General features: G+C 66.9%; 108 protein-coding genes and 2 tRNA genes (1 of these 110 only partly in view). 55 read left to right on the plus strand and 55 right to left on the minus strand.

Going from position 1 to position 111,774, the window contains the following annotated elements; genetic code table 11:
• Window positions 1-506: 506 nt before the first annotated feature.
• Window positions 507-1,319 (minus strand): AraC family transcriptional regulator, encoded by an 813-nt coding sequence (locus CXY91_RS17385; protein ID WP_100962516.1) that lies wholly within the window; start codon window positions 1,317-1,319, stop codon window positions 507-509.
• 95 nt (window positions 1,320-1,414) lie between these two features.
• On the opposite strand from CXY91_RS17385, the gene CXY91_RS17390 reads away from it, so the two are divergent.
• The 4 genes from CXY91_RS17390 (at window position 1,415) to istB (ending at window position 4,529) form a co-directional block, all read left to right on the plus strand.
• Window positions 1,415-1,960: a carboxymuconolactone decarboxylase family protein gene (locus CXY91_RS17390; protein WP_058456592.1), complete on the plus strand. Its 546-nt coding sequence runs from the start codon at window positions 1,415-1,417 to the stop codon at window positions 1,958-1,960.
• 69 nt (window positions 1,961-2,029) lie between these two features.
• Entirely contained in the window at window positions 2,030-2,224 is a 195-nt protein-coding gene (locus tag CXY91_RS17395) for a hypothetical protein (RefSeq protein WP_100962517.1), read from the plus strand.
• Between the two features lie 75 nt (window positions 2,225-2,299).
• Window positions 2,300-3,814, plus strand: a complete 1,515-nt coding sequence (gene istA / locus CXY91_RS17400) for an IS21 family transposase (protein ID WP_100962518.1) — start codon at window positions 2,300-2,302, stop codon at window positions 3,812-3,814.
• Window positions 3,801-4,529, plus strand: a complete 729-nt coding sequence (gene istB / locus CXY91_RS17405; protein ID WP_100962519.1) for an IS21-like element helper ATPase IstB — start codon at window positions 3,801-3,803, stop codon at window positions 4,527-4,529. The genes istA and istB overlap by 14 nt, the downstream gene beginning before the upstream one ends.
• Before the next feature lie 234 nt (window positions 4,530-4,763).
• Here istB and CXY91_RS31320 read toward each other — a convergent pair whose 3' ends face one another.
• From CXY91_RS31320 to proB, 12 genes are all read right to left on the minus strand, one after another.
• On the minus strand, window positions 4,764-5,012 hold the full coding sequence (locus CXY91_RS31320; protein ID WP_465246871.1) for a DUF6538 domain-containing protein: 249 nt from the start codon (window positions 5,010-5,012) through the stop codon (window positions 4,764-4,766).
• Window positions 5,013-5,066: 54 nt separating this feature from the next.
• Window positions 5,067-5,143 (minus strand) — tRNA-Arg (locus CXY91_RS17410).
• Window positions 5,144-5,284: 141 nt separating this feature from the next.
• A complete protein-coding gene (hisE, locus tag CXY91_RS17415) occupies window positions 5,285-5,701 on the minus strand; it encodes a phosphoribosyl-ATP diphosphatase (RefSeq protein ID WP_100962520.1) in 417 nt (138 codons plus the stop codon).
• Window positions 5,702-5,763: 62 nt separating this feature from the next.
• Window positions 5,764-6,267, minus strand: coding sequence for an RNA pyrophosphohydrolase (locus tag CXY91_RS17420; RefSeq protein WP_100962521.1), 504 nt, complete (start codon window positions 6,265-6,267; stop codon window positions 5,764-5,766).
• Window positions 6,264-7,472 (minus strand): divergent polysaccharide deacetylase family protein, encoded by a 1,209-nt coding sequence (locus tag CXY91_RS17425; RefSeq protein WP_100962522.1) that lies wholly within the window; start codon window positions 7,470-7,472, stop codon window positions 6,264-6,266. Before CXY91_RS17425 ends, CXY91_RS17420 begins: the two co-directional genes overlap by 4 nt.
• Window positions 7,473-7,634: 162 nt before the next feature.
• On the minus strand, window positions 7,635-9,005 hold the full coding sequence (locus CXY91_RS17430; RefSeq protein ID WP_091838379.1) for a S41 family peptidase: 1,371 nt from the start codon (window positions 9,003-9,005) through the stop codon (window positions 7,635-7,637).
• The gene (locus CXY91_RS17435; RefSeq protein ID WP_100962742.1) at window positions 9,005-10,336 is read right to left on the minus strand and encodes a murein hydrolase activator EnvC family protein; all 1,332 of its coding nucleotides are present in this window, start codon (window positions 10,334-10,336) and stop codon (window positions 9,005-9,007) included. Before CXY91_RS17435 ends, CXY91_RS17430 begins: the two co-directional genes overlap by 1 nt.
• Before the next feature lie 32 nt (window positions 10,337-10,368).
• Entirely contained in the window at window positions 10,369-10,851 is a 483-nt protein-coding gene (rlmH, locus tag CXY91_RS17440) for a 23S rRNA (pseudouridine(1915)-N(3))-methyltransferase RlmH (RefSeq protein WP_100962523.1), read from the minus strand.
• A gap of 12 nt (window positions 10,852-10,863) precedes the next feature.
• A complete protein-coding gene (gene rsfS / locus CXY91_RS17445; protein WP_091838248.1) occupies window positions 10,864-11,220 on the minus strand; it encodes a ribosome silencing factor in 357 nt (118 codons plus the stop codon).
• Window positions 11,221-11,343: 123 nt separating this feature from the next.
• Entirely contained in the window at window positions 11,344-11,955 is a 612-nt protein-coding gene (locus CXY91_RS17450; protein WP_091838246.1) for a nicotinate-nucleotide adenylyltransferase, read from the minus strand.
• A complete protein-coding gene (locus CXY91_RS17455) occupies window positions 11,952-13,193 on the minus strand; it encodes a glutamate-5-semialdehyde dehydrogenase (RefSeq protein WP_100962743.1) in 1,242 nt (413 codons plus the stop codon). The genes CXY91_RS17450 and CXY91_RS17455 overlap by 4 nt, the downstream gene beginning before the upstream one ends.
• Before the next feature lie 96 nt (window positions 13,194-13,289).
• A complete protein-coding gene (gene proB / locus CXY91_RS17460) occupies window positions 13,290-14,429 on the minus strand; it encodes a glutamate 5-kinase (RefSeq protein ID WP_199777485.1) in 1,140 nt (379 codons plus the stop codon).
• A gap of 602 nt (window positions 14,430-15,031) precedes the next feature.
• Here proB and rpsU point away from each other — a divergent pair.
• The 5 genes from rpsU (at window position 15,032) to CXY91_RS17485 (ending at window position 19,149) form a co-directional block, all read left to right on the plus strand.
• The gene (gene rpsU, locus CXY91_RS17465) at window positions 15,032-15,295 is read left to right on the plus strand and encodes a 30S ribosomal protein S21 (protein WP_091838241.1); all 264 of its coding nucleotides are present in this window, start codon (window positions 15,032-15,034) and stop codon (window positions 15,293-15,295) included.
• An 82-nt stretch (window positions 15,296-15,377) separates the two neighbouring features.
• Window positions 15,378-15,752, plus strand: a complete 375-nt coding sequence (locus CXY91_RS17470) for a DUF6481 family protein (RefSeq protein ID WP_244543923.1) — start codon at window positions 15,378-15,380, stop codon at window positions 15,750-15,752.
• A 279-nt stretch (window positions 15,753-16,031) separates the two neighbouring features.
• Entirely contained in the window at window positions 16,032-17,147 is a 1,116-nt protein-coding gene (locus tag CXY91_RS17475) for a TRAP transporter substrate-binding protein (RefSeq protein WP_100962525.1), read from the plus strand.
• Window positions 17,148-17,230: 83 nt separating this feature from the next.
• Window positions 17,231-17,821, plus strand: a complete 591-nt coding sequence (locus CXY91_RS17480) for a TRAP transporter small permease subunit (protein WP_100962526.1) — start codon at window positions 17,231-17,233, stop codon at window positions 17,819-17,821.
• Between the two features lie 8 nt (window positions 17,822-17,829).
• Complete coding sequence (locus tag CXY91_RS17485) at window positions 17,830-19,149, plus strand: TRAP transporter large permease (RefSeq protein ID WP_199777495.1); 1,320 nt, start codon at window positions 17,830-17,832, stop codon at window positions 19,147-19,149.
• A gap of 10 nt (window positions 19,150-19,159) precedes the next feature.
• Here CXY91_RS17485 and CXY91_RS17490 read toward each other — a convergent pair whose 3' ends face one another.
• Entirely contained in the window at window positions 19,160-19,687 is a 528-nt protein-coding gene (locus CXY91_RS17490; protein ID WP_100962527.1) for a hypothetical protein, read from the minus strand.
• A gap of 199 nt (window positions 19,688-19,886) precedes the next feature.
• Between CXY91_RS17490 and CXY91_RS17495 the strand changes: the two genes are divergently transcribed.
• A complete protein-coding gene (locus CXY91_RS17495; RefSeq protein WP_091838229.1) occupies window positions 19,887-20,198 on the plus strand; it encodes a hypothetical protein in 312 nt (103 codons plus the stop codon).
• Between the two features lie 90 nt (window positions 20,199-20,288).
• Here CXY91_RS17495 and CXY91_RS17500 read toward each other — a convergent pair whose 3' ends face one another.
• Window positions 20,289-21,713, minus strand: coding sequence for a M20 family metallopeptidase (locus CXY91_RS17500; protein ID WP_100962528.1), 1,425 nt, complete (start codon window positions 21,711-21,713; stop codon window positions 20,289-20,291).
• A gap of 143 nt (window positions 21,714-21,856) precedes the next feature.
• On the opposite strand from CXY91_RS17500, the gene CXY91_RS17505 reads away from it, so the two are divergent.
• Both CXY91_RS17505 and CXY91_RS17510 read left to right on the plus strand, forming a co-directional pair.
• The gene (locus tag CXY91_RS17505) at window positions 21,857-23,011 is read left to right on the plus strand and encodes a glycosyltransferase family 4 protein (protein ID WP_248307532.1); all 1,155 of its coding nucleotides are present in this window, start codon (window positions 21,857-21,859) and stop codon (window positions 23,009-23,011) included.
• Window positions 23,008-23,679, plus strand: coding sequence for a class I SAM-dependent methyltransferase (locus tag CXY91_RS17510; protein ID WP_100962530.1), 672 nt, complete (start codon window positions 23,008-23,010; stop codon window positions 23,677-23,679). Before CXY91_RS17505 ends, CXY91_RS17510 begins: the two co-directional genes overlap by 4 nt.
• Window positions 23,680-23,696: 17 nt before the next feature.
• Here CXY91_RS17510 and CXY91_RS17515 read toward each other — a convergent pair whose 3' ends face one another.
• The 4 genes from CXY91_RS17515 to CXY91_RS17530 form a co-directional block, all read right to left on the minus strand.
• Window positions 23,697-24,017, minus strand: coding sequence for a DUF1059 domain-containing protein (locus CXY91_RS17515; protein WP_465246872.1), 321 nt, complete (start codon window positions 24,015-24,017; stop codon window positions 23,697-23,699).
• 113 nt (window positions 24,018-24,130) lie between these two features.
• Window positions 24,131-24,838: a L,D-transpeptidase gene (locus CXY91_RS17520; protein ID WP_091838217.1), complete on the minus strand. Its 708-nt coding sequence runs from the start codon at window positions 24,836-24,838 to the stop codon at window positions 24,131-24,133.
• Between the two features lie 140 nt (window positions 24,839-24,978).
• Window positions 24,979-26,046 (minus strand): patatin-like phospholipase family protein, encoded by a 1,068-nt coding sequence (locus CXY91_RS17525; RefSeq protein ID WP_199777486.1) that lies wholly within the window; start codon window positions 26,044-26,046, stop codon window positions 24,979-24,981.
• Window positions 26,043-26,828 (minus strand): 3-hydroxybutyrate dehydrogenase, encoded by a 786-nt coding sequence (locus CXY91_RS17530; RefSeq protein WP_100962531.1) that lies wholly within the window; start codon window positions 26,826-26,828, stop codon window positions 26,043-26,045. Before CXY91_RS17530 ends, CXY91_RS17525 begins: the two co-directional genes overlap by 4 nt.
• A gap of 117 nt (window positions 26,829-26,945) precedes the next feature.
• Between CXY91_RS17530 and CXY91_RS17535 the strand changes: the two genes are divergently transcribed.
• The 3 genes from CXY91_RS17535 to CXY91_RS17545 all read left to right on the plus strand — a co-directional run bounded on the left by CXY91_RS17535 (window position 26,946) and on the right by CXY91_RS17545 (window position 30,970).
• A complete protein-coding gene (locus CXY91_RS17535) occupies window positions 26,946-27,479 on the plus strand; it encodes a transcriptional repressor (protein WP_100962532.1) in 534 nt (177 codons plus the stop codon).
• 67 nt (window positions 27,480-27,546) lie between these two features.
• Window positions 27,547-28,824 carry a flavodoxin-dependent (E)-4-hydroxy-3-methylbut-2-enyl-diphosphate synthase gene (gene ispG / locus CXY91_RS17540; RefSeq protein ID WP_100962533.1) on the plus strand — a complete coding sequence of 426 codons (1,278 nt, stop codon included), beginning with the start codon at window positions 27,547-27,549 and terminating at the stop codon, window positions 28,822-28,824.
• 160 nt (window positions 28,825-28,984) lie between these two features.
• Entirely contained in the window at window positions 28,985-30,970 is a 1,986-nt protein-coding gene (locus CXY91_RS17545; RefSeq protein ID WP_100962534.1) for a potassium transporter Kup, read from the plus strand.
• Between the two features lie 4 nt (window positions 30,971-30,974).
• On the opposite strand, the gene CXY91_RS17550 is transcribed toward CXY91_RS17545, so the two are convergent.
• On the minus strand, window positions 30,975-31,928 hold the full coding sequence (locus tag CXY91_RS17550; RefSeq protein ID WP_248307533.1) for a polyprenyl synthetase family protein: 954 nt from the start codon (window positions 31,926-31,928) through the stop codon (window positions 30,975-30,977).
• A gap of 134 nt (window positions 31,929-32,062) precedes the next feature.
• On the opposite strand from CXY91_RS17550, the gene mtgA reads away from it, so the two are divergent.
• Together mtgA and rpmF are read left to right on the plus strand one after the other, a co-directional pair.
• A complete protein-coding gene (gene mtgA, locus CXY91_RS17555) occupies window positions 32,063-32,791 on the plus strand; it encodes a monofunctional biosynthetic peptidoglycan transglycosylase (RefSeq protein WP_465246873.1) in 729 nt (242 codons plus the stop codon).
• A gap of 90 nt (window positions 32,792-32,881) precedes the next feature.
• Window positions 32,882-33,067, plus strand: coding sequence for a 50S ribosomal protein L32 (gene rpmF, locus CXY91_RS17560; protein WP_057189713.1), 186 nt, complete (start codon window positions 32,882-32,884; stop codon window positions 33,065-33,067).
• Between the two features lie 77 nt (window positions 33,068-33,144).
• Here rpmF and CXY91_RS17565 read toward each other — a convergent pair whose 3' ends face one another.
• Entirely contained in the window at window positions 33,145-33,363 is a 219-nt protein-coding gene (locus CXY91_RS17565; RefSeq protein WP_143079743.1) for a hypothetical protein, read from the minus strand.
• Between the two features lie 167 nt (window positions 33,364-33,530).
• On the opposite strand from CXY91_RS17565, the gene CXY91_RS17570 reads away from it, so the two are divergent.
• Window positions 33,531-35,225 (plus strand): EAL domain-containing protein, encoded by a 1,695-nt coding sequence (locus tag CXY91_RS17570; RefSeq protein WP_100962537.1) that lies wholly within the window; start codon window positions 33,531-33,533, stop codon window positions 35,223-35,225.
• Window positions 35,226-35,260: 35 nt separating this feature from the next.
• On the opposite strand, the gene phaR is transcribed toward CXY91_RS17570, so the two are convergent.
• Window positions 35,261-35,836 carry a polyhydroxyalkanoate synthesis repressor PhaR gene (phaR, locus tag CXY91_RS17575; protein ID WP_091838193.1) on the minus strand — a complete coding sequence of 192 codons (576 nt, stop codon included), beginning with the start codon at window positions 35,834-35,836 and terminating at the stop codon, window positions 35,261-35,263.
• Between the two features lie 249 nt (window positions 35,837-36,085).
• On the opposite strand from phaR, the gene CXY91_RS17580 reads away from it, so the two are divergent.
• Genes CXY91_RS17580 through phbB form a run of 3 tightly spaced genes read left to right on the plus strand, consistent with a single transcriptional unit; the run spans window position 36,086 to window position 38,259 of the window.
• Complete coding sequence (locus CXY91_RS17580; protein ID WP_100962538.1) at window positions 36,086-37,264, plus strand: acetyl-CoA C-acetyltransferase; 1,179 nt, start codon at window positions 36,086-36,088, stop codon at window positions 37,262-37,264.
• A 13-nt stretch (window positions 37,265-37,277) separates the two neighbouring features.
• Complete coding sequence (locus tag CXY91_RS17585) at window positions 37,278-37,493, plus strand: DUF1737 domain-containing protein (RefSeq protein ID WP_100962539.1); 216 nt, start codon at window positions 37,278-37,280, stop codon at window positions 37,491-37,493.
• A 40-nt stretch (window positions 37,494-37,533) separates the two neighbouring features.
• Window positions 37,534-38,259 carry an acetoacetyl-CoA reductase gene (gene phbB, locus CXY91_RS17590; RefSeq protein ID WP_091838185.1) on the plus strand — a complete coding sequence of 242 codons (726 nt, stop codon included), beginning with the start codon at window positions 37,534-37,536 and terminating at the stop codon, window positions 38,257-38,259.
• Window positions 38,260-38,334: 75 nt separating this feature from the next.
• Here the strand turns inward: phbB and CXY91_RS17595 are convergent, their stop codons facing one another.
• Together CXY91_RS17595 and CXY91_RS17600 are read right to left on the minus strand one after the other, a co-directional pair.
• Window positions 38,335-39,531, minus strand: coding sequence for an MFS transporter (locus CXY91_RS17595; protein ID WP_100962540.1), 1,197 nt, complete (start codon window positions 39,529-39,531; stop codon window positions 38,335-38,337).
• Between the two features lie 94 nt (window positions 39,532-39,625).
• Complete coding sequence (locus tag CXY91_RS17600) at window positions 39,626-40,285, minus strand: GntR family transcriptional regulator (protein WP_100962541.1); 660 nt, start codon at window positions 40,283-40,285, stop codon at window positions 39,626-39,628.
• Window positions 40,286-40,326: 41 nt separating this feature from the next.
• On the opposite strand from CXY91_RS17600, the gene CXY91_RS17605 reads away from it, so the two are divergent.
• Window positions 40,327-41,496, plus strand: coding sequence for a pyridoxal phosphate-dependent aminotransferase (locus CXY91_RS17605; RefSeq protein ID WP_248307534.1), 1,170 nt, complete (start codon window positions 40,327-40,329; stop codon window positions 41,494-41,496).
• Entirely contained in the window at window positions 41,497-42,507 is a 1,011-nt protein-coding gene (locus CXY91_RS17610; protein ID WP_100962542.1) for a dipeptidase, read from the plus strand.
• A 234-nt stretch (window positions 42,508-42,741) separates the two neighbouring features.
• Here the strand turns inward: CXY91_RS17610 and CXY91_RS17615 are convergent, their stop codons facing one another.
• Window positions 42,742-43,728, minus strand: coding sequence for a GlxA family transcriptional regulator (locus CXY91_RS17615; protein ID WP_100962543.1), 987 nt, complete (start codon window positions 43,726-43,728; stop codon window positions 42,742-42,744).
• A gap of 122 nt (window positions 43,729-43,850) precedes the next feature.
• Here CXY91_RS17615 and CXY91_RS17620 point away from each other — a divergent pair, with 122 nt between their 5' ends.
• Together CXY91_RS17620 and yddG are read left to right on the plus strand one after the other, a co-directional pair.
• A complete protein-coding gene (locus CXY91_RS17620; protein WP_091838171.1) occupies window positions 43,851-44,681 on the plus strand; it encodes an alpha/beta fold hydrolase in 831 nt (276 codons plus the stop codon).
• A gap of 191 nt (window positions 44,682-44,872) precedes the next feature.
• Entirely contained in the window at window positions 44,873-45,760 is an 888-nt protein-coding gene (gene yddG, locus CXY91_RS17625) for an aromatic amino acid exporter YddG (RefSeq protein ID WP_100962544.1), read from the plus strand.
• Window position 45,761: 1 nt separating this feature from the next.
• Here the strand turns inward: yddG and CXY91_RS17630 are convergent, their stop codons facing one another.
• The 3 genes from CXY91_RS17630 to gloB are packed head-to-tail and all read right to left on the minus strand — an operon-like array spanning window position 45,762 to window position 47,765.
• Window positions 45,762-46,523: a GNAT family N-acetyltransferase gene (locus CXY91_RS17630; RefSeq protein ID WP_100962545.1), complete on the minus strand. Its 762-nt coding sequence runs from the start codon at window positions 46,521-46,523 to the stop codon at window positions 45,762-45,764.
• A gap of 2 nt (window positions 46,524-46,525) precedes the next feature.
• Entirely contained in the window at window positions 46,526-46,981 is a 456-nt protein-coding gene (locus tag CXY91_RS17635) for a cupin domain-containing protein (RefSeq protein WP_100962546.1), read from the minus strand.
• 19 nt (window positions 46,982-47,000) lie between these two features.
• On the minus strand, window positions 47,001-47,765 hold the full coding sequence (gene gloB / locus CXY91_RS17640) for a hydroxyacylglutathione hydrolase (protein ID WP_100962547.1): 765 nt from the start codon (window positions 47,763-47,765) through the stop codon (window positions 47,001-47,003).
• A gap of 163 nt (window positions 47,766-47,928) precedes the next feature.
• On the opposite strand from gloB, the gene CXY91_RS17645 reads away from it, so the two are divergent.
• The 4 genes from CXY91_RS17645 to CXY91_RS17660 all read left to right on the plus strand — a co-directional run bounded on the left by CXY91_RS17645 (window position 47,929) and on the right by CXY91_RS17660 (window position 52,523).
• The gene (locus CXY91_RS17645) at window positions 47,929-48,699 is read left to right on the plus strand and encodes a class I SAM-dependent methyltransferase (RefSeq protein WP_091838158.1); all 771 of its coding nucleotides are present in this window, start codon (window positions 47,929-47,931) and stop codon (window positions 48,697-48,699) included.
• 118 nt (window positions 48,700-48,817) lie between these two features.
• On the plus strand, window positions 48,818-49,771 hold the full coding sequence (locus CXY91_RS17650) for an acetyl-CoA carboxylase carboxyltransferase subunit alpha (protein ID WP_199777497.1): 954 nt from the start codon (window positions 48,818-48,820) through the stop codon (window positions 49,769-49,771).
• 198 nt (window positions 49,772-49,969) lie between these two features.
• The gene (locus CXY91_RS17655; protein ID WP_158673459.1) at window positions 49,970-51,391 is read left to right on the plus strand and encodes a L,D-transpeptidase family protein; all 1,422 of its coding nucleotides are present in this window, start codon (window positions 49,970-49,972) and stop codon (window positions 51,389-51,391) included.
• Between the two features lie 214 nt (window positions 51,392-51,605).
• Window positions 51,606-52,523 carry a TorF family putative porin gene (locus tag CXY91_RS17660; RefSeq protein WP_158673460.1) on the plus strand — a complete coding sequence of 306 codons (918 nt, stop codon included), beginning with the start codon at window positions 51,606-51,608 and terminating at the stop codon, window positions 52,521-52,523.
• 119 nt (window positions 52,524-52,642) lie between these two features.
• Here the strand turns inward: CXY91_RS17660 and CXY91_RS17665 are convergent, their stop codons facing one another.
• Window positions 52,643-53,464 carry an AraC family transcriptional regulator gene (locus CXY91_RS17665; RefSeq protein ID WP_100962550.1) on the minus strand — a complete coding sequence of 274 codons (822 nt, stop codon included), beginning with the start codon at window positions 53,462-53,464 and terminating at the stop codon, window positions 52,643-52,645.
• A 105-nt stretch (window positions 53,465-53,569) separates the two neighbouring features.
• Between CXY91_RS17665 and CXY91_RS17670 the strand changes: the two genes are divergently transcribed.
• Together CXY91_RS17670 and CXY91_RS17675 are read left to right on the plus strand one after the other, a co-directional pair.
• A complete protein-coding gene (locus CXY91_RS17670) occupies window positions 53,570-54,775 on the plus strand; it encodes an MFS transporter (RefSeq protein ID WP_100962551.1) in 1,206 nt (401 codons plus the stop codon).
• A 50-nt stretch (window positions 54,776-54,825) separates the two neighbouring features.
• A complete protein-coding gene (locus tag CXY91_RS17675; RefSeq protein ID WP_100962552.1) occupies window positions 54,826-55,614 on the plus strand; it encodes a 2-keto-4-pentenoate hydratase in 789 nt (262 codons plus the stop codon).
• A 33-nt stretch (window positions 55,615-55,647) separates the two neighbouring features.
• Here CXY91_RS17675 and secA read toward each other — a convergent pair whose 3' ends face one another.
• Window positions 55,648-58,494, minus strand: coding sequence for a preprotein translocase subunit SecA (gene secA, locus CXY91_RS17680; protein ID WP_100962553.1), 2,847 nt, complete (start codon window positions 58,492-58,494; stop codon window positions 55,648-55,650).
• Window positions 58,495-58,801: 307 nt separating this feature from the next.
• Here secA and CXY91_RS17685 point away from each other — a divergent pair, with 307 nt between their 5' ends.
• From CXY91_RS17685 to mutT, 5 genes are all read left to right on the plus strand, one after another.
• On the plus strand, window positions 58,802-59,656 hold the full coding sequence (locus tag CXY91_RS17685; RefSeq protein ID WP_100962554.1) for a peptidylprolyl isomerase: 855 nt from the start codon (window positions 58,802-58,804) through the stop codon (window positions 59,654-59,656).
• A gap of 130 nt (window positions 59,657-59,786) precedes the next feature.
• The gene (gene argJ / locus CXY91_RS17690) at window positions 59,787-61,040 is read left to right on the plus strand and encodes a bifunctional glutamate N-acetyltransferase/amino-acid acetyltransferase ArgJ (protein WP_100962555.1); all 1,254 of its coding nucleotides are present in this window, start codon (window positions 59,787-59,789) and stop codon (window positions 61,038-61,040) included.
• Window positions 61,009-61,950, plus strand: coding sequence for a DMT family transporter (locus CXY91_RS17695; protein ID WP_100962556.1), 942 nt, complete (start codon window positions 61,009-61,011; stop codon window positions 61,948-61,950). The genes argJ and CXY91_RS17695 overlap by 32 nt, the downstream gene beginning before the upstream one ends.
• Before the next feature lie 14 nt (window positions 61,951-61,964).
• Window positions 61,965-62,456 (plus strand): carboxypeptidase regulatory-like domain-containing protein, encoded by a 492-nt coding sequence (locus tag CXY91_RS17700; RefSeq protein ID WP_248307536.1) that lies wholly within the window; start codon window positions 61,965-61,967, stop codon window positions 62,454-62,456.
• 8 nt (window positions 62,457-62,464) lie between these two features.
• Window positions 62,465-62,869: an 8-oxo-dGTP diphosphatase MutT gene (mutT, locus tag CXY91_RS17705; protein WP_100962558.1), complete on the plus strand. Its 405-nt coding sequence runs from the start codon at window positions 62,465-62,467 to the stop codon at window positions 62,867-62,869.
• Between the two features lie 217 nt (window positions 62,870-63,086).
• Here mutT and CXY91_RS17710 read toward each other — a convergent pair whose 3' ends face one another.
• Together CXY91_RS17710 and gltB are read right to left on the minus strand one after the other, a co-directional pair.
• Entirely contained in the window at window positions 63,087-64,511 is a 1,425-nt protein-coding gene (locus tag CXY91_RS17710; RefSeq protein WP_091838122.1) for a glutamate synthase subunit beta, read from the minus strand.
• 4 nt (window positions 64,512-64,515) lie between these two features.
• Window positions 64,516-69,252, minus strand: a complete 4,737-nt coding sequence (gltB, locus tag CXY91_RS17715; RefSeq protein WP_100962559.1) for a glutamate synthase large subunit — start codon at window positions 69,250-69,252, stop codon at window positions 64,516-64,518.
• Between the two features lie 663 nt (window positions 69,253-69,915).
• Between gltB and CXY91_RS17720 the strand changes: the two genes are divergently transcribed.
• Together CXY91_RS17720 and CXY91_RS17725 are read left to right on the plus strand one after the other, a co-directional pair.
• On the plus strand, window positions 69,916-70,974 hold the full coding sequence (locus CXY91_RS17720; protein ID WP_100962560.1) for a threonine aldolase family protein: 1,059 nt from the start codon (window positions 69,916-69,918) through the stop codon (window positions 70,972-70,974).
• A gap of 102 nt (window positions 70,975-71,076) precedes the next feature.
• Window positions 71,077-71,874 (plus strand): hypothetical protein, encoded by a 798-nt coding sequence (locus CXY91_RS17725; protein ID WP_158673461.1) that lies wholly within the window; start codon window positions 71,077-71,079, stop codon window positions 71,872-71,874.
• A 98-nt stretch (window positions 71,875-71,972) separates the two neighbouring features.
• Here CXY91_RS17725 and CXY91_RS17730 read toward each other — a convergent pair whose 3' ends face one another.
• Window positions 71,973-72,434, minus strand: a complete 462-nt coding sequence (locus CXY91_RS17730; RefSeq protein ID WP_091838111.1) for an Hsp20 family protein — start codon at window positions 72,432-72,434, stop codon at window positions 71,973-71,975.
• Window positions 72,435-72,728: 294 nt separating this feature from the next.
• On the opposite strand from CXY91_RS17730, the gene CXY91_RS17735 reads away from it, so the two are divergent.
• Window positions 72,729-73,796, plus strand: a complete 1,068-nt coding sequence (locus tag CXY91_RS17735) for an alpha/beta fold hydrolase (RefSeq protein WP_100962562.1) — start codon at window positions 72,729-72,731, stop codon at window positions 73,794-73,796.
• Here CXY91_RS17735 and hisN read toward each other — a convergent pair.
• Together hisN and CXY91_RS17745 are read right to left on the minus strand one after the other, a co-directional pair.
• Window positions 73,701-74,483 (minus strand): histidinol-phosphatase, encoded by a 783-nt coding sequence (hisN, locus tag CXY91_RS17740; protein ID WP_100962563.1) that lies wholly within the window; start codon window positions 74,481-74,483, stop codon window positions 73,701-73,703. The two genes, CXY91_RS17735 and hisN, sit on opposite strands and share 96 nt — an antisense overlap.
• A 349-nt stretch (window positions 74,484-74,832) precedes the next feature.
• Complete coding sequence (locus CXY91_RS17745) at window positions 74,833-75,753, minus strand: N-formylglutamate amidohydrolase (protein WP_100962747.1); 921 nt, start codon at window positions 75,751-75,753, stop codon at window positions 74,833-74,835.
• A gap of 289 nt (window positions 75,754-76,042) precedes the next feature.
• Here CXY91_RS17745 and cpdR point away from each other — a divergent pair, with 289 nt between their 5' ends.
• Window positions 76,043-76,402, plus strand: a complete 360-nt coding sequence (gene cpdR, locus CXY91_RS17750) for a cell cycle two-component system response regulator CpdR (protein ID WP_038363805.1) — start codon at window positions 76,043-76,045, stop codon at window positions 76,400-76,402.
• 145 nt (window positions 76,403-76,547) lie between these two features.
• A tRNA-Val gene (locus CXY91_RS17755) sits at window positions 76,548-76,622 on the plus strand.
• 62 nt (window positions 76,623-76,684) lie between these two features.
• Here CXY91_RS17755 and CXY91_RS17760 read toward each other — a convergent pair.
• Window positions 76,685-77,575 carry a LysR family transcriptional regulator gene (locus tag CXY91_RS17760; protein WP_100962564.1) on the minus strand — a complete coding sequence of 297 codons (891 nt, stop codon included), beginning with the start codon at window positions 77,573-77,575 and terminating at the stop codon, window positions 76,685-76,687.
• 186 nt (window positions 77,576-77,761) lie between these two features.
• Between CXY91_RS17760 and bla the strand changes: the two genes are divergently transcribed.
• Window positions 77,762-78,631: a class A beta-lactamase gene (bla, locus tag CXY91_RS17765; RefSeq protein ID WP_100962565.1), complete on the plus strand. Its 870-nt coding sequence runs from the start codon at window positions 77,762-77,764 to the stop codon at window positions 78,629-78,631.
• A gap of 114 nt (window positions 78,632-78,745) precedes the next feature.
• A complete protein-coding gene (locus CXY91_RS17770; RefSeq protein ID WP_465246877.1) occupies window positions 78,746-78,997 on the plus strand; it encodes a hypothetical protein in 252 nt (83 codons plus the stop codon).
• Between the two features lie 4 nt (window positions 78,998-79,001).
• On the opposite strand, the gene maiA is transcribed toward CXY91_RS17770, so the two are convergent.
• The 15 genes from maiA to CXY91_RS17845 all read right to left on the minus strand — a co-directional run bounded on the left by maiA (window position 79,002) and on the right by CXY91_RS17845 (window position 95,156).
• The gene (gene maiA, locus CXY91_RS17775; protein ID WP_100962567.1) at window positions 79,002-79,634 is read right to left on the minus strand and encodes a maleylacetoacetate isomerase; all 633 of its coding nucleotides are present in this window, start codon (window positions 79,632-79,634) and stop codon (window positions 79,002-79,004) included.
• 37 nt (window positions 79,635-79,671) lie between these two features.
• Window positions 79,672-80,277, minus strand: coding sequence for an acyloxyacyl hydrolase (locus CXY91_RS17780; RefSeq protein WP_100962568.1), 606 nt, complete (start codon window positions 80,275-80,277; stop codon window positions 79,672-79,674).
• Window positions 80,278-80,376: 99 nt separating this feature from the next.
• Window positions 80,377-80,565: a twin transmembrane helix small protein gene (locus CXY91_RS17785; RefSeq protein WP_100962569.1), complete on the minus strand. Its 189-nt coding sequence runs from the start codon at window positions 80,563-80,565 to the stop codon at window positions 80,377-80,379.
• An 80-nt stretch (window positions 80,566-80,645) separates the two neighbouring features.
• Window positions 80,646-81,515 (minus strand): ABC transporter permease, encoded by an 870-nt coding sequence (locus tag CXY91_RS17790; protein ID WP_248307537.1) that lies wholly within the window; start codon window positions 81,513-81,515, stop codon window positions 80,646-80,648.
• Window positions 81,512-82,570 carry an ABC transporter substrate-binding protein gene (locus tag CXY91_RS17795; RefSeq protein ID WP_100962571.1) on the minus strand — a complete coding sequence of 353 codons (1,059 nt, stop codon included), beginning with the start codon at window positions 82,568-82,570 and terminating at the stop codon, window positions 81,512-81,514. The genes CXY91_RS17790 and CXY91_RS17795 overlap by 4 nt, the downstream gene beginning before the upstream one ends.
• Window positions 82,571-82,604: 34 nt before the next feature.
• Entirely contained in the window at window positions 82,605-83,657 is a 1,053-nt protein-coding gene (locus CXY91_RS17800; protein ID WP_091838081.1) for an ABC transporter ATP-binding protein, read from the minus strand.
• Window positions 83,657-84,457: an ABC transporter permease gene (locus CXY91_RS17805; RefSeq protein ID WP_199777487.1), complete on the minus strand. Its 801-nt coding sequence runs from the start codon at window positions 84,455-84,457 to the stop codon at window positions 83,657-83,659. The genes CXY91_RS17800 and CXY91_RS17805 overlap by 1 nt, the downstream gene beginning before the upstream one ends.
• Window positions 84,458-84,520: 63 nt before the next feature.
• A complete protein-coding gene (locus CXY91_RS17810) occupies window positions 84,521-85,756 on the minus strand; it encodes a metal-dependent hydrolase family protein (protein WP_100962572.1) in 1,236 nt (411 codons plus the stop codon).
• Between the two features lie 99 nt (window positions 85,757-85,855).
• On the minus strand, window positions 85,856-87,136 hold the full coding sequence (locus CXY91_RS17815) for a glycosyltransferase family protein (RefSeq protein ID WP_091838075.1): 1,281 nt from the start codon (window positions 87,134-87,136) through the stop codon (window positions 85,856-85,858).
• 94 nt (window positions 87,137-87,230) lie between these two features.
• Window positions 87,231-88,022, minus strand: coding sequence for a polysaccharide deacetylase family protein (locus CXY91_RS17820; RefSeq protein WP_100962573.1), 792 nt, complete (start codon window positions 88,020-88,022; stop codon window positions 87,231-87,233).
• Window positions 88,019-89,092, minus strand: coding sequence for a glycosyltransferase family 4 protein (locus tag CXY91_RS17825; RefSeq protein WP_158673462.1), 1,074 nt, complete (start codon window positions 89,090-89,092; stop codon window positions 88,019-88,021). The genes CXY91_RS17820 and CXY91_RS17825 overlap by 4 nt, the downstream gene beginning before the upstream one ends.
• A 94-nt stretch (window positions 89,093-89,186) precedes the next feature.
• Window positions 89,187-90,365 carry an ABC transporter permease gene (locus tag CXY91_RS17830; RefSeq protein ID WP_465246874.1) on the minus strand — a complete coding sequence of 393 codons (1,179 nt, stop codon included), beginning with the start codon at window positions 90,363-90,365 and terminating at the stop codon, window positions 89,187-89,189.
• On the minus strand, window positions 90,362-91,360 hold the full coding sequence (locus CXY91_RS17835) for an ABC transporter permease (RefSeq protein WP_091838364.1): 999 nt from the start codon (window positions 91,358-91,360) through the stop codon (window positions 90,362-90,364). The genes CXY91_RS17830 and CXY91_RS17835 overlap by 4 nt, the downstream gene beginning before the upstream one ends.
• Before the next feature lie 5 nt (window positions 91,361-91,365).
• A complete protein-coding gene (locus CXY91_RS17840; RefSeq protein ID WP_100962575.1) occupies window positions 91,366-93,279 on the minus strand; it encodes an ABC transporter substrate-binding protein in 1,914 nt (637 codons plus the stop codon).
• Window positions 93,279-95,156 carry an ABC transporter ATP-binding protein gene (locus tag CXY91_RS17845; RefSeq protein ID WP_100962576.1) on the minus strand — a complete coding sequence of 626 codons (1,878 nt, stop codon included), beginning with the start codon at window positions 95,154-95,156 and terminating at the stop codon, window positions 93,279-93,281. The genes CXY91_RS17840 and CXY91_RS17845 overlap by 1 nt, the downstream gene beginning before the upstream one ends.
• 320 nt (window positions 95,157-95,476) lie before the next feature.
• Here CXY91_RS17845 and CXY91_RS17850 point away from each other — a divergent pair, with 320 nt between their 5' ends.
• From CXY91_RS17850 to CXY91_RS17860, 3 genes are read left to right on the plus strand one after another with little or no spacing between them, the layout of a single operon-like run.
• A complete protein-coding gene (locus CXY91_RS17850; protein ID WP_158673463.1) occupies window positions 95,477-98,215 on the plus strand; it encodes an ABC transporter transmembrane domain-containing protein in 2,739 nt (912 codons plus the stop codon).
• Window positions 98,212-98,661, plus strand: coding sequence for a cyclic nucleotide-binding domain-containing protein (locus CXY91_RS17855; RefSeq protein ID WP_091838059.1), 450 nt, complete (start codon window positions 98,212-98,214; stop codon window positions 98,659-98,661). The genes CXY91_RS17850 and CXY91_RS17855 overlap by 4 nt, the downstream gene beginning before the upstream one ends.
• A gap of 16 nt (window positions 98,662-98,677) precedes the next feature.
• Window positions 98,678-100,414: an adenylate/guanylate cyclase domain-containing protein gene (locus tag CXY91_RS17860; RefSeq protein ID WP_158673464.1), complete on the plus strand. Its 1,737-nt coding sequence runs from the start codon at window positions 98,678-98,680 to the stop codon at window positions 100,412-100,414.
• A gap of 4 nt (window positions 100,415-100,418) precedes the next feature.
• Here the strand turns inward: CXY91_RS17860 and CXY91_RS30975 are convergent, their stop codons facing one another.
• Window positions 100,419-101,396 carry a hypothetical protein gene (locus CXY91_RS30975; RefSeq protein ID WP_248307538.1) on the minus strand — a complete coding sequence of 326 codons (978 nt, stop codon included), beginning with the start codon at window positions 101,394-101,396 and terminating at the stop codon, window positions 100,419-100,421.
• Between the two features lie 24 nt (window positions 101,397-101,420).
• Here CXY91_RS30975 and CXY91_RS30980 point away from each other — a divergent pair, with 24 nt between their 5' ends.
• The 8 genes from CXY91_RS30980 (at window position 101,421) to CXY91_RS17905 (ending at window position 109,138) form a co-directional block, all read left to right on the plus strand.
• Window positions 101,421-101,714, plus strand: a complete 294-nt coding sequence (locus CXY91_RS30980) for a hypothetical protein (protein ID WP_248307539.1) — start codon at window positions 101,421-101,423, stop codon at window positions 101,712-101,714.
• Complete coding sequence (locus tag CXY91_RS17875; protein WP_100962581.1) at window positions 101,711-102,982, plus strand: glycosyltransferase family 4 protein; 1,272 nt, start codon at window positions 101,711-101,713, stop codon at window positions 102,980-102,982. The genes CXY91_RS30980 and CXY91_RS17875 overlap by 4 nt, the downstream gene beginning before the upstream one ends.
• Window positions 102,979-104,226, plus strand: coding sequence for a glycosyltransferase family protein (locus tag CXY91_RS17880; RefSeq protein WP_100962582.1), 1,248 nt, complete (start codon window positions 102,979-102,981; stop codon window positions 104,224-104,226). The genes CXY91_RS17875 and CXY91_RS17880 overlap by 4 nt, the downstream gene beginning before the upstream one ends.
• A gap of 157 nt (window positions 104,227-104,383) precedes the next feature.
• A complete protein-coding gene (gene cobS, locus CXY91_RS17885) occupies window positions 104,384-105,376 on the plus strand; it encodes a cobaltochelatase subunit CobS (protein WP_091838043.1) in 993 nt (330 codons plus the stop codon).
• A gap of 64 nt (window positions 105,377-105,440) precedes the next feature.
• Complete coding sequence (locus CXY91_RS17890) at window positions 105,441-105,791, plus strand: GFA family protein (RefSeq protein WP_100962583.1); 351 nt, start codon at window positions 105,441-105,443, stop codon at window positions 105,789-105,791.
• A gap of 10 nt (window positions 105,792-105,801) precedes the next feature.
• The gene (locus CXY91_RS17895; RefSeq protein WP_158673466.1) at window positions 105,802-106,239 is read left to right on the plus strand and encodes a GNAT family N-acetyltransferase; all 438 of its coding nucleotides are present in this window, start codon (window positions 105,802-105,804) and stop codon (window positions 106,237-106,239) included.
• The gene (gene cobT / locus CXY91_RS17900) at window positions 106,236-108,131 is read left to right on the plus strand and encodes a cobaltochelatase subunit CobT (RefSeq protein WP_100962585.1); all 1,896 of its coding nucleotides are present in this window, start codon (window positions 106,236-106,238) and stop codon (window positions 108,129-108,131) included. Before CXY91_RS17895 ends, cobT begins: the two co-directional genes overlap by 4 nt.
• Window positions 108,128-109,138: an esterase-like activity of phytase family protein gene (locus tag CXY91_RS17905; RefSeq protein ID WP_100962586.1), complete on the plus strand. Its 1,011-nt coding sequence runs from the start codon at window positions 108,128-108,130 to the stop codon at window positions 109,136-109,138. Before cobT ends, CXY91_RS17905 begins: the two co-directional genes overlap by 4 nt.
• A gap of 157 nt (window positions 109,139-109,295) precedes the next feature.
• Here the strand turns inward: CXY91_RS17905 and rpmB are convergent, their stop codons facing one another.
• A complete protein-coding gene (gene rpmB / locus CXY91_RS17910; RefSeq protein ID WP_091838032.1) occupies window positions 109,296-109,583 on the minus strand; it encodes a 50S ribosomal protein L28 in 288 nt (95 codons plus the stop codon).
• Window positions 109,584-109,836: 253 nt separating this feature from the next.
• Between rpmB and CXY91_RS17915 the strand changes: the two genes are divergently transcribed.
• Entirely contained in the window at window positions 109,837-110,667 is an 831-nt protein-coding gene (locus tag CXY91_RS17915) for a DUF3108 domain-containing protein (protein WP_158673467.1), read from the plus strand.
• 9 nt (window positions 110,668-110,676) lie between these two features.
• On the opposite strand, the gene CXY91_RS17920 is transcribed toward CXY91_RS17915, so the two are convergent.
• Both CXY91_RS17920 and CXY91_RS17925 read right to left on the minus strand, forming a co-directional pair.
• Window positions 110,677-111,351 carry a hypothetical protein gene (locus CXY91_RS17920; RefSeq protein WP_100962588.1) on the minus strand — a complete coding sequence of 225 codons (675 nt, stop codon included), beginning with the start codon at window positions 111,349-111,351 and terminating at the stop codon, window positions 110,677-110,679.
• A protein-coding gene (locus CXY91_RS17925) for a hypothetical protein (protein ID WP_158673468.1) crosses the window boundary here: on the minus strand, window positions 111,348-111,774 show its 3' portion. Its footprint extends 563 nt past the window's final position; only the last 427 of its 990 coding nucleotides appear in the window; its start codon lies off the right edge, out of view — the gene reads right to left on this strand; its stop codon occupies window positions 111,348-111,350. Before CXY91_RS17925 ends, CXY91_RS17920 begins: the two co-directional genes overlap by 4 nt.

The following is a 111,774-nucleotide window of genomic DNA, read 5'->3' on the forward strand; positions in this document are numbered from 1 at the left end:
CGCCAATGGGCAAGTGACAAGCGGTCGGAAAAGGGCCCATTTAATGTGGTGGAGGGGTCTCCACTTTACGGGATCTTCTGCGAATAAGTCAGACAGGAAGGCGACGATGGAGCAGGTACCGGCTGTTGAGTTGGATTTGGCAAAGCCGGTTGGCTAGGTTCACGGCGTCAACGCACAGTGCAATGTGCCCTGATTGGGACGCACAGCAATGTTTTCGAGCCCAGCGATGCACCATTCGGGGTCATAACGCGCCTCCGTCCCGTCTGAGCGCCATATCCAATGATCCCCATTTATGTCCTAGTTCGATCCGTCTTTCCGGCATGCGGTCCTATCAGCGATACTGATCGGCCAAGGCGGAAGGTGCTCGCTCAATCGAACGCGCGCGCAATGCTGGTGTTGGGTACCGCAGCTTGCATCCTAGCCCAGCATTCAGCCATGCCGCCGCGCGATCCATGTCCAGGCGGTCTCGCGTTCACTGCCGCATCCATGTCTACCAACTGATCATGTTACCTTAATCTCTGCTTCACTTGGCGCGGTGCTTCTCCCGTGACGCGAGCGAACACCCGTGAGAAGGCTGCGGCACTATCATATCCGACGCTGTCGGCCACGGTCTTGACCGGCTTGCCTGCGGCAAGAAGGTCACGCGCAATCGTCATTCGCCACCGGGTCAGATAGTCGATCGGCGTCCGCCCAACGCAGGCGCGAAAATGCGTGGCAAAACGGGTGCGCGACATGCCGGCCACCTCTGCCAGATCATCAAGAGTCCACGAATGCCTTGGCTGTTCGTGCATCGCCGTCAGCGCCTTGGCCAATCGCGGATCGGCAAGGCCGCCCAGCACACCATCATTCACCAGGCCACTGGCGACAACATGACGCACTACCAGGATCAAGAGATAGTCGAACAAATGGTCGATGGCGGCCTGACGCCCATTATTGTCGCCAAATCCTTCGACAAGCAGAAGATCGCAGGCGGGCCCCAGCGTCGGGTTCTCGGCCAGCGGCAGGATGACAAGGTCGGGCAGTCCTTCGCCAATCGGGTTGCCATTATCGCCGCCCAGATCGACCTTCGCGCAGACCAGATCAGCCCCGCCTTCCGCAGCGCCAGTGAACCGATGCGCCTGTCCGCGCGGGAAGAAGAGCAGCGTTGGTTCGTTCAGAATGAGATCGGCCTCACCAGATCGGCTCAGCGTCAACGCGCCGCTCTTGAGAAGGTGGAGGTAGCCGCAATCGGCAAATTGCGCGGTCGTACACAAGTTGCCGGTAAAGAATGTCCGGGCGCTCACGGCAGTGTGGGCAAAGAGAGCGGCAAAGATGTCCATGTGAACGATCTGCAATGAAGTTGGCACCAATCTGCACCGATAACAGCCGATAGAGGCGTTGTGCAAGCCCGCACTGACCAACAGAGGAAACGCAAATGCCCCGCATCAACCCCGTAGAACTCGCCACTGCCGACACCGGCGTCCAGGCCACCCTCGGCGCTGTTAAGGCGAAGATTGGCATGGTCCCGAACCTTTTTGCGACCTTCGCTCATGCTCCTGCCGTGTTGAATGGCAACCTCGCCTTCGCAGATGCACTGGGAAGTGGTGTGCTGACCGCTGCACAGCGCGAAATCGTTGCGCTTGCCGTCGCCCAGTACAACAGCTGCCACTATTGCCTGTCGGCGCACACGCTGCTCGGGAAAGGTGCCGGCCTTTCGCCAGAGGCTATCCGCGCCGCCCGTCTGGGCAAGGGCCAAGATCCCCTCGACGATGCGATCGCGACGCTTGCCTTGCGCATCGTTGAAACACGCGGTCAGGTGAGCGACAGCGATCTGTCAGCAGCCCGCCTTGCCGGCCTCGACGACGCCCGCATCGTCGAAATCGTCGGTAACGTCGCGCACAATGTTCTGACCAACTTCATGAACAACGTCGCCCAGACCAAGATCGATTTCCCGGTCGTCGATGTGGCGGTTGCGGCCTGATCATAATGCGTGCGGGCCGGTGCAGGACATCGGCCCGCTCCTCAATCACTTCCATAGGGAACCCTTGCCATGAAACTGCAATTCCTTACCCCTGCGCTGCATGGCGTGCTTGACTATGTCGCCGCTGCCGCCCTTATTGCGCTGCCATTCCTGCTCGGCTTTCAGGGTATTGAGCTTTGGCTCTCTGTTGCCGGTGGGGCGGGCTTGATTGCCTACAGCCTGCTTGTGGATCGGCGTGCAAAAAGAACCCCGTTATGGGGGTGATCGGCGTCTAAAAGGGACCCCCATCTCGATGGTTTAGGTGCGTCGGCTTGGTTGTAGCCAAGCGGCGGGATCGGGATGTTGATTTTGGAGACGGTGGTAAGGATCCGGCGCGAGCACGCCGATGGTAAGTCGATCAAGGCGATCGCGCGAGACCTGCGGGTGTCGCGCAAGGTGGTGAGGAAGGCGATCCGCGCTCCGGAGGCGGGCTTTGCTTATCGGCGGTCAGTGCAGCCGCTTCCCCGGATCGGCCCGTTCCAGGAGCGCCTAGACACTCTGCTGACGGAGAACGAGGCACGGCCCCGGCGCGAGCGGCTGCGGATGACGCGGATCCATGACCTGCTGCTGCGCGAGGGGTTCGACGGCTCCTACGATGCAGTGAGGCGCTATGCGAAGCGCTGGCTGGATAACCGGCGCAAGGATGCGGGCGACGGCGCAGCGGCGTTCATCCCGCTGATGTTCCGGCCCGGCGAGGCATACCAGTTCGACTGGAGCCACGAGGATGTGGAGATCGCTGGCAAGCCGATGCGCGTGAAGGTCGCGCATATGCGGCTTTGCGCATCGCGGGCGGTGTTCGTGCGGGCCTATCCTCGCGAGACGCAGGAGATGGTCTTCGATGCCCACGCGCGGGCGTTCGCCTTCTTCGGCGGCGTGCCGACGCGGGGGATCTATGACAACATGAAGACCGCGGTGACGACGGTGTTCACGGGCAAGGAGCGGGTCTTCAACCGCCGGTTCCTGATCATGGCCGACCACTACATGATCGAGCCCGTCGCCTGTTCGCCGGCGGCCGGTTGGGAGAAGGGCCAGGTCGAGCACCAGGTGCAGACGATCCGGGGCCGGTTCTTCCAGCCCCGGCTGCGCTTTGCGAGCCTGGAGGAGCTGAATGGGTGGCTGGAGGCTGAGTGCCGCCGCTGGGCAGCGCTGCATCCTCATCCCGATCAGCGCGAGCTGACCATCGCCGAGGCATGGGACGCCGAGCGCCCGTCGCTCCAGGTGATGCTGGCGCCGTTCGATGGCTTCCACGAGACGCCGCACGCGGTGACCGGCACCTGCCTGATAAGCTTCGACCGCAACCGCTACTCGGTCATGGCCAAGGCGGCCCGACGCGCGGTGCAGGTGCGCGCCTACGCCGACCGGATCGTGGTGCGCCTGGACGACGAGGTGGTCGCCGAGCATCCCCGCTTCTTCGGCCGGGATCGGATGATCCTTGATCCCTGGCATTACCTGCCAGTGCTGGCCAAGAAGCCGGGCGCCTTGAGGAACGGGGCACCGTTCCAGGACTGGGATCTGCCACCGGCACTGGCGCGGCTCAGGCGCAAGCTGGGGACGGGCGATGAAGCCGACCGCCGGTTCGTGCGCGTGCTCTCTGCCGTGCTGACCGACGGGCTCGAAGCGGTCGAGGCCGCGATCCGCGAGGCGCTGGCCGCCGGTGCTGCCAGCGATGACGTGATCCTCAATATCCTGGCACGGCGTCGTGAGCCGCCCCGGCCACCGACCATCGCCACGTCCGAAGCGCTGGCGCTCAGCCGCCCGCCGGCCGCGGACTGTGCTCGCTACGACCTGCTGCGAGGCGCCCGTGCAGCGGCATGAGATGATCGCCGCCATGAGCGGCCTGGGCCTCAAGGGCATGGCTGGCGCCTTCGACGAGGCGGTCACCACCGGCATCCAGCGCAAGCGCACCGCCATGGAGATCCTGACCGATCTGCTGCGCGCTGAGGCTGCCCATCGCCATGCGGCATCGATCCGCTATCGCATGACCGCGGCCAGGCTGCCGGCGGTGAAGGACATCGATGCGTTCGTGTTCGAGGGGACGCTGATCGACGAACAACTGGTGCGCTCGCTACATGCCGGCTCGTTCCTGCCCGGCCAGCGCAACATCGTCCTGGTCGGCGGCACCGGGACTGGGAAGACTCACCTGGCGATCGCAATCACCGCCAGCGTCGTGCGTGCCGGCGCCCGCGGCCGCTACTTCAACACCGTGGATCTGGTGAACCGGCTCGAGGAAGAGAGCCGCCTCGGCAAGGCCGGTACGCTTGCGGCCCAGCTCTCCCGCCTCGACCTCGTCGTGCTCGATGAGCTCGGCTATCTGCCGTTCGCCCGCTCGGGCGGCCAGTTGCTGTTCCACCTCGTCAGCAAGCTCTACGAGCGCACCTCGGTGATCATCACCACGAACCTGGCGTTCGGTGAATGGCCGACCGTCTTCGGCGACCCCAAGATGACGGCCGCGCTGCTCGACCGCATCACCCATCACTGCGACATCGTCGAGACTGGCAACGACAGCTGGCGGCTCAGAAACCGGAGCTAAAACCCTCCCCCCAGACCCCCCACCCGGCGGTTGACCCGGTGGGTCCACAGGAACCTCCCACGGCCGGCACCGCCAGCGCTTGAGGGGGGCGCGCGGCGCCGGCCGTGGGTCCCTCCTATGGACTACCGGGACAACCGCCCCCCAACCCGCAAAGGGGGTCCCTATTGCACGCCGATATGGGGTCCCGGTTCGACGCCTATTTACAGAGCGCGACATTCTAAAGAAGGCCGCAGCCTACTTCGCGAGGGAAGCGATATGAGGTTCGCCTTCAAGGCGCATCTGGGCCCAGACCATCTCCAACTGGACCGACAAGGCAGCCGCGAGTGTCTGCGCTCGCGTAGGCGAGCGCGTGTGCAGACAGGTCACAACGCGTGCCCGATCGAATTGCGGCTGAAGCGCTTTCGAGACCCGACGGGAGAAATAAAACACCCCACGCTTGGCAAAGGTGTGAGTCCCTTTTGGTCTACCCTCCGGTCTACCCACGGCGAATGCCCCGCTTGAAAACGGTTTATTGCCAATGAGTTAGACGGGAAGTAGTGGCGCGCCCGAAAGGATTCGAACCTCTGACCCTCAGATTCGTAGTCTGATGCTCTATCCAGCTGAGCTACGGGCGCGTGACAACGGAAGCGGTTTCGAAGGCCGCGATCGGCTGACGGATGCGGATTTAACGGCTCCCACTGTGCTTGGCAAGCCCGATTTGCCGACTTCCTTCGCTTTCTTGTCGAACCTTGTGACAAGCGGTGGCGAAGCGGCCATCAGCCCCGCTTGCCGCGCAGGAGCAGCGGCTGCAAGGCATCCTGTCTTGCTCCCTCATTGCTTGCCCCGCAGTCCGGCACAGCCAGGTGGCGGCCGCCATGCCGCGATTTCGGCAGTTTCTCGGCGATGCCGTAGAGCGCCTCGCGCCGGTCCATCTCGCGCCAGACCTCGCCGGGCGTGATGCCGAGCTCGCTCCAGAGCACGACGAGATTGTAGATGAGATCGGCGCTTTCGCGGACCACCGCCGGGCGGTTGTTCTGCACGGCCTCGATCCCGACCTCGACCGCTTCCTCGCCGAGCTTCTTGGCCATTTTCGGCGTGCCTTCGCGGATCAGCTTGGCGGTTCGCGACAAAGCGGGGTCGCGGCTGCGGGCCGAAAGCACGGCCGCGTAGAGATTCTGCACCGAATCGGTCATCGATCCAGAATCGGGCCGCCATGTAAGGGTTTCATGACGGTCCCGCCGTTTGCGCCGGGCGCTCATCGCGCGACACCTGCGAACAGGCGGACCACCTCGCGGTAGACCTCGCGCTTGAACGGGATGATCAGTTCCGTGGTCTCCGCGAGCGGCACCCAGCGCCAGGCGTCGAACTCGGGCTTGTGGCCGCCTCCGGGGTTGAGAATGTCGATCTCGCTCTCGTCGCCATCGAAGCGGAAGGCGAACCATTTCTGCGACTGGCCGCGATAGCGCCCGCGCCAGGCTTCCTTGCCGATCTCATAGGGCAAATCATAGCTCAGCCACTCCGGCGCTTCGGCGAGCAGCGACACTGACGAGACATTGGTCTCCTCGCGCAGCTCGCGATAGGCCGCCTCGATGGGCTGCTCGCCGGCATCGATGCCGCCCTGCGGCATCTGCCATTCATGGCCTGGCGCGGTGTGCTCGCGCAGGCTGCGATTGGCTCTGCGGCCGACGAAGACGAGGCCGGCCGGATTGAACAGGGCCAGCCCGACGCAGGGGCGGTAGCCGGCGGGCGGTTTCGTCATCGCAGCGAACCGGTGGTCGAAGGGTTGCGGAAGCCGCGGGCGGCGCTGACCGGGACGAGAACCAGGTTCTTGCCCTCGAGCGTGCGGGCCCAGCGGGTGATACGCTCGACCGTGACGGGCAGGGCGCTGGCGGTGGCGACGGCCGCACCCTGGTCGCGGGCGAGCGTCTCGAGACGCTGCAGCTCCTTGTCGATGGCCTCGGGCCGCGGGACGGTATCGAGCGATAGGTCGGCCTTGAGCGCCGGGATCTGCGCGCGCGCCGCTGCGGAAGCGAGCAGGCTGCGCGGCGAGGAACCGTCGTCGACGACCATCAGCCCGCGTCCGGCAAGCTCGCGCAGCAGCGGCGTCAGGGCCATGTCGTCGGCGGTGAGACGGCCGCCGAGGAAATTGACGATGCCGACATAGCCGGAGAAGCGGCCGAGCACCCATTGCAGCCGGTCGGGGTTGTCGCCGCCCTTCTGGCCGGTGAGAAGGGTATGCGGACCTGGATCGTTGTCGGGATAGTCGAACGGCTCCATCGGCACCTGCAGGAAGACCTCGTGGCCTTCACCGCGGGCGCGCTGGACCGTTTTCTCCAGCTCGGCGCCATAAGGTGCGAAGGCGAGCGAGACAGGCCCCGGCAGGCGCGCGATCGCCTCGCTGGTCGAGCTCTGGCTGATGCCGAGCCCGCCGACCAGGATCGCGATCCGGCCGGCCGGCTTGCCGGCGGGGGCAGGGCCGAGCGGGCGGGCATAGACCTGCGCCGGTGTCGCGCCATCCGGGCCGATCTTCGGCAGCAGGCCGTGCCGGGTGCGCTCGACCAGGCGCTTGTCCGGCGCCGGAGCGAGCTTGACCGCGCCATCGTCGGGGACGGTGATGACGATCGCGCCGGGCGCGTCCGAACCCGGGCGGACGACGGTGACGCCGGATTCGGTCTCCAGCTGGCTGGCGCTGGCCGGGCCGCGCCGATCATCGCGCTGTGCGGGCTCGGGCGGGGCCTTGGCAATATCGGGTGCGACGGGACGCTCGCGGATCATGGCGGTTGCGATCGGTTCGCCGCCGTCGGGATCGCGTTTCAGTGCCGCGTAGAGGATAAGGCCGATGAAGAGAGCCGCCAGTCCGCCGGTCAGGCCGCGCCGGAGCCAGCGCCCATAGGGCTTGCGCGCGCGGGCGCGCTTCGCCTGCCCGAGCGGCTGGTCGAGTTCGCTGAGCGGCAATCCGGCCAAGAGGCGCCGTCCTCTTCGACGTCACAACATCTGCGAATCAGTTCGCAGCGCTAGAGTCGGATGATTCGAGCCGGAATCAACAATCAATCGGCCGCAGGGGAAACAATCTCCTGCGGCCGTTGCGCAAGTGCCGAATAGCTGGGCCGGAAAGGGCCTGTTGGCTCAGTCGGACTTCTTTTCGCCGTCGGACTTTCCGGCCTCAGGAGCCGGAGCGGGCGTGGCAGGTGCCGGCGTCGCGGGCAGGGCGACGTCCTTCTTGCCGCGCAGCAGGTTGAGCGCCGCGGCGAGCTGGGTGTCCTTGGCCGGATCGATCGGAACATAGGACGGCGAGCCGGCCTGCTCCTCCTTGCCGTCGCCATTGCGCAGATGGCCCTTGAGCGAGGCCTCGCCCTTGTTCTCGACCTTGTCCTTCAGCTCGGCCGGCACGTCCTGGATGATCTCGATGTCGGGCGTGATGCCCTTGGCCTGGATCGAGTTGCCGGACGGGGTGTAGTAGCGCGCCGTGGTCAGCCTGAGGCCGCCATTGTCGCCGAGGCGGATCACGGTCTGGACCGAGCCCTTGCCGAAGGAGCGCGAACCCATGACGGTGGCGCGCTTATGGTCCTGCAGGGCGCCGGCGACGATCTCGGCGGCCGAGGCCGAGGAGCCGTTGATCAGCACGACGACCGGCTTGCCCTTGGTCAGATCACCCGACTTGGCGTTGAAGACCTGGGTTTCCTCGGCGTTGCGGCCGCGGGTCGAGACGATCTTGCCGCGCTCGAGGAAGGCATCCGAGACCAGCACCGACTGGTCGAGGCGCCCGCCGCGATTGTTGCGCAGGTCGATGATGTAGCCCTTGATCTTGTCGAAGCCGATCTCGGCGTTGACCTTGTCGAGCGCCTTGCGCAGGCCCTCATAGGTCTGCTCGCTGAAGGTGCCGATGCGGATGTAGCCGACATCGCCCTCGACGCGCTCCTCGACGGCCGGGACGACGATGTTCGACCGGGTCAGGGTGAATTCCAGCGGCTCGGTCTTGCCGGTGCGCTCGATCGTCAGCTTGACCTGCGTGTTGATGATGCCGCGCATCTTCTCGACGGCCTGGTTCAGGCTGAGGCCCTTGACCTCGTCATTGTCGATCTTGCGGATGATGTCGCCGGCCAGGATGCCGGCCTTGGCGGCGGGCGTGTCTCGAATCGGCTTGGCGACCTTGAGAACCTCGTTCTCCATGGTCACCTCGATGCCGAGCCCGCCGAACTGGCCGCGCATGTCGATGTCCATGTCGCGGAAGCTCTTGGCATCGAGATAGCCCGAGTGCGGATCGAGCGAGGAGACCATGCCGTTGATGGCGGCCTCGATCAGCTTCTGCTCGTCTGGCTTCTCGACGTAGTCGGTACGGATCTTCTCGAAGATGTCGCCGAACAGGTTGAGGCTGCGATAGACCTCGGCCGAGGCCGCGACCGCACTGGTCGAGGAGAGCAGCTTGGTCTGGGTCACCACACCGGTGAGGCCCGCGCCGGCGATGGCGCCGACCAGAACGAGAGAAACCTTGCGCATCATCCGCGAGCCTTTTCGCCTTGCGATTTCGTCCACCACGGCGTCGGATCGATCGAGACGCCGTCTTTCCTGAACTCGATATAGAGGACCGGTTCGCCGGTCCCCGCTCCCACATTCGTCGCGGCCGCTTCCGCAGTCTCGCCCATCACAGCGACCGGCTCCCCGGCCAGCACAAACTGGTTCAACGATACGTCGATGCGCTGCATGCCTGCCAGAAGAACATAGTAACCATTGCCGGCATTGAGGATCAAGAGTTGGCCAAAGGAGCGGAACGGCCCCGCATAGACCACCCAGCCATCGGAAGGTGACGAAACCACGGCATTGGCGCGTGTGGAAAGCGAAATTCCACGCGTGGCGGCGCCAACGTCGTCGGCCGCGCCAAATCCACGCAATTGTGAACCGGTGACCGGCAAGGGCAGCATGCCGCGCAATTCCTGGAAGGCCGCCTTGGGCGCGAGCCGGGCCGGATCACGGAAGGCGAGCTGGGCCATGCGTTGGCGCTGCTCCTGGGTCTCCGCTTCGAGGGCGCGGCGCGCCGCATCGGCGGCGCGATTGGCGGTGGATATGTCCTTCTCGATCCGGTCGACGAGGTCGCGCAGCGTTCGTGCCTGCGCCGCGAGCTCGCCGCCGGCGGCCCGCTGCGCCTCGATGTCCTGGGCAGCGCTGGTCTCGCGCGCACGTCTGGCTTCGATCAGCGAAGCCAGGCGGCGGCGCTCGCCGGCCAGCGCTTCCATCTCACCGGCGATGCTCTTGCGCTCCTCGGCGATGGCCTCGCGCAGGCGCACCAGCTCGGCGAGGTCGGTGCCAAGGATGGTGATCTCCTGGCGCAGATCCGGGACGACGGCACCGAGCAGCATCGAGGCGCGCACCGCTTCGAGGATGTCCTCCGGCCTGACCAGCACAGCCGGCGGCGGCCGGCGGCCGATGCGCTGGAGTGCCGCCAGAACTTCGCCGATCAGGCCGCGTCGGCTCTCAAGCGAACGCCGGATCGCGGTCTCGCTGGTCTGCAGCAGCGAAAGGCGCTGTTCGATGCCGGCGATGCGGCCTTCGGCGGCCTGCGTGCGGGCAGTGGTGTCGAGCAGGGCCTGGTTGAGCTTGGTCCGGTCGGCGCGGATGCCGGCGATCTCGGCTTCCAGCTTGACGCGGGCATCGGCATTGCCGGCGAGGCGCTCCTCGATCGCCTTGAGCTCGGCCTCGCGGGCGCGCTTCTCCTCGCGCTTCTGCTCGGTGTCGCGGGCGGCCTCCTCCGGATCAGGGGTGGGGGCGTTTTGGGCGAGGGCATGGCCGGCTGCCAGGCAGGCGCACAGCAGCGCCGGCCAGAGCCGAAGCATGCGTGCGATGCGAATCAGCCGGGAATGGCGGGTCATGCGCGATGATAGGGATGTCCGGCCATGATCGTCATCGCTCGATAGAGCTGTTCGAGTACGAGCGCGCGGACGATCTGGTGCGGCATGGTCAGCGCGCCGAAGGAAAGCACCAGCGCCGCGCGCTCGCGCAGCTCGGCGTCGAGCCCGTCGGCGCCGCCGATCAGCAGGGTTGCTGCGGGGGTGCCGGCATCGCGCGCGGCGGCAAGGCGGTTGGCGAAGGTGTCGCTGTCGAGGCTCCGGCCGCGCTCGTCGAGCGCGATGACGAGGCCCGACGGCGGCAGGCGCTCGCCGATCAGCTTCGCCTCCTCGCGGCGGCGTTCTTCAGTGCGCCGGCCACGGCCTTCGGGGAGTTCGACGACCTCGGGGCCGCTCAGGCCGAGCCCGCGGGCCAGGCCTTGCGCGCGTTCCTGATAGCGGGCGCAAAGGTCACGTTCCGGCCCGTCCTTGAGGCGGCCGACCGCGATGACCGACAGTCGCACGGGAACCGGGACTCAGCCGTCGAGGCGCTCGCGCGGCCGGTCGGCGCCCCACATCTTCTCGAGATTGTAGAACTGGCGCACTTCCGGACGGAAAATGTGGATGATCAGGTCGCCGGTGTCGATCAGCACCCAGTCGCAGGCGGGGACACCCTCGACCTTCGGCGTCTCATGGCCGGCCTTCTTGAAGGCTTCGACGAGACTGTCGGAGATCGAGGCGACATGGCGGTTGACCCGGCCGGAGGCGATGATCATGGCGTCGGCCAACGAGGTCTTGCCGACGAGGTCGATCACGGTGGCGTCCTCGGCCTTCATGTCGTCCAGGACCTGCAGGGCGAGCGCGATGCTGCTCGCGGCGGGGTTCTCGGTCATGGCGGCCGGGGGAAGCGGCTCGGTGCCGGCTTCGCCGATGGATTGACGGTTCAGAGCCGTATCCTCACGTGACGACGCGCTCATGGCGCGACACCCTCAATTTAAGCGTCGGAGGGGGCGAGTTCAATTGGTTTCGGCGAGTTCGCGCAGATAGGTCGAGGACAGATCAGAGCGCCGACCGTGCAGGAAGATCCAGGCGGGCGGGGTGCGAACCGGCAAGGCGGCACCCTGATTCTCCGACAAACGCCAGCGCGCCATCCAGTTGGCGGCGGGCGAGGCGATCGAGCGATGGGTCGAGCCGGGGCGGTCGATCACCGCGATCGGCATCATCCGGGCGATGGCGCGCCATTCGTTCCAGCGGTGGAAATTCGCGAGATTGTCGGAGCCCATGATCCAGACGAAGCGCACGCCGGGGCAGCGGCGCTTGAGTTGGCGCAGCGTGTCGGCGGTGTAACGGGTGCGCAGCGTGGCCTCGATGCCGGTGACGTTGATGTGGCCATGGTCGGCGAGCGCCCGGGCCTGGGCGATGCGCTGCGTCAGCGGCGGCAGGGCGTGATTGTCCTTCAGCGGGTTGCCGGGGGTGACCAGCCACCAGACACGGTCGAGCTGCAGCCGGCGCAGCGCCGTCAGGCTCGCCATGCGGTGGCCGTCATGGGCGGGGTTGAAGGTGCCGCCGAACAATCCGATGCGCAGACCGGGGGCGTGCGGCGGCAGGCGCAGCTCTTCGGCGCTCACGGGCGGACCTGACCCTGGCCATGGACCCGGTATTTGAAGGAGCAGAGTTGCTCGACGCCGACCGGGCCGCGCGCATGCATGCGGCCGGTGGCGATGCCGATCTCGGCGCCGAAGCCGAACTCGCCGCCATCGGCGAACTGGGTCGAGGCGTTGTGCAGGACAATGGCCGAATCGACCTCGGCGAGAAAACGGGTCGCCGCCGCCTCGTCGGCGGTCACGATCGCATCGGTGTGGTGCGAGCCATAGGTCTCGATATGGGCGATCGCGGCGTCGAGCCCGGGCACTGTCTTCACCGCGATGATGCGGTCGAGATATTCGGTGCGCCAGTCCGCCTCGCCGGCCGGCGTGACGCGCGGGTCGACGGCGAGCGTCGCCGCGTCGCCGCGCACAGCGCAGCCCTCGTCGAGCAAGGTGGTGACCAGCGGCTTCAGATGTGTCGCCGTGCAGGCCTCGTCGACGAGCAGCGTCTCGGCGGCGCCGCAGACGCCGGTGCGGCGCAATTTGGCGTTGATGAGGATCGCGCGGGCCATGGCGAGATCGGCGGCGGCATGGACATAGACATGGTTGTTGCCGTCGAGATGGGCAAAGACCGGCACGCGCGCCTCCTGCTGCACGCGCGCCACCAGGCTCTTGCCGCCACGCGGCACGACGACGTCGACAGTGCCGTCCAGCCCTTTCAGGATGTCGCCGACGGCGGCGCGGTCGCGGCTGGGCACGAGCTGGATCGCTTCGCGCGGCAGGCCGGCGGCCGCGAGGCCTTCCTGCATGGCGGCAGCGATCTCGCTGGCGCTGCGGAAGCTGTCGGACCCGGCGCGCAGGATCGCGACATTGCCGCTCTTCAGGCAGAGCGCGCCGGCGTCCGCCGTGACATTGGGGCGGCTCTCGAAGATCACCGCGACGACGCCGAGCGGTGTGGCGACGCGCTCGAAGACGAGGCCGTTCGGCTGCGTCCACTTCGCCAGCACCTTGCCGACCGGGTCGGGCAGGGCGGCGATATCGGCGACGGCCTGGGCGATCGCTTCGAGGCGGGAATCGTCCAAAGCAAGGCGGTCGATGAAGGAGGCGGCGAGGCCGGCAGCGCGCGCATCGGCGAGATCCTGCCGGTTGGCGACGAGGATCGCCGGAGCGCGCTCACGCAGGGCTTCAGCCATCGCGGCGAGGGCGCGGTTGCGCTGCTCGGCCGATGCGGTGCCGACGCAGCGCGCGGCAGCGCGGGCACCCCGGCCGAGCCCGTGCATCAGCGCGGCGACATCGCCGTTCTCATTGTCGGGCGCGGGGACGCGCTTGGCGTTCTGCCGTGCGTTCTCTTGGGTCATCGCCGCCCTGAACTCTGCTTAGGCATCGGGATCGTAGCCGAGGCGCAGCGCCATGTCGTCCCGGTGAATCATCTCGGCGCGACCGGGGTAGCCGAGCACGGCCTCGATATCGCGGGAGGCCTTGCCGAGCACGCGCACCGCCTCGTCCACATCATAGGCGACGAGGCCGCGGCCAAGCTCGCTGCCGTCACCGGTTCGGATCATCACCGCGTCGCCGCGGCTGAAGGCGCCTTCGATCCGGGTGACGCCGACCGGCAGCAGGCTGGCGCCGCCCCGCAGGGCGCGAGCGGCGCCGTCGTCGACATGCAAGGTGCCGCGCGGCTCGAGCGAGCCGGCGATCCAAGTCTTGCGGGCGGTCGCGGGCGTCGAGGCGCTGAGGAACCAGGAGCAGCGCGCGCCCTGCGCGACCGCGCGCAGCGGGTTCTTGGCCCTTCCGTCGGCGATCAGCATATGGGCGCCGCCGGCGGTGGCGATCTTGCCGGCCTCGATCTTGGTGCGCATGCCGCCGCGCGAAAGCTCGGACGCCGCACCGCCGGCCATCGCCTCGATCGCAGGCGTGATCGCGGCGATGACCGGGATATGCCTGGCATCCGGGCTGGAAAGGGGCGGGGCGGTGTAGAGGCCGTCGATGTCGGAGAACAGCACCAGCAGGTCGGCGCCGGCCATGGTGGCGACGCGGGCGGCGAGCCGGTCATTGTCGCCATAGCGGATTTCGGAGGTCGCGACGGTATCGTTCTCGTTGATCACCGGAACGGCGCGCAGATCGAGCAGGCGGCCCAGGGTCGCACGGGCGTTGAGATAGCGCCGGCGTTCTTCGGTATCGGCGAGGGTGAGCAGGATCTGGCCGGCATTGAGCCCGTGATGGCCGAGCGCTTCCGACCAGTTGCGGGCGAGCGCGATCTGGCCGACCGCTGCCGAAGCCTGGCTTTCCTCGAGCCGGAGCGGGCCGGCCGGCAGCTTCAGCACGGTGCGGCCGAGCGCGATCGCGCCGGAGGAGACGACCAGGACATCGGCGCCGCGGCCATGCAATTCGGCGAGGTCCTCGGCGAGCGCCGCGAGCCAGGCATGGCGCAGGCGCCCCTGCGCCCGGTCGACGAGCAGGGAAGAGCCGACCTTGACGACGATTCGGCGGAACTGGTCGAGGGCAGGCAGGTTCACGGGCGGACCGGGCTTCGGATGGGCAGGATAATGCCCGCCGCCGTTCCTTGGCCAAATTGCCGGCGTTGTAAAGCTGCGCGGGCGCAATGCCGTTGTGCCGGGCGCGGCGTGCTCTACAGCGGCGCGGTCACCACGCGTGCCGTCCAGCAGAGCCGATAGGCGATGTGCAGCAGGGCCATCGCGAACTGCAGGCGCCTGTGGGCGTAGAGCGAGGCGAGCAGGCAGAGCCCGAGGCCGAGCGGAACCTGAATGAGATAATCTGCGCAGTCGTGACTCCACCGTGCCGGCCGCTTGAGGCGATGCCGTGAGCAGCCGGGTGATGCCGAGGCCGATCACCATGCCGATGACGACGCGGATATGGGGAAGAGCTCGTTGGCCGCTTGCGAATCCATGATGCGCGGCGCGATCGAATGAGGGCTCGAGGGTGCATGGCGGATCGTTCCATGCCACGCGTTCGACCTGCCACGGGTTCGCTATGCGCCGAGCCTGATACGATTAGGGGTGGCGCTGGTCTGGGATTTCTGCTACCGCGACGCACAAATCCTAAGGGTCGGGCTTTGCCTGACCCTTTTTCCTTCCATCCTGCAAAGCTGGAGACACGGATGCAGGTTCTCGTGCGCGACAACAATGTCGATCAGGCCATTCGCGTTCTGAAGAAGAAATTGCAGCGCGAAGGCGTGTTCCGCGAGATGAAGCGTCGCGCTTCCTATGAGAAGCCCTCCGAGCAGCGCGCTCGCGAGAAGGCCGAGGCCGTCCGCCGCGCCCGCAAGCTCGCCCGCAAGCAGGCTCAGCGCGAAGGCTTGATCGCCGCGCCGAAGCCGAAAGTGCTCAAGCCCCGCGCTGCCAGCGCAGCGGCCCCGCGCTGATTTCACTACAAATATCCCGCGAACTGCCCTATCTGCAGCGCGCGGGCGGCACTTTCGCCCGAGCAACTCCTGAAGGCTGACCTTGAAGAATCCGAACGACCGCCATTTCACTGATCGCCAGGCCAATTCCGCTAATGCGAAGAAGGCCCTGCTGGAGCGCTTCAAGAAGCGTCCCGGACCAGACGATCCGGTGATGGTGCAGCGTCGGGCCGAACGCGAGGCGATCGCCGCCGCGCGGGCCGAGCGCGATGCCAAGAAGGAAGCCGAGCGCCTGGAGGCCGAGCGCATCGCCGCCATCGAGCAGGCTGCGCGCGAGGAGGCCGAGCGTCTGGCCGAGATCGAGCGCGAGGTGCAGCGCAAGGCCGAGCAGGCCAAGCGCGACGCCGAGCGGCCGCGCCGCGTCCTGCTCGAGGCCGTGCAGTACATGGAGATGCGGGTCGCCGGTAAGCGCCGCTGAACACGAATTCTCGATCGAACCTGTCGATCGTCGACGGCGCCGCATGCGATGCGGCGCCGTTTTCTTTTGGCGCATCGGCGTCCGACGCGCCTGTTCTTTCCGACAGGGAATAGGACTCATTCCAGGCGGGAACAGCCTTCGTTCCGATTGCAACTAAAGTGCTACGACCTTCCGGCTTGCTATCTCCCCATCTCGCCGAAACGTTGAAGGCTGGCGGCCAGCAGAGCCGCAAACAACGCTCGCCGGCTGCAACGGCGCCGTTCCTCTGGGGAGAGAGCCATGACATCCGAACCAACGCAGTCGCGCGCCAATCGGCGCAATTTCCTGAAGGTGGCGGGCCTTGCGGGTGCCGGCGCCATCGCGATGCCGCAAGTCAGCCGGGCGCAGACCGTGACCTGGAAATTCCAGTCGACCTGGCCGACCAAGGACATCTTCCATGAGTTCGCCGGCGATTTTGCCAAACGCATCAACGACATGTCAGGCGGCCGGCTGAAGGTCGACGTGCTCGCTGCGGGTGCCGTCGTACCCGCCTTCCAGATGCAGGATGCGGTCGCCGCCGGCATCCTCGACGGCGGTCATGGCGTCTCCGCCTACTGGTACGGGAAGAACAAGGCGTTCTCGCTGTTCGGCACGCCGCCGGCGCTGGGCTGGGACGCCACCAACTTCCTCGGCTGGATGAACCATGGCGGCGGCTATGACCTCTACAACGATCTCGTCCAGAACCAGCTCAAGCTCAACCTGGTCGGCTTCTTCTCCGGACCGATGCCGTGCCAGCCGCTCGGCTGGTTCAAGAAGGAGCTGAAGACCGCCGACGACTTCAAGGGCCTGAAATACCGTACCGTCGGCCTCGCCGCCGACCTGATGCGCGAGATGGGCGCCGCGGTCACCATCCTCGCCGGTGGCGAGATCGTGCCGGCGCTGGAGCGCGGCGTTATCGACGGCGCCGAGTTCAACAACCCGTCCTCGGATTCGATCCTCGGCTTCCAGGACGTCGCCAAGGTCTACATGCTGCAGAGCTATCACCAGGCGGCGGAGAGCTTCGAACTGCTCTTCAACAAGAGCAAGTTCGACGCGCTCTCGCCGGAGCAGAAAGCGATCATCAAGTACTCGGCCGAATCGGCCTCCTCCGACATGATCTGGAAGGCGCTCGACCGCTATTCCAAGGACCTCGAAATGCTGCGCGGCAAAGGCGTCAACGTGGTCTCGACGCCGGAGCCGATCCTGAAAGCGCAGCTCGCGGCCTGGGACAAGGTGCTCGAGAAGCTCGGCGGCGAGAGCCCCTTCTTCAAGAAGGTGGTCGACAGCCAGAAGGACTGGGTCAAGCGCACCGTGTCCTATCAGCGCATCAACGAGCCCTCGCGCGAGCTCGCCTTCAACCACTTCTTCAAGCCCTGAAGGCCGCCGTCCGCGACAACGCCGCGCCCGCCATTGTCCTCGATGGCGGGCGTTCTTTGCCCGAGAAGCATGAGCAGGCGCGCATGGGACTGATCCTGGCGATCGACAAGTTCAACACCGCCATCGGCAAGCTCGCCGGCTGGACGATCCTGATCCTGACGCTGGCGATCAGCTACGAGGTCTTCTCGCGCTATGCGCTGCGGGCGCCGACCGAATGGGCCTTCGACGTCAGCTATATCCTCTACGGCACGCTGTTCATGCTGGCCGGGCCCTATGCGCTCGCGCGAAACGCACATGTGCGCGGCGATTTCCTCTATCGCGCCTGGAGCCCGCGCACGCAGGCGAAGCTCGATCTTGCGCTCTACATCCTGTTTTTCTTTCCCGGCATCATCGCGCTCGCCTGGGCCGGCTACAAGTTCGCGGCCTTCTCCTGGATGATCGGCGAGCATTCCTCGAACTCGCCGAACGGGCCGCCGCTCTACCATTTTAAATCGCTGATCCCGATCGCCGGCGCGCTGATGACGCTGCAGGGGCTGGCCGAAGTAGCGCGTTGCGTCATCTGCCTGCGCACCGGCGAGTGGCCGCCACGGCTGCACGATGTCGAGGAAACCGAGAAGCTCATTCTCGAACAGGCTGCCGCGCAGGGCGCGCCGGATGCGGGGAAGACGGTCTGATGCTGGGCATGGGCAATCCGGAATTGGGCGTGGTGATGCTCGTCCTGTTCATCTTCTTCATCATGCTCGGCTTCCCGATCGCCTTCACGCTGATGGCGCTGGGTGTCGGCTTCGGCTACTGGGCGATGGGCGACACCGTCTTCAACCTCGTGGTCCAGCGCACCTATTCGGTGATGGCCAACGACGTGCTGGTCTCGATCCCGCTCTTCATCTTCATGGGCTACATCATCGAGCGGGCGAACATCCTCGACCGGCTCTTCCACTCGATCCAGCTCGCGCTCGGGAACGTTCCAGGCTCTCTCGCCATCGCCACATTGGCGACCTGCGCCATCTTTGCGACCGCGACCGGCATCGTCGGCGCGGTGGTGACGCTGATGGGGCTTCTCGCCTTCCCGGCGATGCTGCGGGCCGGCTACGACGTCAAGCTCTCGGCCGGTGTGGTCTGCGCCGGCGGCTGCCTCGGCATCCTGATCCCGCCCTCGGTGATGCTGATCCTCTACGGCGCGACCGCCGGCGTCTCGGTGCCGAAGCTCTATGCCGGGGCGCTCTTTCCCGGCCTGCTGCTCGCCAGCCTCTACATGCTCTATGTGCTGATCCGCTGCTGGCTCAACCCGGCGCTGGCGCCGAAGCTGCCGAAGGAGCAGACGGACGTGCCATGGACGCGGGTGCTCTGGGCGCTCGTCACCAGCTTCTTCCCGCTCACCATCCTGATCATGTCGGTGCTGGGCTGCATCTTCTTCGGCCTGGCGACGCCGACGGAAGCGGCCGCGGTCGGCTCGCTCGGCAGCCTGATCCTGGCTGCCGCCTACCGGTCCCTCTCCTTCGGCAAGGTCAAGGAATCGGTAATCCTGACGGCGCGGACCTCGGCCATGGTCTGCTGGCTCTTCGTGGGATCCTTCATCTTCTCGTCGATCTTCGCCATCCTCGGCGGGCACGAGCCGATCAAGAACCTGGTCACGGCGCTCAACCTGTCGCCGACCATGTTCCTGATCGTGGCGCAGCTGATCATCTTCGTGCTCGGCTGGCCGCTGGAATGGACCGAGATCATCGTGATCTTCGTGCCGATCTTCCTGCCGCTGCTGGAGTTCTTCAAGATCGACCCGCTGTTCTTCGGCATCCTGATCGCCTTGAACATCCAGACTTCGTTCCTGTCGCCGCCGGTGGCGATGGCGCCGTTCTATCTCAAGGGCATCGCGCCGCCGCACGTCACCATCAACCAGATCTTCTCCGGGGTGATGCCGTTCCTCTGGCTGGTGCTGGTGGCGATGGTTGCGGTCTACGTCTTCCCCGGTATCGCGCTCTGGCTGCCGAAATATCTCTACGGCTGAGGCTCGGGCGTCAGTCCTCGGAGCGGGCATCCTGGCCGCAGCGGAAGCTCGCCGCCTTCTCGTCGGCGAGGCGGCGGGCGGCGGCATTCGCACCTGGCTTGCGGGCATCGACGCTGCCGAGGATGCAGGATGTGCCCTCGGACGCGAGCCGGTAGACGATGAGCCGGCTGCCATCGAGCTTGCCGACATTCTGGCCGGTGGCATAACGCAGGATCGCCGCCTGCGGCCGGCCGCCCTTCGGCCCGCGCCATTCGATCGTCTTGCCGGCCTCGAAGAAGGCGGCCTTGTCGGAGATCGTCTCCTGCTGAGCCTTGGCGCCGAACTCGACCGCCGATGAATCGTCGCCGGCGGTCCAGATCACCACGAGGCCCGCCTTGCCGGGGCAGCGATGCACCGAGATGGGATCGCCATTGCTCTTGTCCTTGCGGCATCTCTCGTAGTTATGGGTCGTATAGCTGCTTTCCCATTGCTCGGCGTGCAGTGGCGCCGCCAGCACGGTCGCAAAGCCAAGGGCGAGAGCGACGCGTGCGATCGTCATGGCGAATTTTCTCCGGTCGGCGATGGCCGATCCGACGATATCCGGCGCCCGCCGGCAAGCCGTGCCGCGCACGTGCAATGTGGAACCCGACGGCGTTCCACGAATTTTTTATGCGACCCGCGCGATTCCGGTCCTGTGACCGACAAGTCTCGTGCATGGCGAACAGTTCGCCACCCGGCTACCAGATCGGAGAACGAACATGACCCGTACCAAGAAGAGCTTCGCCGCTGCCCTTGCCGCCCTCGCGATCGGCGCTTCCGTTTTCGCCACCTCTGATGCCGAGGCGCGCCCGCGCTATCGTGGCGCTGCGATCGGCGCCGGCATCGTCGGTGCGCTCGCTCTCGGCGCCATCGCGGCAGGCGCTGCCAGCGGCCCGGCCTATGGCTACTATGACGATGGCTATGCGCCGGCTTACGCCTACGGCCCGGCCCGCCGCTGCCACCTCGTCGACCGCGTCAACTATTATGGCGAAGTCATCGGCACCCGCCGCGTCTGCCGCACCTATTACTGATTACTGAGTTTCTCCCAGGGCCTTCCTCCCCGGCCCGACATCCTGGCCCGCCGGTTCGCCCGGCGGGCCTTTTTCATGTCCGAAGGCTCCTCAGCCGCCGGTCGACATGGTCAGCGGCGGCTGCACCTCGGGGGGGACCGGCGAGGTATAGCCGCCATCGGCCGCGACCCGCTTCTGGAAATCGGCCTTGGCGGCCGCCATCAGCTGGGGGTCAGTCAGCACGGCGGCGCCGGTCGCGGCCATCGCCTTGGCGACCTGGACCATCGCCTTGTGCGCTGCCGGCATCTTGCCCTGCGCCACGACCTGCCAGGTGTGGAAGGGCGTGCCGATCGCGACGGTCGGCGCATGTGCCTGCACGGTCGGGACGACCCAGCTGACGTCGCCGACATCGGTCGAGCCGATCGCCGGGTTGCGCGGCGAATCGAGCGGCACGGTGAAGTCGGCGAGCTCGGCCTCGGTCTTCGGCACGCCGATCGCGCGCCAGACGGCGTCGATGTCCTTCTGCGACAGGGTCGCGCGGATCTGGCGGGCGAACTCCTTGTCGGCATCGTCGAAATGCGGCGGGCCGAGATCCTCCATGATGCCCTGCAGCGCCTGCTCCAGCGGGCCGTTGCCGACGACGTTGGAGACGGCGGAGACGATCTTCATCTCCATCTTCGTCTCGGTCATCAGCGCCGCGCCCTCGGCGATCTTCTTGACCCGGCCGACCAGCTCCAGCATTCCCGGCAGGTCGCGGGCGCGGATCGAATAGCGCACGCGGGCATGGGCCTGGACGACGTTGGGCGCGATGCCGCCGGTGTCGAGCAGGGCGTAATGGACGCGCGCATCGCTCGGCATGTGCTCGCGCATATAGTTGACGCCGACGCTCATCAACTCGACCGCGTCGAGGGCGCTGCGGCCGAGCTCCGGCGAGGCGGCGGCATGCGAGGCGCGGCCGGTGAAGATGAAATCGGCGCGGGTATTGGCCAGCGAGAGCGGCGGGGTGACCTCCCAGAAGCTGCTCGGGTGCCAGGAAATGGCGATGTCGGCATCCTTGAAGGCGCCGGCGCGGACCATGAAGGCCTTGGCGGCGCCGCCCTCCTCGGCCGGGCAGCCATAATAGCGGACGCGGCCGGGCAGCTTGTTCTCTGCGAGCCAGTTCTTCATCGCGGTCGCGGCGAGTAGGGCGGCCGAGCCGAGCAGGTTGTGGCCGCAGCCATGGCCGTGGCCGCCGGCTTCGATCTCGCTGTGCCTGGCGACGCCGGATTCCTGGCTGAGGCCGGGTAGGGCGTCATATTCGCCGAGGAAGGCGATGACCGGGCCGCCTTCGCCGGCCTCGCCGATCACCGCGGTCGGGATGTCGGCGACATTCTCCGTGATCCTGAAGCCCTGGTGCCGGAGCTCGGCGACATGCTCGGCGACCGAGCGCTTCTCGGTGTAGCAGACCTCGGGAATCGCCCAGACCCGGTCGCTGAGTTCGATGAAGCGCTCTTTGCTGGCGTCGACGTGACGCCAGAGGTCGTTGCGGTTGTCCATGTCTTGTCTCGCTGGAGAGGGAAGCCTCGCCTCCTTGTCGCAAGCCGGGGTTCAGGCGTCCAGCAACCGCAGGGCATGGCGGGGCTGCCTACCGGCTCGCTTATGCGCTTGCATTTCGGCGCCGCATCGGCCTGATGCGCGCCATGGCCCGCCAGAAGCTGTTGTTCGTCGCTACCGAGGACTGGTTCTTCGCCTCGCATTTCCTGCCGATGGCTCGCGCTGCGGCGGAGATGGAGCTCGACGTCGCCGTGATCGCGCGGGAGCGCAATCACCGCAAGGCGATCGAGGCGACGGGCGCAAGGCTGATCGCACTCGAGGCCGAGCGGCGCTCGCTCTCACCAGTGGCGCTGGCCAGGCAGATCATGGCGCTGAAGCGACTGATCGAGCGCGAGAAGCCCGATATCCTGCATTGCATCGCGCTGAAGCCGATCGCGCTCGCCGGCCTTGCCGGGAAGCTCGCCGGGGTAGAGCGCCGGGTCTACGCCCTGACCGGCCTCGGCTTCCTCGGGGCGCGCGAAGGCGGCCTCGCCGATGCGGCGCGGCTGGCGGCGAAGGTCTGGCTGCGCGAGGCGGTCGACGGGCCGCAGGTCCGTTTCCTGTTCGAGAACCCGGACGATCCCGTCACGCTCGGGCTCGATCCCGCCGATGGGGCGAAGGTCGCGATCGTCGGTGGTGCCGGGGTCGACCCGCTGGTCCTGATGCCGGAACCGATGCCGCCGCAGCCGCCGCTCAGGGTCGCGCTGGTCGCCCGCATGCTCTGGTCGAAGGGCGTCGACCTTGCGGTCGAGGCGGTCACGCTGGCGCGCAAGCAGGGCGCGCGGGTCGAGCTGACGCTTCACGGCGCACCCGACCCCTCCAATCCCAAGGCGGTTCCGGAGGCGACGCTGCGCGAATGGTCGGCGCGGCCGGGCATTAGCTGGGCCGGGCCGACGCGCGACATCGAGGGCGTCTGGCGAGGGCACCATGTCTGCTGCCTGCCCTCGCGCGGTGGCGAGGGCCTGCCGCGCACCTTGCTGGAAGGGGCCGCCTGCGGACGGGCGCTCCTGACCACCGACGTCCCGGGCTGTCGTTCCTTCGTTCGCACCGGCCAGGACGGCTTCGTCGTGCCGGCCAACGACATCGCCGCGCTGGCGCAGGCGTTGGTGACGCTCGCCGCCTCGCCCTCCCAGGTCGAGCGCATGGGCGCGAGCGCGCGCGAGCGCCTGCTCGCCGGCTACACCGAGCGCGATGTGATGGACGGGGTGAAGGCGCTCTATCGTGCCCTGCTCGGCCAGCGGCAGGCGGACCTCGTCGCGTGAGCGCGGTCGACGCCACGCTCGACCGGCTCGCTTTCATCCGCGCCCATACGCGGCTGCTGCCGGTGCCGCATGCGCCGGAGATTTCGGTCCACGTTGCCGAGGAGGCGACCGAGCTCTGGCAGAAGACCGAGGACGAGCTGGCGACGATCGGCCTGCCGCCGCCGTTCTGGGCCTTTGCCTGGGCCGGCGGGCAGGCGCTGGCGCGCTATATCCTCGACCATCCCGAGACCGTGCGGGCCAAGCGCGTGCTCGATTTCGCCAGCGGCTCCGGCCTCGTCGCCATCGCCGCGGCCAAGGCGGGGGCGACGCAGGTGATCGCTGCCGATATCGACGCCTTCGCCGCCGCCGCGATCGGGCTTAATGCGCAAGCGAACCGCGTCTCGATCGAGGCCCGCCTCGACGATCTCATCGGCCTCGACCAGGGCTGGGACGTCATCCTCGCCGGCGACATCTGCTATGAGCGCGAATTGGCGGCGCAGGTGATCGATTGGCTCTCGGGCCTCTCGCAGCGCGGCGCGACTGTGCTGATCGGCGATCCCGGGCGCAGCTATCTGCCCAGGGACAGGCTCAAGGAGGTAGCGACCTATCAGGTGCTGGTGACGCGCGCGCTGGAGGACGCCGAGATCAAGAAGAGCTCGGTCTGGCGTCTGGCGGGCGAGAAGCGATAGAGGTCGGTAGGTCCCGCTCAGGCGGCCCGGCTCGGCGCCTTCTCCGGGGGCATGCCGTCTTTGATGACGCTCCTGAGCATGTCCCGCAATTCGGGCGTATCCTGATGCCCGTGAACCTTGACGGCGTGCTGAACGGCTGCTTCCAGCAGTTCGCCCTCGGTGTCGGCGCCGATCGCGATCGAGCAGTTCATTTCGCTCGGGAATTCGCGGCAGTCGATGAATTTGCGTCCCATGGCGTCCTCCATGATTGGAAGATCCGGCCCTGCAAGTCGAAGGGCTGCGCGGTCTACAATACGCCCAGGCGTGGATGCCGCAAAAGCGATATGCAGCCCAGCCATGGCCGTGAGCGTGACTATTTCGTCTACCGCGCTATCGATGATTGGGCTCTCCGCACGAAAAAGGGCGCCGCCGACACCGGCAGCGCCCTTATCGAAAGCGCGATGGTGCTGTCTCAAGCCGGCAGCACGACCACCTTCGTCTTGACCGGCGTCTGGTTGTAGAGGTGGATCATGTCTTGCGTGAGCAGGCCGATGCAGCCGCTGGTGATGCCGTTGCCGATCGATTCCGCGTCGAGGGACGCATAGATCGTATAGAGCGTGTAGGCGCCATTCTGGTAGAGATGCAGCGTGCGCGCGCCGAGCGGGTTGTCGAGACCGCCGGGCATGCCGCGGGCGTATTTGGCGGCTTCCGGCTGGCGCTTGATCATCTCCTTGGGCGGCGTCCAGGTCGCCCATTCGGACTTGCGCCCGACATAGGCGTCGCCGTTCCAGCGGAAGCCGTCGCGGCCGACATTGGCGCCATAGCGGGTCGCCGTCCCATCGCCCTCGACGCGATAGACGTAGTAATTGCCGGGATCGACGATGATCGTGCCGGCGGCGTGCTTGGTGTCGTAGGCCACCGTGCGGCGGAAATATTTCGGATCGACATGGCTGATGTCGATCGCCGGGATCGGGAACTTCTCCTCGGGCACCGGCCCGTAGAGCTTCTGCGCCTCGGCGAGGCTCACGCCGTCGGTGGTGCAGCCGCCGAGCGCGAGCGCGCCGAGACCGGCGGCCGAGCCGGCCAGAAAAGCGCGGCGGCCGATGAGGCCGGCCGGGCGCCCGCGCAGGGCGATCTCGTGCATCTCGCGGGCATCGGCCCTGCTATCGTCGATGATCATGTTCCTGGACTTCCCATGTCCTGCTGCCCGACGAGAGATCACTCCGGCATACATCTGCTGAACCTCTTGGCGGGGCGGAGATTGCCGGCACATGGCATGGCTGGCAAGCTCCGGCTCCGCTGCATTCTCGGCCTCACGCCTTACGAAATCGCTTCCTTCAAATCCAGCGTTCCCTGCACTCCGATCGCCGCGTAGTTGCGTTTCAGCCAGCGCTTGGCGGCGGTGCGGCCGAGATCGCGCAGGCTGAGCAGGAAATTCCATTCCGAATTGAGGCGCGAGGAGGAGGTCAGCTGCGCCAGCGGCAGGCCGCCATCGATGCGATGCATCAGCACGCGCTTGTAGTCGCCGGTCGAGAGCTTGCCGTCGTCGACGAGGCGGTTGACGAAGTCGATGGCGCGCAGTTCGCGTAAGAGCGAGGCGTTGAAGGTGATCTCGTTGAGCCGGTCCTGGATCGCCCGTGCGTTGGTGGGCAGTTCGCGGCGCTCGAGCGGGTTGATCTGCACCAGCAGGATGTCGTCGCCGGCCGCCTCGTAGAACAGCGGGAAGAGCGGCGGATTGCCCATATAGCCGCCGTCCCAATAGGCCTCCCCTGATATCTCGACCGCCTGGAACAGCATCGGCAGGCAGGCCGAGGCCATCAGATGGTCGGCGGTCAGCTCTTCGCGCGTGAAGATCTTGATCTTGCCGGTGCGGACATTGGTCGCCGAGATGAAGAGATTCACGTCGGCGCAGCCATTGACCTTGCTGAAGTCGATCAGGTCGGCGATCACCCCGCGAAGGGGATTGATGTTGAGCGGGTTGACGTCGTAGGGGCTCGCGACCTTCGAGAGCAGCTCGAACCAGATCAGCCCCGGCGGGCGCCCATCCGTCCAGGCGCCGAGCATGGTGTCGAGCAGCGAACGCTCCGAGCCGCCATATTTGCCGTCGACGCTGATCCGGCGCCAGAAATTCTCCAGCGCGGTGCGCGCGCCATCGCTGCCGCCGTCGAGCCAGCCCTCGGTCAGCACCACCGCGTTCATCGCACCGGCGCTGGCCCCGGTGATCGCCTCGATGGCGATGCGGCCATCGGCGAGGATCTCGTCGAGCACGCCCCAGGTGAAGGCGCCGTGCGCGCCCCCGCCCTGGAGCGCGAGGTTGACCGACTTCTCGGCCTTCGGGCCCGCCAGGCCCTTGACCTGCGGGACGCGGCTGCGCTTGCGGCCGGTCACGCGGCGGTCCAGCCGCCATCCATCGGCAAGGTGGTGCCGGTGATCGACTTGGCCGAATCGGTGCAGAGGAAGACGGCGAGCGCGGCGACCTGCTCGACGGTGACGAACTCCTTGGTGGGCTGGGCCAGCAGCAGCACGTCGTTGATGACCTGCTCCTTGGTCAGGCCACGGGCCTTCATCGTGTCGGGGATCTGCTTCTCGACCAGCGGCGTCCAGACATAGCCGGGCGCGATCGCGTTGACGGTGATGCCCTTGGTCGCGACCTCGAGCGCCACCGTTTTGGTAAAGCCGGCGATACCGTGCTTGGCGGCGACATAGGCCGATTTGAACGGCGAGGCGACGAAGGCGTGGGCGCTGGCCGTGTTGATGATCCGGCCCCAGCCCTTTTCCTTCATCTTCGGCAGGGCGGCGCGTGTGGCGTGGAAGGCCGAAGACAGGTTGATCGCGATGATCTGGTCCCATTTCTCGATCGGGAACTCGTCGACCGGGGCGACATGCTGAATGCCGGCATTGTTGACGAGGATGTCGATCGCACCGAACTCCTTTTCGGCCTCGGCAACCATGGCGGCGATCTCGTCGGGCTTCATCATATTGGCGGCCGAGTAGCGCGCCTTGACCTTGTAGTCGGTCTCGATCGCACTGCGTTCCTTCTCGATCGCGTCGGCATCGCCGAAGCCGTTGATCACGACATTGGCGCCTTCGGCAGCGAGTGCGCGGGCGTAGGCGAGGCCGATGCCGGAGGTGGAGCCGGTGACGAGGGCGGTGCGATCTTTGAGGAACATGGGGCGGCTCCTGACATTTGGCCTGAGAACGCTTAACTTACCGGCGGAGGCTGGCATTGCGCCAGCGAGGGAGCGTCGGTCACCAGGACGGTGCCCGATGTGCTATTGCAACGCAACATGACGAAAATGCAGCCTGCAAGCGACGCTCATCATCACGATCACGAGCATGGTCTGTGCCAGCATGCGCACGACCATTCGGCCCATGCCGCCACCGGTCTGGCGCGAGCCGAGAAGGTCTGCCGCGAGCGCGGCCTGCGCCTGACGCCGATCCGGCGCAAGGCGCTGGAGGCACTCTATTCCGACCACAAGCCGGTGGGCGCCTATGATCTGGCGGATCGGATCTCGCCACCTGGCGGACGCCGGTTGGCGCCGATCTCGATCTACCGGGCGCTCGACTTCCTGGTCGAGCAGGGTTTCGTGCACCGTCTGAGTTCGCGCAACGCCTTCATCGCCTGCCCGCATGGGCACGGCGCCGATGAGGCGGTCGCCTTCCTGATCTGCGAGATCTGCGGCGGCGTCGACGAGGACGCCTCGCCGGCGATGCGCCAGGCGATCAGGGGGATGGCGGAGGGCCGGCGCTTCCAGACCTCCTATCAGGTGGTCGAGATCGTCGGCCGCTGCGAGCATTGTCGCGACGCTGCCGCAGCTTGACGATTATCCTGCAACGGCGCAGTGCAGCCGCGACGAGCCGCTGCCGGCAAAGGATCCGGACCATTCCATGAGCGATCAGCCGCTGACCTGCCTGCCCGAAGGGCCTGACGCCGCGCCGGCGCCTCGCAAGCGCACCGTCCCGGTCATGGTCGGCCATGTGCAGGTCGGCGGCGGTGCGCCGATCGTCGTACAGTCGATGACCAATACCGATACGGCCGACATTCCTGCGACGGTCGGACAGGTCGCGGCATTGGCGCGCGCCGGCTCGGAGCTGGTACGGATCACGGTCGATCGCGACGAGGCGGCGGCGGCCGTCCCGCATATCCGCGAGCGGCTCGACATCCTCGGCATCGACGTGCCGCTGGTCGGCGACTTCCACTATATCGGCCACAAGCTGCTGAGCGACCATCCGGCCTGTGCGCAGGCGCTGGCGAAATACCGGATCAATCCCGGCAATGTCGGCTTCAAGGACAAGAAGGACAGACAGTTCGGCCAGATTGTCGAGCTCGCGATCAGGCATGGCAAGAGCGTGCGGATCGGTGCCAACTGGGGCTCGCTCGACCAGGAATTGCTGACTTCGCTGATGGACATCAACGCCGCCGCAGCGAAGCCGCTCGATGCGCGGGCGGTGATGCGCGAGGCGATGGTGCAGTCGGCCCTGCTTTCGGCCGAGCGCGCCGAGGAGATCGGCCTCGGCAAGGACAAGATCATCCTGTCGGCCAAGGTCTCGGGCGTGCAGGACCTGATCGCGGTCTATCGCATGCTGGCGGAGCGCGGCGACTACGCCATCCATCTCGGCCTGACAGAGGCCGGGATGGGCTCGAAGGGGCTCGTCGCCTCCTCGGCGGCGCTCGGCGTGCTGCTGCAGGACGGGATCGGCGACACGATCCGCTTCTCGCTGACGCCGGAGCCGGGTGGGGATCGCACGCTGGAGGTCAAGGCCTCGCAGGAATTGCTGCAGACCATGGGCTTTCGGGCCTTCGTGCCGCTGGTCGCGGCCTGTCCGGGCTGCGGGCGGACGACCTCGACGGTGTTCCAGGAACTGGCGATGGACATCCAGAGCTGGATCTCCACCTCCATGCCGGAGTGGAAGACGCGCTATCCCGGCATCGAGGCGCTCAACGTCGCGGTGATGGGCTGCATCGTCAACGGCCCGGGCGAGTCCAAGCACGCCGATATCGGCATCTCGCTACCGGGCACGGGCGAGACGCCGACCGCGCCGGTCTTCGTCGACGGCAAGAAAGTCGCGACCCTGCGCGGACCGTCGATCGCCGCCGACTTCAAGACGATGGTCGAGGATTACGTCGAGCGGCGCTACGGCGCCCGCGCTGCCGCGGCCGAATAGGCGCAGGCGACCATTCAATCGTTTGAAGCGATTCTCGGCACGCATGACGCGAAAGTGGCTGCCGCCAGCATGGAACTGCTCTAGCGTCTTTGCCTGGACAGACAGGCCGTGCTAGAGGCCCCGGCCTTTCGCTGCATCGCAGCACCCGCGGAGCGCCCTGATGGGTCATGACCAGCAGCACCCGCCGGCCGCCAAGCCGGATGGGGATCGCTTCGGGCTCGACGAGCCGGCCGGCAACGGCCACTCCACGCAAAGCTATGCCGCATTGGCCCTGGGCGCGCTCGGCGTCGTCTACGGCGATATCGGCACCAGCCCGCTCTATGCTTTGCGCGAGACGATCCTGGCCGCGACCGGAGCGGCATCCGGCGGGCATGGCGGCGGCGCCGAAGTCGTCCTGACGGGCCCGCTGCCGCGCGCGGCGGTGATCGGCGTGCTCTCGCTGATCCTGTGGTCGCTCGTCGTGGTGGTGACGCTGAAATACGTCGTGCTGCTGCTGCGCGCCGACAACAACGGCGAAGGCGGTACGCTGACCCTGGTCGCGCTGGCGCAGCGCGCGCTGGGGCGCACGCGCGGCGGCATCGTGCTCTTCCTCGGCATGGCCGGCGCGGCGCTGTTCTATGGCGATGCCGTGATCACGCCGGCGATCTCGGTGCTCTCGGCGGTCGAGGGCCTGAAACTGGTGACGCCGGTTCTGAACGACTACGTCATCACCATCGCATCCGTGATCCTGATCGCGCTGTTTCTGGTGCAGAGCCGCGGCACCGGCAAGGTCGCCAATTTCTTCGGCCCGATCATGACGATCTGGTTCCTGACGCTGGCGGGGCTCGGCATCTACCATATCGCCGACGATCTCGGCGTCTTCGCCTCGATCAATCCGTATTACGGCGTGCGCTTCTTCTTCGACCATCCCGGGCTGTCGCTCGCCGTGCTCGGCAGCGTCTGCCTTGCGGTGACCGGGGCCGAGGCGCTCTATGCCGATATGGGCCATTTTGGCCGCGGCCCGATCCGCAGCGCCTGGATCTTTCTGGTGTTCCCGGCCTTGTGGCTGAACTACCTCGGCCAGGGTGCGCTGATCCTGTCCGACCCGACGGCGATCGACAATCCGTTCTACAAGCTCGCCCCGCCGGCGCTGATCCTGCCGCTGGTGATCATGGCGACCCTCGCCACCATCATCGCCAGCCAGGCGGTGATCACCGGTGCCTATTCGCTGACCCGTCAGGCGATCCAGCTCGGCCTGCTGCCGCGCCTCGAGATCCGCCACACCTCCGAGCATACCTCGGGGCAGATCTACATCCCGCGCATCAATATCCTGCTGCTCTTCACCGTGCTGCTGCTGGTCTGGACCTTCAAGACCTCGTCCAACCTCTCGCATGCCTACGGCATCTCGGTGTTCGGGGCGATGCTGGTCGATTCGCTGCTCGCCTTCATCGTGATCTGGCGGGGCTGGCGCTGGGGTCTGGCGGCCGCTGTCGCCGTGATCCTGCCCTTCCTCATCATCGACGTCGCCTTCTTCTCGGCGAACCTGCTGAAACTGCTCAGCGGCGGCTATGTGCCGGTGCTGTTCGCCATGGCGCTCGTCCTGCTGATGTGGACCTGGGTGCGCGGCACCAAGATCCTGTTCGACAAGACCCGCAAGACCGACGTGCCGCTGCTCGAACTGGTCGGCATGCTGACCAAGAGCCCGCCCTACCGGGTCAAGGGCATGGCGGTGTTCCTGACCAGCGATCCCGAGACGGCGCCGGCCTCGCTGCTGCACAACCTCAAGCACAACAAGGTGCTGCACGAGCGCAACGTCATCCTGACCGTGCGCTCGGCCGATACCCCGCGCGTCGCCGAGAGCGAGCGCGTCAGGCTTTCGCGGATCACCGACGATTTCTGGCGCGTCGAGATGGTCTACGGCTACATGGAAAGCCCGAACGTGCCGAAGGGGCTGGCGATCCTGCGCAAGCAGGGCTTCAAGTTCGACATCATGTCGACCTCGTTCTTCCTGTCGCGCCGCTCGATCAAGGCCTCGCCGCAATCGGGCATGCCGATCTGGCAGGACAATCTCTATATCGGCCTGACCAAGAGCGCGACCGACGCCACCAACTTCTTCCAGATCCCGACGGGCCGCGTCGTCGAGGTCGGCACGCAGGTCACGGTCTGACGTATCAGCTCTGGCGCTGCGCGCTGAACTGCGCCGCCGCGCGCAGCATCGCCGCCTCCGGCCCGAAGCCGGCGAGCGCCGCGATCGCCTCGTCGCTCAGCCGGTCGCGCTCGTGCTTGGCGGCGTCGATGCCGAGCGCGGTGACCAGCGTCGCCTTGCCCTTCGCGTCGTCCTTGGCGGTCGCCTTGCCCATCTGCTCCGGGCTCGCTTCGATATCGAGGATGTCGTCGGCGACCTGGAAGGCCGCCCCCAGCGCCTTGCCGTAGCGCTCCAGCGCAGCCATCCGCTCTGGGTCGGCCTGGCCGAGGCGCGCGCCGATCAGGACACTGCCGGCGAGCAGCGCGCCGGTCTTCATCGCCTGCATCCGCCGGATCTCGGCCTGGCCGAGCTTCTCCGCGGTGCCGTCGCCGCCGAAGCGTCCCTCCGCGGCGAGATCGAGCATCTGGCCGCCGACCATGCCGCCAAGGCCGAGTGCGCGGGAAAAGAGCAGGACGATCGCGGCACGCGTCTCTCCGTCCGGGTGGGTCCGCGCGTCGGCGATGACGTCGAAGGCGAGCGTCAGCAGGCCGTCGCCGGCGAGGATCGCGGTCGCCTCGTCATAGGCCTTGTGCACGGTCGGGCGGCCGCGACGGGTGTCGTCGTCGTCCATGGCCGGCAGGTCGTCATGGACGAGCGAATAGCAATGGGCGAGCTCGACGGCGGCGCCGGCCCGCAGCGCCTGCTCGGCGGGGACGCCGAAAAGCCCAGCCGTCTCGACGACGAGGAAAGGCCGCAGGCGCTTGCCGCCGCCGAGCGCGCCATGGCGCATCGCGGCGAGGAGCCGGGCAGGGCGATGGATCTCGCCGGCCTCGAGCTCGTTCCGCAGCAGCGCGTCGAGCAACGTCTCGATGGCCGCTGCCGTCTTCGACAAGGCGCTGGCCAGAGCCGGGGCGGGGGCCGTCCGTTCCACGGAACTCATCATCATCTCTCGCGTTTGGCAGCCTGATCTGGCGCTGACTTGGCGCGCGGGGCTTGCCGGAGGCGGCCGTAATCGTCAAGCGTGGGGGCATGACGCAGATGGCAGACAATCCAGCTCCACGACGCGGGAGCCTCGTGGGACGGATCGTCCGTGTCGTGGTCCGGTTCGCGCTGGTGCTGGCGATCGTTTTCGCCGCCCTGCTGCTGCTCTACCGTTTCGTACCGCCGCCTTCGACGCTGATGCTCGGCCGCTGGCTGACCTTCCGCACGGTGGAGCGTGACTGGGTGCCGCTGTCGCAGATCTCGCCCCATCTGATCCGTGCCGTGATCGCCTCCGAGGACCAGCGCTTCTGCTCGCATGCCGGCGTCGACTGGGGCGAGCTCAACGCCGTGCTGCAGGACGAGGATGGGCCCAGCCGCGGCGCCTCGACGCTGACGATGCAGACCGCCAAGAACCTTTTCCTCTGGCCGGGCCGCTCCTATCTGCGCAAGGGGCTGGAGCTGCCGATGGCGCTGGCGCTCGACTTCGCCTGGCCGAAGCGGCGAGTGATCGAGGTCTATCTCAACATCGCCGAATGGGGCGAGGGCGTCTTCGGGGCGGAAGCGGCATCCCAGCGCCATTTCGGCAAGCCCGCCTCGCGCCTGACGCCGGCGGAGGCCGCCAGGCTCGCCGGAGCCCTGCCGAACCCGATCCTGCGCGACCCGTCGCGGCCGAGCCGGGCGTTGCTGGCGGCCGCCGGCCGCGTGCAAAGGCGGATGAACCAGCTTGGGCCGCTTGGAAACTGTGCGCTTCCGGCCGGTGCCAGCGCACAAGCGCCACTTTTTCCGCAGCATGGTCTAGCCAGAGCCCGCGCGAGCGTGTAAAGGCCAGCCCTCATCACGAATGTGACGTCGTCGCGACAGTGGTGCGGGTGAAATGCCCCGCCTCGCGCGAAGGCATGATGGAGAGTACCGATGGCCGTTCCGAAGAGAAAGACTTCGCCGTCGAAGCGCGGCATGCGCCGCTCGGCCGACGCGCTGAAGCAGCCTACCTATATCGAAGACAAGAACTCGGGCGAGCTGCGCCGTCCGCATCATATCGACCTGAAGTCCGGCATGTATCGCGGCCGTCAGGTGCTGAAGGCCAAGACCGAGGCCTGATATGGCGGGGCCCTGCGGCCCCAGTCTTCGAGACCCAAGAGCGCCGGCCGAAAGGCCGGCCTTTTTGCGTTTATGCGTCAGGCCGAGTGCAGGAGCCTGTGCGGCGGGCGGCGCTGCGCCATTCCCTCATAATAGCGGCGGGCGCCGATGAAAGGCGTCTCGCGGTCGCGGCGGGCGAATGGGCCGATCCCAGCCTGGCTCGCGGCGAGCTGGACGAGAAAGGCCGCGGGAACACTCGGCGTGGGGGCTTCCTGCTCCGTGAAGGAGGCCGTTTCGGGCTGTCCTGTCTCGATCATCGTGCCGCTCCGGAACATCTGGGGGTTCGGGAGCGAATCCTTGCAATCCGGGCGCCGGCCTTAACCGGCCGTTAACGCAGCCTCCTGCATCGTTTCGGGACAGTTTCCCGCCATTCCGCAATCAGGACGGGGCGGCTCTCCAACCCGTCGTCCGAGGCAGCCGCACCATGTCTGCGCCGTCCCTGTTCGGTTCCCGCGACGAGAGGATCGTCGAGCCGCGCAGCCTGCTCTCATCGATAGGCGAAGTGGCTTACAGCTGGGATATCGGCAGCGACACGTTGAGCTGGGGCCCGAATGCGGCCGAGGTGCTCGGTCCTGTTCCACTCGCCGTGCTGCAGCGCGGCCTATCCTTCGCCGGGCTGGTCGAGCCCGGGAGTGGGCGCAGCCGCTACGATGCGATCTTCTCCTCGGGCGGGCATGATCTCGGCGACGGTGCGGTCTATCGCACGCGCTACGCTGCCGATCTTGCCGGGCGCAAGATGTGGATCGAGGATGCCGGGCGCTGGTTCGTCGGGATCGACGGCCGCCCAAGCCGCGCACGCGGCGTGCTCAGGCTGGAGCGGGCCGTGCGGCCGGAGGAGCTGACCGCGACCGACGCCGATCTCTGCGATCGCAATGCGCTGGTCGAGCGCGTCGACGAGGCCCTGGCAGAGCATCTGCCGGCGGACCGCTCGGTCGTCGTGCTGGTCGCGGCGATCGGCGAGCTCGCGCGCCTCAATGGCGAGTTCGGCCATGAGGGCACCGAGGAGATCATCGAAGAGGTGCGTCAGCGCCTGCATTCGGTGATGCGCCGACGCGACCAGCTCATGCACTATTCCGGCAATCGCTTCGCCATCCTGCTCAGCAGCTGCCCGGCAAACCAGATCGAGGCGGCGGCGGAGCGCTTCATCAAGGCTGTTGCCCGCTCGGCGGTCGAAAGCTCGCGCGGGATTGCGCTGGTCAGGCTGCGCGTCGGCGCCGCGATCGCCCCGGACCTGGCCCGCGAAGGCGCGACGCTGGTCAAGGCGGCCGAAAGTGCGCTCTCAGGCGCCGAAGCGGCGGGGCTCGACAATGCGGTGATCGCGCGCCGGCCGGTTGTGGCCGAGGGCGGCGGCGGCGTGCCGCGGCTCGACCTCGAAGCCGTTGCCGCGCTGAACGAGCGCAGGGTGCGGCTGGCCCTCCAGCCGGTGGTGACGGCAAAGGGCCGCATTCCGGCCTTCCACGAGGCGCTGCTGCGGGTCGAGCGTCCGCAGGGCGGCTTCCTGGCCGCGGCCGAGTTGGTACCCCTGCTCGAAAGGCGGGGCCTGGTGAACCTGTTCGACCATCGCGTGCTCGAGCTCGCCATGACGCATCTGACGAACCGGCAAGACGCGGTGCTGTCGATCAACGTCTCGCCGCGCACCCTGGCGGACGCCGACTGGATCGAGGGGTTCGAGGCGAGCGCCGGGGCGAACCCTGGCGCGGCAAAGCGCCTGATCGTCGAGGTCACCGAGACGGCGACGATCGAAGATCCCGAGCGGATGGCCAGGCTCCTGACCAGGATCAAGCAGCGCGGTGCCCGGGTGGCGATCGACGATTTCGGCGCAGGCCACACCTCGCTGCGGCATCTGCGCGCCTTCCCGATCGACATCCTCAAGCTCGACGGCGCCTTCACGCAGAACCTGCGGCGTTCGACCGATGATCGCTTCTTCGTGCGCACCCTGCTCGAGCTGGCGCATCATCTCGGCGTCGAGACCGTGGCCGAATGGGTCGACGACGAGCTGCAGGCTTCGATGCTGTGCGATTGGGGCGTCACCTATCTGCAGGGACACCTGGTCGGCAAGGCCGAGCTGAGCCTGCCGGACGAAACGCATGATGGCCCGCCACTGCGCGCGGCGGGCTGATAGCGCGGGCGATAAGCTCCGGCTGGAATTGCCGCTCACTTGTCCTTGGCGAGCTTGTCGAGCCGTTCGCGCATCTCGTTGAGCTCGCGCTTGAGATCGCCGAGTTCGCCGGTCTCGCCCTGGGCCGGCGCTTCGCCCCGGCCTTTCGCTGCGGCAGCCGCCGCGAAAGGGTTGAACAGGCGGAAGGCCTCCGTGAACATCTGCATATTGGCGCGCGTCTGGGCCTGGAGCGCATCTATCGCGCCCGTGCCGAAGGCCTTGCTCATCTGCTCGCGGATCTTGTTCTGGTCCTGCGTCAGATTATCCATCGAGAATTCGAGATAGCGCGGCACCAGGGCCTGCATGCTGTCGCCATAGAAGCGGATCAGCTGGCGCAGGAAGGTGATGGGCAAGAGGTTCTGCCCGTCCTTGCTCTCTTCGTCGAAGATGATCTGGGCCAGCACCGAGCGGGTGATATCCTCGCCGCTCTTGGCGTCGTAGACGACGAAATCCTCGCCCTTGCGCACCAGACCGGCCAGATCCTCCAGCGTCACATAGGAGCTCGTACCCGTATGGTATAGCCGGCGATTGGCGTATTTCTTGATGACAGTCGGTTCTTTGTCGCTGGCCATCGACCCCACACGGCTAGTTGCGGACAAGCCCGAGGGATCGGGCAAGGCCGGAGAACGGTCCCGGAAGGAACGATAACTCTTCGGCTGCCTGCTGCAAGTTTTTTGAGCGCGCCGCGAGATCATGCCGAGTCTGCCTCGAAGATGAGCTTGGCTACTCAGCCCGCTTGACGGCGTCGTTTCGCCCTTCGAAGGTGTGGAAGACATGCCGCTGCGCCGCCTGGCCGGCGAGCGAACCGGAGGAAGAGCCCCATGGCTGAGAATGACATCGTGATCGTTGGCGCAGCGCGCACGGCGATCGGCTCCTTCAACGGCGCCTTTGCCAATACGCCGGCTCACGATCTCGGCTCGGCGGTGATCAAGGACGTGCTGAAGCGTGCCAAGGTCGATGCCGGCGAGGTCGACGAGGTCATCCTCGGCCAGGTGCTGACGGCGGCGCAGGGCCAGAACCCGGCCCGCAAGGCAGCCGTCGACGCCGGCGTGCCGCAGGGCTCGACGGCCTGGGGCCTCAATCAGGTCTGCGGTTCGGGCCTGCGGGCGGTGGCGATCGGCATGCAGCAGATCGCCAATGGCGATGCCAGCATCATCGTAGCCGGCGGCCAGGAATCGATGTCGCTTTCGGCGCACGCCTCGCATATGCGCGCCGGCACCAAGATGGGCGACGTCAAGTTCATCGACACGATGATCAAGGACGGCCTCTGGGACATCTTCCATGGCTATCACATGGGCACCACGGCGGAGAACGTCGCGGCCAAATGGCAGATCAGCCGCGAGGAGCAGGATCGCTTCGCCGTCGGCTCGCAGAACAAGGCAGAAGCCGCCCGCAAGGCCGGTCGCTTCAAGGACGAGATCGCGCCGATCACGATCTCGACGCGCAAGGGCGACATCGTCGTCGACACGGATGAATACATCCGCGACGGCGCGACGCTGGAGGCGATGGCCAAGCTGAAGCCGGCCTTCTCGAAGGACGGCACGGTGACCGCCGGCAACGCCTCGGGCCTCAATGACGGCGCCGCCGCGCTGGTGCTGATGACGGCAAAGGAAGCGAGCAAGCGCGGCTTGACCCCGCTGGCCCGTATCGCCTCCTGGGCGACCGCCGGGGTCGATCCGGCGATCATGGGTTCGGGCCCGATCCCGGCCACGCGCAAGGCGCTGGAGAAGGCTGGCTGGAAGGTCGGCGATCTCGACCTCGTCGAGGCCAACGAGGCCTTCGCGGCGCAGGCGCTGGCGGTGAACAAGGACCTCGGCTGGAACCCCGACATCGTCAACGTCAACGGCGGCGCGATCGCGATCGGCCACCCGATCGGCGCTTCCGGCGCGCGCGTGCTGGTGACGCTGCTGCACGAAATGGCGAAGCGCGACGCCAAGAAGGGCCTCGCCACGCTGTGCATCGGCGGGGGCATGGGCATCGCCCTGGCGGTGGAGCGCTGAGCAGCTCTCCGTCATGCCGAAGCAGACCACGCTCTATCGCTATCTCACCGGTCCCGATGACGCCTCGTTCTGTCATCGGGTCTCGGACGCGCTGAGCCGCGGCTGGGTCCTCTACGGGCACCCGACCCTGACCTATGACGAGAAGTCGGGGCGAGTGATCTGCGGGCAGGCGATCATCAAGGATGTCGACCGGACTTACGAGCCCGGTCTCGATCTCAGCAAAGAATAACGCGGCCGCATAGCCGCGTCCAAGAGGGGAGAAGACGACGATGGCTAAGGTTGCACTGGTGACGGGCGGGTCCCGTGGCATCGGGGAGGCGATTTCGAAGGGCTTGCAGGCGGCCGGCTACACCGTGGCGGCAAGCTATGCCGGCAATGACGAGGCGGCGGCCAAGTTCACCGCCGAGACCGGCATCAAGACCTATAAATGGGACGTCTCGGACTATGACGCCTGCGTCGCAGGGATCGCCAAGGTCGAGGCCGAACTCGGGCCGGTCGACGTGCTCGTCAACAATGCCGGCATCACCCGCGACGGCATGTTCCACAAGATGACCAAGGAGCAGTGGGACGCGGTCATCAACACCAACCTCAACTCGCTCTTCAACATGACCCGCCCGGTCTGGGAGGGCATGCGCGCCCGCAAGTTCGGCCGCGTCATCTGCATTTCGTCGATCAACGGCCAGAAGGGCCAGATGGGCCAGGTCAACTATTCCGCCGCCAAGGCCGGCGACATCGGCTTCGTCAAGGCGCTGGCGCAGGAGGGCGCGCGGGCCGGCATCACGGTGAATGCGATCTGCCCCGGCTATATCGCGACCGAGATGGTCAAGGCGATCGATCCGGCCGTGATCGAGAAGTCGATCCTGCCGCATATCCCGGTCGGGCGCCTCGGCGAACCCGGCGAGATCGCGCGGGCGGTGGTGTTCCTGGCCAGCGATGATGCCGGCTTCATCACCGGCTCGACGCTCTCCGCCAATGGCGGCCAGTACCTGGCTTAGGGTCGATCAGCAGCCCCGAGGCGAGAAGGGCGGAGCCGGTCGGCTCCGCCCTTTTTCATTCTGCGGGGCCTCCTGTCAGCGCCGCGCTTCCTTCGGGAGCAGGAAGGTGAGCAGGCCGAATGCCGGCAGCCAGGCGCAGAGCCAGAAGACCTGGATGATGCCGATCCTGTCCGCGAGCGCGCCGAGCGCGGCGGCAGCGAGGCCGCCGAGGCCGAAGGCGAGGCCGTAGAACAACCCGCCGACCAGGCCGACGCGGTGCGGCACCAGGTCGATCGCGTAGATCAGGATCGCCGAGAAGGCGCTCGCCATGATGAAGCTGATGATCACGCTGAGGATCGCGGTCCAGACGAGGTCGGCATAGGGCAAAGCGAGCGCGAAGGGCAGGCAGCCGAGGATCGACAGCCAGATCACGCGGTGGCGGCCGATCCGGTCGCCGATCATGCCGCCGATGATCACGCCTAAGGCGCCGACGACGAGATAGAGGAAGAGCAGGATCTGCGAGAGCTGCAGCGAGACCTGGAAACGCTCGATCAGATAGAAGGTGTAATAGGAGGTGAAGGAGGCCGTATAGGCGTTCTTCGAGAACAGGATGACGATCAGCACGGCCATGGCGAGCAGGACCTTGCCGCGCGACATGCCGTGCGAGGCGACATCGTCGGCATGCGCCTTGGACGCGACCTGCTCCTTGCGGAAGGCGGAATAGCGCGAGCCGATCCAGGCCATCAGCAGCATGGCGACCAGCACGATGCCGGAGAACCAGGACAGGCTCTGCTGGCCGTTCGGCACGACCACGGCGGCGGCGAGCAAGGGGCCGATCGCATAGCCGGCATGGCCGCCGACCTGGAAGACGCCCTGCGCCAGCCCCTGCCGGCCCGCCGCGGCATGGCGGGCCATCCGGGTCGCCTCGGGATGGAACACGGCCGAACCGGTGCCGACCAGGGCGGCGGCGACCAGCACCATGCCGTAGCTGTGGGCGAAGGCCAGCGAAAGCAGGCCGGCCAAGGTCGCGCCCATGCCGGCGACCATCGCATAGGGCCAGGGCTTCTTGTCGGTGACATAGCCGAGGAGCGGCTGCAGCAGCGACGAGGTGACCTGGAAGGCCAGCGTGATCAGGCCGATCTGCACGAAATCGAGCTGATACGTCTCCTTGATCAGCGGGTAGACCGCCGGGATCATCGACTGGATGAGGTCGTTGAGCAGATGGGCGACGCTGAGCGCCGCCAGGACCGGCATCAGAGGGCGGGCGGCGGTCGGCAAAGGGAGTGTGGTCATTGCGCACGCATGCGCCCGCGCGCGAGCGCGGTCAATCGCCGCACGCCGCGCAGGTTGCATGGCGGCTATCGCACATGTGCGCGTCGAAGGCGCGTCAGGGCGATGCCAGCAATTGCGCCGAGAGCGCTTCGCCGGCTGCGAGGATATGGGCTTCCAGCGCCTGGGCGGCGGGCTCGATCCGCCTCGCCGCCAGTTCGGCGAGGATGTGCCGGTGTTCGGCTTCCGAGCGCGGCTGCCAGTCTAGGCCCTGCCAGGTCGCGAACAGGAAGCGTGCGCTCGTCCGCTGCAGGTCCTCGATCGTCGCCAGCAGGCGCGGCAAGCCGCAAGGCGCGGTGATGGCGTGATGGAAGCGCCGATTGGCTGCCTCCCAGATCAGGGCCGCATCGCTTGCCTCCGCTTCGGCGATGGCCGCCGCGGCCGCCTCCAGATCGGCTGCGGCGAGCTTCGGGAAGCCGCGGCGTAGCGCGAGAGCCTCGAGTGCGGCACGCATCGCCGTCACCTCCAGCACCAGCCCCGGCTCCAGCGGGGCGACGCGCACGCCGCGGCGCGGCTCACTGACGAGCAAGCCCTGCGCCTCCAGCGTGCGGAAGGCCTCGCGCACCGGCACGTGGCTGGCGCCGAACTCGGCCGCGACATGATCCTGCCGCACGGCGGTTCCCGGTGCCAGTGCTCCGGTGAGGATGCGCTGCGACAGGTTTCTGGCGATACGGCTGGTCAGCGAGGCGCCTGCCTCGCTTTCGTCTTGAAAGCTCATGGCACACATGTTTTCATAGATAGTATATGAAATGAGGTTTCATGATGACACGCTCTCGTCCAGCCCGCCTGCATCATATCGCCGGAATCGGCGTCGACCGCATGGGATCGATCGCCGACGCCTCCGGCAAGGATTTCCTGCGGCTGGAGAATCTCGACACCGACATCCTGCCGGACCCCGAGGCGATCGCTCGCACGGTCCGCGCCGCGACCGAGGATGCCGACAACAGCTATCTGCCCTTCATCGGCCAGGCGCGCCTGCGCGATATCGCAGCCCGCCACGTCTCGGCGATCTCCGGGGTGAGCTATAGCGGCGAGCGCAACTGCGTGATCTCGGCCGGCGGCCTCTCCGGCATCCTCAACGTCCTGTTGGCGACGATCGAGGTCGGCGACGAAGTGATCGTCACCGATCCGACCTATGCCGGGTTGATCAACCGGGTGCGCCTTGCGGGCGGGGTGCCGCGCTTCGTGCCCTTCGTCTTCGAGCCGGGCGGCGAGTGGCGGCTCGATCGCGCGGCGCTGCGCGCCAGCATCGGGCCGAAGACCACGGCGATGCTGCTGATGTCGCCCTCGATGCCCTCCGGCGGCTGCCTGGACGCCGCCGACTGGGCCGTCGTCGCCGAACTCTGCGTCGCGCATGACCTGCTGCTGATCGTCGATACCGCGATGGAGCGGCTGGTCTTCGATGGCCGGCCGGTGCTACATCCGGCCGGACTGCCCGGCATGGCGGAGCGGACGGTCACGGTCGGCTCTTCGGCCAAGGAACTGCGGATGATCGGCTGGCGCGTCGGCTGGATCGTCGCCCCGGATGCCTTCATGCCGGATCTCGTCGCCGTCTCGCTCGCCAATGTCGTGGTGCCGGTCGGCATCGGGCAGGACGCGGTCGCGACCGCGCTGGAGAATTCGGCGACGACGCTGGCGCCTTATGTCGACGAACTGCAAGCCCGGCGCGATTGCGTGCTCGAGGAGCTACGCGGCCTGCCGGTCGGCGTCCCCGGCGGCGGCTGGTCGCTGCTGCTGCGCGTCTCGGATTTCGGGCTGGACGGTGCGGCCATGTCGGAACGGCTGCTGGAGCAGGGTGTTTGCGCCACCGCCATGGCCGGCTGGGGCGAGACGCATGGCGGCCAGTATATCCGCTTCGTCTACGCCAACGAGCCGACCCGGCGCCTGCGCGCGCTCGGCGCCCGTGTTCGCGTGGCTCTCGGTCTGTGAATGGGCGACGTGATGGCGGAGTGGCGCAAGACGCGGCCGGAGCTTGCGGACGCGATCGTCTGCGACGGGCTGCTGCCCTGGGCGAAAGCTTTCCTGCCGCCTGGGGCAAGGCTCGGCGAGCAGCTGGCGCGCTTTCGGGCGCAGGGCTGCGACCACATCTCGCTCACTGCGGCCGCCGGGGCGGACGGGCCGGTGGAGGCGGCGGCCCGCCTCGGCTTCCTGCGCCGCGAGATCGCGGCGGCGGGCGACTGGCTGACGATCGCCGTGGACGCGGCCTCGATCAGGCAGGCGAAAGCGCAGGGGCGGCTCTCGGTCTCCTTCCATTTCCAGTCGGCGACGCCGTTCGCGCCCGATCTCGATCTGGTCGAGGCTTTTCGCGCCGCCGGCATCGACCGCGCCATCCTGGCCTATAACGAGGCCAATCCCTTCGCCGATGGCTGTCACGAGCCGCGCAATGGCGGGCTTTCAGCGCTGGGGCGGCGACTGATCGCGCGCATGGACGCCTGCGGCATGCGCGTCGACCTCAGCCATTGCGGGGTGCAGACGAGCCTCGATGCGCTGGAGCTCGACCTCGCCGCGCCGCCGATCTTCTCCCATTCCAATGCGCGCGCGCTGTTCGACCACGAGCGCAACGTCAGCGACGAGCAGATCAGGGCCTGCGCCGTCCGAGGCGGCTATATCGGCGTCAACGGTGTCGGCATGTTCCTTGGCGTGGCCGGGCCGCAGATTCCCCAGGCGATGGCGCGGCACCTTGCGCATATCGCCGCGCTCGCTGGACCTGACCGGATCGGCCTCGGGCTCGACTTCATGTTCCTCGCAGGCAGCGACTACGGATTCTACCATGCCGCGAAGGGTCGCTGGCCGCGCGGCTATCCGGAGCCGCCCTGGGATTTCTTCCAGCCCGAGCAGTTCGGCGATCTCGTGGCTGCGCTGGAAGCGGAAGGCTTCGGGGCAGAGGAGATCCGGGGCATTCTCGGCGAGAACTATCTGCGGCTGGCGCTTCCCAGCTGAGGCGGATTTCGCGATAGCGCCATGTCGGGGCGGGTGCCGCCTGTCCAGCTCCTCGGCATGACCCCTTCGTCATCGGAGACGTCTTCGTGCTGGCGATCGCGGCGGCGCGGGGATGGCTGGGGCGAGACGCATGGCGCGCAAATATATCCGCTTCGTCCATGCCAACGAGCCGGTGGAGCGGTTGCGGACGCAGGGAGACCGCGTCCGCACAGCGCTTCGCCCGTAGCAGCCCGTTCAGGCGACGGCGACGCCGAAGCGGCGGCGGTAATCGGCCGGGGCGAGCCCGGTGATGCGCTGGAACAGCTTGCGGAAGGCCGAGGCGTCCTCATAGCCGACATCCCAGGCGATCTGCGCCACCGGACGGCGGCTCAGTTCCAGTGCCTCGCGCGCCTTGGCGATGCGGACCTGCTGGGCGTATTCGGTGGGGCGCAGGCCGGTCGCCTTGCGGAAGCGGCGCAGGAAGGTGCGTTCCTCCAGCCCGGCCCGCTTCGCCAGCGCCGGCACGTCGTGGTCCCTGGCGCCGCTCGCCTGCAGCCAGTGCTGCACTTTGAGGATCGCCGCGTCGCCGTGGTCGAGCCGCGGCACGAAATGTCCATAGGGCTGCTGCGTGCGTCCGGGCGGGTCGACCAGCAGGAAGCGTGCGGTCTCCAGCATCACGCTCGGTCCGAGCAGGCGCTCCACCAGCGTCAGGCCGAGATCCGTCCAGGCCAGGATGCCGCCAGCGGTGATGAGGTCGCCATCGTCGATCACCATGCGGTCGGTATCGACCCTGGCGGCCGGAAAGCGCGCGGCCAGCTCCTTGGCGAAGGCCCAGTGCGTCGTCGCCTCGCGGCCTTCCAGCAGGCCGGCCTCGCCGAGCAGGAAGGCGCCGGCGCAGACCGAGCACAGTGTCGCACCCTCGCCATGGCGCTCGGCCAGCCAGCTGGTGAGACCGTTCATCGGCTGCATCCTCGCCGGCATGATCAGGCTTGGCGGCGCGATCAGATGGCTGGGGTCGTGCAATGGGTCGGGATGGCTGTCGAAGACGCATTCCACACCGGCGCCGTCCGCCGCCTGGCGCCAATGGCTGACGCGGATGACGGGCGCATCCGGTCCGCCGCGCTCTTGGCTCATCTCGCCGGCGATCCGGAACAGGTCGGTCAGGCCGTAGACGGCCGCGAGCTGCACATCCGGATAGAGCAGGAGCCCGATCTCTGCGACAATCTGCTTGCCTGTCGTCATGTTGTCAGTTTTGCCTCGTTGATTGTCGCTTCCGCCAAGCGGCAGCATGCAACGCCCCGCCTATAACCGTCCACATCGAAGGGCGACGATCCGGCCGCCCGGAAAGCCGAAGGAGAAGGCAGATGAGCACGATCACCACCAAGGACGGCACCGAGATCTTCTACAAGGACTGGGGCCCGAAGGAGGCGCAGCCGATCGTCTTCCACCATGGCTGGCCGCTCAGCGCCGACGACTGGGACAACCAGATGCTGTTCTTCCTGCATCAGGGCTTCCGGGTGATCGCGCATGACCGCCGCGGCCATGGCCGTTCCAGCCAGACCGCGACCGGCAACGAGATGGACACCTACGCCGCCGATGTCGCCGAGCTCGCCGCGCATCTGAACCTCAAGAACGCCGTCCATATCGGCCATTCCACCGGCGGTGGCGAGGTCGCTCATTATGTCGCCCGCGCCGAGCCCGGCCGTGTCGCCAAGGCGGTGCTGATCGGCGCGGTGCCGCCGGTCATGGTCAAGTCCGAGAAGAATCCTGGCGGCCTGCCGATCGAGGTCTTCGACGGCTTCCGTGCTGCGCTCGTCGCCAACCGCGCCCAGTTCTATGTCGATATCCCGACCGGCCCGTTCTACGGCTTCAACCGTGAGGGCGCCAAGGTTTCGCAGGGCGTCATCGACAACTGGTGGCGGCAGGGCATGATGGGCGGCGCCAAGGCGCATTACGACTGCATCAAGGCCTTCTCGGAGACCGACTTCACCGAGGACCTGAAGGCGATCGAAGTGCCGGTGCTGGTGATGCATGGCGACGACGACCAGATCGTCCCCTATGCCGACTCCGCTCCGCTGTCGGTCAAGCTGCTGAAGAACGGCACGCTGAAGACCTATGCCGGCCTGCCGCACGGCATGTGCACCACCCATCCCGACGTGATCAACGCCGACCTGCTCGCCTTCATCAAGGGCTGAGGCGGGGCGAGAGGCTGAACTTTCAGCCTCCCCACGCCCCCAGCAAACTGCCGGTCGGCCGCTGCGGCGGCTGGCCGGCAGTTTTTTGCATAAGAATCGGGTCCCGGCTTTGTCGTGAAGACCGAACGGGCTGGCGGGGACGCGGCGCAACCCTTAACGGGTCTCCAGTCGTCACGCCGAAGCCCGTTCCCATGACCTCCCGTACCGCCACCGCAACCGGCGCCATCGCCATCCTGCTCTGGTCGACTTTGGCGCTGTTCACTGCCATGTCCGGGCGGGTGCCGCCCTTCCAGCTCGTCGGCATGACCTTCGTCATCGGCGGCGTGCTCGTGCTGGCGATCGCGGCGCTGCGGGGGCGCCTGCATCTGGCGCGGCCGACCCCGGCCTCCTTCCTGCTCGGGCTCTACGGGCCGTTCGGCGACACCGCGCTCTACTATGCCGCGGTGAAGACGGCGCCGGCGGCCGAAGCCAACCTGATCCATTATCTGTGGCCGCTGCTGATCGTGCTGTTCGCGGCGCTTCTGCCGGGCGGGGGGCTCAAGGTGCGCCATCTGGTCGGGGCGCTGATCGGCCTCGTCGCCACCGCACTGCTGATCTCCGGCAGCCTCGGCTCGGGCGGCGCCGGCATCCGGCTCGGCCATGTGCTGGCGGCGCTCGGTGCCTTCGTCTGGGCGAGCTATTCGGTGCTGTCGCGGCGCTTCGCCGGGGTGCCGTCGGAGAGCCTGGCCATCACCATGCTCGGCTGCGCGATTCCGGCCTTCGCCTGCCATCTTGCCTTCGAGGCGACCTTGTGGACGCCAAACGCCGTCGAATGGGGCGGCGTGCTCGGCCTCGGTCTCGGCTCGATCGGGCTCGCCTTCATCTGCTGGGACATCGGCATGAAGAAGGGCGACGTCGCTTTCCTCGGCGTCGCCTCCTATGCGGCGCCGGTGCTCTCGACCGTTGTCCTGGTCATCGCCGGCTATGCGGCCGCGAGCTGGCTGCTGGCCATCTCCTGCGTGCTGATCGTCGTCGGCGCGCTGGTCGCGAGCTTCGGGCCAGCGGAACGAAGCACCGAGCCGAAGGCCACCGGCGGCTAGGTCAGGTGTCGAGCATCCGCGTCTCGTAGGCGTAGACCGTGCGGAAGCCCAGCCGCTTGTACATCTCGAAGGCGAGGCCGTTGCTCTGGTCGACCTGGAGATAGGCTTGGCTGCAGCCCTGCTCTGCCGCCCAGCCCATCAGCCCGAGCATCATCTGCTTGCCGAGGCCCTTGCCGCGCAGGGCTTCGTCGACGATCACCGCGCCGATCTCGGCCATGCCGCGCTCGGCGACACTCATCGCATAGGCGGCCGGGCGCCCCTCATGCAGCAGCGTCGCGAAGGCGGCGGGCACGCGTACGCCGGAGACGATCGCGGCGAGATGCTCGCGGTTGCGCTTCGCGCCGGTCTGGTGAGCGCAGACGCCATCGATCCAGGCATCCTCCGCCTGTGCGGTCGTCAGCATGCCAGGGGCAGGCGGATGCAGATTGGGATCGAGCTCGGCGACCATGCCGAAGGAGGCGGTCTCGATGCGATAGCCGCGCTCCGCGAAGCGTCGGCGGGCGCTCTCGGCGACCAGCGGGGTGAAGCGGATGCGCGGCGGCAGGCCGGCCTGGCGATAGAGACCCTCGACGAAGGCCAGCGTCGTCTCGTCCATGTCGCCGTCCTCGCGCAGCGAGGAGGCCGAGTTGGCGCGGCCGGAATAGCCATTGGCGAAACGCACCACCCATTGGTCGACGACGAGCGTCGTCGGCGCCGGCCAGGCATTGACGATCCGGGTCTCGCAGGCGCTGACCAGCGCCGTATCGATGACAGTTTTGTCCATGGTCAGCCTCCGGCCGGGCGCGGCGTCGGGCGCCAGTCCGGCGGGGCCATCTCGAAGCCGGAAAAGGCAAAGCCCGGCGCGACCGTGCAGCCGACCAGCGTCCAGGCGCCGAGCGAGGTCGCGCTCTGCCAGTGCCCGGCCGGCACGACGATCTGCGGGCGCTGGCCGGCCGCAAGGTCCTTGCCGAGATGGTGGGCCGAGGCGTCGTGGCCGTTAGGCGAGAGCGTGATGACCATCGGGGCGCCGGCATAGTGGTGCCAGATCTCGGCGGCATCCACGCGGTGCCATTCCGAGGTCTCGCCGACATCGAGCAGATAGTAGATCGCAGTCGAGAAGCCGCGGCCCTCCGGCCCGGCGGGATCGCGGAAGGTCTCGCGATAGTGCCCGCCCTCGGGATGCGGCTTCAGCTCCAGCAGGCGGATGACCTCGGCGGCGCTGAGGCCGCTCAACGTGCTCATCTGGCGTCAGAACCTGTTCTCAAAATTTGTTCTTGGCCTCGCGCAGCGCGGCGAAGACCTCGCCCGCCGGCTTGCCGACGATGCCGAGCGTCGCAGCGAGCGCCGGCTCCTCGGCGCGGAAGAAGGGGTTGGTCGCCCGCTCCTCGCCGATCGTGGTCACCGCCCAGAAGCGTCCCTCCGCCTTCGCCGCCTCGGCCTCGGCGAGGCGAGCGGCAACGGCGGCGTTGCTCGGGTCCATAGCCGCGGCAAAGCGGGCATTCGAGAGCGTGTAGTCATGGCCGGTGATCAGCGTGGTCGCGTCCGGCAGCGTCATGATGCGCGAGAGCGAGGTCCACATCGCTTCCATCTTGCCGGGCATGACGCGGCCGCAGCCCATGACGAAGACGACATCGCCGACGAGGGCGAGCTTGGCGCTTTCGCCGATGAAGCTGACATGCCCGTCGGCATGGCCGGGCGTCGCCCAGGTCTCGAAGTCGTAGCCGCCGACCGAGACGCGGTCGCCTTCGCCGAGGACGACATCGACGGGCGCGCCGGCGCGCGCGGCTTCCGGTGCGAACACCTTGGCGCCGGTCGCCTGCTTCAGCGCGGCGATGCCCTGGACGTGGTCGGCATGCTCATGCGTGACCAACACCTGGCTGATCGCCCAGCCCCTGGCCTTGGCGGCGGCGAGCACCTCGTTCGCATCGGGAACATCGACGGTGGCGCAGGTGCCGGTGGCGGGGTCGCGCAGCAGCGCGCCGGCATTGTCGCTGAGCGTGCGGAAGACATGGATGTCGAGCGGCATGGGAAGCTCCGGCAGTCGGCAACAAGCAGTCGGCAATCGGAGAATCCGAGCCGGCGCGGATCGAGGCGGCAACCTATCAAGTCAGGCTGGGGACTGCCTACTGCCGATTGCCGACTGCCGTCTACCCTTGCACTCCCGGCCCCGCTGAGCCATCTCCGTCGGCATGGCCTTGGATGTCGTCGACCTGCGCAGCTTCTACGCCAGCCCGCTCGGGCATGTGGCGCGGCGGACCGTCGGCCGGGTGATGCTGAGGCTCTGGCCGGATTGCCGGCGCCAGCGCCTGCTGGGGCTGGGCTTCGCGACGCCCTATCTGCCGCTGCTCGGCGGCGAGGCCGAGCGGGTGATCGCCTTCATGCCGGCGGCGCAGGGCGTGGTGAACTGGCCTTCGCCCGGCCTTTCCGCTTCCGCTCTGGTCGAGCCGACCCTGCTGCCGCTGCCGACCGCCTCGGTCGACCGGGTGCTGCTGGTCCACGCGCTGGAGGAAACCGAAAGCCCCGAGGATCTGCTGGAAGAGATCTCGCGGGTGCTGAGCCCGGGCGGGCGGCTGATCGTCGTCGTGCCGAACCGGCGCGGCCTGTGGGCGCGGATGGATACGACGCCCTTCGGCCATGGCCGGCCGTTCAGCCGGTCGCAGATCGAGGCCCTGATGCGCCGGGCCATGTTCTCGCCCGAGCACTGGGCCGAGGCGCTCTATGTGCCGCCGCTGCGCCGGCGCCTGTTCATGCGCTCGGCCATGGCCTGGGAGAAGGTCGGCGGCGGCCTGTCGCTGCCCTTCGCCGGCGTCTACGTCATCGACGCGACCAAGCAGTTCTACCGGCGCGCGCCCTTGCGGGCGACGCGGCGCAGCTTCGCCTTCCGGCCGGTCCTGCTGCCGCAGGGCCACTCCTCAGGCCGGCTGCCGCGGCAGGATGAGGCGAATATGCCGGCGGGTTGACAATTTCGCCGGGGCGCGGCCAAGGTCCGCCGCCTTTTTGACCGTTCCGTCGCCGCGACCCCTGGCGGCCGATGCTGCCGCCTCTTCCGTGGGAAAGCGGGACCTGATCTGGATGTCGATGCGAAGCTATCTCGATTTCGAAAAGCCGGTTGCCGAATTGGAGGCGAAGGCTGATGAACTGCGTGCGCTCGACGGCAAGGGCGACGGCTATTCGCTCGCCGAGGAGGTCGGCAAGCTCGAAGCCAAGGCCTCGCAGGCGCTGAAGGACCTGTATGGCGCCCTGACGCCCTGGCAGAAGACGCTGGTGGCGCGCCATCCGCAGCGACCGCATTTCCTCGACTATTGCTCTGCCCTGATCGACGAGTTCACGCCGATGGCGGGCGACCGTGCCTTCGGCGAGGACGAGGCGATCGTCGGCGGCTTCGGCCGCTTCCGCGGCGAGCCGGTCTGCGTGATCGGCCAGGAGAAGGGCAACTCGACCGAGACCCGCATCAAGCACAATTTCGGCATGCCCAAGCCCGAAGGCTACCGCAAGGCTGTGCGCCTGATGGAACTGGCCGATCGCTTCGGCCTGCCGGTGCTGAGCTTCATCGACACCGCCGGCGCCTATCCCGGGATCGAGGCCGAGGAGCGCGGCCAGGCCGAGGCGATCGCGCGCTCGACCGAGACCTGCCTTGCCCTGCGCACGCCGAGCGTCGCGCTGGTGATCGGCGAGGGCGGCTCGGGCGGGGCGATCGCGATCGCTGCCGCGAGCAGGGTGCTGATGCTCGAGCATGCGATCTATTCGGTGATCTCGCCGGAAGGCGCGGCCTCGATCCTCTGGCGCGACACGGCGCGTGCCCAGGATGCCGCGACCGGCATGAAGATCACCGCCCAGGATCTGCTGCGCTTCGGTGTGATCGACAGGATCGTCACCGAGCCGACCGGCGGCGCCCACCGCGATCCCCAGGGCGCGATCGAGCGGGCCGGCGCAGCGATCGAGGCGGCGCTGTCCGAATTCGCCGGGCTCGGTGCCGACGAGATCGTCGATCGGCGGGCGCAGAAATACCTGGCGATCGGCCGGGCGCTGTAGCCCTGCCGATTGTGCGCAAGCGGGCGTTCGGCCCGGCGGGCGCTTTACCGCGGCTTCGCCATATGGCCATCTGCGAGCCTCCTGTGGTAAGGGACGGTCAAGGCTAACGATCCTGCAACCAATCGACGGGCATAATTTGGCCGCGTTGTCTGAGGCATTGTCGGCTTTGACGCGTCTGCGCGAAATGGGATTGACGACGTGGCTGTGAGACATTTCGCGCTGGCGGCGCTCCTTGGCCTCAGTTTGGCAGCCTGCGAAGAGGACCGCTATCGCGGCTCCGCGCGCCACAACATCCCGATTCCGTCGGCGACCTACACGCTGATGTCCGAGAAGGGCATGAGCAAGAGCCAGCCCATCGTGATTCGCTCCTACAAGAAGGAGTCGGAGCTCGAGGTGTGGAAGAAGCGTGCCGACGGCAAGTACGCGCTGCTCAAGACTTATCCGATGTGCCGCTGGTCCGGCCAGCTCGGCCCGAAGGTGCGGGAGGGCGACCGCATGGCGCCCGAGGGTTTCTACGCCATCAGCCCGGCGCAGATGAACCCTAACTCGTCGTTCTACGTCTCGTTCAACATGGGCTATCCCAACGCCTATGACAGGGCGCATGGCCGCACCGGCGCGCATCTCATGGTGCATGGTGCCTGCTCCTCGGCCGGCTGCTATTCGATGACCGACGACCAGATCGGCGAGATCTACGCGCTGGTCCGCGAGGCCCAGAATGGCGGGCAGCGCGCCGTTCAGATGCAGGCTTATCCCTTCCGGATGACGCCGGAGAACCTCGCCAAGCACCGGCTCGATCCGAATATCGCCTTCTGGAAGAACCTGAAGGAAGGCTCGGATTATTTCGAGGTTGCCAAGGACGAGCCTTCGGTTTCGGTCGTTGGTGGGCGCTACGCCTTTAACCGCGAAGGCGTCCAGGTCGATCCCTCGTTGACGCAGGCGATCGCGCAGAAGCGCCAGCAGGACGAGATCCAGGTCGCGGCGCTGGTGTCCAAGGGCACCCCCGCAGTCAAGCTGATCTATGACGATGGCGACCAGCATTCCTCGTTCAAGCGTCAGCTTGCCCAGTCCGGCGCTGATTCCCTGAACAGGTCGGTGGCCTGGGGCTCGCGCGACGTCGGCATCAGCCGCGTCGATTCGCTGATCGGCCCGCGCGTCGTCGTGCTCGACGACAAGGGCCGCACCAAGGCGACCGTGCGGGCCGAATCGGCTGATAACGACGCCGTGCTCGCCGCGGTCAGCAGCGCGCAGGTGGAGGACGCCAAGCCTGTCGTCGCCGCTGCCGCACCGACCAGGCCTGCGTCCGTGCAACCCGCCGCCAAGCCGGCAAGCGATGCAGCGGCGCAGGTCGCCAAGGCGAACCCAGGCGAGGCCACCGCTGCTCCAATCCAGACGGCTTCGGCCGCACCGGCGCAGCCCTCGTTCTATCAGCGCGCGCTGAGCTTCGTGCCACTGCTCGGCAGCTCCTCCGAGCCGAAGGAGCAGTCGCCGGTCGCTTCGACCGTGCCAGAGGCCCCGCAGACGGTGACCGTGCCGCTGCCGCCGCGGCGTGCCTCGACCCTGCGGACCTCGCAGCTCCAGCAGCCCGATGCCGCCTATGCGAACCAGCCGGCGACTCGCTGAGCAGTCTGCAAATCGTCTGATGTAAAAAAGTCACGCCCGCGGTCAGCAATGGCCGCGGGCGCTTTTCTGAGCGCGGAATGCGCCGAAACCGACAGATTTGCCTATTGATGCGGCAGTCTGCCAAAAAGCTCGCCTTGCCGATATTGCGGCTGCGAAGGCCTAATCATGGCGAATGCATGACTGGAGTCGTGCAGGGATCTCGATGGAGTTCGCGATGGCTGCCTTGAAGACTTCCGGCTTGCTGACGGGCTTTGCGCTTTCGATGGCGCTGACGGTTTCGGGCGCGGCGCTCGCCTCCGACCTGCCGAGCAAGAAGGGCGCTCCGCCCCCGCCGGTGGCCCCGAGCATCACCTGGTTCGACATCGCCGTCAGCGTGAAGGGCATGACGGATTACAATTTCCGCGGCATCTCGCAGACGGATCGCAAGCCGGCGATCCAGGGCGGCGCCGAGCTGCAATTCTACGACAACCTGGTCTATGCCGGCGTCTATGCCTCGAATGTCGACCTGGCGACGCGTCCGCCGGCCGAGATCGACTTCTACGCAGGCATCCGGCCGAAATTCGGTCCGGTCACCGTCGATGTCGGCGTCTGGCAGTACTATTATCCCAGCGAGAAGCAGTTCATCGATACGGCCGGCGTGTATTGGACGCCGCGGAACACCGACTACACCGAGGTCTACGGCAAGGTCAGCTATAACTTCGAGGACAAGCTGATTCTCGGTGCAAACGTCTTCTACGCCTGGGACTGGCTCGGCACCGGCGCTTCCGGCACCTATGCCTCGGTGACGGCGAAGTACAACCTGCCCTTCCTGGAAGGCCTCTCGGTCTCCGGCGAGTTCGGCCATTACTGGCTCGGAACGACCAATCTGGCGATCTGGTCGACTGTGCCGCCGACCAACCTGCCCGACTACGCCTACTGGAACGCCGGTGTCTCCTACACCTGGAAGAACCTGACGGCGGATGTGCGCTATCACGACACCAACCTGTCGAAGACCGAATGCTTTGCGCTGACGGCCGATCCGCGCGGGGTCAACTCGGGTTCGGGGCGCTCGAAGTGGTGCGCCCCGGCGGTGGTGGCGACGCTCTCCTTCGACATCACGGCCAGCAGCGTCGGCATCTTCGCGCCGAAGTGAGGGCCTCGGGGCACGTGCCGATCAGATTGCTTTGATCTGATCGGATCCGGTCCTAGCCGCATGGACTGCTTCAGGGCCGCTCGCGAGAGCGGCCCTTTTTCATGCCGGTTGCGGCGACGCTATCGCGCCAGCGAGGCCTTCATGTAGTTGCGCGGCGCAGTGCCCAGCCGCCGCCTGAACATGGTCGTGAACGCCGCGACATTGTCATAGCCCGCCAGCATGGCGGCTTGTGTGACCGGCATGCCTTCCGCCAGCCGAGGCAGGCAGGCGAACAGGCTGGCCTGCTGGCGCCAGGCGACGAAGCTGAGGCCGGTCTCACGCTGGAAGAGCCGGGTGAAGGTCCGCCTGCTCATCGCGAGCTTTCCGGCCCAATCGTCAAGACGCTCATTGACCGAGGGCGCGGCCATATAGGCGCGGCAGAGGGCGGCGAGACGCCTGTCGGCGGGGATGGGCAGGCCGAGCGGCCGGACCGGCAGCGCGGCGATCTCGGCCGTCAGCAGCTCGAGGACGAGGGGGAGCTTGCGATGGCCCGGCGGCATGTCGCGCAGGCGGATCGCCTCGACGATCAGCGCATGGGCGAGATCGGTGACGCCGAGCACCTGCAGCATGCGCTCTGCCAGGTCATCATCTCCGGTCAGGAGATAGACCGACTTGATGCTGACATCGCTCAGCATCTCCACCGCGTGCTGCAGCCGGGCGGGGATGAGCAGGCCATGGCCCGGCGGGATCATCCAGCTGCCACGCTCTGTGTTGATCTGGACCACGCCGGAGAAGGCGCAGAGAAGCTGGATCTGGCGATGGCTGTGCAGCGGGATCGTATAGCCGGCGGGATTGTCGGAGACGCGGACCAGAACATCGCCGTCGGCGTCGGCAACCGTGCCGTGGATATGGCGATGGTCGGAATGGAGGGCCTCGACCTGTGGCTGCGGCAGCTTTCTCATCGAATGGCCCGAACACGAAGCAATTAGACCGAATCACGAAAGCAGGTCACGGGCAAGCCTTGTAGAAGGAGCGCCGCTGAAGGTCCGTATGCGGGGAAGAGCGCCATGGTCGCAACGGTGGAGGGGAGCCAGCCCCGTTTCGAGAAGACGACGATCTCCGTCCTGCTGGCGGTGAGCTTCTGCCATCTCCTGAACGACGTCATGCAGTCGCTGCTGGCCTCGCTCTACCCGCTGTTCAAGGCCAATTACGCGCTGGATTTCATCCAGATCGGCCTCTTGACCATGGCCTTCCAGGTCACGGCCTCGCTGCTGCAGCCGGTCGTCGGCATGGTGACCGATCGCTGGCCGATGCCCTATTCGGCGCCCGCCGGTATGGCCTCGACCTTCGGCGGCCTGATTCTGCTCGGGAATGCCCACAATTTCGCGGTGCTGATCGTCGCGGCCTGCCTGATCGGCCTGGGCTCGGCGATCTTCCATCCGGAGGCGTCGCGGATCGCGCGGCTCGCCTCCGGCGGGCGGCACGGCCTGGCGCAGTCGCTGTTCCAGGTCGGCGGCAATCTCGGCTCGGCGCTGGGGCCGCTGCTGGCAGCTTTCGTCGTCCTGCCATTCGGCCAGGGCAGCGTCGCCTGGCTCTCGGTCATCGCCATGGCCGGCGTCGTCGTCCTGACGCGGGTCGGGTCCTGGTACGCGGCCCATCGCCGGGCGCAGGCCGGGCGTCCGCCGGCGAGCCGGACCCTGCCGCTGCCGGGCGGGCGCGTCGCCTTCGCGCTGTTCGTGCTGGTGCTGCTGACCGCGACCAAGAACGTCTACATGGCGAGCATCTCCAGCTACTTCACCTTCTACGTCATCGAGCAGTTCCAGCTCGGCTTCCGCGACGCGCAGTTGATGCTGTTCCTGTTCCTCGGCGCGGCGGCGGTCGGCACCTTCGTTGGCGGCCCGATCGGGGACCGTTTCGGCGCGCGCTTCGTAATCTGGTTCTCGATCCTCGGCGTCATCCCGTTCGCGCTGCTCTTGCCCTACGCCAACCTGTTCTGGACCGGCGTGCTGAGCGTGATGATCGGGCTGGTCTTCGCCTCGGCCTTCTCGGCGATCGTGGTGTTCGCACAGGAGCTGGTGCCTGGCCGCGTCGGCCTGATCGCCGGCATGTTCTTCGGATTCGCCTTCGGCGCGGGCGGGCTCGGCGCCGCCTTCCTCGGCGGCTTCGCCGACGCCTATGGCATCACCTTCGTCTACGAGGTCTGTTCCTATCTGCCTCTGCTCGGGCTCTTGACGATCCTGCTGCCGCGGCTGCCCCGGCATGGTGCTGGCTGAGAGGGCCGTCACGTGGCAGGCTGCCGTTACCCGACGCCCGGAGCCTGGCCTTGTCCGATACAGCCATCGCTGCCGCAGCCGATGCGATCGGTACTGCGCGGCTGAGCCTGACGCCTCTGGCGCCGCCAGCTGCCGGAACCGCGCCACGAGACCTCGTGGAGGCCTATGCGGTGCGCGACGCAGTCCATGCGCGCCTTGCCGAAAGCCGTTTCGGTGCAAGGGTCGGCTGGAAGATCGGCTGCACCACGCCGGTGATGCAGACCTATCTCGGCATCGCCCATCCTTGCGCCGCCGGGCTCTTCGCCGGCACCACGCATCACGGCGATGCCAGGCTTCGGCATGGCGACTTCGTCAAGGCCGGAGTCGAGTGCGAGATCGCGGTTCGGCTGGCGGGCGATCTGCCGGAAGGGCCCTTCACGGCCGAGAGCGTCCGCAGTGCGGTCGGAGCGGTGATGGCGGCGATCGAGATCGTCGACGATCGCTATCTCGACTGGCAGGGAACGGGCACGCCGATGCTGGTCGCGGACGATTTCTTCGCCGCCGGTGCCGTGCTCGGCCGCGAGCATGACCCGGCCGCGCTACCTGACCTCGCGACGTTGCGCGGGCGGGTCCTTATCGACGGGATCGAAGCCGGTGCCGGTGTCGGCGCCGACGTGCTCGGCCATCCCTATGCGGCATTGGCATGGCTGGCGGCGCACGCCAGCGAGCGCGGGATGCCACTGCGGGCCTGCGAGACTGTCCTGCTTGGCAGCCTCGTCCGAACGCAGTGGGTCAGTGCCGGTGCCAGCGTCCGGATCGAAATCGATGCGCTCGGCGCGGTCGAGGCCGACTTCGCCTGACATTCGCGCCGGCGCATCGCTCCGGCGCTGCGGTCAGACGAACTGGCCGTGGCAGTGTTTGAACTTCTTGCCGGAACCGCAGGGGCAGAGCTCGTTGCGGCCGACCTTGCCCCAGCTCGCGGGATCGGCCGGGTTGCGCTCGGCCACGGCGAGGTCGCCATCGGTTGCTGCGAACTGCGGCTGGCCGGCGAAGAAACCGGCGGGCGGCGGGGGCAGGGCATCGCTGCCGCCCTGGTCGAAGCCCTGACCGTCTTCCGGCGGCTGGTCGAAGCGGACCTCGACGCGCATCAGATTGCCAGTGACCTGCTCGCGCAGGCGGCCGATCAAGCTGTCGAAGAGCTCGAAGGCTTCCTGCTTGTACTCGTTCAGCGGGTCGCGCTGGGCATAGCCGCGCCAGCCGATGACCTGGCGCAGATGGTCGAGCGTGACCAGGTGCTCGCGCCAGAGATGGTCGAGCGTCTGCAGCAGCACCTGCTTCTCGATATAGGTCATCACCTCGTCGGTGTTGCGCTCGATGCGCGCCGTATAGTCGTCGTCGGCGATCTTGCGGATGCGCTCGCGCAGCTCCGCGTCGGCGATGCCCTCTTCCTTGGCCCAGTCCTCGATCGGCAGTTCGAGGTTGAGATAGGTCGCGACGTCCTCGCGCAGGCCGGCGGCATCCCATTGTTCGGGATAGGCGTCCTCGGGGATTCGGCGCGAGACGGTGTCCTCGACGACGCCATGGCGCATGTCGTCGATGGTTTCGCGCACGCTTGCGGCGCGCATGAAGTCGCGGCGCTGCTCGAATACGACCTTGCGCTGGTCGTTCATGACGTCGTCGTATTTCAGGATGTTCTTGCGGATGTCGAAATTGCGCGCCTCGACCTTGCCCTGCGCCTTCTCGACCGCCTTGTTGATCCAGGGATGGACGATGGCCTCGTCCTCCTGCAGGCCGAGCTTCTGCAGCATGCCGTCCATCCGGTCGGAGCCGAAGATGCGCATCAGGTCGTCCTGCAGCGACAGGAAGAACTTGGAGCGGCCGGGGTCGCCCTGGCGGCCGCCGCGGCCGCGCAGCTGATTGTCGATGCGCCGGCTCTCATGGCGCTCGGTGCCGATGATGTAGAGGCCACCGGGGCGGGTCATGGTCTTGGCCGGGCGCGAGCCCTTGGCCGGCTCGAGCTCGATCGTCTCGGAGGCGTTGAGCACGATCTCCTTGAAGCGGGCGACCTCGGCTTCGATCTCCGCGATCTTGGCCTGCTTCTCCGGTCCCTCTTCCATGCCGGCCGTCTCGATCGAGACGCGCATCTCAACGTTGCCGCCGAGTTTGATGTCGGTGCCGCGGCCGGCCATGTTGGTGGCGATGGTGATCGCGCCGGGGACGCCGGCCTCGGCGACGATGAAGGCCTCCTGCTCGTGGAAGCGGGCGTTCAGCACGGCGAACTGCTTTGTGCTCTTGCCGGTACGGGCGGCTGAGTAAAGGCTGTCGAGCGCGTTAGGCTGGCTGAAGTCGATCTGCTTGAAGCCGGCGGCGACCAGCATCTCGGCGATCTGCTCGGATTTCTCGATCGAGGCGGTGCCGACGAGCACCGGCTGCAGGCGCTCGCTGGCGCGCTCCAGCTCCTTGATGATCGATTTCACCTTCTCCGGGAAGCTGCGATAGACCTCGTCGTCGTCGTCGATACGGGCGACCGGGACATTGGTCGGAATCTCGACCACTTCGAGCTTGTAGATCTGCTCGAACTCATCGGCCTCGGTGCCGGCGGTGCCGGTCATGCCGGCGAGCTTCTTGTAGAGGCGGAAATAGTTCTGGAAGGTGATCGAGGCGAGCGTCGCGTTCTCGGGCTGGACGGTGACGCCCTCCTTGGCCTCGAGCGCCTGGTGCAGGCCTTCCGAATAGCGCCGGCCGGGCATCATGCGGCCGGTGAACTCGTCGATGATCACCACCTCGTCGTTGCGGACGATGTAGTCCTTGTCGCGCGTGAACAGCGCATGGGCGCGCAGCGCCTGGTTGACGTGGTGGACCAGGGTGACGTTGACGGAGTCGTAGAGGTCGCCGTCCTTGAGCAGGCCGGCTTCGCGCAGCAGCTGCTCGATATGCTCGTTGCCGGCCTCGGTCAGCGCGACGGTGCGCTGCTTCTCATCGACCTCGTAGTCACCCTTGACCAGGCCGGGCAGGACCTTGTCGATCGCGACATACAGGTCCGACTTGTCGTCGAGCGGGCCGGAGATGATCAGGGGCGTGCGGGCTTCGTCGATCAGGATCGAGTCGACCTCGTCGACGATCGCGAAATGGTGGCCGCGCTGGCTCATCTGCGCGACCTCGTATTTCATGTTGTCGCGCAGATAGTCGAAGCCGAACTCGTTGTTAGTGCCGTAGGTGATGTCGCTGGCATAGGCGCGCTGGCGCTCCTCGTCGTCGAGGCCGTGCACGATGATGCCGAAGCTCAGTCCGAGGAAGTTGTAGATCTTGCCCATCCACTCGGCGTCGCGGCGGGCGAGGTAGTCGTTGACGGTGACGACGTGGACGCCCTTGCCGGCGAGCGCATTCAGATAGACCGGCAGGGTCGCGACCAGGGTCTTGCCTTCGCCGGTCTTCATCTCGGCGATCGCGCCCTCGTGCAGCACCATGCCGCCGATCAGCTGGACGTCGAAATGGCGCTGGCCGAGCACGCGCTTGGCCGCCTCGCGCACGGTGGCGAAGGCCGGCACGAGCAGGTCGTCGAGCTTGGCGCCGTTGGCGAGCTGCTGCTTGAAGGTTTCGGTGCGGGCGCGAAGAGCCTCGTCGGAGAGCTGGGAGACCTCGGCTTCGAGCGCGTTGATCGCGTTGACGCGGGGTTGGTAGCCCTTCACCCGCCGATCGTTCGACGAGCCGAAGAGTTTCTTTGCGAGCGCGCCAAGCATGTCTGGCCTTTCAATGACGAATCCGGCCTGCGCAGACTGCGCGGCCGAAGCGGTAATCCCATAGAATTCACGCGCGTGTTTAGACGGGCGCAGGCGCGTGGTCCAGCACGCGCTTATCCGCGCGCATGTAGGGTCCGGCGGGGCGTGTTCCAAGAGGCCTGGACTCTGGCGTCGCCGGCCGCAGCACAGTGAACCATGCTTGCCGGCTCGCGTTGATGTGCGAGGCGCCGTCTTGCCAATGCCGCGTTCTGCTGGCACTCAGCCGGCGAGATCGATCTTCGCGCCGTCCAGTCGAAAGGCCGCACCGATGTTGTCCTCCCGTCTCGCCTTGCTGTCGCTTGGCTTCGCGCTGGCCGCCGTGCCGGCCCTGGCTCAGCAGGACAAGCCCGTCGCCAAGGTCGACGGCATCACCATCACCGAAGGTGACATCAAGCTGGCCGAGGAGGATCTCGGCGAGCGCACCGCGCAGATGCCGGAGGAGCGCAAGCGCGAGGAAGTGATTAACTATCTGGTCGACCTCAAGCTCGGCGCCAAGGCTGCCGCCGCCGCCAAGGTCGGCGACGGGCCGGACTTCGCCAAGCGCCTGGCCTATAACCGGGACAAGCTGCTGCTGGACGAATATCTGACGGTCGAGGCCAAGAAGGCGGCGACGCCCGAGGCGGCCAAGAAGCTGTTCGACGACACCGTCAAGGCGATGAAGCCCGAGGAAGAGGTCCACGCCCGTCACATCCTGGTGCCCGAGGAGGCGCAGGCCAAGGCGGCGCTGGAGCGGGTGAAGAAGGGCGAGGACTTCGCCAAGGTCGCGGCCGAGCTCTCCAAGGATCCCGGCTCGGGCAAGGAAGGCGGCGATCTCGGCTGGTTCGCCAAGGACCGGATGGTGCCGGAATTCGCCGAGGCCGCCTTCAAGCTCGAGAAGGGCCAGGTCTCCGAGCCGGTGAAGAGCCAGTTCGGCTGGCACGTCATCAAGCTCGAGGACAAGCGCACCAAGCCGCTGCCGAGCTTCGACGAGGTCAAGCCGCAGATCGACCAGTATCTGGTCCGCAAGGCGCAGCAGGACATCATCGTCGGGCTGCGCGACAAGGCCAAGGTCGAGCGCCTCGACAAGCCGGCCGCCCCGGCCACGCCCGCGACCCCGGCTCCGGCCGAGCCGAAGAAGCCCTGATCGGTCACGATTTTCATCGTAGCGTCATGATGCGCCCGGGCCATGCCCGGGCGTTTGCTTTTGGAGGGGGCCGGACTCTTGTCTTCCCTCCGCCGCTGCGGCACATCGGGCCAACCATACGAGGAGGCGCATGATGGCTGGCAAGGATGTTCCCGTTTCTCCGCTCGCGCCGAAGCGCCAGCCCAAGGTCCCGGCCGTGCCGGGTGTGCGCTTCGCCACTGCCGAGGCCGGCATCCGCTACAAGGGCCGCACCGATGTCGTGCTCGTCCTGCTCGACGACGGCTCGCAGGCTGCCGGCGTCTTCACCCGCTCGAAATGCCCGTCGGCGCCGGTCGACTGGTGCCGCGAGAACCTGGCGCAGGGCAAGGCGCGCGCCATCGTCGTCAATTCCGGCAATGCGAATGCCTTCACTGGCCTGAAGGGCCGCGACTCGGTGGCTCTGACCGCGAAGATCGCGGCCAAGGCCGCAGGCTGCAAGGCGGAAGAGGTCTTCATCGCCTCGACCGGCGTGATCGGCGAGCCGCTTGACGCGACCAAGTTCGAGAGCGTGCTGGCCGATTGTGCCAAGCGCGCCGCCGACGGTCCATGGCTCGACGCCGCCAAGGCGATCATGACCACCGACACTTTCCCCAAGGCCGTCTCGCGCAAGGCCAAGATCGACGGGCATGAGGTGGTGATTGCCGGCATCGCCAAGGGCGCCGGCATGATCGCGCCCGACATGGCGACGATGCTCTCCTTCGTCTTCACCGATGCGCCTATCGCGGCGCCCGTGCTGCAGGCTTTACTGTCGAAGGGCGTCAAGGGCTCGTTCAACGCGATCACGGTCGACAGCGACACCTCGACCTCCGACACGCTGATGCTGTTCTCGACCGGGAAAGCCAAGGCGCGCGGCGTGCCGGAGATCACCGATCCGAACGATGCGCGGCTGTCGGGCTTCAAGCGGGCGCTGAACGCGCTGCTGCTCGAGCTGTCGCATCTGGTCTGCAAGGATGGCGAGGGCGCCCGCAAGTTCGTCGAGGTCCGCGTTGTCGGGGCCAAGTCGGCGCGCTCGGCCAAGAGGGTCGCGCTCTCGATCGCCAATTCGCCACTGGTGAAGACCGCGGTCGCCGGCGAGGACGCCAATTGGGGCCGCATCGTCATGGCGGTCGGCAAGGCCGGCGAGCCGGCAGATCGCGACAGGCTCGACATCTCCTTCGGCGCGATCAAGGTGGCGGAAGCCGGTGCGCGCGCCGCTTCCTATGACGAGCAGGCCGTCTCCGACTACATGAAGGGCGAGCACATCGTCGTCACCGCCGATCTCGGCCTCGGCCGCGGCAAGGCCACGGTCTGGACCTGCGACCTGACCAAGGCCTATGTCGAAATCAACGGCGACTACCGCTCCTGAGCCTTCCGGCTCGGCAGGCCCGAGCAAGAGCTTCATAGTCGGCAATCTTGCTGCCTGCTCCCTCCTGTGGGGGAGCAGCTACCTGTTCATCAAGCTGATGGCAGGCGACGTCGCCCCCTGGGCGATCGCCGCCTGCCGCGGCCTGCTCGGCGCGGCGACACTGGCGCTGTTCGTCATGGCGCGCGGCCAGAGCCCGCTGCCCCGCCGCCATGAGCTCCGCCACTGGCTGGTGCTCGGCACCTGCAATGGCTGGCTGCCGAACGTGCTCGTCGCCTATGCGCTGATCCAGCTCGCCAGCGGGCCGGCGGCGATGATCCAGGCGGCGGGGCCGCTGGTCACGGCGCTGTTCGCGCATGTCCTGTTCTTGGAGGAGCAGTTGAGCCGGCGCCGGCTCGTCGGCATCCTGGTCGGCATGGCTGGGGTCGCCATCCTGGTCGGCCCGCGCGTGATCGAGGGCGGCGGCACGGCGCTCAGCCTGCTCGCCATGGTCGGCGCGACGCTGTCCTATGCATGCGCCAACCTCTACACGCGCGCCGTGCCGCCGCGAGCGGGCGATCCGATCCGGCTCGCACTCGGCCAGCAGATGGTCTCCGGCACCGGGGCGCTGTTGCTGACGCTGACGGTCTCCGGCTGGGGGGCACTTCTGGCCCTGGCCCCGCATTGGCAGGCCGCGCTGGCGCTCGGCGTGTTCGCAACAGCGATGCCGGTGGCGTTCTTCATGCGGCTGATCCGTGCGGCCGGGCCGACACGGGCGGCGATGACCGGCTATCTGGTTCCGGCGGTCGCTGTCGCGATGGGTGTGCTCGTGCTCGGCGAAACGCTGGAGTTGCGGCAGGTCATCGGAGGTTGCATCATCCTTGCGGGCGTCTTTCTGGTCTCGACGGCGCCTGCGGGGGGACGTGCCGGATGATAAGGATAGCCTGCGTGCTGGGCCTTGCGGCTCTGCTGGGAGCTTGTGTCGCGCAGCCGTCGCCGACGGCTTCGTCCTTCTCGGCCGAGGAGGCCGCCGTCATCCGGAAACCCGGTACTGGCGTCATCGTCGGCCACGCCTTCCGGACGCGTTCGAAGGGGCAGGTGGTGAATGCGGCCGGCGAGGTCGTCAGGCTGATCCCGGCGACGGCCTATGCCCGCGAGCGCTTCAATCGCGTTTTCGGCAAGACCAAGTTCCTGCCGCACTGGCGCTATCCGAACGAGCAGGTCGACCCGCGCTACGCCGAGCTGACCCGCACGACGAAAACGGCGGCGAATGGCCGGTTCAGCTTCGATAAGGTCGCGCCCGGCAGCTATTTCGTCTCGACCCAGGTGATCTGGGGCGAGGAGGATCAGGTTTTCCGCGAGGGCGGCACGGTCTATGACGAGGTCACGCTGACCGGCAAGGAAACCGAACCGGTCGAGGTCATCCTCTCGGGACATTAGATCTTGCCGTGAAGCTGCTGCTCGTCGTCGCCTGCGCGCTGGTCGATTCCGACAATCGCGTGCTCGTCACCCAACGTCCCGAGGGCAAGGCGCTTGCCGGCCTCTGGGAGTTCCCAGGCGGCAAGCTGGAGGCCGGCGAGCGGCCGGAGCCTGCGCTGATCCGCGAGCTTGCCGAGGAACTCGGTATCGAGGTCAAGGAAGCTTGCCTCGCGCCGCTGACCTTCGCCAGCTACGCCTATCCCGAGTTCCACCTCTTGATGCCGCTCTATATCTGCCGGCGCTGGGAGGGGACGGCGATGTCGCGCGAGGGGCAGGCGCTGAAATGGGTGCGCCCCGGCAAGCTGCGCGATCTTGCCATGCCACCGGCCGACGAACCGCTGATCCCGCCGCTGGTGGATCTGCTGGGGACGTGAGTGTCAGTACGTGATTGGCGAGGGACCGGAACGCAGAACCCCTCTCCCGGATGGGAGAGGGGCAGGGGTGAGGGACCGCCGCTGATTATTCGGGCGAGGCGGCGCCGTTGCGCCTTCTACGGATAAGGCAGGCCCTCATCCCTGCCCTTCTCCCACACGGGAGAAGGGTTCCACGCGCCCTTCATTCCGCTCTGTGCTTACCGATTACTCCAGCCGCTCAGCGCGGCAGGATGGTCTCGCCCATCAGGTGCTTGTCGATCGCATGGGCCATCTGGCGGCCCTCGCGGATTGCCCAGACCACCAGCGACTGGCCGCGGCGCATGTCGCCGGCGGCGAAGACCTTCTCGACCGAGGTCTTGTAGGCCAGCATGTTGGCTTCGACATTGCCGCGGCCGTCGAGCTTGACGCCGAGCTTCTCGAGCAGGCCGTCATGCACAGGCGAGACGAAGCCCATGGCGAGCAGGACGAGATCGGCCTTGAGCTGGAACTCAGTGCCCGCGATCGGCTTGAAGCTGGCATCGACCTTGGTGCAGTGCAGCGTCTTTACCTTGCCGTTCTCGCCGGTGAACTTGACGGTGCCGACCGCGAAGTCGCGCTCGGCGCCTTCCTCATGGCTGGAGGACGTCCGCAGCTTCAGCGGCCAGTTCGGCCAGGTCAGCGCCTTGTTCTCCTTTTCCGGCGGCTGCGGCATGATCTCGAGCTGGGTGACCGAGAGCGCGCCCTGGCGCACCGAGGTGCCGATGCAGTCCGAGCCGGTGTCGCCGCCGCCGATGACGACGACATGCTTGCCGCCGGCGAGGATCGGCCGGGCGTTGCCCGTCGTGTCAGGCTCGCCGCCATTGCGGCGGTTCTGCTGCGGCAGGAAGTCCATGGCGAACTGGACGCCGTCGAGGTCGCGGCCCTCGATCGGCAGGTCGCGAGGCTTCTCGGCGCCGCCGGTCAGGCCGATCGCGTCGTACTGAGCGAGCAGTTCCTGCGGTTCGATGTCGACGCCGACATTGACGCCGTAATGGAAGACGACGCCTTCGGCTTCCATCTGGGCGACGCGCCGATCGACATGCGACTTCTCCATCTTGAAGTCGGGAATGCCATAGCGCAGCAGGCCACCGGCGCGACCCTGGCGCTCATAGACATGGACCTCGTGGCCGACGCGGGCGAGCTGCTGGGCGGCGGCGAGGCCTGCCGGGCCGGAGCCGATGATCGCGATCTTCTTTCCGGTCTTGACCTCGGCCGGCTCAGGAACGATCCAGCCTTCTTCCCAGCCCTTGTCGACGATCGCGCATTCGATCGACTTGATCGTGACCGGGGTGTCCTCGAGGTTCAGCGTGCACGACGCCTCGCACGGGGCGGGGCAGACGCGGCCGGTGAACTCGGGGAAGTTGTTGGTCGAGTGCAGATTGCCGAGCGCTTCCTGCCACTTGTCGTTGTAGACGAGATCGTTCCAGTCCGGGATCTGGTTGTTGACCGGGCAGCCATTGTGACAATACGGGATGCCGCAATTCATGCAGCGCGCCGCCTGGTCGCGGGTCGCCTCCCGGCCGAGCGGGATCACGAACTCCTTGTAGTTGCGGATACGGTCCGAGGCCGGACGATACTTCCGGTCGCGACGATCAATCTCGAGAAAGCCGGTTACCTTGCCCATCGTCTCACTCCGCCGCGACCGAGACGCCGGCCTGGGCCCGCTCGATTTCCAGTAGTGCGCGCCGGTACTCGACCGGCATGACCTTGACGAATTTGGGCAGGTAGTCCGCCCAGTTCTCCAGGATCGCCTGTGCCCGCGCCGACCCGGTGTATTTCAGGTGGTTGGCGATGAGCTGGTGCAGGCGCTCGGCGTCATAGCCGGACATGTTGGCCATGACGTCGATGCGGCCCTTGAACTCGAGGTCGCCGCCATGATGGTAGAGGCGCTGGGTCAGCTCCTCCTCCTCCGGCACCGGCTCGAGATCGACCATGGAGAGGTTGCAGCGCTTGGCGAAGCTCCTGTCCTCGTCGAGGACATAGGCGATGCCGCCCGACATGCCGGCCGCGAAGTTGCGCCCGGTCTGGCCGAGCACGACGACGACGCCGCCGGTCATGTATTCGCAGCCATGGTCGCCGGTGCCCTCGACCACCGCGATCGCGCCGGAATTGCGCACGGCGAAGCGCTCGCCGGCGACGCCGCGGAAGTAGCATTCGCCGGAGATCGCGCCGTAGAGCACGGTGTTGCCGACGATGATCGCCTCCTCGGCGAGCGCCTGCGACTTCGGATCAGGGCGGATAATCAGCTTGCCGCCCGACAGGCCCTTGCCGACATAGTCGTTGGCCTGGCCGGTGAGATCGAGCGTCACGCCGGACGCAACCCAGGCGCCGAAGCTCTGGCCAGCCGTGCCGGTCAGCTTCACCGTGATCGTGTCGTCCGGCAGGCCGAGCCCGCCATGGCGCTTGGCGATCTCGCCCGAGATCATCGCGCCGGTCGAGCGATCGACATTGCGGATGGTGCTCTCGATCACGACCGGAGCGCCGCTGTCGAGCGAGGCGCCGGCCTTGGCGATCAGCGTGCGGTCGAGCACCGACTCGATCGGGTGGTGCTGGCGCTCGACATTGCGGATGGCGACGCCTTTGCCCGGCTCCGGCTTGTGGAAGATGCGGGCGAAGTCGAGCCCCTTGGCCTTCCAGTGGTCGATGGCTTCCTTCTTGTCGAGCCAGTCGGAGCGGCCGACGAGCTCGTCGAAGCTCTTGACGCCCATCTCCGCCATGATTTCGCGCACGTCCTCGGCGAGGAAGAAGAAGAAGTTGATGACGTGCTCGGGCTGGCCCTTGAAGCGCTTGCGCAGCACCGGGTCCTGGGTGGCGACCCCGACCGGGCAGGTGTTGAGATGGCACTTGCGCATCATGATGCAGCCGGCTGCGATCAGCGGCGCCGTGGCGAAGCCGAACTCGTCGGCCCCGAGCAGCGCGCCGACGACGATGTCGCGGCCGGTGCGCAGGCCGCCGTCGACCTGGAGGGCGATGCGGCCGCGCAGCTTGTTCATCACCAGGATCTGGTGGGTCTCGGCGAGGCCGATCTCCCAGGGCGATCCCGCATGCTTGATCGAGGTCAGCGGCGAAGCGCCGGTGCCGCCCTCGTAGCCGGCGATGGTGATGTGGTCGGCGCGCGCCTTGGCGACGCCGGCGGCGACGGTGCCGACGCCGAGCTCGGAGACGAGCTTGACCGAGACGTCCGCCGCCGGGTTGACGTTCTTCAGGTCGAAGATCAGCTGGGCGAGATCCTCGATCGAATAGATGTCGTGGTGCGGCGGCGGCGAGATCAGGCCGACGCCCGGGGTCGAATGCCGGACCTTGGCGATGCGGGCATCGACCTTGTGGCCGGGCAATTGTCCGCCCTCGCCGGGCTTGGCGCCCTGCGAGACCTTGATCTGCATCATCTGCGAGTTGACGAGGTATTCGGTGGTGACGCCGAAGCGACCCGAAGCGACCTGCTTGATCGCCGAGCGCATCGAGCGCCCGTCCGGCAGCGGCTTGAAGCGCTCCGGCTCCTCGCCGCCCTCGCCGGTGTTCGACTTGCCGCCGATCGCGTTCATGGCGAGCGCCAGCGTCGAATGCGCCTCATGGCTGATCGAGCCGAAGGACATGGCGCCTGTGGAGAAGCGCTTGACGATCGAGGCTGCGCTCTCGACCTCGTCCAGCGGGATCGGCTTGCGGCCGAGCTCGTCGGCCATCTTGACGTGGAACAGGCCGCGAATGGTCGAGAGCTTCTCGCTCTGGTCGTTGACCAAGTCGGAATAGGCCTTGAACTTGTCGCGGGCGTTGCCGCGCACGGCGTGCTGGAGCAGCGCGATGTTCTCCGGCGTCCAGGCATGCGCCTCGCCGCGCAGGCGGAAGGCGTATTCGCCGCCGATGTCGAGCGCGTCGCGATAGATCGGCGAGCCGCCGAAGGCGTCGCGATGGCGGCGCACGCTCTCCTCGGCGATCTCGGCGAGACCGACGCCCTCGATCGAGGAGATGGTGCCGGTGAAGTACTTGTCGATGAACTCGGTGCGCAGGCCGACGGCGTCGAAGATCTGGGCGCCGCAATAGGACTGGTAGGTCGAGATGCCCATCTTGGACATGACCTTGAGCAGCCCCTTGCCGACCGACTTGATGAAGCGCTTGACCACCTCGTAGCGGTCGACCTCCGGCGGGAACTCGCCGGCCTCGAACAGCGCTTCGAGCGTCTCGAAGGCGAGATAGGGGTTGATCGCTTCGGCGCCGAAGCCCGCGAGCAGGGCGAAGTGGTGGATCTCGCGCGGTTCGCCGGATTCGATGACGAGGCCGACCGAGGTGCGCAGGCCCTTGCGGATCAGGTGATGATGGACCGCTGCCGTCGCCAGCAGCGCCGGGATCGGGATGCGGTCGGGCCCGACCTGGCGGTCGGAGAGGATGATGATGTTGTAGCCGCCATGGACGGCCGCTTCCGCGCGCTCGCACAGGCGCTCGATCGCGCCCTCCATGCCGGCCGCGCCCTCGCGGGTCGGATAGGTGATGTCGAGCGTCTTGGTGTCGAAGCGATCCTCGTAGTGACCGATGCAGCGGATCTTCTCGAGATCGTCATTGGTCAGGATCGGCTGGCGCACTTCCAGGCGCTTGCGGCGCGAGGTGCCTTCGAGGTCGAGGATGTTCGGCCGCGGGCCGATGAAGGAGAGGAGGCTCATCACGAGCTCCTCGCGGATCGGGTCGATCGCCGGGTTGGTGACCTGGGCGAAGTTCTGCTTGAAATAGGTGTAGAGCAGCTTCGACTTCGAGGAGAGCGCCGAGATCGGGGTGTCGGTCCCCATCGAGCCAACGGCTTCCTGGCCGGTCACCGCCATCGGCGCCATCAGGATCCTGGTGTCTTCCTGGGTGTAACCGAAGGATTGCTGGCGATCGAGCAAGGCGACGTCGGTGCGCGAGGCGCGTGCCTCGACCGGCGGCAGCTCTTCCAGCACGATCTGGGTGCGCTTCAGCCAGTCCTTGTAGGGGTTGGCGAGGCAGAGGGTACTCTTGATCTCGTCGTCGCCGATGATGCGGCCTTCCTCGAGATCGATCAGCAGCATCTTGCCGGGCTGGAGCCGCCACTTCTGGACGATCTTCTCCTCCGGGATCGGCAGCACGCCGAACTCCGAGGCGAGCACGACGAGGCCGTCGTCGGTGACGAGATAGCGGGCGGGGCGCAGGCCGTTGCGATCGAGCGTCGCGCCGATCTGGCGGCCGTCGGTGAAGGCGATCGCGGCCGGGCCGTCCCACGGCTCCATCAGGGCCGCATGGTATTCGTAGAAGGCGCGCCGGCTCTCATCCATCAGCGGGTTGCCGGCCCAGGCCTCGGGCACCAGCATCATCATGGCGTGGGCGAGCGAATAGCCGCCCTGGACCAGGAATTCGAGGGCGTTGTCGAAGCAGGCGGTGTCGGATTGGCCCTCATAGGAGATCGGCCAGAGCTTGGAGATGTCGGCGCCGAAGAGCTCGGAATCGACCGAGGCCTGGCGGGCCGCCATCCAGTTGACGTTGCCGCGCAGCGTGTTGATTTCGCCGTTATGGGCGACCATCCGGTAGGGGTGGGCGAGGCGCCAGGACGGGAAGGTGTTGGTGGCGAAGCGCTGGTGGACGAGGGCGAGCGCGCTCTCGAAGCGTGCGTCGGTCAGGTCCTTGAAGTAGGCGCCGAGCTGGGTGACCAGAACCATGCCCTTGTAGACGATGGTCCGGCAGGAGAAGGAGACCGGGTAATAGGTCGCGGTCGCCCGGTCATGGCGCTTGTAGACCTTGTTCGAGACCGACTTTCTGAGGACGTAGACCTGCCGCTCGAACTCGTCCTCGTCGGTGATCTCGGCCGGGCGGCCGACGAAAATCTGGCGATGGCAGGGCTCGGTCTCCTTGACGGCCTCGCCGAGATCGCTGTTGTCCACCGGCACGTCGCGCCAGCCGAGGAAGATCAGGCCTTCCTCCTCGACGGTCTGGGCGACGATCTCCTCGCAGACGGCGCGGTTGTCTGCCTCTTGCGGCATGAAGAACTGGCCGATGGCGTAGTGACCGGGCTCGGGCAGCTCGATGCCGATCCCCGCGCATTCTTCCTTGAAGAAGCGATGCGGGATCTGGGTGAGGATGCCGCAGCCATCGCCGAGCTTGGGATCGGCGCCGACCGCGCCGCGATGGTCGATGTTGTGCAGGATCTGCAGGCCCTGCGCGACGATCGCATGGCTCTTGCGGTTCTTCATGTCGGCTATGAAGCCGACGCCGCAGGAGTCCTTCTCATAGGACGGGTCATAAAGGCCCTGCCGGGCCGGCATGGCCGGGTCGCGCACCTCGGGGAAACGCTCGAAAGCGGCCGTCGTCGTGGTGGCAACTTTAGCAGTGGTGTTGGCCATCGCGCTCGCCTTCCTGCTCTCGCTCATCGTCGCCTCCGCCCGCCTTCGGTCCCGCAGCATCGGCTGGGGAGCCCGCCAAAGTCCACCGCCGCTCCGGCTTCCACCTTGCCGAGCAAGGATCGGGCCGGTCCGGGTTTATTCTCGGTTTGCGAAGGTTGCTTGCGCTGGTCTTGTCTTGCGCCCGCGTCCTCCGCAGGCGCCTCGGGCGTCAAGCCCTGCCGCGCCTGGTCACGCCGCCGTTTTGCGGGCGGCGCGCGTCGTACGGTTGGCTTTGGCTTTGTTTGCCGTACCTCCCGCCATCATCCGCTCCATCCGCCTGCGCCGGGGCCTCGGCGAGGCCCGCTTCGAAAATGGGACAGCATCGCTGTCCTATTGCCTTGACCTTGCCAGAATTCCAATCTGGGCACAAGCGCCGATTTCGCGTCGCGGCGACATTTTATTGCGACCTCCATCGCTGTCCGGACATTTTCACATCATGGTGGCTGGCTCGCCAAGCCGGAAGTTGTCGATCGCAGGGAATTGGGCCTGCCTGAGCCGCAGCCGGATTGGCCATCTGCTTCCGGTATGGTGGCCGCCTTTTCCCATCGGGCCTGCGCCTCAGGCAGATCGGAACGGGCTCCAGCATCGATTGCGCTGCGCCGGGCGGCTGCTTATCCCTCGAAACCTTGCAGCGGCCCGCCGGATATCTCCATGAACTTCATCAGCGACAATCTGGCCGGGGCGAGCGCGCCGGTGATGCAGGCAATGGCGGCGGCCAATGACGGCTTCGCCGCCGGCTACGGCAACGATGCCTGGACCAGGCGGGTCGAAGGGCTGTTCGCCGATTTGTTCGAGCGGGAGGTCGCGGTCTTTCTGGTCACGACCGGCACGGCGGCGAATTCCCTGGCGTTGGCGAGCCTGGTCCAGCCCTGGGGGGCGGTGCTCTGCCATCACGAGGCGCATATCGCCGCCGACGAATGCGGCGCGCCCGAATTCTTCACCGGCGGGGCCAAGATCGTCGGCTTGCCCGGCGATGGCTGCAAGCTCGCGCCGGAGGTCGTCATCGACCAGCTCGCGCGCCTGCGCGCGGGCGCCGTGCATCAGGTCCAGCCGCAGATGCTGTCGATCACGCAGGCGACCGAGTGCGGGCTTGTCTACAGTGCCAAGGAGATCGCGGCGCTGAAGCAGGCGGTCGCGCCGCGCGGGCTGAAGCTTCATATGGACGGCGCCCGCTTCGCCAATGCGGTCGCGGCGCTGGGTTGCGCGCCCGCCGAGATCACCTGGCGGGCTGGCGTCGACGTGCTGTCCTTCGGCGGCACCAAGAACGGCGCCTTCGCCGCCGAAGCCGTGATCGTCTTCGATCCGGCCGATGCGGATGAGATGCCGTGGCGACGCAAGCGCGCCGGGCACACGCTGTCCAAGGGCCGGTTGATCGGTGCGCAGTTCGAGGGTTTGCTCGCCAGCGGCCATTGGCTCGACCTTTCCCGCCATGCGAATGCGATGGCCAGGCGCCTGGCCGATGCCGTTGCGTCCGCCGGCAAGCTGCGGCTGGCTTGGGCCTGCGAGGCGAACGAGGTCTTTCTGGTCTTGCCGTCGCAGGCGCAGGTCGCGCTGGCGGCGCAGGGCGCGCAGTACATCGCCTGGTCGGATGGTGCGCTGCCCGCGGGACAGGCGCTCCAGCCTGGCGAGGTCGTCGGGCGCTTTGTCTGCTCGTTTGCGACTCGGATAGAGGAGGTCGACAGGCTCGCCGCTGTCCTCGCGACCGTCTAGACGCCGGAAAGAGCCTGTTTCCCAGCCGATTCACGCCGCAAGCGCGCCGCAATCCTTATCAAGAACTGAAGACTGCGAATTTCGTCTGACAGAGGACAGACCATGGCAGTTTTGGTTTCGCCCGCCGCGCCGCGCCGCTTGCGCCGTCGGATGGCTGGCCTTGCCGTCCTGGCCGTGATGGCCGGTGCGAGCGGCCCGGCCCTGGCACAGCTCGACGACTATGGCGGTGGCTACGCCCGTTACGGCTACGACTACGACGATGACTACGGCCCGCGCTACGACTATGCGCCGCGCCGGGCGGCTCCGATCCCGCCACGGGCCGTCGGACGGATCGCGGCGCAGGAATTCGGCCTGCGCGAGGTGCAGCGGACGGTGCGCACCGGCTCTGCCATCGTCATCGACGGCCTGGCGGCGAACGGGTCGCGGTTGCGGCTGATCATCGACCGCTTCAATGGCGAGCTGATCGACCGGATCGTGCTGCAGCCGCCGCCGCGGGTCGTCAGGCTCGATCCGCGCGAGGAGGAGCGTCCGGCGCAGAAGAAGCTGACGCCGCGCCCGCCCGAGCGACCGGCCGCGTTGAAGCCGGCGCAGCCGCCGGCCGAGGCGAACGCGCCGGCGACCGTCGCGCCGCCGTCACCGGCCGCGCCCAAATCTGAAGCGCCCGCGACGAAGCCGGTTGCGGTCCCCTCGGTCGCGCCGGCGGACATCGGCAAGCCGAAGCTGGTCAATCCCCAGGATGTCCGTGGGGCAGAGGGGCCCGATCGCCTGCCGCCGCTGGCACGGGCGCATCCGAGCGGCATTCCGACGCCTGACACGACCCTGCCGCCGGTGCAGATCGAGGAGATGAAGACGGCGCAGCCGAAGCCGGAGACGCCGATAGCGCCGGTCAATCCGAACTGAGGTGCTTCAACCATCGACGCTGATGGCAAAAAAGCCTCCCCGGTTTCCCGGGGAGGCTCTCGCGTCTCAGATCTGTGGTGATTGCGCGCCGATATCGGTTACGCGGCCTTCCTGGCCTCGATCACCTTGGGGGTGCTGCCGCCGATCGGGATCAGGCGCGGCTTCTTGGCCTCGGGGATCTCGCGGACGAGGTCGATATGGAGCAGCCCGTTCTCGAGGCTGGCGCCGGTGACCTGGACATAGTCGGCGAGCTGGAAGCGACGCTCGAAGGCGCGGGCCGCGATGCCCTGATGCAGGACTTCGCGCTTCTCGGCATCCTCGGCGGCTTTCTTCTCGCCGCGAACGGTCAGCGCGTTCTCCTTGCTCTCGATCGAGAGGTCGGCCTCACCGAAACCGGCGACCGCGATCGAGATGCGATAGGCGTTCTCGGAGATGCGCTCGATGTTGTAGGGGGGATAGCTCGGCGCATTCTCGACGCTGGTGGCCTGGTCGAGCAGCGAGAACAGGCGGTCGAAGCCGACGGTCGAGCGATAGAGCGGGGAAAGGTCGTAAGAACGCATGATTGTCCTCCAAAGGAAGCGACATTCGGGTCAGCCCGCCTCCTCATGAGCGCGGGCCGGGTTTGGTCTCGCGCAGCCGCTTGACGGCCTGCGCAGCAATGATCTGGGTGGCGGTTTCGGCTTTTCAAGAGCTCTACCGCAGTGAGAAATCGCCTCAAGGAAGCGGGCTCGCGCGCAAAATGCCTGTCGTGTCGGCGCTGCGCTTCGCTGTGGCCGGAATGACGGACCGATACCGGAGGGCAACGGAATTTTACCGCGATGACGCTATAACAGCAGGGTGACTCCGGAGCGCCGATGACGCAGGCCGAATTCTTCCATCAGCCGGACTACCCGGTGCCCGGCCACGGCAAGGTCTGGTTTGGCGAGACCGCCGACAAAGCGCGCCTGCGCCTGGCGAGCTGGCGCCCGAGCGTGCGGCGGGAGAGGGGCACCGTCCTGGTCGTGCAGGGCCGAGCCGAGTTCATCGAGCGCTACAGCGAGACGATCGCCGAGCTGCGCCGGCGCGGCTTTCATGTCCTGACCTTCGACTGGCGCGGGCAAGGCGGTTCGCAACGCTTCACAGGCCGGCAGCGCAAGGGGCATGTCGGCCGGTTGGTGCATTACGAGCGCGATCTGGCGCTGGTCGTGGCGCAGATGCAGGAGCGCCTGCCACCCCCCTATTTCGTCCTTGCGCACTCGATGGGCGCGGCACTCTGCCTCGACGCCGCCCGGCACGAGGCGCTGCCGGTGGAGCGGTTGGTCGCGATCGCGCCGATGCTCGGCATCGCCATGATCGAGAATCCGCGCGGCGCGCGCTGGCTGGCGCGGGTGCTGTACTGGCTCGGCTTCGGCAAGGCCTTCGTGCCCGGTGGCGGCGACACCGCGATCGGCACCAAACCGTTCGAGGGCAACCGGCTGAGTTCGGACCCCGTCCGCTATGCCCGCAACGCTGCCTTGTCGGCCGCGGCGCGCGATCTTGCGATCGGCGACCCCAGCGTCGGCTGGATCTACGCCGCCTTCCAGTTGATGGGCCGGCTGGCGCAGCCGCGCGCGCCGCTCGAGGTCAGGGTGCCGACGCTGGTCGTCGCCGCCGGGCGCGATCCCGTGGTCTCGACGCCCGCGATCGAGCGCTTTGCGGCGAGGCTCAAGACGGGTTCCGCTCTGGTGCTGCCGACGGCGCGCCACGAGATCCTGATGGAGACCGACGCGATCCGGGCGCAGTTCTGGGCAGCCTTCGACGCCTTCGTCCCCGGCGAGGAATTGCCGGTCGAGACGCCAGCCCCGACGTCAGCCGTTCAGGAGGGCGAGAGCGGCCTGGTGCAAGGCCTTGTTGCCAGCGGCGAGGATGGTGCCGCCCTGGGCGGCGCTGCCACCGTCCCATGAGGTGACGATGCCGCCGGCGCCCTCGATGATCGGGATCAGCGCGACGATGTCATAAGGCTTCAGCCCGCTTTCGATGACGAGATCGACATGGCCGGCGGCGAGCATGCAATAGGCGTAGCAGTCGCAGCCATAGCGCGCCATGCGGACGGCGCTTTCGACCCGGTCGTAAGCGGCTTTCTGCCCGTCGACGAAGAGGTGCGGGCTCGTGGTCATCAACGTCGCCTCGGCGAGATTCGTCAGCTGCCGAGTATGAAGTTCGCGCGGTCCGTTCGGCCCTTCATAGCGCGCCATGCGGCCGTCGCCTGAGAAGCGCTCGCCGGTGAAGGGTTGGTTCATCATGCCGTAGACCGGCACGCCCTTGCGGGTCAGGCCGATCAGCGTGCCCCAGACCGGGATGCCGGAGATGAAGGCGCGGGTGCCGTCGATCGGGTCGAGCACCCAGACGTAGTCCGCGTCGGCATTCTCGGCGCCGAATTCCTCGCCGAGGATGCCATGGGCCGGGAAGGTGCGCTTGATCAGGTTGCGCATCACGTCTTCGCCGGCGCGATCGCCCTCGGTCACGGGATCGAAGATGCCGCCGCCGGATTTGTCCTCGGTGGTATGCCGGGCGCGGAAGAAGGGCAGGATCGCCTGGCCCGACAGAGTCGCCAGCCGGGAGACGAATTCCGTGAAATCGACCGCGCTCATCAGGGTTCCTTCGGCTCGACCGGCCTGCCGCCTTCATGCTGTGCGGCGCACGGGATGACAAGCGCCGTCCCGGTCGAGGTCGATCAGGTCAGGACAGTTCAGTTTCAGCCGATCCCGCGAAATCGGACAGTTCATGACGATTGTACGGCTCGTCATGCATTTTCTGCATGTCGATATCTGCGTTTCGGCTTGCGTTTTTGCAGCGCAATGCGCTATTGTGCACTGCGAAGGGGAGATGACCTCAAACCTTCGTTGCCCTCCTTGGGCGTTTCCTCCCTAGACTTCGGGCCGCCACGAAAGTGCGCGGCCCTTTTTCTTTGTCCTCAAGGGATTGGCCGAGGATGCAGGCCTACTCCGCGGCCTGGCGCCAGTCGTCGCTCCAGCCGCTCCAGCGCGCGAAGCATTCGGCCATGGCGGCGCTGATCACCTGCTGGAGCGCCGCAAAGCCGCTGCTCGGCTCGAGTGTCGCCTCGTTCATGTAGAGGCCGCGGCTGACCTCGATCTGCAGGGCATGCACGCCGGAGCCGGGCGCTCCGTAATGCTCGGTGATGAAGCCGCCGGCATAGGGGCGGTTGCGGGTCACGGTGAGCCCGGCGCGCGCGAATGCCTGTTCCGCCGCATCGACGACGAAGCTGGCGGCGCTGGTGCCGAAGCGGTCGCCAAGGATGATGTCGCCCTTGGCGGTGCCGTCGCGGTCGAGCCCGGCCGAGGGCATGGAGTGGGCGTCGACCAGGATGCAGCTGCCGAAGCTGGCTTGCGTACGATTCACCAGATGGCGCAGGCCGGCATGATAAGGCCGGTAGAGCGCCTCGATACGGCTGAGCGCATTCTCGACGGGAATGCGGCCGGAATAGATCTCATAGGATTCGCCGACGATGCGCGGGATCGTGCCGAGTCCGCCGGCGACGCGCAGCGAGCGGGTGTTGGCGAAGCCGGGCAGCCGGCCCTCGAACATGCGCGGATCAAGCTCATAGGGCTCGCGGTTGGCGTCTAGAAAGGCGCGCGGGAACTCGGCGACGAGCAGGGGCGCGCCGAGCGCGACCGCATGGGAGAAGAGCAGGTCGACATAGGCGTCCTCCGAGCGGCGCAGCGCCCGCAGCGGCAGGCGCGAGCCCTCGACGAAGGCGCGCGGATAGCACCGCCCGGCATGGGGCACGTCGACGATGACGGGGACGACCTGCAGCGCGGGCTGATGGAGCGTGAACGGCCGCTCGATCTCGGCGATCACGTCGTCCGGGCGGGGAAAGGAGAATCCGGCTGGCAGCGTCATGTCGACGAACTCAAGCACAAAGCTGCCGCCGATTGAAGGGCCTGACCTTTCGTCATCTGGCGAGCCAGCCTTCACTGGTTGTTTACCGTAATGTCGCCAAATAGAACTGGCTGATCCATCCGGATGTGTGCGAGCGACGAGTTCGCCTCACGCCGGGCTGGACCGGCAACACCCGGAATGGCAGGGACGGCCACCCGGTACGAAGGACGACGAACGAGCGAATCGGCTTCCGGCCAATAAGGCAGGGCGGCGTGGGCTCGGTGCAACATCGCGGACGAAGCAAGGCGCCATGACCAAGATCCTCCTGGCCGAAGACGACAACGACATGCGCCGCTTCCTGGTGAAGGCGCTGCAGAATGCAGGCTATGACGTCGCCTCGTTCGACAACGGGCTATCGGCCTATAACCGGCTGCGCGAGGAGCCGTTCGAACTGCTCCTGACCGACATCGTCATGCCCGAGATGGACGGAATCGAGCTGGCGCGCCGCGCCACCGAGCTCGATCCCGACATCAAGGTGATGTTCATCACCGGTTTCGCGGCGGTGGCGCTCAACCCCGATTCGCAGACGCCGAAGGATGCCAAGGTGCTGTCGAAGCCCTTCCACCTGCGCGAGCTGGTCAACGAGGTCGAGAAGCTGCTGGCGGCGTGAGGGCCGGGCAGGGGCCGAGCAAGAGCTTCTTGCAAAGAAGCCGACGAAGCGCCTTGCAAGGTGCGCAGGTGTCCGCTATAGCCCCTCCACCTCGCAGCGATATCGCCCTCGGGCCGGTGTCGTTCCGGACGCTTTCGGGCGAAACGGGCGCGTAGCTCAGCGGGAGAGCACTACGTTGACATCGTAGGGGTCACAGGTTCGATCCCTGTCGCGCCCACCATTTTCTCCTTGGATCCAAGGACAGACGGCCGCCCGACAGGGCGGCCGTTTTGCTTTGGCCGGTCAGTCCGCTCGGGACGCGATCCCTTTGCGGCTTTCATCGGTGAGCCAGTCGCGGAAGGCCAGCATGGCCGGTGTGAGCGAGCGCGATTGCAGCCAGGTCAGCCAGTAGCTGCCGAGCGAGACCTCGATCGGAAAAGGGCGGAGCAGCCTGCCATCGTCGAAATAGCGCGAGAACAGCAGAGCCGGCACCAGTGCGACGCCTTCGCCGGCCGCAGCGACCTCGGCAAGGGCGATCGAGCTGTCGAAGACCGGTCCGCGGGCCTGCAAGGGCTCGATGCCGGCCGCCTCGCTCCACAGCGTCCACTCATCGGCGCGATAGGAGCGCAGCAGGGCATGGTCGGCGAGATCGACCGGCTGGTGCAGCGTTTCGGTCAGCACCGGGGCGCAGACCGGCGTCATCGGCGCCTCGAACAGGCGCAGAGCCGCCGTGCCGTGCCAGGCGCCGCCGCCGAAGCGCAAGGCGTAGTCCAGCCCTTCGGCTGCGAGGTCGACGCGGTTGTTGTTGGTCGTGAGGCGCAGGTCGATCTCCGGATGAGCCTGGCGGAAGCCGGCCAAGCGCGGCAGCAGCCAGCCGAGCGCGAAGGTGCCGACCGCGCCGACATTCAGGACCTCGACCGGCCTGCCGGTCTCGAAGCGCTCGAGCAGCCCGGCGATGCGGTCGAAGCTCTCACGCAGCGTCGGCAACAGGCTGCGGCCTTCATCTGTCAGGGCAAGGCCGCGCGGCAGGCGGCGGAAGAGCTCGACGCCGAGCCTCTCCTCCAGTCCCTTCACCTGATGGCTGATCGCGGCCTGGGTGACGCAGAGCTCGATCGCGGCCTTGGTGAAGCTGAGATGGCGGGCCGAAGCCTCGAAGGCGCGCAGGGCGTTCAAGGGGAGATGCGGGCGCAGCATGACAAGGCCTTAGGAAATCTAATGGCTCCGTAGAGATATCATCGTTTGCGATTGGGCAAGCTTGCGGCGAGAACGGCGGTGGGCACTGCCCCGCTGCCTCGAACGCGGCGTCCTCCCCAAAACCCATCTCTGCCTGACGCGCCAGCATTCCGCTCGGGCGCGACGGCTCGCGCATGGAGACAACCGATGATCCGACGCCGAGAGCTGCTGATCGGCTCCCTGACGGCCGCTCCTATGCTGGGCTGCCTGCCCGGTCTGGCGCAAGAGCGCGAAGACAAGCTGCGCGAGGGCCTGTTCGCGCTCGACCGCAAGCATGGCGGGCGCCTCGGCGTCGCCATTCTCGACAGCGGCAACGGCCGCATCGTCGCCCATCGCGGCGAAGAGCGCTTCGCCATGTGCAGTACGTTCAAGTTCGTGGCCGCGGCCTGCGTGCTGGCGCGGGTCGATCGCGGCGAAGAGGAGCTCGAGCGGCGCGTGAGCTACAGCAAGGCCGATCTCGTCACCTATTCGCCGGTGACCGAGAAACATGTCAAAAAGGGCCTCACGCTCGCCGAGATCTGCGATGCGGCGGTGACGCTGAGCGACAACACCGCCGGCAACCTGCTGCTCGATTCCTTCGGTGGCCCGAAGGGGTTGACCGCCTATATGCGTTCGCTGGGCGACGACGCCTCGCGGCTTGACCGGCGCGAGCCGGACCTCAACGAGGCCAGAACCGGCGATCCGCGCGATACGACGACGCCGGTCGCCATGGCCGGCGTGCTACGCCAGACCGTTCTCGGAGGGGCATTGTCGCCGGCCTCGCGGCAGCAATTGACGACCTGGCTGGTCGCCAACAAGACCGGCGACAAGCGCCTGCGAGCCGGTGTGCCGAAGGGCTGGCGCATCGGCGACAAGACCGGAACCGGCAACAACAACGCCACCAACGACATCGGGGTGATCTGGCCGCCCGGCCGAGCACCGCTGGTCGTCACGGCCTATTATGCGGAAGCGTCTGCAGCATTCCCCGAGCGCGAAGCCGTGCTGGCGGAAGTCGGGCGGCTCGCCTCCTCGCTCTAAAAAAGCAGGAAAAGCTTCCGAAACAGGCGCTCGTCGCAGGCCGTCCCTGAAAGCTAGCGTCAAAGCGCTGCTTTCATGGCATGATCTCCGCGAATCCCGCACGGCCTGGAGGATCTGACGATGCGTGCGACATGGCTCATCGCTTTGGTGCTGGCAGCCGCGCTCGGCGGCTGCATGACGGCGGCCGAGCAGCGCAGCGCGGATGAAGCGCGCTGCCGCTCCTATGGGTTCAAGCCGGGTGCGGAGGGCTTCGCCAATTGCCTGATGGAGGTCGATCTCGATCGCTCGGCCTCGCGCCGGGCGCGCCTGGAGGCCTCCGGCTTCTATGGCCCGTATTGGGGGCCGTGGCCCTATCGGCGCTGGTGACGCTTTATTCTGCGTCGGCCTGACGGTCGGGCGTCGCATCGCGGAAGGCGGCAAGCTCCATCGCAGCCGCCTCCGCCCGCAGCAGGCGCGGGAATTGGGCGACATCGACGTTGAAGCGCCGGGCATTGCCGAGCTGCGGCACCAGGCAGATGTCGGCGATGCCGGGGCCATCGCCGAAGCAGAACGGGCCGGGAGTGTTCGCCACGAGCTGTTCGCAGGCCGACAAACCGTCGACATTGACGCTTGCCGCCCAGGCCAGGGCGCTATCGCCATCATGGCCGAGCTCGCGCAGGCGGTTGAGCACCTTGAGATTCTGCACCGGATGGATGTCGCAGGCGATCGCCTGGGCGAAGGCGCGGACCTTGGCCCGCGCGACCGAATCCTTCGGCAACAATGCGGGCTCGGGATGCGTCTCCTCGAGCCATTCGATGATGGCGAGCGATTGGGTCAGCGCCGTGCCGTCGTCGAGTTCCAGGGTCGGCACCAGCCCCTGCGGGTTGAGGGCGAGATAGGCAGGGTCGCGCTGCTCGCCATGGCGCAGATGGTGCGAGACGTGCTCGACGTCGAGGCGCTTGAGATTGAGCGCGATCCGCACGCGCCACGCGGCCGAACTGCGGAAATAGCCATGCAGCTTCATGACGCCGCCTCCCATGAGCCGGCGCCGAATGGCCGGTTCAGAAGGTATAGCCGAGGCGGGCGCCGAAATTCGAGGGGCCGCGCGGATTGCCGGCGTTGGCGACGGGGTTGTCGGAGCAGCCGGTGGTGCTGAAATGCTCCAGCGTCGCGATCAGGCTCCAGCGGTCGCTGAGGCGGAAGCCGAGGGCGGCGGCGCTGCGCGCGCCGGCGTTGCAGCCGACATTCAGGCGGTTTTCGGGAACGACGAAGCCGGTCTTGCCATTGTTGACGGCGGCGCCAAGGCTCGCCTCGAGGAAAACCGATTGCGAGACGTCGAAGGTCCAGGTCGCACCGGCATAGGCGTATTGCGTGCCGTTGACGTTGAGGCTGGACCCGAGATGGAAGCGCGGGACGAAAGCGTTGGCGAGGCGGTCGTTCAGGCTGGCGATGCGCGGCGTCAGGAGTTCGCCGCCGACATTGAGCAGGCCGCTCTCGCGCCCGCCGGGATTGGCGGCACCGAGGCCGAAGCGGGCTTCCCAGGCGGGAGCCGGCGCTTCCGTCGCGGGGGCATAGCCGAGCGCGCGGGTGCCGCCACGGTCACTCTGCGCCAGCGCGGGCGCGGACAGGACCGAGAGGACAGCGAACAGCGACGCGACGCGAACCATGACAGGGAAACGGGCTTTCAGCGGAGCTTCAAGGATTGGAAAAACGCAGGGAGTAGTGGCCGCAATGTGACGACGCCGCCCTTGAGCACTGCGTCATGATCAACCGGCACGCCACCAGAGCACGCCGAGGATCACCAGGATCGCGACGAACTGCAGCACCACGCGCAGCCGCATCAACTTCTGCGAGGTGTTCGAGCTGCCGCCGCGCAGCATGTTGATCAGGCCGAGCAACAGCACGACGGCGACGGCGCCGACGGCGATAGGGACGATGGCGGAGGAGACGTTCATCGCCGTGGTTTAATCCTCGCCGTGGCGCTTGACCAGCGTGGCCGTGGCGGCGAAGCGCCACAGCTCGGGATAAGTCCGGCCTAGCGATAGCGTCGCTGCACGATCAGGTTGGCGGCGATCGTGAGCAGCAGCGTCGCCGTCATCAGGATGAAGGAGATCGCGCCGCCAAAGGGCCAGTTGTTCTGCTGGGCGAACTGGCCGTAGACCAGCGGGCCCATGGTCTGGAATTTCGGGCCGCCGAGCAGGACCGGCGTGGCATAGGCGTTCATCGCCAGGATGAAGGTCAGGATCGTGCCGGCGAGGATGCCGGGCATGGCCAGCGGCCAGAGCACGCGGGCGAACATCGCTGCCGGGCCGGCGCCGAGGCTGAAGGCGGCTTCCTCGACATTGCGGTTGATGCCCTCGATCACGCTTTGCAGCGTCAGCACCATGAAGGGCAGGTTGACCGCGATGATGCCGATGATCACGGCTGTCTCGGTGAACATGATCTCGAGCGGCTGGTCGATGAGGCCAAGGCCCATCAGCGAGGCGTTGAGCGCCCCCTTGCTGCCGAAGGCGGTCATCCAGCCGGCGGCGCGCACGGCGTTGCCGACGAAGAGCGGCAGCACCACCAGCATGATCAGCAGGTTCTTGAAGCGGCTCTGCGTGCGCGCCAGCACATAGGCGAGCGGGAATCCCATGATCAGGCAGACGATCGTGCAGATCACGGCGACGCGGACCGTGCGCCAGAGCACGTTGAGATAGAAGGCGTCGGTGAAGAACTTGACGTAGTTCTCGATCGTCAGCCCGTCGACCATGAACTGGCCGGGGATGAACTGGTTGAGCGAATAGCGGAACAGGATCGCGACCGGGCCGATCAGCCCGATCGCGACAAAGATGGTCGCCGGGACGACGAGCATCCCGGCAAGATTGGTGCGGGCACCCGCGACAGGTTCGGGCGCTGCGCTCACCCCTTGAACACCTTGTCCCACCACTCCTTCATGCCTGCATCGTTCTTGGCGAGGAAGGCGTAGTCGAGATCCTTGATGCGCTTCTCTTCCTCGGGCGTGAAGCCGATGCGCTTCTGCAGGTCGGGTGCGACGGAAAGGCCGGAGACGGTGCCGTTATAGCCCATGTCGACGGCGAAGGCCTCCTGCGGCTCCTTGGCCAGCATGGCGTTCATATAGGCATAGGCGTTATCCTTGTTGGGCGCGTTCTTGGCGATGACGAAGCCGGAGACATAGGCCGGGATGCCCTCGACCGGCGAGACCGCCTCGCAGGGGATGCCCGCGTTCTGCCATTGCACCACGCGCGCCTTCCAGATCGCGCTGATGCCGACCTCCTCGTTCTTCATCGCCTGGGCGAAGGCCTCGTTGGTCGGATAGACGCGCGCGCCGGCCTTCTTGACCGCGAGCAGGATCTCCTTGGCCTTCTCGATGTCGTTCATGCTGGCGCCGTTCGTGGCGGCCATCGAGGCAGCGATCATGATCGCCTGGTACTGGATGTCGATGAAGCCGATCTTGTTGCCCCATTTCGGGTCGAGCCAGTCCTTGAAGCCGGTCGGGGCCGGGCTGATCAGCTTGGGATTGTAGATGACGACGTTGCCTGAATAGATGTGCCCGATGCCGTACGGGTACTTCATCGTCGGCAGGAGGTTCTTGGCGTTCGGGATCTTCGAGTAGTCGAGCTGCTCGGTCGCGCCGGCCTCGTTCATCTCGAACATATTGGCCGCCGAGAAGCCCTGGATGTCGACCGTGCCGCGCGGCAGGCGGCGCTCGGCGACCATCTTGGCGCGGCGCGGCGCGTCGCCGGCCTGGTCCTGCACAACCTCGAGGCCCTTGGGCTTGAGCAAGGGGTCTTCGATGTTCTTGGTCAGCAAGCGGGCATAGTCGCCGCCCCAGGTGCCGACCACGACCTTGCCGGCCGACTGCGCCAGCGCGCGGCCGCCGAGCGCCGGCATTGCAACCGTAGCGCCGGCACCAGCAGCCAGGCCTCTAAGGACATCGCGTCTGTCGATCTTTTTCATGTTCGTTCCCCTGTTGGACGCCTGTCGAGCGGGTTCAAGGCTCGCGCGGATAGACGAGCCCGGCGTCTTCGGCCCAGCCTATCGTGATCATGTCGCCCGGCTTCGGCTCGGCCGCGCCCTGGCGATTGGGCACCTGCAGCAAGATGCGGTCCTGCTCGGTCAGCCGGACATCGATGTCGAGCAACGCTCCGAGATAGGAGACGTGCTCGACCCGGGCCGGGAAGTGGTTCGCGCAAGCTTCCGCTTGCGCGCCGATGGCGAGGCGCTCGGGCCGCAGCGCCAGCGTTGCCGGGCCTGCCGCAGCCGTCCTGCAGCTGATGTCGAGGCCGCCGCCGCTGCGGAAACGCCCGTTCGCCGCTTCGCCATCGAGGAAGGCGCTGCGGCCGATGAAGCCGGCGACGAAGCGGTCGGCCGGCTTCTCGTAGAGCTCGCGCTGCGTGCCGATCTGGCGGACCTTGCCCTTCTCCATCACCACCAGCCGGTCGGCCATGGTGAGGGCCTCCTCCTGGTCGTGCGTGACCATGATCGTGGTCAGGCCGAGCTTGCGCTGCAGGTCGCGGATCTCGACGCGGACCTCCTGGCGCAGTTTGGCGTCGAGATTGGAGAGTGGCTCGTCGAGCAGCAGGACATCGGGCTCCACGGCGAGCGCGCGGGCGAGCGCGACGCGCTGCTGCTGGCCACCGGAAAGCTGGCGCGGGTAGCGCTCGTCGAGGCCGGTCAGGCGCACGAGCCGCAACGCCTCGGTCACGCGCGGACCGCGATCGGCCGGCGCGACCTTGCGCATTTCCAGACCGAAGGCGACGTTTTCGGCGACTGTCATATGCGGGAAGAGCGCGTAGGACTGGAAGACCAGGCCGCAATTGCGCTTCCAGGGCGGCAGGTTGGTGACGTCACGCTCGCCGATGGTGATCTTGCCCGCCGTCGGCTGGATGAAACCGGCGACCATGCGCAAGGTCGTGGTCTTGCCGCAGCCGGAGGGCCCGAGCAGGACGAGGAACTCGCCCTCCGCGATGTCGATGCTGCAATTGTCGACGGCGGTGAACTCGCCATAGACCTTGCGCAGATGCTCGATCGACAATCTGGCCATCAGACCACCCGGCTCAGCTTGACGTAACGGTCGGTGACGATCATCGCCGCTCCGATCAGGACGATCTGGATGACCGAGGCGGCTGCGACCGTCGGATCGATCTTCCATTCGAGATATTGCAGGATCGCGATCGGCAGCGTCGTGCGGCCCGGCCCGACCAGGAACAGGCTCATCTCGAGGTTGCCGAAGGAGGTGACGAAACCGAACAGCGAGCCGGCGACGAGGCCGGGCCTGATGCTCGGCAAGGTGACGCGGCGAAAGGTCGTCCAGGGGCCGGCGCCCAAATTCTGCGCGGCTTCCTCGATGGTGCGGTCGAAGCCGGCGAGGCTGGCGGTGACGAGCTTCACCACCCAGGGGATGACGACGAGGCTGTGGGCGGCGACGAGGCCGCCGGCCGAACCCATCACCGGCAGGCCGGTCGCGATCTCGGTCTCGATCTGGAAGACATAGAGCGAGGTGCCGAGCACGATGCCCGGCATCACCAGCGGCAGCAGCAGAAGCGTGTTGATCGCGGGCCCGAGCGCGATGCGATGGCGCATCAATGCGAGGCTGGCGGGCACGCCGAGCACGAGCCCGATCAGGGTCGCCGACACGCCGACCTGCAGGCTGAGGATGAAGCCGTCGACGAAGGGCTTGTTGTTCGCCGCCGCCTGGAACCACTTCAGCGAATAACCTTCCGGCGGGAAGGAGGGGATCTCCTGGCGGAAGAAGGCGAGCCAGAACACGAAGAACAGGGGCAGCAGGATGAAGCCGAGCGAGAGCGTGGCAGCGCCGTTCAGAGCAAGGCGTCCCAGGCTCAAGCGTGCGGCGCTCAAATTCCAGCCCTCTTCATCGCCATGTGCTCGCCCTCACAGTGCTCGCTCTCAATGCAGCGTATTCTTGTGGAAGGCGCCACCCTTCATGATCACAGGCAGCTTCGCGCCCTGATCCTGGAACAGCTCCAGGCTCTTCAGCGGATCGCCGTCGACCAGGATGATGTCCGCATAAGCCCCTGCACGCAGCGTGCCGAGCTTGCCTTCCATGCGCAGCAATTGCGCGCCGATCGTGGTGGCCGAGCGGATGATCTCGACAGGCGACAGCACCTCGCGGCGCAGCAGGAACTCGCGCGACTGGTCGACCTGGAGCTGGCCGAGCAGGTCCGAGCCATAGGCGACCGGCACGCCGGCGCGCTTGCAGATCTCAAGAGATTTCAGGCCGCCGTCGATGACGAGGTCGTTCTTGGCGAGCATCTCGGCATTCATGCCGAACTCGGCGGCGCGCTCGCGCATCGCGTAATAGGCGACGAGGTTGGCGGTCAGGAACATGTTGTTCTCAGCCATCAGCTTCGCCGAGGCCTCGTCGATCAGGTTGCCGTGCTCGATGGCGCGCACGCCGCATTGCGCGGCGCGGGTGATGGCTTCGGGCGTATAGGCATGGGCGCAGACATAGCGGCCGAAGGCCTTGGCCTCGGTGACGGCAGCCGTGACCTCCTCGACCGTGAACTGCATGGAGTCGAGCGGGTCGTACGGACTGGCGACGCCGCCCGACATCATGATCTTGATGTGGTCGGCCCCGAGCCGCATCTGCTCGCGCGTCGACTTGATGACGGAGGAGACGCCGTCGGAGACGTTCATCGTATAGGCCATGGCGTTGCAGCAATGGCAGCGCGCGCCGAAATCGGTGCGCCGGCGCGGATCGCTATGGCCGCCGGTCGGGCCGATCGCGGCGCCGGCGATGAACAGGCGCGGGCCGGGGACGTCGCCCTTCTCGACCGCTTCCTTGATGCCCCAATCGGCGCCGCCGGTATCGCGCACCGAGGTGAAGCCCCGGTCGATCATGCCCTTCATCAGGCGGGCGGCGCGGGCGGTGGCCAGCGTCAGCGGCACTTTTTCGAGCAAGGGAATCGAGACTTCCGACAGCATGACGTGGACATGGCTGTCGATCAGCCCGGGCATCAGCGTGCGCCCGCCGCAATCGATGACATCAGCCTTGTCGGCCTTGATCGGCTTGTCGGAGACCTCGCGGATCAGCTCGCCTTCGACAAGCAGCTCATAGCCCTTGCGCAGCTCGCCGTGGTCGGGCTCCAGCATCGCGAAATTGCGGAACAGGACCTGAGTCATGGCGGCGTCTCCCAACGGTCGTCGTGATATATTACGAACTTCGTTGGCCCTGTCCATCGCGCCATGCGCGCAATGATTCGCTAGAATCTCCTCATGCGATCAGCCGGCTGCGGCGTTCTGCGCCAGCGCCCGGCCGCGGACCGGCGGCGAGAGATCGTCGGCCAGCGCCCGATTGATCGCCGGCAGCCCGTCGAGCAGGTCCGGCAGGAAGGCCTGCGAGGGTGGCAGGCGCTTGGGCAGCGCGTGCAGCGCCTTGGCCATCTGCCCGGGATCGCGGGCATGCGCGCCGGTCTGGGTCGGGTCGAACAGCACGTCGATCAGGCGCAGGCTGTCGGCGCGCTCGGCTCGGATCGCCTGCTCCAGGCGCGGCCGGACGCGCGGCACGATCAGCGCCGGCTTGTCGAAGGAGAGGATCTCGCAGAAGGTGTTGTAGCCGCCCATGGCGACGACGCAGTGGGCGCGGTTCATCAGGAGTTCGAGACGCGGCTCGAAGCCGATGCTTTCCAGCTTCGGCAGCCTGGCGATGCGCTCGGTGAACTCCTTGCGCTTCTCACGCGACAGGAACGGGCCGAAGACGATCAGCGCCGGCAATTCAATGGTCGGATCGGTTTCATAGGCCGAAATCACCCAGTCGATCACGCCGGCGCCGTCGCCGCCGCCGCCGGGTGTTACCAAGATGAACGGGCCCTTGGTGATGCGCGGGTGCCGGTTCGGCGGCATCGGCGAGGGCACGGCGCGTTTGAGATAGCCGGTATAGCGGATCTTGCTGGCGAAGAGATGCTGGTTCGGCAGTCCCTCGAGCGGCCGGTAGATGCTGTCCAGCCCGTAGACCCAGATGTCGTCGTAGATGGTGGCGAGCGCGTCGAGCGCGCCGCTTTGGCGCCACTCATCATGCAGCTTGGCCGGCTCGTCGAGCACGTCGCGCACGCCCAGCACGATGCGGGCGCCGCGCCGGCGCAGGATTTCGAGCGAGGGGATGAGCTCGCCGCGCAGGCCGATCGGCTCCTTGTCGACGATGACGATGTCAGGGTCGAAGGAGAGCACCGTCTGCTTGATCAGGTCGGTGCGCAGGCGGATCGTATCGGCGAGGTCGAGATTGAGATGATGCGGCAGGTAGCGTCCGTCGCTCTGCTTCTCGATGCCGGGAATGCGGACATAATCGACGCCGTCGCCGAACTGGAAACTGGAGATCATCGACGAGCCCGAGACGATGATCACTGATATATGAGGATAGCTCGCGACGAGCGAATTCGCGATCGCCCGGCAGCGGCGGATATGGCCGAGCCCGAAAGTGTCGTGGCTATAGATCAGGACGCGCGGCGCATGCGGGCTGCATGGCGGGCGGCGCACCCCGCTATCATCGATCAGACTGAGGCCCATGCGCGCGTCGCGTCCTCTGCTTGAAGGTCAGATGGCCTCCGGGGGACGCAAGGAACGCACCCGAACTGGCCAAAACCATAGCGCCGGCGGCGCGTCAATCCAAGTCCGTTGCCAAGTTTGTTGCAGCGCCGAAGAGCGCATCGGGACTGGAGAATGCGACAGCGGCGTGACCGGAGAGCCGTTCCAGCAGATTCGTGAGAAAGTCCCAGGCCGTGGCATCGTGATCGTGATGGTGCAGCAGCAGGCCGAAAGGCTGGTTCGATCTCGGGTTCGCGCGGCGAATGGCGAGCGTTTGGACCATCTCGGTCAGGAGATCGCCGGGCTGCCGGCCGACACGGCCATTGGGCCAGTCGATCAGGTCGAGATCGGTGTTGACGAGGCGAGGGCCGCCGGCTGGCCCGAGCGCGAAATTGCGGAAGCAGGACAGGCCGACAAAGCCGAGGCTCGGCAATTCTGCCGCGATATCCGGATGAATGCGATTCCACGGCGGCACGAAGACAGGGAGGAAGGAACGGCCGAACAGCTCCCGAAGCCGCTCCCGGCCGGCCACGATCTCGGCGGCGATGTCGGCAGTTAACCGGTGCAGGCCGAACTCGCTCTTCTTCTCGCCGGGCGGTGCATGGTTGCAATGCCAGGTCCCGTGCTGACAGGGGCGCAGCAGCGGTGCGGTCTCGAGCCGCCTCGCCAGAGTGTCCTGTGCCATCAGCGGGATCGAGGCCAGCAGTACGGGGATCGTGAAGCGCTCGGCAAGGGCTGCCAGCCGGTCGAGCTGGTCGCTGGGAGCGGTCGCGTCGTCGTCGCGGAGCCAGAGATCGAGGCGTTTGCCGGCGATTGCCCAGCCGTCGAGCTCGGTCACTAGCGCGGACCAGGCGGCATCCTCAGTCACGGCGCGATCTCCAAGGTCTTGCGGCCGTGCCGGGCGATGGTGGCATCCAGCGCGCTGGCGAGAATTTTGCGGGCGCCATCGCCGTTGCGTTCCTGGCGCGCGAACACTTGCGCTGCCGAACCCATGCAGGCGCGAAGTTCAGCATCGCCGATCAACCGTGCGATCGTCGCGGCCAGCGCGGATTCATCGCCGTGGGGGGCGAGCAGCGCGGTGCGATTGCGGTCCACCACAGCCGGAACACCGCCGCTGTCGAGTGCGGCAACGGCAAGTCCTGCCGCCTGCGCTTCGAGATACACGACGCCATAGGCCTCGTTCAGCCCAGGCCAGATGAAGAGGTCGTGGTTCGTGAGTTCGGTGAGAATGTCGGAGCGCGCCTGCTTTCCGAGGAAACGGACGCGACCAGGCGGAAATTCAGCGAACGCGGCTTCGATGATGGATCGCTCGGGGCCGTCGCCGATCAGTGTCAATGTCCAGGGCAGGTCGGCGATGTGGGTGAGCGTGCGGGCAAGGAAGAGATAACAGGCGGCCTTGTTGCCCTGGCGCATCATCGCGATGGCGATCAGGCGCACCGGCTCGTTTCTGTCGCGAGGAGCTGCGGAATGCTGCGGAACCGCCTCGACCCCGAGCAGGAAGGGCGGCAGGTCGATCAGGCGCTCCGGCTCCGGGATGAGCCGGGCGAGGCCTTCGCGGTCGCGCTCGGTCATGCACAGGTGCAGGTCGGCAAGCAGGATCGCGGTGCGGGCGAGCGCGGCGGCCTCCGCCCAGGGGCCGTCGAAGCGCTTTTGCGCATCGCTGGCCTCGGCTACGAGGTAGGGCAGGTCGAAGCGTTCGGCCAAGGCAGGGCCGATCAGGTCCGGGGCGCGGTAGTGGCAGTGATAAGTGAAGATGAGGTCGGGCCGGGCTCGCGGCATCTGCCAGCGCTCTTCCAGCGCGGCAATCACGCCCTGCGCTGCCTGCTTGTGCGCGGTGAGCAAAGCCGGATTGGGCTCGCGCATGAAGCTGCGCTCGGCCGGGACGATCTCGACGGCATGGCCGAGGTCTTCCAGCAGCGCCACCAGCTGGCGCGCCATCAGCCGATCGCCCGAGGGGGCGCCGTCGCCATAGCGGTTGAGCGGCGTGTGGAATGCGATCTTCACGAAAGGTCTTGCGGGGCGCGAGCAGGCTTCAGCGATACGGATCAGCTGCGTCACGCAGGCCGTCGCCGAGGAAGTTGAAGGCGAGGATGATGACGATCACGGGGACGCAAGGGTAGAGCAGCCAGGGATAGAGCGCGACGACATTGATGTTCTGCGCCTCGTTCAGCATCACGCCCCAGCTGGTGATCGGCGGCCGCAGGCCGAGGCCGAGGAAGGACAGCGCGGTTTCGCCCAGGATGGTCTTGGGGATCGTGATCGTCGCGGCGGCGATGAGATGGCTCATGAAGCCGGGCACGAGGTGCAGGCCGATGATGCGGGCGGGCTTGGCGCCCATCAATTGGGCGGCGACGACATAATCCTCCTCGCGCAGCGCCAGCAGTTTCGAGCGCACGGCGCGGGCGAGCCCGGTCCAGTCCATCAGCCCAAGGATCACGGTGATGCCGAAATAGACCAACAGCGGGCTCCAGGAGGGCGGCATGATCGCCCCCAGCGCCAGCCAGAGCGGAATATGCGGCAGCGACTGCACGATCTCGATGATGCGCTGGACGATGAGATCGACCTTGCCGCCATAATAGCCGGCGATGCCGCCGATGATGATGCCGAGCACGAAGGAGACGCTGACTCCGAGCAGGCCGATGGTCAGCGAAATCCGCCCGCCATAGAGGATGCGCGAGAACATGTCGCGCCCGAGCCTGTCGGTGCCGAGCAGATAGAGCGTGCCGCCTTCGGGTGGGCAGATCAAATGGAGATTGCCGGGAATGAGGCCCCAGAACTCGTAAGTGTCGGCGCGGCAGAAGAAGCGCAGCTTCTGCGGCCTGCTCTCATCGACGTCGTATTCGCGCTTCAGGTTCTCCATGTTGAGGCGCTGGGCATACGGGTAGACGAAGGGCCCGATGAAGCTGCCCTCGTGGAAGAGATGCAGCTCCTGCCGCGGGGCGCGGATGAAGTCGGTGTTGCGCGTCGTGTAGTGATAGGGCGCCAGGAACTCGCAGATCGCGACCGACAGGTACATCAGCAGGATGACGATGCCGGAGATCACCGCGAGCCTGTGCTTGCGGAATTTCCACCACATCAGCTTCCATTGCGGCGCGAGGTAGACCCGCTCCTGCTCGGGCGACATCTTCTCGATCGCATAGGGCTCGAACGGCGCGGTCGACCAGCGATGCGGCAGCGGCTCGGAAGCCTGCGGGGCGGGAGGCGTCGTCACTTGGTCGCCGTCCCCTGCAGGCGGATGCGCGGATCGAGGATGGCGAGCGCGATGTCGGAGATCAGCACGCCGATCACGGTCAGGAAGGACAGGAACATCAGGAAGGAGCCGGCGAGATACATGTCCTGGCTCTGCAGCGCCCGAATCAGCAGCGGGCCGGTGGTCTGGAGCGAGAGCACGATCGCGACGATCTCGGCGCCGGAGACGATCGAAGGCAGGATGTCGCCGATATCCGAGATGAAGAAGTTGAGCGCCATGCGCAGCGGATATTTTCGCAGCGCCTTGCCCGGCGGCAGGCCCTTGGCCCGGGCGGTGACGTAGTACTGCTTCTGCAGTTCGTCGAGCAGGTTGGCGCGCAGCTTGCGGATCATGCCGGCGGTGCCGCCGGCGCCGATGATGATCACCGGTATCCAGAGGTGCTCCAGCACCGATTTGAACTTGGCCCAGCTCATCGGCTGGTTGAGATATTGCGGGTCGACCAGGCCACCGATCGAGGTGCCGAACCAGATATTGGCGAAGTAGAGGAAGATCAGCGCCAGCAGGAAATGCGGTATGGCGAGCCCGAGCATGCCGATGAAGGTGAGGCCGTAATCGCCCCAGCTGTACTGGTGCGTCGCCGAGTAGATGCCGATCGGAAACGCGACGATCCAGGTGAAGATGATGGTGAAGAAGGAGACGATCATCGTCAGCAGCAGGCGATCGCCGACGACGTCGCGCACTGGCAGCTGATATTCGAAGGAATAGCCCATGTCGCCGCGCAGCAGGCCGGTGACCCACCAAAGATAGCGCTCGGCCGGCGGCTTGTCGAAACCGTATTCCTTCTTCAGGAACTCGACGCGGCTCATGTCCGCCTTCTCGCCCTGGGCCTGCATTTCGGCGACCATCGTCTCGAAATAGTCGCCCTCGGGGAGGTTGATCACGGTGAAGATCAGGACGCTGGTGACGAACAGCGTCGGGATCATCACCAGAATGCGCTTGAAGATGTACTTCAGCAGCACGATTACTTCCCCTCGAACCAGAACGTGTCCGGCATGTAGCGGCCGAAGAAGGCGCCGGGCTCGAAGCTGTAGAGGCCTTTCTCAGGCAGGTTGCGCAGCGTCCTGGCGACGACGACTGGCTGCAGCGTGGCGTTGACCACGCCGATGGTGAACAATTGCTCGGCGTTGATCTTCAACATCCTCTGCCAGATGTCCCGGCGCTCCTCATGGGTCGCCGAATGCCGCCAGCCCCGGTAGAGCTCGACCAGCTCTTTCGCTTCCGGAATGGTGGGCGCTTCGCCTTCGCGGCCGCCGCTCTCGAAATACTGGCCCCAGCGCGGCCAGTTGAACTGGGCGGGCGAGGTGGGCGCCAGCGCGTCCGGCTCCATTTCGGCGGCGACCAGCGCATTGTCCATGCCGGTCCAGCCGGACATGATCGTCTGGCCGGCGAGGATGCGGCGGCGGAAGACATCGAGCTGGCTTGAACGCGGGTGGATCTTGATGCCGATCGCGATGAAGTCCTGCTTGATCAGGTCGAGGATGTCGGTCTCCTCGGTCGAGGCGCCGGCGGTCTCGATGGTAAATTCCAGGCGCCGCCCGTCAGGGAACAGGCGGATCTTCTCGCTGTCACGCTTGGAAAGGCCGATCTCGTCGAGCAGGCGGTTGGCCTCGGCGAGATCCGGCGTCATGTTGAGCTGCGCCAGCGCCGCATCGTAGAGCGGGCTCTCGGGCAAAGCGGTGTTGCCGCTCTCCTTGGCGAGCCCGAAATAAATGACGCGGTTGATGTCGCGGCGATTGATCGCGAGCGATAGCGCGCGGCGATAGCGCACATCGCGGTTGAGGTCGCGCCAGATGGGATCGATCGCGTTGAGATTGGGCATCAGCGCGAACGAGGCGCCCTCGGCCCGTTTCCACAGCTTGACCTCGAAATTCATCCGCTTCGCAGCGCCTTTGAGGAAAGTGTAGTCCTCGAAGCGCAGATAGCGGGCCTGCAGGTCAGAATCGCCGGCGGCGGTCTTGGCCGGAATCAGCGCCGAGCTGCCGATGGTCAGCGTGACCTCGTCGACATAGGGCAACTGCCGGCCGTTCTCGTCGATCCGGTGGAAATAGGGGTTGCGGACGAAAGTGAAGCGCTCCGCCGGGATCGCCGTGGTGTTGCGCCAGGGGTCGAGCGTCGGCAGATCGGGGTTCTCCGGCCGATACTGGCGCGAGAAGCGCTCGTGCAGCGAGCCCCAGTCCTTGACCCGGCCGGCCTTGACCTTCTGCTCCAGCTCTTCCTTGGCGGCATAGCGCTGGTGGAACTGCTTCAGATAATGCGCCGGCATGGCGATATAGAGCGGCTGGGCGCCGGCGAGCGCCGGCAGGAAGACCGGGTTCGGCTCGGCCCAGCTGTAGCGCAGCGTCAGCTCGTCGAGGATCTCGAAGCGGCAGGTCTGGCCGGAGATCACCATCGCCTGCGGCGGCCCGCCCGGCGAGAGCCGCTTGTTGTTGGCGACATCCTCCCACCAATAGCGGAAGTCCTCGGCGGTGAAGGGATGCCCGTCCGACCAGCGATGGCCGGCCCGCAGCCGCAAGGTGAAGACGCGGCCGCGCTCGGCCTCGAAACTCTCCAGCAGATCGGGCGCGAGCTCCAGCTTGTCATCGTAGACGACGAGACGGGTGTAGCCATAGATTGTCATCATGCGGATGTCGCGCTGGTCGCCCATCAGCATGCGCATGGTGCCGCCGTGCCGGCCGGGCGCACGGCCCATCGCCGCCACGTTGATCAGCCGCGGCGATTTCGGCAGGCGCTCGGCGAGACCGGGCAGTTCGCCGGCCGTGACCTTGGCGGCGAGCGCCGGACTGTCGATCAGCGTCTCGACGCCGGCGAGGCCGAGCCGCGGTGCGAGGAGGGCGGCGCCCGACCCTACGAGAAAGCTCCGCCGCGCGATCCGCATCAGGCGAGCTCCCTGACATCGGCGCCCGGCTTGGCGAGAACGAGATGTCCGGCCCCGAGATCGAGATGGGCGAGCGGCTCGCCTTGCGCGTCGGGCTTGAAGGAGGCCGGCCAGTGGCGGGTGTCGGAGGCGCCGCCGGGCGCCGCCAGCTTGAAGTCGAGCTTGCGGTCGAGATCGGCGAAGGGCACCGATTTCAACAGCGCCTTGGTGTAGGGGTGGACCGGCGCGGTAAAGAGCGTATGGCGCGGCGCGAGCTCGACGATGCGGCCGTTCGCCATCACCGCGATGCGGTCGGCCATGTAGTTCACCACGGCGAGATTGTGCGAGATGAACAGGAAGGTCAGGCCGCGTTCGGCCTGCAGGTCCTTGAGCAGGTTGAGGATCTGCGCCTGGACGGAGACGTCGAGCGCCGAGACCGGCTCGTCGCAGATGATCAGCTCGGGATCGAGCGCGAGCGCGCGGGCGATGCCGATGCGCTGGCGCTGGCCGCCGGAGAAGGAGTGCGGATAGCGCGATAGGAAGCGCTGATCGAGCCCGACATCGTCCATCAGGGCCTTGACGCGAGCCTTCTGCTCGGTGCCGTCGCCGCGCTCGTGGATGACGAGGGGCTCGCGCAGGAGGTTCATCACGGTCATGCGCGGCGACAATGACGAGACCGGGTCCTGGAAGATCATCTGCAGCTTGGGGCGGAAGCGGCGTAGCGCCTCTCCCTGCAGCGAGAGGAGGTCGACGCAGTCCTTGCCGTCATCGAAGCGGATCTCGCCCGAATCCGGTGTCAGCGCCCGCATGATCAGCTTGCTGAGCGTGGTCTTGCCGCAGCCGCTCTCGCCGACCAGTCCGAGGCATTCGCCGCGCTCGATGTCGAAGCTGACATCGTTGACGGCGGTCACGGTCGAGGTCGTGCCCTTGCCGAAGAAGCGGCTCGAATGGGTCGTATAGGTCTTGTGGACGTTGCGCACGGCAAGCAGCGGTGCCAGCTGATCGCGGCGTTGCGGCGGCGGTTTCGGCGCGGCCGGCGCGCGCGGGCGCGCCTCGCGCAGGGCGACAAGCCGCTCGCCTTCCTGCATGTCGAAATGCGGCGAGGCCTTGAGCAGCGCCTTGAGATAGGGGTGCTGCGGGCGGCGGAAGATGTCCTCGGCCGGCCCGCTCTCCATGATCTCGCCATGGTAGATCACCACGACCTCGTCGGCCATGTTGGCGACGACGCCGAGATCATGGGTGATCAGCAGGATCGCCATGCCCATCTCGGCCTGGAGATCGCGCATCAGGTCGAGCACCTGGGCCTGGATGGTGACGTCGAGCGCGGTCGTCGGTTCGTCGGCGATCAGCAGGGCCGGCTGGCAGATCAGCGCCATGGCGAGCATGGCGCGCTGGCGCAGGCCGCCGGAGAGCTCGAAGGCGTAGAAGTCATAGGCGCGGGTGGGATCCTTGAAGCCGACCCGCTTCAGCATCGCCTCGATCAGTTCGCGCGCCTCCGGTTTCGGCATCGGCCGGTGCAGCTGCAGCGCTTCCTCGATCTGGTTGCCGATGGTGTGGACCGGCGAGAGCGAGGACATCGGTTCCTGGAAGATCATGCCGATGCGCCCGCCGCGCAGGTCGCGGATCTCCTTGCCTTCGGCGGGAAGGGTGGCGATGTCGGTGACGGCATCGGCCGTCTGCGGGTCGCGGAACAGGATGCTTCCGCCGGTCACGGCCCCGGCCCGCGGCAGCAGCCCCATGATCGCCTGCGAGATCACCGACTTGCCCGAGCCGGACTCGCCGACGAGCGCTACGGTCTTGCCGGCCGGAATCCGGAAATCGACGCCCTTCACGACATCGCGAGCGAAGCCGTGAATGGTGAAGCCGATCCGCAGGTCGTTGATCTCGAGAATATTCATCTGCGGCTGACGCCGTCGTCCCCTGATGTTCGTTGTCCGGACAAACGGCCGAGACCGCCATCCGGATCCATTTACCGCCGAAGCTTGTTTGCCGCTGCAACGCAGCGCCTTCATTCTCTCCGGTCCCGCCGTCCTTGTCCCGTTCCGATGACGATCTTGCAACAGGGCGGCGCTGCCTGCGCGCCGCATCGTTCGATGCGAACTTGAAACGGCCGGGCTTGTCGAGTCCAGCGGCATGTTGCGCCGCGTCGTGAACTGCCCCCATATGGGGACAAGCCGGCAGAGTGTTCGCTCGTCCGGATGCGGGATGGGAAAGCCCCTTGGAGAGAAGCCTCTTCCGTTACGTCTGGCAGAAGAGTCGCCGGGAGCAGATCATCGTTCTGCTCGTGATCCTCGTCTCGATCCCGTTCAACTGGCTGTCCTTCGACGTCCCCAAGCGCATCGTCAACGACGCCATCCAGGGCGGCGCCTTCAAGGATGGCAAGACGACGGCGACCGTGTTCGACTGGACGCTGCATTGGCCCGATATCCTCGGCGGCGGCAGCATCCAGATTTTCGAGGGCTTCAAGGTCGGCCAGCTCGGCCTGCTGCTGACGCTGAGCTTCTATTTCCTCGCGCTCGTCCTGATCAACGGCGGCTTCAAATATATCGTCAACCTGCAGAAGGGCGTGCTCGGCGAACGCATGCTCCGGCGCATGCGCTACGACCTGTTCAGCCAGCTCATGCGCTTCCGGCCGGAAGAGATCCGTTCGGTCAAGCCGGCCGAGGTCGCCAGCATGATCAAGGACGAGGTCGAGCCGATCGGCAGCTTCGTTGGCGACGCCTTCATCCAGCCGGCCTTCCTGCTCAGCCAGGCGCTGACCGCGCTCGCCTTCATCATGATGCAGAGCGTCTGGCTCGGCTCGATCGCCCTGGTCATCGTCCTGATGCAGGCGGTGATCATCCCGATCCTGCGCAAGGAGCAGCTGCGTCTGGGCCGCGAGCGCCAGATCGCCTCGCGCCAGCTCGCGGGCCGCATCGGCGAGATCGTCGATGCCGGGCCGACCATTCAGGGCAATGGCGCGACCTCCTATATCCAGTCGGACATCGCGGGCCGGCTGGGGACGCTGTTCGACATCCGCTATGCGCTCTACAAGCGCAAATTCGCGGTCAAGTTCCTCAACAACTTGATGGCGCAGATCACGCCCTTCTTCTTCTACGCCGTCGGCGGCTTCTTCGCCCTGCAGGGCCGGCTCGACATCGGACAGCTCGTGGCGGTGATCGCGGCCTATCGCGACCTGCCGCCGCCGATCAAGGAACTGATCGACTGGGAGCAGCAGCGCAATGACGTCACCATCAAATACGAGCAGGTGATCCAGCAGTTCAATCCGAGCGAGGTGGTCACGCTGGAGGAGAAGGGCGAGATCGCGCCGCTGCCGCCGCGCGGCGAGATCAGGCTCGACAAGCTTGAGATGGTCGACAATCGCGGCCAGCCCTTGCTGGCGCCGCTGAGCCTGAGCTTGCAGCGACCTGGGGAGGTCGCGCTGATCGGGCCGGCGGGCAGCGGCCGCGACACGCTTGGCCGCATCCTCGGCCGGCAGACGATGAGCTATGGCGGGCGTGTGCTGATCGACGGCGAGCCCCTGTCCGCCATCAGCGTCGAGCGTGCCAGCCATCTGATCGGCTATGCCGGCCCCGAGATCGAGATCATCAACGGCTCGCTGCGCGACAACATCCTGCTGCCGCTGAAGCGCAGGCGGCCGGTGGTCAAGCCCGACCGCGCCGTCGACCAGGACGAGCATCGCCGCTTCATCGAGGCGCTGCGGGCCGGCAACACGCCATTGCCCTTCGGCGCCGACTGGAACGACTATGAAGGTGTGGGCCTCGACGGCGAGGAGGCGCTGGAAGAGCGGATGCTCGCCGTGCTCGACACGCTCGGCTGCGCCGACGAGATCTATGAGCTCGGCCTCGACGCCAAGGTGATCGCGCCGCTGCCAGAAGGCGCGGCCGAGCGCATCGTCGAGGCGCGCAAGGTCGTCGCGGCCGAACTGACCAAGACCAAGCTCGGCGGATTGATCGAGACCTTCGACCTCGACCGCTACAACGCCAATGCGACGATCGCGGAGAACCTCGTCTTCGGCGCCATGCGCAATGGCCGCCAGCCGGCCGAATTCCTGCTCGAGGACGCGTACGCTCGCTCGGTGCTGCAGGCCGAGGCGCTGGAGGAACCGCTGGCCGAGATCGGCGGGCGCATCGCCTCGACCTTGGTCGAGATCTTCGCCGGCCTGCCGCAGGGCCACGTCCTGTTCGAGCGCTACGCTTTCGGCGGGGAGATCGACCTGGAGAAGCTCGGCGAACTCGCCGAGGCGCTGCGGCGGCATGACCGGCGCAGCCTGCTCGATCCGACCGTGCAGCGCGAGCTCGTCGCGCTCGCGCTCGGCTATATCGAGCCCAAGCACCGGCTCAATCTGCTCGACGTCGCCCTGCGCCGACGGGTGCTGCGGGCCCGGCACAGCTTCAAGACCTATCTGCCCGGCGAGAAGGCCGACGAGATCGAGTTCTACGATCCGGCCGATGTGATCCACGGCGCGAGCGTGCGCGACAACCTGCTGTTCGGGCGTATCGGCTTCGGCGTTCCCGATGCCGGTCGCAAGGTGGCGGAGATCGCCCGGGCGGCATTGTCGCGCGCCGGACTCGACACGGCGGCCTATCGCCTGGGACTGGGCACCGATGTCGGGCTGCGTGGCCGCCATCTGCCGCTGCGGCTGCGGCTGATGGTGCCGCTGGCACAGGCGCTGATCAAGCGACCCGATATCCTGGTGCTCGATCTCGATGCCTTCGCCGTCACCTGTGCTGATCCCGGCGGCCTGATCCAGCGTATCGGCAATTATTGCCAGGACAAGACGGTGTTCCTGCTCTTGACCGATCAGGGGCTGGCTGCCGATATCCCTGAGAAGATCGTATTCAACGGAGCTGTGGCCCGCCTGGGCAGCAAAAGCGGAGCCAGCGACGAGGTGGACGATCTGCAGGACGATCTGCCGGTTCCCAATGGCGCGGTTCCGATCGAGGCAAGGACATGACGCTCGAGAGCGATATAGGCTGCCTGAAGTCGATCCCCCTGTTCCGCGGGCTGCCGGGGCCGCGGCTGAAGCTGCTCGCCTTGATGGGCGAGCGGCTGCATTTCCCGGCCGGCACCGTCATCACCGAAGAGGGCGACAAGCCGGAGGAGGTCTATTGCGTGCTGGAAGGCGAGGTCGAGCTGTCGCATGAGGCGCCGGAAGGACCGTCAAAGACCTTCCGGCTCGCGAGCGGCAGCCTGATCGGCGATGTGCCCCTGCTCTGCAACCAGACCTATGCGGCGCGGTCCACCGCCAAGACCGACGTGGTCGCGCTGCGCTTGCCGCGGACATTGTTCTTCGAACTGCTCGACAATATTCCGGAGTTCTCGGTCGCGCTGTCGCGCGATCTCGCCGGGCGGCTCTACCGCCTGGCCGACTCCGTCCTGCATGGCGAGAAGACACATTGAAGCGCCGGGTGCGCCGATGACAGCGATTCCGAGCACGCCGGCGGGGCGCAAGCCCGCCTCAGGCTTCGACCAGATGTCGTCCTGGAGCCGCGACGTGCGCTTCGCCTCCGGCTGCATCCTGATGGTCTTCGCGACCACGCATTTCCTCAACCATGCGCTCGGCATCTTCGGCGTTGCGGCGATGGAGGCGGCGCAGGAGTGGCGCTATTGGTTCTGGCACAGCTGGGTCGGCACGGTCGCGCTCTATGGCTCGCTCATCGTCCATCCGGTCTTCGCCTTGCTGCGCGTGGCGCAGCGGCGCACCTTCCGCATGCCGATGCGCGAAGTGATCCAGATCATCCTCGGCGTCGCGATCCCGCTCCTGCTGATCGACCATATCGTCGGCACGAGGGTCCAGGGTTCCCTGTTCGGCCAGGACGAGAGCTATCACGCGGTGCTGCGCCGGCTTTGGCCGGGCCTCGCCTTGTCGCAGAGCTTCCTGCTCCTGCTCGTCTGGACGCATGGCGTGATCGGCCTGCACTTCACATTCCGGGCGCGCGACGCCTATGCGAGCTGGCGCGATCCGTTCCTGCTCGTTTCGATCCTGATACCGCTTCTGGCCATCATCGGCTTTTCGGTGGCAGGCCGCGAAGCCCAGATGATGGCGCTCCCGCCCGAGCTCTATACGGCCAACCAGGTCGATGCCTTCAATCTGCATGTGACCTGGGCCAAGCGGGCCTTCTTCGGCCTGATCGGTGGCTTTGCCGGCTTCGTCTTGCTGCGCGAGCTTCGCGCGCGGGCGCTAGGGGCCATCGCGGTGCGCTTCGTCGGCCACGGCGTGCGCCGCGTCGTTCCCGGCCCGACCCTGCTCGAGATCTTCCGGCGCTTCGGCATTCCCCATGCCGCGCTCTGCGGCGGGCGGGCGCGCTGCGCCACCTGCCGCGTTCTGGTGCTCGACGGCGGAGATGACCTGCCGCCGCCCGCTCAGGCGGAAGCGCGCCTGCTGCGCCGGATCTCGGCCGGTGACCATGTCCGGCTCGCCTGCCAGATCAGGCCGAAGCGCGATCTCCAGGTCCAGATCCTGCTCGCCGCCAAGCAGCGCGGCGCCGGCCCGTCGGGCACTGTCGATCCCGACGACCGGATCGGCAAGAAGGGGCTGACGGTGATGGTCGCAGACCTGCGCGCCTTCACCGCGCTCTCCGAGCGGCAACTGCCGCACGAGCTGATGACCCTGCTCAACCGCTTCTATGACGAGATGTCCCAGGCGATCGCGGCGCATGGCGGACGGATCGAGGCGATCTATGGCGACGGTTTGATGGCGGTGTTCGGCCTGGAGACGACGCCGGGGCGGGCGGGCGCGGCGGCGATCGCGGCGGCCGGCGACATGGTGCGCGCAGTCGATGCGCTCAACCGCGAATACGCCAACGGCCTGCCATTGCCGCTGCGCATCGGCATCGGCATCCATGGCGGCCAGACGATCGTCGGCGCGGTCGAGAACGAGAGCATGGGGCGGCGCGAGATCACCGTCGGCGAAACCGTGATGATCGCGAGCCAGCTCGAGGCGGCGACGCGGCGGCTCCTCTCGGACATCGTTGTCTCCGCCGAGACGGTGAGCGCGACCGGCCGCAGCTATCGCGACACCGTCCCGCACAAGATCGCGGTCAAGGGCCGCGACAAGCCGATGCAGGTCTATGGTTTCGGCAGCACGCCGGCAGGCGCCGCGACTGTTATCGAGTCGCCGCCGGAGGCGCCGGCGGAGCAGAAACCCATATAATCAGTCAGGGAGCGCCGAATGCGAGCCAGCGGCGGCGATCATAGCCTGCTCGCGCCATCGCCGTGTCATTGATTGTGATCTCGAGATCGATTGTCGGAGCGTCCTCGCGTGTCGCCAGCAGAGTTCCGATGAGGTTCTTGGCCCGGTGGAGGTCGAGCGCGTAGTCGATCACCAGCACGCTGGCGGCTCGCGCCAGCGCCAGCAATTCCGGCGGCATGGCCGCCTTGGCGCCGAACGGCTTCAGCGACAGGCCGAGCAAGACCAGCGCGAAAGGTCGGTCTGGCGGCGCCAGTGGCACCTGTTGCAGCTTCGCGGCCAGGTGCCGGACGCGGCAGGGCGCACCGTTCAGCGTCTCGGCAGCGAAAGCGGGAATCTTCGGGTCGATCACCGTCACCGAGGCCGGGCGATGATGCAGGAAACCGGTGATCGGCAAGCCGGCGCCGCCGATCTCGATCACATGCGGGCAGTGGCGCACCGCATGAGCGGCCAGGACCTGCCGCAATGGCGCGGCTGGACTCGACAGATGCGGCAGCAGCACACCCGGCGCGGCCGCGCTGGCGTTTGTTGGCGGCTGTGCATATGGTCCCGCCGCCCGCAAATCCTCCGGCATCATGGTATTCCGTTCGTCGCCCGCATGATCAGCACACCGCCTGCCGACACTCTCTATGACATCCTGCGCGGTGTTGCAGCTTTGACCGGCGATGCGGTCGTCGCCGACCTGGCGCGGCTCGTCGGCAAAGGCGTGCCGGCTGATCTCTCGATTGCCTTCAACCATAAGCAGATCGCTTCGAAGCGCTGGTTGGTGGACGAGTTGACCAAAGTGCTGCCGAAGCCGGATGGACCGGTCTTCGTTCTCGGCGCCTGGTACGGTGTCCTCGGCGCTCTGCTGCTGGCCGCGCCGCGCCTCGACATCGCCGAGCTGGTCAGCCTCGACATCGATCCCGATTGCGCGCCGATCGCCGAAACTCTCAACCATCGCCATGTCGCTGCGGGGCGTTTCCGGGCCGTGACCGCCGACATGATGGGGCTCGATTTCGAGCGGGTCGAAGGCGGGCGTCCGGGGCTGGTGATCAACACCAGCTGCGAGCATCTCGATGATGTGCCGGGCTGGATCGCCACCCTGCCGGCCGGGTTGCCGCTGCTGCTGCAATCCAACGACTATGTCCGCGAGCCGGACCATCGCAGCTGCGTGCCTTCGCTCGAGGCCTTCAAGGTTCAGGCCGGGCTGTCGGAGCTGTGGTTCGCCGGCGCGCTGCCGACGAAGAACTACACCCGCTTCATGCTGATCGGCCGCAGATGAGCAGCGCCGAGTCCGAAGGGCCGGCGGTCGCGATCGCGATGAAGGGCTATCCGCGCCTGTCGGAGACCTTCATTGCCCAGGAGCTGCTCGGCCTGCAGCGGCTCGGCCTGCCCTTCGCGATCTGGTCGCTGCGTCATCCGACCGATGGTGCGCGGCATATGATGCATCGGGAGATCGCGGCGCCCCTGCACTACCTGCCGGAGTATCTGCACGACGACTGGCCGAGGGTGCTGCGCGGCATTGGGCGAGCCTTCACGCGGCCGAGCATCGTCAGGCTGCTTGGCGTCTTCCTGCGCGATCTGTCCCGAGATCGCACGCGCAACCGTCTGCGCCGCTTCGGCCAGGCCTGCGTGATGGCCCGCGAGCTGCCGGCCAGCACGCGCCATCTCCATGTCCATTACCTGCATACGCCGGCTTCGGTGATCCGCTATGCGGCGCTGAGCCGGGGTCTCTCCTGGTCGTTCTCGGCCCATGCCAAGGACATCTGGACGACGCCGGACTGGGAGAAGCGCGAGAAGATCGCCGACGCGCGCTGGGGCGTGACCTGCACCCGCGACGGCCATGCCGAGCTCAACCGGTTTGCCGAGCGGGCGGACAAGGTCGCGCTGCTCTATCACGGGCTCGACCTCGCGCGGTTTCCGGCCCCGCCCGAGGCGCGCGCGCCGCGCGACGGCTCAGATCCGACTGAGCCGGTGCGGTTCATCACCATCGGGCGGGCGGTGGCGAAGAAGGGCTTCGACGACCTGCTGGCAGCGCTGGCGATCCTGCCGGCCGAGCTGAACTGGCGGCTCATCCATATCGGTGGCGGCGAGATGCTTGCCGCCTTGAACGCGCAGGCGGACAAGCTCGGCCTCGCGGCGCGGATCGAGTGGCGCGGGCCGCAGGCGCAGGATGCGGTGATCGCGGCGCTGCGGGAGGCCGATCTCTTCGTGCTACCCTCGAAGCAGGCGGACAACGGCGACCGCGACGGCCTGCCCAATGTGGTGATGGAGGCGGCGAGCCAGGCCCTGCCGATCGTCGCCACCAATTTCGCCGGCATCCCGGAATTCGTGCGGCACAGCCGCGAGGGATGGCTTTTACGGCCGGGCGACGTCACGGCCCTGGCCAAGGCGCTGGAGGGGCTGGCGCGCGATCCGCACTGGCGCGCGAAGCTCGGCGCCGCCGCCTTCGACAGGTTGCGGACCGAGTTCTCGGCGCAGGCCGGGCTGGAACGGGTGCATCGGGCGCTGCTGGCGGCAGTCGCCGACACGGATGGTGGCGCGCCATGAGTGCGCGCATCCTGGTTGCGGTCACGCATCTGCTCGGGATCGGCCATCTGGTGCGGGCGCGGCAGTTGGCGCGGGCGCTGGCTGGAGCAGGCCACGAGGTGACGCTTGCCAGCGGCGGCATGCCGGACGGCAAGGCGGCGGCGGATTATCGCTTCGTGCAGTTGCCACCGGTGCGCACGCAAGGCACGGATTTTCGCAATCTGCTCGACGAGGACGGAAGGGCCGCTACGCCGGAGCGACTGGCCGCAAGGTGCGAGCAACTGGTCGCACTGGCGCGCGAGCTGTCGCCCGATATCGTCGTCACCGAGCATTTCCCGTTCGGACGGCGCCAGCTCGCCAGCGAGTTCCTGGCGCTGATCGCGGCAGCACGCGATGCCAATCCGGATGCGCTCGTCCTGTCGTCGATCCGCGACGTGCTGGTCGCGCCGCAGCGCCCGGACCGATTGGCCGAGACGGCCGAGCGGATCGCCAGCCTGTTCGATGCGGTGCTGGTCCATGGCGACCCAGGCGTCCTGCCGCTCGAAGCCTCCTGGCCGGTGACGCCCGAGATCGCAGGCAAGCTCATCTATACTGGCTATCTGGCGACATCAGCCCAATGCCCTCATCCTGAGGAGCCGCGCAGCGGCGTCTCGAAGGATGCTCCAGAAGGCACCGGAGCCTCGGCGAGCATCCTTCGAGACGCCATCTCTGACGAGATGGCTCCTCAGGATGAGGGCTTGAAGAATGCAGACGGCACCATCCTCGTCTCCGGCGGCGGCTCTGCGGCGGCGCTGCCCCTGTTCGAGACCGCGCTCGCCGCTGCCCGGCTGATGCCGCAGCGGCCTTTCCATCTCCTGATCGGCCGCGGCGTCTCCGAGGCCGACTTCGCCACCCTGCGACAATCGGCTCCGGACAATGCCGTCGTCGAACGGGCCCGGCCGGATTTCCCCGGCCTTCTCGCCGGCTGCGCGCTCTCGATCAGCCAGGCCGGCTACAACACCGCGCTCGACCTGTTGCAGGCCGGGCGGCCGGCGCTGCTCGTCCCCTTCGACGCCGGCAACGAGACCGAGCAGGCCCTGCGCGCCGCCGCGCTGGAACGGGCCGGGCTGGCGCACGTCGTGAAACTTGCTGACGGGGCGCAGGCGCTCGCTGCCGCTATCGAAACGACGCTGGTACAAGGCGTCCCGCCGGCTGCGACAGCCGATCTCGACGGTGCGGCGGGCACTGTCGCGGCGATCGCGAAGCTGCTCGCGGATCGTCCCTGAGCCGTGCGTGAATGCATGCCGGCGAAGGGACGGCATGCCTCTTGCGAATTGCCGGCCCAAGGCTTTCGCTTTAATGAGGTTCTACACGCCTCCCTTTCGGTCGGCTCCAGGACACCGGATCTTCAGCCGGCCCCTGTCCTGCGCCCGGAGAAGAACGATGACAACGACGACTGCCTCCGCCCCCGGGATGCCCGACATGAAGCTGTCGGTGCGTCAGGTCTTCGGGATCGACAGCGATCTGGAGGTGCCGGCCTATTCGCAGGCCGAGGCGCATGTTCCCGACTTCGACGCGGACTACCGTTTCGACCGCGACACCACGATCGCGATTCTCGCCGGCTTCGCCCATAACCGACGCGTGATGATCTCGGGCTATCACGGCACCGGCAAGTCGACCCACATCGAGCAGGTCGCGGCCCGCCTCAACTGGCCCTGCGTTCGCGTCAACCTCGACAGCCACGTCTCGCGCCTCGACCTTGTCGGCAAGGATGCGATCGTGCTGAAGGAAGGCAAGCAGATCACCGAGTTCCAGGACGGCATCCTGCCCTGGGCGCTGCAGAACAACATCGCGCTGGTCTTCGACGAGTACGATGCCGGCCGCCCGGACGTGATGTTCGTGATCCAGCGCATTCTGGAGCAGTCGGGCAAGCTGACGCTGCTCGACCAGAAGCGCGTCATCCGCCCGCACGGCGCGTTCCGGCTGTTCGCCACCGCCAACACGGTCGGCCTCGGCGACACTTCGGGCCTCTATCACGGTACCCAGCAGATCAACCAGGGCCAGATGGACCGCTGGTCGATCGTCACCACGCTGAACTACCTGCCTCACGACAACGAAGTCGCGATCGTGCTCGCCAAGTCGAAGCACTACCAGACCTCGCCGGAGGGCAAGGACACCGTCAACAAGATGGTCCGCGTCGCCGATCTCACCCGCAACGCCTTCATGAACGGCGATCTCTCGACCGTGATGAGCCCGCGTACGGTGATCACCTGGGCGGAGAACGCGGCGATCTTCGGCGGCGATATCGGCTTCGCCTTCCGCGTCACCTTCCTCAACAAGTGCGACGAGATGGAGCGCACGCTGGTGGCCGAGTTCTTCCAGCGCTCCTTCGGCAAGGAATTGCCGGAAAGCGCGGTCAACGTCGTCCTGAGCTGAAACGCCCTCGCGAGAGTGCGTCACTCTCGCGATCGGACCAGGCTCAACCAGCAGGAGGCCGGCCATGGCTCGGTATGAAGGTTCCTGTCACTGCGGGCGGGTCGCCTACGAGGTCGAGGCCGACCTCTCGCGGACGATCACCTGCAACTGCTCCTATTGCCAGCGCCGCGGCTCGGTGCTGGCCTTCAGCCCGGCGACCAGCTTCACCCTGACCAGGGGCGAGGACGCGCTGACCGAATACCGCTTCAACTCGCAGAAGATCCAGCATCTCTTCTGCGAGACCTGCGGCATGGAATCCTTCGCCCGCGCCAACGCGCCGGACGGCACGCCGACCGTCGCGATCAACGTCCGCTGTCTCGCCGGCGTCGAGCCGACCGAGCTGAGCCCGACGATGTATGACGGGCGCTCGCGCTGAGGAGCACGCCGTGAGCGCCGCCGACAGCAAGCAGGCCACGATCCAGCGCGAGGCGGATTTCGCCGCGACGCGCGAGGCCGTCGTGCGCGGACTCTCCGCCCACAACGAGGCCAGGGTCGGGCCGCGCAGGGCCGAGCCCCTGGCGCTCAGCCTGCGCGACGAGAACGGCACCATGGTCGGCGGCCTGATCGGCGAGCTGAAATGGGAGTGGCTCTATGTCGACCTGTTCTGGATCGACGAGGCCCATCGCGGCGCCGGCCATGGCGAGGCGCTGCTGGCGATGGCCGAGCAGGCGGCGCGCGACTATGGCGCGCGCGGCGTCTATCTGGGCACGATGAGCATCCAGGCGCCGGGCTTCTACCCCCGCATGGGCTATCGTGAATGCGGCCGCATGGAGGACTATCCGGTCGCCGGGCAGAGCTTCCACCACTTCATGAAGGCGCTATGAGCATCTCCAACCGCAAGCCCGGAACCCCGAAGGAAGCCCCGGCCGAGCCGCTGAAGCGGGCGGTCTCGGGCGCGATGAAGGCGATCGCGCGCAAGCCGGAGATGGAGATCGTCTTCGCCGCCGACAAACCCTCGCTGGTCGGCGAGCGCGCGCGGCTGCCGGAGCCGCCGCGCAAGCTCACCGCGGGCGATGTCGCGATCCTGCGCGGCCATGCCGATTCGATGGCGCTGCGCCTCGCCTGCCACGATGCGGCGGTCCATCGCCGCGCCGCGCCCGAAGGCGATGCGGCCCGCGCCGTCTTCGATGCCGTGGAGCAGGCCCGGGTCGAGAGCGTCGGCTCGCGCCGGATGAGCGGCGTCTCCGGCAACATCTCGGCGATGCTGGAGGACCGCTATCATCGCGGCGGCCGCTATGAGGAGATCACCGACCGGGCCGATGCGCCGCTGGAAGATGCGCTCGCTTTGATGGTGCGCGAGCGCCTGACGGGCCTGAAGCCGCCCAAGGCGGCGGAGAAGCTGGTCGATCTCTGGCGCGAGCAGATCGAGGCCAAGGCGGGCGACGATCTCGACCGGCTGTCGAAGTCGATCGAGGATCAGCGCGCCTTCGCCCGCACGGTGCGCGACCTGCTCGTCTCCCTCGACATGGCCGAGCAGTCGAGCCAGGGCGACGACGCCGAGGAGGACGAGGACGATCAGGACCAGTCCTCCGACGACCAGCAGCAGGAAGAGGGCGAAGCCGAGCAGCAGAGCCAGGGCGAGCGCTCTGAAACCGAGACCAGCGAGGACGCCGCCGAGGAATTGCAGGAAGGCGCTTCCGAGGCGGCCGATGCGCCGGCCGGCGACTGGGACGAGGAAGACGAGAATTCCGAGGCCGAGGAGGCCGGCGAGGCGCCGCGTCCGCGCGACAGCCGCGCCAATGACCGGCCGCAGACCGACTACAAGGCCTATACCCAGAAGTTCGACGAGATCGTCACGGCCGAGGAGCTCTGCGACGCCGAGGAGCTGACCCGCCTGCGCGCCTATCTCGACAAGCAGCTGGCGCATCTTCAGGGCGTCGTCGCCCGGCTGGCGAACCGGCTGCAGCGCCGCCTGATGGCGCAGCAGAACCGCTCCTGGCAGTTCGACCTGGAGGAGGGCGCGCTCGATCCCTCGCGCCTGCCGCGCATCATCATCGACCCGTTCCAGCCGCTCTCCTTCCGACAGGAATCGGACACGAACTTCCGCGACACGGTGGTGACGCTGCTGATCGACAATTCCGGCTCGATGCGCGGCCGGCCGATCACGGTGGCGGCGACCTGCGCCGACATCCTGGCGCGGACGCTGGAGCGCTGCGGCGTCAAGGTCGAGCTGCTCGGGTTCACCACCCGCGCCTGGAAGGGCGGGCTGTCGCGCGAGAGCTGGCTGCAATCGGGCAAGCCGGCCAATCCCGGCCGCCTCAACGATCTCCGGCACATCATCTACAAGGCGGCCGATGCGCCATGGCGGCGGGCGCGGAAGAATCTCGGGCTGATGATGCGCGAGGGGCTGCTCAAGGAGAACATCGACGGCGAGGCGCTCGACTGGGCGCATAAGCGCCTGCTCGGCCGCCCCGAGCAGCGCAAGATCCTGATGGTGATCTCGGACGGCGCGCCGGTCGACGATTCTACCCTCTCGGTCAATGCCGGCAGCTATCTGGAGCGGCATCTGCGTCATGTCATCGCCGAGATCGAGACGCGCTCGCCGGTCGAGCTGATCGCGATCGGCATCGGCCACGACGTCACCCGCTACTACCGCCGCGCCGTCACCATCGTCGATGCCGAGGAGCTCGGCGGCGTGATGACCGAGAAGCTGGCCGAGCTGTTCGAGGAGGATGCCGCCGGGACAAATTCGCGGGGCTCGCGCCGCCTGCAATGAGCCCCAGCCGTCGCAGCGTCCTCGCCGGCCTCGGCGCGGCGGCTTTCAGCCTGCCCGCACGGGCTCAGAGCCTGGAACCCGGGCGCGTCTCGGTCAGCATCTCTGCCCGGCCGATCACGAGCTTCGAGCCGGGCAATGCCACGAAGACACGTTTCGGCCAGCTGACCTTTCGTGGCGGGCTCCAGCTCTCCGGCAGCCATCCCCGCTTTGGCGGTTTCTCCGGGCTGTGGCGCTCGCCCGACGGGGAACGGATCGTCGCGATCACGGATAATGGCTTCTGGCTGACGGCAAGGGTCGCTCGCAAGCTGGGCAAGCTCGCGGGGCTGGAGGAGGCGGAACTCGCGCCGATCCTTGGGGCGTCCGGCAAGCCGCTGCATCGCTCGCGCTATTTCGATACCGAATCGCTGGCGATCCAGGGCGGTACGGCCTTCATCGGCGTCGAGCGTACCCATGACATCCTGCGCTTCGACTTCGCGCGCCATGGCGTCGAGGCGCGGGCGCAGCTGGTGCAGGTGCCTCCGGCTGCCAAGCGCCTGCCGAGCAATCGCGGCTTCGAGGCACTCGGCGTGCTGCCGGCCGGCCACCCGCTTGCCGGGGCGCTGATCGCGATCTCCGAGCGCTCGGGCCGCGAGGACGAGCCGACAACGGGCTTCATTCTCGGCGGGCGCCAGCCGGGCACGCTGCAGGTGGTCCGCCGCGACGGCTACGACATCACCGACCTCGCCTTCCTACCGGGCGGCGACATGCTGCTGCTGGAGCGCTGGTACAAGCCGCTGCGCGGTGTCGGCATGCGCATCCGCCGCATCGCCGGGGGTGCGATTCGTCCCGGAGCAAAGCTCGACGGGCCGATCCTGATCGAGGCCGATCTCGGCCAGGAGATCGACAACATGGAGGGGATGGCGGTCCACCAGGAGAGCGGGCGGACCATCATCACCCTGATGTCGGACGATAATTTCTCGACCTTCCTGCAGCGGACGGTGCTGCTGGAGTTCGAGCTGGTACCTTAGCCGCTCGTCATGCTCGGGCGTGCCCGAGCATCTCAGGCAGGATGAGGCGCTCATCGGCGCCTTCTTGCGCTTCGCTTCGCCCGAGAATGACGAGATGAGTCCAAACGAAAAAAGCGGCCTTGCGGCCGCTTCGTTCAGTCCCGAGGGAAACCGGCGCTCAGTTGGCGGCGAGCTTCTTCTCGATGTCGCGCTTCAGCGTCAGCGCGCCGGTCGACAGATCACCGGCCGGAGCCTTGACCAGGAAGGCATCGAGGCCGCCGCGATGGTCGACGGTGCGCAGCGCATTCGCCGAGACGCGCAGGCGGACCGAACGGCCGAGCGCATCCGACTGCAGCGTGACGTTGACGAGGTTCGGCCGGAAGACCGTCTTGGTCTTGCGGTTCGAGTGGCTGACGAGGTGGCCGGTCAGGGTGGCTTTCCCGGTCAGTTCGCAACGGCGGGCCATGATCGTGTTCCCAAAATCTCCGAGTACTCAACGCAAAATGCCGACACGCGACGTGCCGGCAGGCGAGCACCGGAAGTCAAATTGAAGTGGGCGGTCTATAACGGGCCGGTGACAGCCCGTCAAGGCAGGACGCGCGAAAGCGCTCCGGAAACATCTCGGTAACCATTATCCCGCCAAGCTGACGGTAGCCAGTCACGATTCGGACCGAATCCCAGTGCATGCGACGATGTCCGTCGCGCTTCGGAGCCTCAAGATGAAGCTCGCCTTGTCGCCTGCCAGCAGCGCCCTCATCACGCTGCTGATGCTTGCCCTGCCTGCGCCGGCCGTACAGGCCGCGTCGCTGGATGCGACCTATGACGTCAGCCTGCTCGGCCTGTCGCTCGGCAAGGCCAATCTCGCCGGCGGCATCGACGGCGGCAGCTACAAGCTCGACGCCACCGCCAAGCTGACCGGCCTCGTCGGCAGTTTCACCGGCGGTCGCGGTTCCGGCACTGCGACCGGCAACCTCAACGGCAGCCGGCTCTCGCCGACGGCCTTCGCGGTGTCCTCGGCCAATTCCAGCGAAAGCCGCACGGTGCGCATGGCGCTCGGCGGCAATGCCGTGCAGGCGCTGGCGATCGAGCCGCCGATCGATCCCAAGCCCGATCGCGTCCCGCTCAAGGACGAGCACCAGCGCAACATCATGGATCCGCTCAGCGCCTTCCTGATGCCGGTCGAGGCTTCCGGCCGCAATGGCGGCGCGGCGGCCTGCAACCGCACGCTGGCGATCTTCGACGGCGCGGCGCGCTACGACATAAAGCTGAGTTATTCCGGCACGCGCGAGATCAAGATCGACGGCTATAGCGGCCCGGTCTCGGTCTGCCAGGCGCGCTACGTGCCGATCGCCGGCCATCGCTCCCTGCGGCCCTCGACCAAGTTCATGGCCGAGAACAAGGAGATCTCGACCTGGCTCGCCCCCGTCGCCGGCACCAACATGATGCTGCCGGTGCGCATATCCGTGAAGACGATGATCGGCACGGCGGTGATCGAGGCCTCGAGCTTCAAGGTCGATCCGGGCGTGACGGCGACCGCGACGCGGAATTGAGGTTCCCCATCAACGGCTACGGCCGAGTTCGAACGGGAATGGCACCTGCTCGAAGATCGGCAAGACTCCGATCTTCTGGATCGTCTTCATCTCCCAGTCGTGCAACATGGCCGCAATACCGGCTTCGTCTCGCGCTTCCAGTAAGGGAGCGAGATGGTCAACAATGAGCGCATAGCTACCCTCCGACCAGTAGCGAGATTTTCGGGGGTGCAGCGCCATCCAACGCGCGGTCTCGAGCGCATCATCAAAACGCCCCATCGCTGAAGCCAGCTGGACCTTGTGCAGCGGCGAATTGACTGTCTCACGATAGCCAAACTCTCGATTCTGGTCGAAGCTCAGAAGCGCATCGAAGCTTTCGATGGATCTCAGCATCGGTAAGATGCGTTCCTCCACGACTCGGAGGAATGCATCCTTGAAGTTCGGTTGCGACCAGTATCGTGGCTGGTCCTGGCCGGTCGAGAAACCCTCGAGCCAAAAGCCTTGCACGGTTGCGCAGGGGTCGCAGGTATAGCCGATCGAGAAGAATAGATCCGGCAGGTCGGATCCCCTCGTACGATCGATCGAGACGGAACGGATGATATGGCGTAGTGGCCTGAGGACGACAAACGGTCCATATCGTACCAAGTCATGGTGCCGAGCTACCAATGTGTCGAGGAGCTCGGCAATTTGCTTCTTCGATGTCACTTGCTCGGCCTGACTTCGAGGACGACGATGCGACGCGCGCTAGCAAAGCCATATCGCCCTGCGTTCGCCAAAATATCCGAGCGGCGAACGGACAGGCCTCGTCTCCCGGCCTTGAAATCGTAAATGCAAAGTGTTCCGTCAGCCCTCAATTCGTAGGCGTCATAACGCACTGTATCGGGATAACCGTACCGGCGCAGGGTCTCCGAGGTCGGTTCGCTTAACTCCTTCAAGAACGACCGCTCGGCCTTCAGGTCGGGATAGTTCTGCGTCGTGATTTGGTTGCCCATGTTCGTCTGCACATACGTCCCGTAAACGGCCGGTGATGGATATTTGCTCGCGGGCCCGACCGTCGCAATGGCGGCGTCGAGGCGGGACTGCAGTTCGGGCAGATAGCGACACGCTGCTTCCGCTTCGGAGCGGCTG

This window comes from Allobosea sp. FBZP-16 (assembly GCF_002831785.1).
In the GTDB taxonomy this organism is placed as follows: Bacteria; Pseudomonadota; Alphaproteobacteria; order Rhizobiales; family Beijerinckiaceae; genus Allobosea; species Allobosea lupini.

What these genes read in the sequence shown, in the direction of transcription:
- CXY91_RS17385 (WP_100962516.1), bottom strand. Translation starts at nt 1,319, where the DNA reads ATGGACATCTTTGCCGCTCTCTTTGCCCACACTGCCGTGAGCGCCCGG.
- CXY91_RS17390 (WP_058456592.1), top strand. Translation starts at nt 1,415, where the DNA reads ATGCCCCGCATCAACCCCGTAGAACTCGCCACTGCCGACACCGGCGTC.
- CXY91_RS17395 (WP_100962517.1), top strand. Translation starts at nt 2,030, where the DNA reads ATGAAACTGCAATTCCTTACCCCTGCGCTGCATGGCGTGCTTGACTAT.
- istA (WP_100962518.1), top strand. Translation starts at nt 2,300, where the DNA reads ATGTTGATTTTGGAGACGGTGGTAAGGATCCGGCGCGAGCACGCCGAT.
- hisE (WP_100962520.1), bottom strand. Translation starts at nt 5,701, where the DNA reads ATGACCGATTCGGTGCAGAATCTCTACGCGGCCGTGCTTTCGGCCCGC.
- CXY91_RS17420 (WP_100962521.1), bottom strand. Translation starts at nt 6,267, where the DNA reads ATGACGAAACCGCCCGCCGGCTACCGCCCCTGCGTCGGGCTGGCCCTG.
- CXY91_RS17430 (WP_091838379.1), bottom strand. Translation starts at nt 9,005, where the DNA reads ATGCGCAAGGTTTCTCTCGTTCTGGTCGGCGCCATCGCCGGCGCGGGC.
- CXY91_RS17435 (WP_100962742.1), bottom strand. Translation starts at nt 10,336, where the DNA reads ATGCTTCGGCTCTGGCCGGCGCTGCTGTGCGCCTGCCTGGCAGCCGGC.
- rsfS (WP_091838248.1), bottom strand. Translation starts at nt 11,220, where the DNA reads ATGACCGAGAACCCCGCCGCGAGCAGCATCGCGCTCGCCCTGCAGGTC.
- CXY91_RS17455 (WP_100962743.1), bottom strand. Translation starts at nt 13,193, where the DNA reads ATGCACGGGCTCGGCCGGGGTGCCCGCGCTGCCGCGCGCTGCGTCGGC.
- rpsU (WP_091838241.1), top strand. Translation starts at nt 15,032, where the DNA reads ATGCAGGTTCTCGTGCGCGACAACAATGTCGATCAGGCCATTCGCGTT.
- CXY91_RS17475 (WP_100962525.1), top strand. Translation starts at nt 16,032, where the DNA reads ATGACATCCGAACCAACGCAGTCGCGCGCCAATCGGCGCAATTTCCTG.
- CXY91_RS17480 (WP_100962526.1), top strand. Translation starts at nt 17,231, where the DNA reads ATGGGACTGATCCTGGCGATCGACAAGTTCAACACCGCCATCGGCAAG.
- CXY91_RS17485 (WP_199777495.1), top strand. Translation starts at nt 17,830, where the DNA reads ATGGGCAATCCGGAATTGGGCGTGGTGATGCTCGTCCTGTTCATCTTC.
- CXY91_RS17490 (WP_100962527.1), bottom strand. Translation starts at nt 19,687, where the DNA reads ATGACGATCGCACGCGTCGCTCTCGCCCTTGGCTTTGCGACCGTGCTG.
- CXY91_RS17495 (WP_091838229.1), top strand. Translation starts at nt 19,887, where the DNA reads ATGACCCGTACCAAGAAGAGCTTCGCCGCTGCCCTTGCCGCCCTCGCG.
- CXY91_RS17500 (WP_100962528.1), bottom strand. Translation starts at nt 21,713, where the DNA reads ATGGACAACCGCAACGACCTCTGGCGTCACGTCGACGCCAGCAAAGAG.
- CXY91_RS17505 (WP_248307532.1), top strand. Translation starts at nt 21,857, where the DNA reads ATGGCCCGCCAGAAGCTGTTGTTCGTCGCTACCGAGGACTGGTTCTTC.
- CXY91_RS17515 (WP_465246872.1), bottom strand. Translation starts at nt 24,017, where the DNA reads ATGGCTGGGCTGCATATCGCTTTTGCGGCATCCACGCCTGGGCGTATT.
- CXY91_RS17520 (WP_091838217.1), bottom strand. Translation starts at nt 24,838, where the DNA reads ATGATCATCGACGATAGCAGGGCCGATGCCCGCGAGATGCACGAGATC.
- CXY91_RS17530 (WP_100962531.1), bottom strand. Translation starts at nt 26,828, where the DNA reads ATGTTCCTCAAAGATCGCACCGCCCTCGTCACCGGCTCCACCTCCGGC.
- CXY91_RS17535 (WP_100962532.1), top strand. Translation starts at nt 26,946, where the DNA reads ATGACGAAAATGCAGCCTGCAAGCGACGCTCATCATCACGATCACGAG.
- ispG (WP_100962533.1), top strand. Translation starts at nt 27,547, where the DNA reads ATGAGCGATCAGCCGCTGACCTGCCTGCCCGAAGGGCCTGACGCCGCG.
- CXY91_RS17545 (WP_100962534.1), top strand. Translation starts at nt 28,985, where the DNA reads ATGGGTCATGACCAGCAGCACCCGCCGGCCGCCAAGCCGGATGGGGAT.
- CXY91_RS17550 (WP_248307533.1), bottom strand. Translation starts at nt 31,928, where the DNA reads ATGAGTTCCGTGGAACGGACGGCCCCCGCCCCGGCTCTGGCCAGCGCC.
- rpmF (WP_057189713.1), top strand. Translation starts at nt 32,882, where the DNA reads ATGGCCGTTCCGAAGAGAAAGACTTCGCCGTCGAAGCGCGGCATGCGC.
- CXY91_RS17565 (WP_143079743.1), bottom strand. Translation starts at nt 33,363, where the DNA reads ATGATCGAGACAGGACAGCCCGAAACGGCCTCCTTCACGGAGCAGGAA.
- CXY91_RS17570 (WP_100962537.1), top strand. Translation starts at nt 33,531, where the DNA reads ATGTCTGCGCCGTCCCTGTTCGGTTCCCGCGACGAGAGGATCGTCGAG.
- phaR (WP_091838193.1), bottom strand. Translation starts at nt 35,836, where the DNA reads ATGGCCAGCGACAAAGAACCGACTGTCATCAAGAAATACGCCAATCGC.
- CXY91_RS17580 (WP_100962538.1), top strand. Translation starts at nt 36,086, where the DNA reads ATGGCTGAGAATGACATCGTGATCGTTGGCGCAGCGCGCACGGCGATC.
- CXY91_RS17585 (WP_100962539.1), top strand. Translation starts at nt 37,278, where the DNA reads ATGCCGAAGCAGACCACGCTCTATCGCTATCTCACCGGTCCCGATGAC.
- phbB (WP_091838185.1), top strand. Translation starts at nt 37,534, where the DNA reads ATGGCTAAGGTTGCACTGGTGACGGGCGGGTCCCGTGGCATCGGGGAG.
- CXY91_RS17595 (WP_100962540.1), bottom strand. Translation starts at nt 39,531, where the DNA reads ATGACCACACTCCCTTTGCCGACCGCCGCCCGCCCTCTGATGCCGGTC.
- CXY91_RS17600 (WP_100962541.1), bottom strand. Translation starts at nt 40,285, where the DNA reads ATGAGCTTTCAAGACGAAAGCGAGGCAGGCGCCTCGCTGACCAGCCGT.
- CXY91_RS17605 (WP_248307534.1), top strand. Translation starts at nt 40,327, where the DNA reads ATGATGACACGCTCTCGTCCAGCCCGCCTGCATCATATCGCCGGAATC.
- CXY91_RS17610 (WP_100962542.1), top strand. Translation starts at nt 41,497, where the DNA reads ATGGGCGACGTGATGGCGGAGTGGCGCAAGACGCGGCCGGAGCTTGCG.
- CXY91_RS17615 (WP_100962543.1), bottom strand. Translation starts at nt 43,728, where the DNA reads ATGACGACAGGCAAGCAGATTGTCGCAGAGATCGGGCTCCTGCTCTAT.
- CXY91_RS17620 (WP_091838171.1), top strand. Translation starts at nt 43,851, where the DNA reads ATGAGCACGATCACCACCAAGGACGGCACCGAGATCTTCTACAAGGAC.
- yddG (WP_100962544.1), top strand. Translation starts at nt 44,873, where the DNA reads ATGACCTCCCGTACCGCCACCGCAACCGGCGCCATCGCCATCCTGCTC.
- CXY91_RS17630 (WP_100962545.1), bottom strand. Translation starts at nt 46,523, where the DNA reads ATGGACAAAACTGTCATCGATACGGCGCTGGTCAGCGCCTGCGAGACC.
- CXY91_RS17635 (WP_100962546.1), bottom strand. Translation starts at nt 46,981, where the DNA reads ATGAGCACGTTGAGCGGCCTCAGCGCCGCCGAGGTCATCCGCCTGCTG.
- gloB (WP_100962547.1), bottom strand. Translation starts at nt 47,765, where the DNA reads ATGCCGCTCGACATCCATGTCTTCCGCACGCTCAGCGACAATGCCGGC.
- CXY91_RS17645 (WP_091838158.1), top strand. Translation starts at nt 47,929, where the DNA reads ATGGCCTTGGATGTCGTCGACCTGCGCAGCTTCTACGCCAGCCCGCTC.
- CXY91_RS17650 (WP_199777497.1), top strand. Translation starts at nt 48,818, where the DNA reads ATGCGAAGCTATCTCGATTTCGAAAAGCCGGTTGCCGAATTGGAGGCG.
- CXY91_RS17660 (WP_158673460.1), top strand. Translation starts at nt 51,606, where the DNA reads ATGGCTGCCTTGAAGACTTCCGGCTTGCTGACGGGCTTTGCGCTTTCG.
- CXY91_RS17665 (WP_100962550.1), bottom strand. Translation starts at nt 53,464, where the DNA reads ATGAGAAAGCTGCCGCAGCCACAGGTCGAGGCCCTCCATTCCGACCAT.
- CXY91_RS17670 (WP_100962551.1), top strand. Translation starts at nt 53,570, where the DNA reads ATGGTCGCAACGGTGGAGGGGAGCCAGCCCCGTTTCGAGAAGACGACG.
- secA (WP_100962553.1), bottom strand. Translation starts at nt 58,494, where the DNA reads ATGCTTGGCGCGCTCGCAAAGAAACTCTTCGGCTCGTCGAACGATCGG.
- CXY91_RS17685 (WP_100962554.1), top strand. Translation starts at nt 58,802, where the DNA reads ATGTTGTCCTCCCGTCTCGCCTTGCTGTCGCTTGGCTTCGCGCTGGCC.
- argJ (WP_100962555.1), top strand. Translation starts at nt 59,787, where the DNA reads ATGATGGCTGGCAAGGATGTTCCCGTTTCTCCGCTCGCGCCGAAGCGC.
- CXY91_RS17695 (WP_100962556.1), top strand. Translation starts at nt 61,009, where the DNA reads ATGTCGAAATCAACGGCGACTACCGCTCCTGAGCCTTCCGGCTCGGCA.
- CXY91_RS17710 (WP_091838122.1), bottom strand. Translation starts at nt 64,511, where the DNA reads ATGGGCAAGGTAACCGGCTTTCTCGAGATTGATCGTCGCGACCGGAAG.
- gltB (WP_100962559.1), bottom strand. Translation starts at nt 69,252, where the DNA reads ATGAGCGAGAGCAGGAAGGCGAGCGCGATGGCCAACACCACTGCTAAA.
- CXY91_RS17720 (WP_100962560.1), top strand. Translation starts at nt 69,916, where the DNA reads ATGAACTTCATCAGCGACAATCTGGCCGGGGCGAGCGCGCCGGTGATG.
- CXY91_RS17725 (WP_158673461.1), top strand. Translation starts at nt 71,077, where the DNA reads ATGGCAGTTTTGGTTTCGCCCGCCGCGCCGCGCCGCTTGCGCCGTCGG.
- CXY91_RS17730 (WP_091838111.1), bottom strand. Translation starts at nt 72,434, where the DNA reads ATGCGTTCTTACGACCTTTCCCCGCTCTATCGCTCGACCGTCGGCTTC.
- CXY91_RS17735 (WP_100962562.1), top strand. Translation starts at nt 72,729, where the DNA reads ATGACGCAGGCCGAATTCTTCCATCAGCCGGACTACCCGGTGCCCGGC.
- hisN (WP_100962563.1), bottom strand. Translation starts at nt 74,483, where the DNA reads ATGAGCGCGGTCGATTTCACGGAATTCGTCTCCCGGCTGGCGACTCTG.
- CXY91_RS17745 (WP_100962747.1), bottom strand. Translation starts at nt 75,753, where the DNA reads ATGACGCTGCCAGCCGGATTCTCCTTTCCCCGCCCGGACGACGTGATC.
- cpdR (WP_038363805.1), top strand. Translation starts at nt 76,043, where the DNA reads ATGACCAAGATCCTCCTGGCCGAAGACGACAACGACATGCGCCGCTTC.
- CXY91_RS17760 (WP_100962564.1), bottom strand. Translation starts at nt 77,575, where the DNA reads ATGCTGCGCCCGCATCTCCCCTTGAACGCCCTGCGCGCCTTCGAGGCT.
- bla (WP_100962565.1), top strand. Translation starts at nt 77,762, where the DNA reads ATGATCCGACGCCGAGAGCTGCTGATCGGCTCCCTGACGGCCGCTCCT.
- maiA (WP_100962567.1), bottom strand. Translation starts at nt 79,634, where the DNA reads ATGAAGCTGCATGGCTATTTCCGCAGTTCGGCCGCGTGGCGCGTGCGG.
- CXY91_RS17780 (WP_100962568.1), bottom strand. Translation starts at nt 80,277, where the DNA reads ATGGTTCGCGTCGCGTCGCTGTTCGCTGTCCTCTCGGTCCTGTCCGCG.
- CXY91_RS17785 (WP_100962569.1), bottom strand. Translation starts at nt 80,565, where the DNA reads ATGAACGTCTCCTCCGCCATCGTCCCTATCGCCGTCGGCGCCGTCGCC.
- CXY91_RS17795 (WP_100962571.1), bottom strand. Translation starts at nt 82,570, where the DNA reads ATGAAAAAGATCGACAGACGCGATGTCCTTAGAGGCCTGGCTGCTGGT.
- CXY91_RS17800 (WP_091838081.1), bottom strand. Translation starts at nt 83,657, where the DNA reads ATGGCCAGATTGTCGATCGAGCATCTGCGCAAGGTCTATGGCGAGTTC.
- CXY91_RS17810 (WP_100962572.1), bottom strand. Translation starts at nt 85,756, where the DNA reads ATGACTCAGGTCCTGTTCCGCAATTTCGCGATGCTGGAGCCCGACCAC.
- CXY91_RS17815 (WP_091838075.1), bottom strand. Translation starts at nt 87,136, where the DNA reads ATGGGCCTCAGTCTGATCGATGATAGCGGGGTGCGCCGCCCGCCATGC.
- CXY91_RS17825 (WP_158673462.1), bottom strand. Translation starts at nt 89,092, where the DNA reads ATGGCGCGCCAGCTGGTGGCGCTGCTGGAAGACCTCGGCCATGCCGTC.
- CXY91_RS17840 (WP_100962575.1), bottom strand. Translation starts at nt 93,279, where the DNA reads ATGCGGATCGCGCGGCGGAGCTTTCTCGTAGGGTCGGGCGCCGCCCTC.
- CXY91_RS17845 (WP_100962576.1), bottom strand. Translation starts at nt 95,156, where the DNA reads ATGAATATTCTCGAGATCAACGACCTGCGGATCGGCTTCACCATTCAC.
- CXY91_RS17855 (WP_091838059.1), top strand. Translation starts at nt 98,212, where the DNA reads ATGACGCTCGAGAGCGATATAGGCTGCCTGAAGTCGATCCCCCTGTTC.
- CXY91_RS17860 (WP_158673464.1), top strand. Translation starts at nt 98,678, where the DNA reads ATGACAGCGATTCCGAGCACGCCGGCGGGGCGCAAGCCCGCCTCAGGC.
- CXY91_RS30975 (WP_248307538.1), bottom strand. Translation starts at nt 101,396, where the DNA reads ATGGCGATGGTTGAGAGTTTCGGCGATCGGCGCGCAATCGGGATCGAT.
- CXY91_RS17875 (WP_100962581.1), top strand. Translation starts at nt 101,711, where the DNA reads ATGAGCAGCGCCGAGTCCGAAGGGCCGGCGGTCGCGATCGCGATGAAG.
- CXY91_RS17880 (WP_100962582.1), top strand. Translation starts at nt 102,979, where the DNA reads ATGAGTGCGCGCATCCTGGTTGCGGTCACGCATCTGCTCGGGATCGGC.
- cobS (WP_091838043.1), top strand. Translation starts at nt 104,384, where the DNA reads ATGACAACGACGACTGCCTCCGCCCCCGGGATGCCCGACATGAAGCTG.
- CXY91_RS17890 (WP_100962583.1), top strand. Translation starts at nt 105,441, where the DNA reads ATGGCTCGGTATGAAGGTTCCTGTCACTGCGGGCGGGTCGCCTACGAG.
- cobT (WP_100962585.1), top strand. Translation starts at nt 106,236, where the DNA reads ATGAGCATCTCCAACCGCAAGCCCGGAACCCCGAAGGAAGCCCCGGCC.
- CXY91_RS17905 (WP_100962586.1), top strand. Translation starts at nt 108,128, where the DNA reads ATGAGCCCCAGCCGTCGCAGCGTCCTCGCCGGCCTCGGCGCGGCGGCT.
- rpmB (WP_091838032.1), bottom strand. Translation starts at nt 109,583, where the DNA reads ATGGCCCGCCGTTGCGAACTGACCGGGAAAGCCACCCTGACCGGCCAC.
- CXY91_RS17915 (WP_158673467.1), top strand. Translation starts at nt 109,837, where the DNA reads ATGAAGCTCGCCTTGTCGCCTGCCAGCAGCGCCCTCATCACGCTGCTG.